This is a genomic window from Mucilaginibacter pallidiroseus (assembly GCF_007846085.1).
In the GTDB taxonomy this organism is placed as follows: Bacteria; Bacteroidota; Bacteroidia; order Sphingobacteriales; family Sphingobacteriaceae; genus Mucilaginibacter; species Mucilaginibacter pallidiroseus.
Genome location: NZ_VOEJ01000011.1, coordinates 1 through 89,111 on the forward strand (window position 1 = coordinate 1; position 89,111 = coordinate 89,111).

Here is an 89,111-nt window from a genome sequence, read left to right on the forward strand (position 1 = left end):
AGGGGTCACTTTCGTCTGGCAAGAGGGGTCACTTTGCTTTGGCGAACGTGGTCACTTTCAACTGGCAAAGGGGGCCTTTTTGGATAGGCCGATAGGGGTCAATTTGGTGCGTTTTATCCACGCCCTTCCTGCCTTTGCCTAAAGAATACTACGCAGATATGCTGATGGAACGCATCGATGCCCATCAGCCCGATATATGGCTGATCAACACCGGCTGGACGAGCGGGCCATACGGCACGGGGCATCGCATCGATCTCGCAGATACCAGGGCGTTCGTCCGCGCAGTATTAGCCGGGGAACTTGATAAAGTAATGTACCGGCCGCACCATGTATTTGGCCTTCGCATGCCTGTGAGCTGTCCGGGCGTTGATCCCTCCATTCTGGACCCTTCAGCAAACTGGTCCGATCCCTTGGCTTACGACCTTGCAGCGGAAAGTCTTGCGCATAAGTTTGCAGAGAACAGGCTGATCTGCCAGAACTCCGAAGCACGTCCGCTCGCGTAGACCGGAACCGTTGTTATGGTCGCTGCATTTGTATGCCTGACACAGTGATGCTGTCTTTTGATCTACTTCCTGAAACAATTTTTTTCGAATATGAGCTTTTGAACACATTGATTTGAGCTTCTGAACACAATTTATGACCGCGGGTTTGCTGAATTTTGTTTTATTAATAAGCATAAATATAAAATGGAAAAAGTAATCTTGATCACCGGAGCCTCATCAGGTATAGGTAAGGAAACCGCAAAATTATTTGCAGCTAAGGGCTGGCAAGTTGTGGCAACCATGCGCAGCCCCGAAAAGGAAAACGAACTTAACGCCCTGGACAATATATTCATCACAAGACTCGATGTACAGGACCAGGACAGTATCACTTCAGCAATAGCAACCGGTATCGACAAGTTCGGACATATTGATGTGCTGATCAATAATGCCGGTTACGGGCAGTTCGGCATATTCGAAGCAACAAAAGAAGAAAAGATTCGGGAACAGTTCGATGTCAACGTTTTCGGCGTCATGAATACCATCCGAACGATTTTACCGCATTTCCGGGAAAGGAAAGCCGGGACGATCCTTAACATCAGCTCAGGCGCAGGAAAATTCACGCTTCCGCTGATCTCGCTTTATGCCGCATCAAAATTCGCGCTTGAAGGTTTTTCAGAAGCATTGTCATACGAGTTGGGCAGTCTGAACATCAGAGTCAAGATTGTCGAACCGGGTGGGGCTTCCACAAATTTCAGTGCGGTCAGCAACCAGGCGAATTCGGAAAATAATAAGATTGCCGATTATGACCCGTTTATCTCTGCCGCATCAAAAATGTTTCAGGATATCCGGAATTTTGAACTGGTAAAAGGGACTGAAGTTGCAGCAGTTATTTACCAGGCGGTGACGGACGGGACCGATACCCTCAGATATTCGATCGGCAACGAAGATTTTCAGGCGCGGATGGATGCACGTGAAAAAATGAATGATCAGAATTATGTAGATTCTATCAGAAATGGCTTCTTAAAATACCTACCGGAATGATCTTCGGCTATCTTTGCAGTCAACTGCAGCAATCATAACCCAGTCTGATGAAAAAGGTTAAAAGTTCACTTCCTCCGATCGTGCATGCCTGTTATTTCAGTTCATCGAACAGGGGTGAGCAGTTCATCGCTGCCCATACCTTTAGTTTTCAGGAGTCAGGTTCGATGACCGTTTATGACGGGTCAAAGAAATATTACTTTGAAGAAGGTGATTTCAGGTTTTCAGTTGGTAAAAAGCTGGCCAAATATGAAAAGAAAGCCCCGCCCGGCGGGGCTTTCAAAACACTGGCAATATTTTTTGATGAAGAAATGCTCAGGAAGTTCAGTGCGGAGTACGGCTACACCTCGTCCGGCAGGGCCTCCGGGGATACCTGTATCAAGCTTCCCGCGCACAAGGCTTACCGTGATCTGATCGGTTCACTCGTCCCGTACCTGCAGGCCGATCATGAGCATGATTTAAAATTGCTGGAACTGAAAGTAAAAGAGGCTTTGCTGATCATCCTGAAGGTCAATCCCGAGCTTAAGGATATCCTGTTCGATTTCAGCGAGCCGGGTAAGTCAGACCTGGAAAGCTTTATGCAGAAGAACTATCATTTTAAAGTAGATATAGGAAGGTTCGCCTTCCTGACGGGCAGGAGCATTGCTACATTCAAACGGGATTTTAAAAAGATATTCGATACTTCACCGGGCCGCTGGCTTGTTCAGCGGCGCTTGAAGCAGGCATATTACCTTATTAAGGAAGAAGGGAAACGCCCTACCGAGATCTATAATGATCTTGGGTTTGAAGACCTGTCGCATTTTACGTATGCCTTCCGGCGGGCTTACGGTCTGCCGCCGTCAAAGGTATAAAGCGTGCAGGTTCCCCGGGGCATCATCTTTCAGTAATTTTATCTGGCTGCGATCCTCCGCTCCGGTTTTTAAATATCAAATTTACTAACTGGGAATCACCCTTTTAAACATAACGCCCGTAAGAGCTGTCTCATCCCCGCAGTTGCTCACGTAACACTTCCAGTAAGGTCAGGCCTGATAATTGATTTATCCGTTTAAAACATCATCAGTTCTGATCTTCTTAAAAAGAAAAAATTATGATACGTCAGATTTATATTTCATTCATCGCAGCAGTTATCGTTTTATCAGCTTGTCACACGCAAAAGACCGCCGGCGATGCAAAAAATGAACAGTCCTACACCATTGAAGCGCAAAAGCTCGAAGTCCGTCTTCAGCCCGGGAATAGCAGCAGCAAAGGGAGCGCCATGTTATTGTTTACCGTGACGAACCCGACAAACAAGCCTTTACATTTCTGTAAGTGGGAAACACCCTTTGAGCCTGCCATCGGTAAATATTTCGTGATCACGGATGAAAAAGGGGAGGAAGCAGCATTCAGGGGCGCTATGGCAAGACGGGTGATGCCGCCCCCCGCTTCGGCTTATACGATTGTTCCTGCGCACAGCAGTGTCAAAACGATGATCAGTCTCGCGGATAAGTACGAGCTTTCCGCACACCGGTATACGGTCAGGTATACAGGCGGCGGCGTAAGCGGTCTTAAGGAGGGTAACAAAGTGACCCTGCTGCTGTAGGCCGGCAATTTAAGAAGCATGACAGGATAGGGGAAGAATATGATCAGACATACAGCATTTTCCTGTCACCAAAAGTTCTGCACGGGGAATGCCGGCTGACTTGCAATTTTCGGGTCTGGCTTCTTTTCCAAACCCTTATCCCGAAATTATTTTGATCACAGCGTGCTGAACTCACGGCAAATCAATGAGGACTGTAAAAGTTTTATGCGCAGGTCGCACGCATGAGAAAAGACTCCTCCGTGCTCAGATCTTCTTTTAAGCAGCTAAGGAAGCATTCGTTTCTTTTTAAAGGCGGAGTGTCGTAAAACCAGTTGATCAGGTTGTTCCGGTCTATACCATTTCCGAGGCCGGTGAACCTTGCAGTCTCCAGGAAGTTCAGGAAGTTTCGCTTCATGCTGATCACAGAGGCCGGGCGGATCTCTTCACCTATACGGCGGAAGATCAGCAGCTCATCATCCTGCGCACTGATACCGAAGCCCTGCGCTTTCAGCCAGCGATAGATATTTGCTTCCTGCAGTGGCGAGCACCGGCCTTTATAACCAGCGCTGTTGTTTTTTTCAAACGAAACGAAATCCGAAAGTTCGTAATGGTCAGGCATAGGGAAGTATCCTCGCCTTAAAAATATAAGCACTTCTTATCAATCGCCAGAGATGTTGAAAATAACAGGTTTGTTGAAAAATCAACTTCCATGAATATATGCAAGCTCTTTTTCAAATGCCATTCTGAATTGCCCGCGAATCTGGATCTCACCGCAATATTTATAACCTCTTTTGTCGAATGTCCTTAGCATGGCAGCATTGTCGTAGTTTGTATCTGCCTTTACACTGTATATACCCTGTCTGAGTGCCATGGCTTCAGCAAAGCCCATGATCTTTCCGGCAATACCCCCGCCTCCGTGTTCTGATGAAACGGCGATCCGGTGTACAACCAGGAAATCGCCGTCTGTCAGCCATTTGCCCTGTATTTTTTCGTAAGCCGGTTCCTGATTTTTAACGATCGCGGCATATGCAGCGATCGATCCGTCCTGCACCAGCACGAAACCTGCATTTTGCATGATATCGTTTTCGATTACCTGAGGATTAGGATAGCCGTCCTGCCACTGATCGCTGCCTTCAGCCTTTCTTTTACGGATCGCATAATCGATTATTGTCCAGATCATTTCCATGTCGGCCGGTCTTGCCTGTCTGAATTCGCAGTTCATATCGTTTTTTGAATTTGTCGTAAGGGGGGGACGCTCAAGTGCGTTTTTTTTACTGTTCCGTAAATGACCACTGAGATCAAAACGTTGACCAATGCTATAATGAGGAATACACCGAGGAAATACATGCTGTTGAATTTCTGCATGATAAAGCCCGCGATGACCGGCGTGACTGCCTGCGCTATGAGCGGCCAGCGGCCGAGTTTCCCGATCAGCACCGCATAGCTGCTTTCTCCGAAAAGAGACAGTGGCAGCGTCCCCCGCACCACGGAACGCATTCCGTTACCCATCCCGAAAAGAATGACGCCCGGGATCGCAAGGCTATTGCTGACCATCAGTAAGATCAGACCCGCGAGCATCGCCAGAGCCGATATGACGGACATCTTCAGCGGCGTTGCCGGCGGCATGATCAGTTCGAGCAGGCGGACGCCCGCCTGACTCGGACCGAGAAATGAGATGATCATCAGGGATGAAGCCATCGTATTATCTTTCCGGGTAAGTATATCGATAAGATTGATGATAATACCGGTAGTAAGCACCGCACCCAGTGTAAAGCTGCTGATGAGCAGGAGGAACAGTTTTGGTTCAGGACCTGCCGCGTCCGCTTCTTTACTTTTGCTGTTCTCAGCAGCTGGTGGTGACACCTGCGGAAATACAAAAAAGTGGAGCGGCAGTATACCCAGACCGAGAATGGCCGCGTATACGAAACAGGTATCGCGCCATCCTAAATTCTCAAGCAGGTAAGAGGTGATCAGCCAGGAGATGGTCGGTGCCAGGCTGGAGATCAGGGTGACCTTAACGATCATGTTCCTTGTGCTCTTACCGAAATATTTTCCGATAGAAGCAAATAGGGCGTCATACAGGCCCATACCCATTGCGAGGCCGGTTATCGCCCATGCCAGTATATAAGTCGGGTAGTTGCGCGCTGATCCCATGATCAGTAAACCGGCCGCCATCACCAGTCCGGTATACCTGAATAGATGGTTGTGCTGCAGAGATTGTATCATCCGGCCTACGAAAGGGACCACCAGGCCTGAAATGACCAGTGAAAAGGATAGGGCTCCGTAGACCATCTGGTAGGTCCAGCCCGTTTCAGCCATGATTGGTTTTGAGAGTACAGACAGTATAAAGTAGGATCCCCCCCAGAGCAATATTTGCCCGGCACCCAGCCCCAGGTTTGTAAATAACGAAGCTGTAGCTTCCTTCGACGATAAACTGATCGTTTTCATTTTACAAATTTCCGGCAATCTGCTATATTAGCAAAATGGTATTTTTCGATGCTTGGTATCGGTAAAAACGATAAGTATGGAACTTAGGCAATTGCGCTATTTTGTTAGGACAAAAGACCTGGGCAGCTTCACGGAAGCGTCCAGAAGTCTGAATATTACGCAGAGTACCCTCTCCCAGCAGGTGAAGCAGCTGGAAGATGAGCTCGGGGTTTTGCTGTTCGACCGTTTCGGTAAGCGGATAACCGTAACAGAGGCCGGCGAGTTGTTTTATCAGTTCGCTGCAGAGAGCCTGAAAAAGGCAAATGACGGGGCCGTTCTGCTGAAAGATCTCAGCGATATGCACACCGGCACACTTAAAATAGGCGTGACCTACGGACTCAGAAACCTGTTTACTGCTGTCCTGATCAAATTCAGTGAAAGATTTCCGGGGATCAGCGTCCGTGCAGTATTCGGGACCTCCGATGAGCTGATGGAAAAAGTACGGTCGTACGAGCTGGATCTCGCGCTTATATTTTTCGGGGAAACTGAGCATGAGTCACTGGCCTACGATACACTTTTTAGTTCGCCCATGGCCCTGGTCTGTGCCGATGATTCGCATTTTAAGGGAAATAAAACCGTGTCATTAAAAGATATCGCCGCGCTGCCGCTGGCTATTGCCACTAAAGAGCACAGCGCTGACCACTATTTTTTGCGCCTGTTCCAAAAGCACCGGCTGAAATCTGATTTTAAAATGGAGATCAATGATATCTCTGCTGTCCTCGATCTTGTCAGAACGGGACGCTGGTATAGTATAATGGTGGAAGTAACGGTACGCAACGGTCCGCTGCACACGATCCCCATCAAAGAGAAAAACCTGGTGAGAAAGGCTGCATTTGTCAGGCTGTCCGGTGCTTATGAAAAAAAAGCCGCGAAGGAATTTGCCGCCCAGTTGCGAAGGCAGCTCCCGGAACTTACATAGCCGTTAGCGGTGGCCGTTTAGGTCATTGATTGCCGGACTTGCAGCGGTTAAATTGGACTAAAAAAAAGAATTCCGCAGAGAACTGCGGAATTCTTTTCATATAAAAACAAGATCCCCTGGCAACGCATCAAAAGGCGATCACTTTCGGTTCCAGATGCATCTCGATCCCGTAAGTCCAGCCCGTCCGGCCTATTCCTGATTGCTTAAACCCGCCGAAGGGCGTTTTCGGCTCGGAGTTGACCACGGAATTAATGATAACCCTGCCCGATTCGATCTTTTTTGCAAGTTGTTTCGCCCGTTCCGTATCGGCGCTGCTGATATAGGCGGAAAGGCCATATATCGAGTCGTTCGCAATGCTGACCGCTTCGTATTCACTGCAATAGGTCAGCACCGACAGCACCGGACCGAATATCTCTTCCCTTGCAATGCTCATGTCACTGCTTACATTCGTGAAAACAGTGGGACGGACATAGAACCCTTCCAGACCATCGGGATGTCCCGGGCCGCCGGCGAGTAATGTCGCACCCTCATCGATGCCTTTCTGTATATAAGACTGTACCCGCTGGTACTGCTGGGCATTGATCATCGGACCGATCTGCGCATCTTCTGCAAACAGATCCCCGATCTTCAGTTTGTTTACTGCATCTGTGAGCAATTCAGAGACCAGCGGAAGCTTATTTTCCGGTACGATCAGCCTCGTTCCTGCGTGGCATGCCTGTCCGCTGTTGCTGAATGCGATAAGCAGCGCCCTTGGGACTGCTGCCTCGAAATCACAGTCATCCAGGAGGATATTCGGCGATTTGCCGCCAAGTTCAAGCACCAGCCTTTTAACTGTGTCTGCCGCGGATCTGAATATCGTTTTTCCTGTCTGGGTAGAACCCGTAAAAGAGACCAGGGCGACGTCGGGATGCGAGGAAAGGGCGCTTCCAACCACCGCACCTGTTCCATTAACGATGTTGATCAGTCCGTCGGGAATACCGGCATCCCGGAAACATTCTGTAAGAAGCTGCGTTTCGATCGCATTGAATTCGCTGGGTTTGATCACGACCGTACAGCCTGCCGCCAGAGCAGGGGCGATCTTGCCACACATATGGATATAATCGGCATTCCACGGCGTAACGGCAGCAACCACACCTACAGGCTCTTTGATGATGACAGCTTTATCGAGCTTCTTTTCAAATTCGATCTCATCAAGCGCATGGCTGGCATCCAGGAAAAACTGTGCGGCAAGGCTTGTCCTGAATTTCGTTGCGGTCAGCGGCGAACCGTATTCGGCCACCGCCGCTTCATTCAGTTTATCCTGGTTTGCTGATATGGCATGGTATATTTTCTCAAGTATCAATTTCCTCTGTCCGACGGTATAAACTGAGTATAGCCTGAATGCCGCTTTTGCGGCACTGACCGCCTGATTGACATCTGTTGCATCGCCTAACCTGACCCGGCCGATGATCTTCGCTGTGGATGGATCGAAGAGGTCCTGTATACCGGTTCCGTTCGGTGTTACGAACTTTCCATTGATGAATATCTGATCGATTTCAGTTATAGCTTTCATTTTTATTTTATTAAGGTTACTGTTTCGGTTCCTGGAATTACAGTGAAAAGGAATAGGGCGCGCCGCGTTTGATATTTCTGAGCAACCGCAGAATGATGGCAGGGAAGAGTACAGGCAGTGAAAGAGATGTCACGCCAACGATCTTATCAGCAAGCGTAGGAAACATACCCATCATCATCAGATGATATACGAGGTGGGGGATACCGAAAATAAGTGACACATAGGCGGCCACCTGTATCCTGTTCTCCTCCGGTTTGATGATAGCGTACATGGGCAGGCTGCCCATCGCAATGAAATATGCGCCGACATCCCTGACCAGGTGATCATTGTAGGGGCCGAAGATACTGATCCAGTGGAATCCGAATCCCGGAAAGTTTTCGTAAAATGAGTAGGCGAAAAACAGTGCCCATATGCCGATAAGCACATTGGTAATGAACAGGTAGTATAGAAGGAATTTAATGGTTTTCATCGATAAAATTATAATAGTTGATTTAAGGTTTCTGATATCACGGTTGCTTTTGTTTCGGGCTTGTCCGAAGCGGCCTGCTGAGATCATACTCAGCCTGTCATTTCGTACAGGTATTGGAGATATCCCGGCAGCCGGTTGAGATACAGCCGGTTTGCTGTTTGTTTTAAAAGAACTGCTGCTGCACGGACAAGCAACCAGGATTCGTCATCAAGGTCACGAAAGACCGCGGCGTAACTGTTTCCAGCTTCCGCACCCGTATTTTTTTCATAACGGATCACGGTTTTGCCGATCTGTTCCGTAAGAAAGTACAGATCGGGCATCCTTTCCCGGAATTCTTTAAGGGACAGATAATAGGTTCTGTTAAAACGTTCTGCGAGTTCCATCAGGTCACGATGGCCCTCCAGCAGGTAAGGGTTGGCTAACCGGGAGGTAATCAGCGCACTGGCAATAAGCTTCGGAGGCATGCACAGCAGGCAGATAAATTCCGGCGTATCATGATCCCGTTTTCCATGTCCGGTACAGCAGAAAATACAGCACACCGAGCATATCCCGACCGCGCTGTCTCCGCTGTGACCCGGCGGATCGATCCGAAACATATTAAAGGAACAGCAATAATACTCAGACGACATAGATTATGAATTGGCAGATGTTTACTGACGGCATATGCTGTCAGGTACAGGACCGGTTCATCTCCGATAAACATGCGGTTGATACGCCGCACGTTTATGTTATATAAAGAGGGGCCGGGTGGCCCGCGTTACATGAAGAAGACCCGCCCGCACTTCACGGACGGGTCACACATAAACTAAACACCCAGAAACTTTTTTAGCTCCGCAGCAGCGTGAACAAAAAGAGATCTTACCTGCGGAAGATCTGCCAGCGGGTTCAGTAAGCCGAAATCATGGATCATTCCATTATACCTGATCGTTGTGCATGGTACGTTCGCTTCGTCCAGCAGACGGCCGTAGGCCTCACCCTGGTCTCTCAGGATATCAGCTTCGGCAACCTGTATCAGCGCGGGTGGCAAGCCTTTCAATTGTTCAGGTGTGGCATTCAGAGGCGAAAGATAGATCTCCTTACGCTGTGCCGGGTCCTGCGTATAGTTGTCAAACATCCATTGCATCAGCGGGGTTGTCAGGAATCTGTCCTTTCCGTAAAGCTGATAAGAATCCCAGTCGAAGGTGGCATCTGTTACAGGCCACATCAGTATCTGGACCTTAAACAGCGGACCGCCGTTTTCCTTTGCCTTGATAGCCGTGACGGCAGTCATGTTACCGCCGACACTGTTACCCACGATAGCAAGGTTTTTCCCGTCGACTCCTATAGAGGCGCCGTTTTCCGCTACCCATTTTGAGGCTGCGTAGATCTCATCGATGGCCTGCGGATATTTCGCCTCCGGTGAAGGGGTATAATCAACGAACACGCCGGCGGCTCCGGATAAAACCACAAGGTCACGGACCATTCTTTTGTGCGTCGGGTAATCACCCAGCACCCAGCCGCCGCCATGGATAAATATGAAAGCGGGGATCAGCGTGTCACCTGTTTTTTCAGGCTTTACGATGTTCAGCCTGATCTGATACCCACCTGCACTGATATCCAGTTCACTTTCTTTGATCCCGGAATAATCGACTTCTACCGATTTCTGGGCCTGAACAAGCACTTCACGGGCTTCCTCCGGTGAAAGGGTTTCCAATCCGGGGCCGCCGGGACCGTTCAGTGCAGCCAGAAAGTCTTTAGTTGATTTTGAAATAGCGGGATCTTCCGAGACCGCAACGGGAGTTTGCTTTGTTGTCATGTTCGTGTAGCTTTTAGATAGGTATTTGCCTGGTGATCAGCCAAAATTAATTTAACCGTGATCGCACCTGCCCGGAGCAGATAATGTAAAATTAGGCAGCCTATTTATCCGAATCATTGATAAATGTCAATATTCTCGGTTGACGGGAAAAAACTTTATGACAAAATAAGGCTGTCTCCGGAAAGACAGCCTATGCATCAGAAAGGGGAATATGGTCAGCTGATAACGATACTGTCTATTCCTTTTTCAACCGCGGTTTCTTTAATGCCCTCAATAGCAGTGCCTTCGATACGGAATACACTTACATCGGTAAGACCGAGGAAGCCCAGTATCGTTTTCAGATAGGGGCTGACAAAATCGAACCCGGTTGCTTCTCCGTGAGAATAAACACCCCCCGAGGACATCGCGATATATACTTTTTTGCCGTGGATTAAGCCTTCAGGTCCATTCTCCGTGTAATTAAAGGTCTCGCCGATCCGGGTAATGTGGTCGATCCATGCTTTTAGTGATGAATGTATGCCGAAATTATAAAGAGGGGCGCCGATAACAATGTAATCTGCATTTCGTATCGCACTGATCGCTTCGTCAGAGTGGGCTAGTGCTTCTGTCGCTTCCGGGCTTCTTTGTTCCGCAGGTGTGTAGAAAGATCTGACGTGATGTTCTTCAAGATGAGGGAAGTTTTTTGAAATAAGGTCATATTCAGTAACTGAACTTCCGGGATAAGCATTTTGAATTTTTTCAACGATGGCTTTTCCAAGTTTAATACTGAAGGAAGAATCGCCGCGGGGGCTCGAAATGATATGAAGGATATTTTTCATGTCTTTTAAAATGTATTTGCTTTAATTTGATGTTTTAAAATTTTAACCGGCTATAGCCATGAAGAGTGAAAGGTCCTGCTCAACAGGAGGGACTGCCCTGGTATCTGTTTTATACGGCTTTCCCAGGAGATAAACTTTAACCCGCTGTGATATGCCACGGAGATCAAGCTCTACGGCGCTGTACCTGTCATCCTTTTCAGGGAGCAGTTGAAAGGCATCCGCAGATATGAGAAGATTGTTATTCAGTGTCTTTGTTTCCGCCTGTATCCTTGCTGCCACATTTGCTGCCAGGCCCATAACGGTCACCTGCTCGCTGCCTGTCAGATCAGATAAGCCGACAACGACTTTTCCCTTATGTATCCCGATGCCGGCCTCCAGCCCGGACCTGCAGCTTCCCACTAGATGTTTTGAATTAAAAGTATCCAGTAAGGACAGTACGGCTACTGCAGCCGCATGGGCAGACTGCACCGCCGCATCAGGCGGTGTTTGAGTTCCGAACGCAGCATAAATACTGTCACCAGCAACTTCAACGATCTGACCGCCATGCAACCTCAAGATCTTAGCGCACTCATTAAGAAAATGGCGGACCACAAAGAGAACGTCATAGCCGTTATTTTTTTCCATCAGGGACGTGTAGTCACGCACATCTAAAAATAAAAGCGCAAGTTCCTGTTCCTTTCCAAGGCGATACCGCCCGGAAGTATCTCCTGCTGATGAAAGGTCAGGGCAGAAGATCTGGTCGTCATTTAGCTTGATACACGCCTTCAGTGTGTCAACATTCCCGGTTTCCATAATGAATTAATTTGATCGGTTCTTAAAAATGAATGTCCGTTCTCTTCCCGCTGGCGGATGAACCCTGTTATCCCGTCTGTCTTTGTTTCGCCGGGCGGCGCCAGGCAGTCCGGCCTGAAATAAAAAACATGAGATGTATTTCACATCCGACGGGATGCCGGGAACACACCGCGCGGTATTCAATGGGGCCGCAGCAATGGCTGCGCATGAGTCATATTTCCTGATGCCGTGCAGCATTCCGGTATGCAGATTTGAAAAAAATTCCGCTGTCCGGAAACGGATATCATGAAAGGCTTCCGGGAAAATCTGAGCTGCGGCGATCATAACCTGTTAACTTTGTTTTGTGCTCCATTATCGGACACAACAAAGTTCAGGGTTACCCGCATGCGGGACGTTCCTGTTTTTCGGTAAATAGAACCAATTTTACCGTTCCAGCTGATATTCTACCGGGGATTTACCATTCATCTGCCTGAAAAATCTGCTGAAATGCGAACTTGTCGCGAATCCCAGTTCCAGGGCAACCTCCTTGATGCTCTTTCCGGACAGGTTCAGCAGGTACTGGGCCTCAAGGTAGAGCCTGTTGTGTATGATCTGCAAAGCAGTTTGGCCCGTCTCGTTTTTTACAACTTCAAGCAGATATTTCGGGGAGATGCTGATCATGTCTGCATATTCCCGGACGGTACGCTTTTCAAGAAAATGCTCATCGACCTGTTTCCTGAAATTGAAGACAATGGCCTGCTGCCTGTTCGTCTGCCTGACGGCGGTCGAACGGCATGTTTCACAAGCCCTGTTCATCTCAAACAGGATCTGTATAAGCAGGAGTCTGATGACCTGCCTGCTGAAGTTTTTCTTTTGCTTTACTTCCCGGTCTATCTGCTCAAAAAGATGTTTGAATTGCAGGAAACTATCCTCATTGAGCTCAAATATGGGCGGCTGGTCGGGCCCTGTATCCAGAAGCTGTTCGATGAGTTCCTTCTTGATAAAAGATTCAGTGAGGAATTCTGGTTTAAAAAGCAGCATGTAAAGCTTAAGGTCATCCGTTTTGTCCTGGTAGGAACTGATATATCGTGGTGACACCAGATGTATGGTCCGCGGCCTGACATCCAGGCTGAACGGCCCCAGTGTTTTCTGCGACTCACCCTGAAGACATAATATGAGAATAAAGAAGTCGGTCTTAAGGGGAGGCCCGGTCTTTACTGCTCCGTCATTACTCAGAACAACGAATTCCTCGATCGAATTTGTGATGTCGAAGCTGTTCATTCCGAATCCTTCAGCCCTGTTCTCAAAAGTGATGTGGGCGTTTACGGTAGTTCTGATATCCGATATCCGCGGAGGTTTGGTCATTGGTACAAATTAAACGTTTTTTAAGCTCTTTTGTAGAACGATGTTTACTCGATCGAGCATCCTCCCGGCGTGCACGGGTACAGGGACAGCCGCTTTAACGCCAGCCACCCCCGACTGAACGGTAAAGGTCAACCCTCGCGTCGAGCCCTGCTTTTTCTATGCCGGCGAGGTCCAGTTCGCTTTGGAGAACGCTGCTTTGGGCGATAATGACTTCCAGATAAGTGGCTTTGCCATTTTTAAACAGGAGGTTTGCATTTGCGGTGGCGAGGCGGAGTGCTGTGACTTTCTCCCGTACAACGTCCTGTTGCCTGTCCAGTTTTTTGATACGGATCAGGGCATCTGATACTTCCTGTACAGCGGTTAGCACCTGCTGACGGAATCGGATGATCGATTTTTCTCTTTCTATTTTAGAAATCTCATACCGTGTTCTCAGGGCTTTGCGCTGGAATACCGGTTGCGTGATCCCGCCCGCGACAGCACCAAAAAGCGAGGCAGGGAGGCTGAACCAGTTACTTGCCCTGAAAGCATTCAAACCGCCTTCGGCAGTTATGGTCAGGCTGGGGTACATATGCGCTTTACTATAACCGACCTCCGCATTCGCCCTGTCGACATCGATCTCGGCCGCACGCACCTCCGGACGTATGCTAAGTAATTCCAGCGGCACCCCTGCAGAAAGGTTTCCCCGCATGATAATCTTGTCGAGGGTCCGATGCCGGCTGATCGCTTCAGGGAGCTTTCCGCAAAGTACGCTGAGTGAATTTTCAGTGATACTGATCTCCTGTTCAAATCGCGGTACTAGCGCTGCCGCGGTCAGGCGCTGTGCATAGGCCACTGCGGGTTTCTGCATCAGCTTTGCTATAAACTTGCCCGAAACAGTGCTGAAACGCTCCAGATTGCCGCCGGATTTATCCTGCAGTACAAAATCCAGGGCTTCAACGTTACTGAACCCAGGCACCGTCGGGAATTCGAACACAAAGAAACTGCCGCCGGGGACACTTCTCAGCTGACCGCGAATATTTTCCTGTATGGCATTGATATCTTTGACCGCACCGCGTTCTTTATCGTCGTTCAGCAAAACGAATACAACACCGGCGGAAGGACTGCTTGAATTGGTCAGCAGATTCAGCCCCGATACTGAGAACACGAACCGGGCAGAAGGCACCGCCCGCAGTTTTGCCTCCGCATCAGCGATCACTTTGCTGGTCTTTGAAAGAGAAGTGCCTGAGGGCGTCGACACAAATATCGCAATAAAGCCCTGGTCCTCGGTCGGGATGAAACCGGTTCTGGTTGTCCTTACAAGATACACGGTGAAGGCGGTGATCAGGATGAGTCCGGTTATCGCGACCCATTTATGGGCGGTCAGGTAGCGCAACCCTCCGGTATACCGTTCTGTAAGCGATTGAAAGCTCCTGTTGAATCCCCGGTTGAATTTTGCCGCAAATCCCTGTTTTACAGGGTGCCCGCCATGTTCATGCCCGCCTTTCAGGAAAAGGGCGGCCAGGGCAGGGCTGAGGGTCAGCGCATTGACGGCAGATATCAGGATCGCAATGGCCATCGTAAAAGCGAACTGTCTGTAGAATATGCCTGTTGAACCTGTGAGAAAGCCTACAGGCAGAAATACCGCTGCCATCACCAGGGTGATCGAAATGATCGCGCCTGATATTTCACGCATCGCCGAAACAGTAGCGGAACCTGCATCCAGATGCTCTTCTTCCATCTTCGAATGGACTGCTTCTACCACGACGATCGCATCGTCCACAACGATACCGATCGCGAGAACGAGCGCGAACAGCGTAAGCAGGTTGATGGAGAAGCCGAGCAAATTCAGAAAGAAGAATGTACCCAGGATTGCGACAGGGACGGCGATCGCCGGGATCAGTGTCGACCGGAAGTCCTGAAGGAAGATGAATACGACGATGAACACCAGCACAAAAGCTTCGATAAGTGTATGCTTTACCTGGGTGATCGATTCATCAAGTGAGGTCTTGGTCCGGTAGAAGTTATTATAGTGAATACCCTGCGGGAAATTCTTTGAAGCTTTCTGCATCAGGTTGTCAAGGGCGATCTGTATATCATTCGAATTCGAGCCGGCAAGCTGAATGATACCGAATCCCATTGCCAGATTACCGTTTGCGTGTGAAGTACTTGTATATGAATATGCCCCAAGTTCTAAACGGGCAACATTCTTCAACCTGAGAACTGACCCGTCCGGATTTGTTCTGAGAGGAATATTGCCGTATTCTTCGGGGGTTATGAACTTTCCTTGGTACTTGATCACAAATTCAAAGGACTCATCACTTCTTTCCCCGAATTTACCCGGTGCGGCTTCGAGATTTTTGTCCTGGATCGCCGCCTGAATATCACCCGGAGTGATGTGGTAAGCCGCCATTTGACCCGGGTTAAGCCATATGCGCATCGCATAATCGCTGACGCCGCCGAAGACAACCACCGAAGCAATACCGCGGATCCTTTTTATTTCGGGAATGATATTGATCTGTGCATAGTTGGTAAGGAATGCCTGGTCGTAGCGCTTCTGGTCGGTAGAATAGATCCCGATCGCGGAGATAAAGCCGTTGCGCTGCTTTATCGTGGTGATACCCTGCTGCAGGACCTCTGCGGGAAGCTGGCTTTGCGCCGTGCTCACCCGGTTCTGGACATTGATCTGAGCCTGGTCAGGATCGACACCCTGGTCAAAATAAACGGTTATCGACAGCGTTCCGTCGTTACTTGCGGTAGAACTCATGTAAGTCATGCCTTCTACACCGTTAATCGCCTCTTCAAGGGAAGGCGCCACAGACCTCAGAATAGTTTCCGCATTTGCTCCGGGATATACTGCAAATACAAGGACCGCAGGCGGTGCAATGTCAGGGAACTGCTGCAGCGGCAGTTTAAACAGGCCAAGTATTCCAAGGATCACAAGAATAACAGAGATCACTGTCGAGAGTACGGGCCGTTCTATAAATTTTTTAAACATAACTTTAAGATTATTGTGATCAGTTCCTGGCGATCGCCTCTTGGCCTGATTTTGTTTCTACGGGTTTGATAAGTGTGCCGTCCTGTAACCTGTCAAAGCCGCTGAGGACAATGAGCTGTCCTGTAGTCAGCCCCTCTCCGACAAGATATTTATCTCCGGTCTTGCCGATCACTGTGATGAATTTTCGTCTGGCCTTATGATCGCTGCCGACGACGTAAACGAATATTTTGTCCTGCAGGTCGACTGTTGCAGAAGCCGGTATGGCTATAGCTCCGGGATGAGCGAGTGCCATTTTTATTTTTCCGGTATTCCCGGTCCTCAGCAGACCTTGTTTATTATCAAAGGTGGCACGTAACGTGATTGCTGCCGTCCGCTGGTCGAATTGTCCGTCGATCATATCCACTCTGCCCGGAAGGTCGTAAACTGACTTGTTGGCGAGTATCAGCCTTACAGGTGACAGGCGCTGCAGTTTTTCCCGGACACCGTTACCCGGGTACTGTGCCTTGAAATTCACGAAATCTTCTTCCCCCAGAGAAAAATAGGCGTGAATCGACCTGATATCGGAAAGCTGTGTCAGCGCGGTAACATCGCCGGGGGATATGATGCTTCCTCTCTTTTTGGGTAATCTCCCTATAAATCCCGACGTCGGCGCTTTGATAATTGTGTAGCCGAGATCGATACGTGCAGATCCCAGCTGCGCCCTGGCCTGAGCAAGGTTTCCTTCAGCTGTCTGAACTACCACATTTGCAGTCCTGAGCTGATATTCGGACACTACTTTATTCTGAACAAGAGGCCTGAGCTTTTCGGCTTCTAATCTGGCATTGTTCAGATTACCCTGCATCGAAAGCACTGTTGCGGCAGCACTGGCGAACTTCTGCCTGAACGGACGGTCGTCAATCGCAAAAAGCGGTTGCCCTTTTTTACATAAGCCCCTTCATCGACGAAAGTCCTTTCCAGTATGCCTTCTATCTGGGGCCGGATCTCCACATTTACAGCGCCTTCCAGCGTGGCGGGATATTCCTGGTAGGTTATGGCTGATCCTGCAGTGATCCTGCTGACCGGTAAACTTTCCGGTGAAGGTGACTGCTGTGAAGCGGGCTGGGAACACCCTGCCAGGGCAATGGCCAGCAGTGAGAACATAACATTGTTTTTCATAGTGACATTATCTGTTTCGTAACGACTACAAAGTTGAAAACTGTAACTACCGCGGTTTCTTGACAAAGAGCAGAAAATATCATTGATAAAAATCAACACTGACGGAAAGTGATCATGGACCGGTAGTTCAGGAAATACAGGCATTGCCGGCTATAGAGTGGGTATCAGCGCCGTGGCATTGACTTTTGTCAATATTTTTTCATGCCTTTTATCATCGGAAGGCGACGATCAGCGGCCGAATTTTGAGCTCAAGGAATCATCCTGCTGTAACAGGCAGCCCCGGGTATCCGCACAAGGAAGCTTATGTATCCCTGAGCAGCCATATAAACCTATCTGCTGATTATGTTGATCGTCATTTAATTCTTAATAAGATGTTTAATAAATACTTTGTAATCATTATACTTTCAACAATATCAATTCTTGCAGTGCCGGAATTTCTTTCGGCGCAAACGGGTAATACCATCTTTCCCGATAGCGTAACGGTGAGCATTCGTCCCCGGTATGACAGTGCCGGCAGTTTCCATCGCTGGTTTTTTGGCCGGAATTACAGGGAAGAATGGGCCGCACCCGTAAAGCTCCCATTAATAAGGATCTCTGCGTTTGCCGGAGGACTCAAACCGGTTAAGGAAGGTGGTGGTCTGCAGTCCACATCATTGCGCCTGACAGACGCCGGGGGACAGGGGTGGGTTATCCGGAGTGTTGAGAAAAAACCTGATAAAATTTTGCCGGAACAGCTCCGGCAGACCTTTGTGCTTGACTGGTTTGATGATGCCATGAGCAGCCAGCATCCATATGGAGCGCTCGTGATCCCGCCGCTGGCGGAAGCAGCCGGCGTTCCGCATACCAATCCTGTTATCGGTGTCGTCGTAAATGATCCTGCCTTAGGTGAATACAATAAAAAATTCGAGCATATGGTTGTTTTGCTCGAAGAAAGGGAACCCGAAGGGAAATCAGAAAACACGGTAAAAATGCAGTCAAAGGTCCTTGCTGACCACGATTACCGGATAGACGGAAAGAGTTTTTTGAAGGCAAGGATGCTTGACCTCCTTGCGGGCGACTGGGACAGACATGAGGAGCAATGGCGCTGGGTGCTCAGCAACAGCGGGAAAATAAAGCTCTATACCGGAATTCCGCGGGACCGCGATCAGGTGTTTCACGTTCAGGAGGGTATAGGGCCTTCGATAGCTTCTGTATCCTGGATAAATCCTCTTCTGGACGATTTTGACGGCAGTATTCCGCGGCCGAAATATTCACTCGCCAAAACACGGTTCATTCAGCCTTATCCTGATTTTCAATTCTCTTACGAGGACTGGATGCGGGCTGCCCGTGAGTTTGTAAAAGCCGAAAATGATACAGTTCTTTTTAACGCGCTGAAACGTCTGCCGCCCGAGATTTACGGGATCCGGCATGCTGAACTTTATGATAAACTGAAAAAGCGGCGTGATCATATCCCGGGTGCGATGGACAGCTATTACAGGTTCGTTAACAGGATCGTTGATCTTCGTCTCTCCGATAAAGGGGAGCGGATCTCAGTTACCGATGCCGGAGATGGCAGGATGAGGGTAAGAGTTGAGGCGATGAACAGCAAGGGTACAGTGACCTCAGAACTCCTGAACATGATCTATGATCCGCAGATCACCAGAGAGATCCGGATCTATGCGCAAGGGGGCAGTGATCAGGTGAGTATCGATATAAAATATTCACCGATCAGGCTGCGGCTGATCGGGCAGGACGGGAATAAGGAATATGTTATTCACGAATCTTTTAACACGGTAGGGATCTACAGCAAACCTGACAGTATCAGGCTTACTGGGAAAAAGACAGCTTACCGGGCACATTTATCCGCGGATACCTCCAATACACAATTCGTTCAGAACAATCCCTACAATGTGTGGATGCCGCTGGCCATGGCTGCAGGAAACAAAGATGACGGCTTACTGATCGGGGCAGGTTTCCGCTATACAGGGCAGAATGGTTTCAGAAAACTCCCTTATGCCACGATGCAGCAGTTAGTGGTGACTCATTCTTTTGCGACCTCTGCTTTTCGCGTAAACTATCACGGCGAATGGGTCCAGGTCGTAGGGAAGACCGATTTTATGATGGACGCTGTGGTTAACGCTCCGAATAATACGCAGAATTTTTTCGGCAGAGGCAACCAAACACCACTGATGAAGTTTCCCGGCTACCGGACATTTTACAGGACCCGGTATGATACTTACCGTTTCGAGCCGGCTCTGCGCTGGTGGTTCGGTAAGTCAACATCATTGAGTGCCGGTCCCGGTTTTGAATTCTATCATATGAATTCTGCCGAAAATGCCGGACGCTTTATCGGCTTATCACCGGCCGCAACCAATAGCTACGACAGTACGACAACCGGAAGGGACAAAGCACATCTTGGCGTGTCCATGCTGTTCAAAACGGACCAGCGGGACCAGCGGCTTTTACCTTCCCGCGGATTTTATTTTGAATTGAATATCCGCGCTTACAAAGGGCTGAACAGCTACAGCCGGTCGTTCTTACAGATCAGGCCGGAGCTGACCTGGTATCAGCGCCTCGACCATGCGGGGGCGCTGATCATAAGCGACCGTGCCGGCGGCGGGATCACAGCGGGAAGCCCTGCATTCTATCAGTCCCTATTTCTGGGCGGACAGGGGAATCTGCTTGGCTATCTCCAGAACAGGTTTGCAGGCGATCATATGGCCTATAATAATTTCCAGGCACGTCTGAGACTGTTTAATGTCGCCAGTTATATTATGCCCGGCGAACTGGGCCTGATCGGGTTCAATGACACCGGCCGTGTCTGGGTAAAAGGGGAAGATTCAGAAAAATGGCATAACGGAGCAGGCGGCGGAATTTATTTTGCCCCTGCCGGTTTAACCTTGGTCCAGGTGCTTGCAGGCCATTCATCCGAAGGCTGGTACCCTTATATATCGCTTAACCTGCGGCTCTGACAAAGGCAGTCAATATGATTAAATGATCACTAATTTTTTTTACCATGAATGACAACACTATTATGGTCTGGTTCAGAAACGACCTCCGTATCTATGATAACGAGGTGATCTCTGGGGCGCTGCGTAAGGCTGAAAGGATCTTACCCGTATACATATTTGATCCATATTACTTTGGAAAGAACGAATATGGCTTTTTTCGGACAGGGAGTTTCCGCGGCAGATTTCTGCTGGAATCCGTCGCTGCTCTCCGCGCAAAATTCAGGGCGGCCGGCAGTGACCTTATCGTAAGAACGGGCGATCCTGCCGACCTCATACCACGGCTGGCGGAACAGTATCAGGTATCTTCTGTTTACCATCATGCAGAGATGACGCCTTATGAAAACGCTGTCTCAGGGAAAACGGAACAGCTGCTTTGGAAAATGCAGATCACCCTGCGATACTTCAGTCCGGACACCCTTTATCGCAAAGAAGATCTTCCTTTTCGTATCTCAGATATCCCCGATGATTTTGGTGTATTCAAAAAAAAGCTGATCAGGGACAGTCAAATCCGGCCCCTAATGACGGAAGTGCACGATCTGCGAACCCCCGTGATACTCAACCCGGGAGAAATTCCGATACTTTCAAAGCTTGGCGTACCGGCGTCCTGCATTGATCCCGCTGTCGGCGGACGTTATACCGGAGGAGAAGAAGCGGCGTTCGCACGGCTCCATGCGCTTCAAACAGCACTGACCAATGGCTACACCAACATTTGTCCGGACGATCTTACCCCATGGTTGACGTTCGGGTGTATATCACCGGCGAGGATATTCTGGAGCATTACCAGATCGGTTAGCGGTAAACATACCGGATTTACGGGTAAGGTCGTTTGCGGTCTTATCCGGAGGGACCATTACAAATTTCTTTTTAAACGAAAACAACTCGAGGCTAAAGCCGATCTTAATGAGGAAACGGCAAAGATGTCAGGCAGGCAAAAGAAGGTGTTCGAGCAGTGGAAAAATGGCGAAACAGGTGAATCGTCGGTGGATGCGGCCATGAAGGAACTGAATGCTACCGGACACCTGAACAATGTTTCAAGAGAAATCACGGCATTATATCTTATCCGCAACCTTAATAAACACTGGAAGAAAGGAGCGGCGCTGTACGAAGAGAGACTGATCGACTATTCCCTATCAATAGATTCCGGTCACTGGCACCGCCTTGCCGGCGTTGAAAAGAAGGAAAAGAAAGCCCGGCTCACATTCAGCGAATCGCCTGAAATCCTTTATGACCGGCCTCATCAATAGGCTCAGCGCTCCTCGAAAAGACCGATAATCTGGTCATCTTTCAGCTGCACATGACAAAACGCGAAGCCTGAGCGAGGGAATTTGATGTCAGCGACGAGGCGCGCGCCCTCGTTCAGCAGCCTGTCCAGCGATTGCTGCAGGTCCGGTACCCGGAAACTGATCACCGTATTCCCGTTTTTAAACATGTTTTCCGGAGGGAAAGAACCTGTGCCATAAAATTCAAGCAAAGTCCCATCTTCCAGCTGACACAGCTTCAGGCCGGGTTCTTCCAATATGTTTTTAGCGTTCAGGATAGTTGTTGCGAAACGTTCTATCGGAGATCCTTTTGCGGTTTCTCCCCTGAATGAAAGCCGGTATAAGCTGTTTGTTTTTTTCATTTCCCTGGTTGCCATACTTTTTTAAGCCGCATCTGATCGGTCATTAGCGTGCGTTTGTGTTAGAATTCGAATTTTACATAGAACCTGATGCCTGACCTGATCACGTCGGGATGATCCAGGTAACTGAAGCGATGAACGTAATCGACCCTGAGCAGTTTGAAAATATTGGCGATGCCGAAACTTCCTTCCATATAAGGGCCGTTATCGAGGGTATAGGTCACCTGGCGGTCCGCGGTCACAGGAAGCTGCAGCAGGTCGGGATGAACGGCCGGGTTATTTTCCGCCCTGAGGCCGCCCCAGACGCTTTTGAAGTTGATCACCTCGCGCCATTTCAGTGCCCTGATCAGCGGAATCTTATTGAAAAAGAACCCATTGAAATGATGGTCTACAAAAAGACTAACATTATGGTCGCTCACGAATTCCAGAAAATTCATGAGATTATACGAATAAAACTGGAAGGCATAACTCTGGTTTGCGCGAAGAATGTCAAGCAGCGGGAACGGTGCCCGCCCGAAGATCTGTGTGCCTTCGATCCTGATATCGGTATAGCCAAGGCGGGACAGATAAAACCGCTTGTCTGCACTGCCGGTAATATTCGAGTAACTATAGGAACCACCCCAAAGATTTTTGATACCCTGTGTGTAGTCCAAGGTTAGGATAGGGTATCTGTCCGGTATAGGTGTTCGGTAAAGTTTTCCCTGATAAAATTTTTCATGCGGTGCGTAACGAATTTGAGCGGATATCTCCGTTGTGTGAAGCGTTCCGATCCGGTTTTCATTACCGTCCGTCACGTTTTTAAAATAAAGTTCTCCCGCAGGGGACTGATCCCATTTCTTAAAGCCCAGCCGGTAGGAGAGATGATTTTCAAATTCATGGACATAGTCTATCTTGAAAAGGTCATTGTAGAGCCAAAGATTATTATCGCCCCTTTTAAATGACAACAGGAAATTGTCTTCCTGCACGAACTGCAGTTCCTGTCCGGGGATCTTGGTGTCGTGCTGGTAGCTTGCCCGGATGTAATTCTGCGGGAACCGGTAGATCGATCTGTTGTTCAGCGAATAAGTGCCGCTAAGGAAATATTTGAATCGCTCGTCTTTAAACCCGTAAGCGCCGTAGGTCTCGAAATAATATCGTTTGCTGAGACCGGTGGTCGTGCGTCCCCCGAGACGGAGTCGAAATCCTTCGACCGGATTGAAGCTGTAGAAGGTATTTACGGGGCCCGTTTCAAACCATCCGAAATTCTTGTAGCCGGCAAGCAGTAGAGTGACGAGGTCCATTGTACGGCGGAATGACCTGAGGTTTTGAAGACTGTCGATGTTTTTGTACACATCTTTCTGGGCACTGGTCAGCGTATCGAAACGGTTTGTATCCCAGTACGCTTCACCTTTTTCTTGGGCATCCGCATTTACGATCAGATCGCCGCCCTGATAAAACTCCCTGGGTTTGGGCTGATCTACTTTAAAGTCCCTGACGGAGACATCCCGTTCTCCGAGTATTCCGCCTCCCTTGTTTTTGCTGATACCGAATTCCATTTTCAGATTACTGCCGCTGAGGTAATATTTGTTCCCCGGACCTTTGCTGAAAGACAGGTTGGCTTCCATTCTCCTGACAAAATTGAGATTGATATGCCTGTTTACGGTAAGCCGGGCTCCCTCGACAGCATAACGGCCGTCGAGCGTGATAAAGATATGCCCCTCAAAAAGCATATCTGTAGTATTTCTCGGTGTGAAACTCAATTCAACAAGGTTGGGCTGCTGATCTTTAAGCGTATCCGTAATGAAAAATTTATAATATCCGGGAGCACCGTCGGCGATAGGGCTGGGCAGCTGGTTACCTAAAAGGGATATGTTGTTATCGTAAATATTGATGTTTTGATAAAGGCGGTTGAAATAGGTCGTTAATCCCTGGTTATCCACGAAATTTTCATCAAATTTAACCTGTTTTTCTGCAAGGATGACCTGCTTTTTCCTTTCGGGGTCTTTCTGATAAAAAACATCGGACAGTTTTTCTTCCATGTACAACGGCAAAAGGTTTTTACCGCCGATCTCGGTGGAATCCTGGTTTTTGAACATGAACTTATAGTTTTTAAAAACACGCTTGTTCACAAACTTTTCAGAAAGGTTGCTCAGTGAAAAGAACATCTTTTCGTACTGGCTGTATTGCGTATAGGAATAACTCTCTATCCGGTTCTCTTTTTTATGGGCGATTACTTTCCGTATTAGCTCCACAGCGGGATTATTGCGGTTCGTGTAACGTTTACGCCTGCCGCTCCGGACGACAACAGCCTGAAGCGTCTGACTTACGGGATTCATAGTAAAATCGATGCGCTGGTCCTTGCCCGGAATAATATCCCTTGACTGTGCTTCGTAACCAAGATAAGAGGCGCGTACTGCGCTGGCGGAACCGTCGAGGGACAGACTGTAACTCCCGTCTTTACCCGTACTGACACCCCGCGATGTACCCGGAACCGCAATTGTCACCAGCATCAGCGGTTCCCTGGTCCTTGCATCGCGCACGATACCATGAACGGAAGTGATGGTTTGCCCTGATGCTGCACAGGGGGCAGCGAGACAGAATAACAGGAATAGTTTAAGACGGTACATGATATTGCTCATTATTTACCGGGCATTTAATTTGCCGCTGATAATTCAAAGTTCCTTTTATGACAGCGCCGGAATTTTGATTAAAGACAAAAAAGAATGTTGACTTTTATCAATATTCTTATAAATGACAAGGCAGCATCTGCAGACGCTGCCTTGTAAAAAAGTGGTTCAGGATCATCCCTTAAAGGCCGAAACCATATGCGACCCTAAGACCGAGAAAGTTGTTCCATCCTCCGCCAGTATTGAATTTTGAATTGCCTTCCCACCGGATGCCGGCGTCGATATAATTTGAACCTGCAGGAAACTGATAGCCCACCTGCGGAGCATAAGTGAAAGCGGTTGATTTATCATAACCTCCTTTTCCCTTATTGAAAAGGAAAGATGCACCAGCCTGCCCCTGTACGTAGAAATTCCCGGCGGCAAAATATTTAAGACCTGCTTTCAACGGAAGCATCTGGAGGTCCCGGGGATTTGCTGCATCATCTTTTGCAAAGAAGTTGTTGAAGCCTGCATTCCCGACAAAATACAATGATTTTCCTGAGATTGGTACATCAGCCTGAATGGATCCGCCAATGCTCCAGTCGTAACGATGATGCATTGCCCCAACAGGAATACCTGCATCCGGACCGATACTAATGTAAGCAGATGGCGTTGTTTTTTCGCTTTGTGCAAATGCGCTCTTTAAATGTAGCGGTGCGATAATAATAAGTGTCAGAAGAGATTTAATTAAGTTTTTCATAATTGTTGTTATTAATAAAATAAAATGTTCGAACGAAACAAAAATGATGGTAAATGCCGGCTGAACTGATGACATTCATCAAAAAAGAGATTTGATAATAGTCAATGCATTTGTTTGACCGGCCACCCTTTGGTAACATTCCGTTTTCTTTATTACGGGACGGGACCGGGAGCTGAAGAATCCTGGTAAATGGGGGAACAAACATTAATTTATTGACGATTGATCTTACAGGTCAACAGATATTTATTGCAAAAGTCAATGATTACCGTTTGATGATTTTCTAGTTTTACAGCAAGCTTAAGCCGGTTTGCGTCCTACGCACCGACAGCAGGTTAGCCGATCAACAAATATTTACATCATATCTTTACCATGAAAACAATTAAGCCGGTAGGTCCGGAACAGAACAAAGATGGTAGGCTTAATGCCAGAAAGGGCAGGGCTTATCCCAACAGAGAAAAAATGTTGCCACAAAAGCCCGCCGCTATATCTCAAACAGGCAGCGGAGGTTTCCGCCCGGAGCCCGGAATGATGTTCGCGATGCTTTGGAATAATTTGTTCTGACCTGTGCCGGAAACCGCCGCCACAGCCTTGTAAGCGGATTGCTGCAGTGCTTTACGTCACTGAGGACCGGTTACCTTCTCCAGGGGATATCATTATGACCAGAGCATTATCCTTTGATATCTTCAACGCTTCCTTACCCTGCTGAGGGTTTCCGGTTTTATCCCGAGATAGGAAGCAAGCATGTTTTGAGAAAAACGTTGTATGTATTCAGGATAGCAACTGATCAGGTCTTGATACTTTTCCTCTGCTGTCATGCTTATTGCGGCATGAATTCTCTTTTGCGTAGCGATGGCCAGCTGCTTATTTTGCAGACGTGTCATTTCGGCGACAGCGGGGATGGCTTGTCCCAGCGCGTCAAGCTGACCGGGTGTGAACTGAACAATATGGGTTTTCTCGATCGCCTCAATATTGTAGATTGAGGAAGTTTGCAAACCCATGCTTTCACGGTCTGCGATCCAGCTGTTCTCCGTACCCAGGATAACGATCGCTTCCTGTCCCCGCTCATTAACAGAGTACATTTTTAAAGCACCATTTGTCACAAAACTCATGTACCTGCAAACATCCCCTTCCTGCAGCAGGTACTGCCTTTTACGGAGAGTCTTGAATTTGGCAGCGTTGAGAACAATGCTTATTTCCTCGTCTGACAATCGTAAACCGGTCAGTTGCTGGATATATGTGCACAGGATATTAAAGGATTTTTCCTTTATGCCCTGATCGCAAATAAATTTGATACCCGGAACAGGCCGCAGGCCTATACCTGCAACACTTAAGGCAGGAATTATTTTTGACGCTTCCATAATCATAGATATTTATGAACCCCATATGCCAAAATAAATGCCATTGTATTAATGTGCTAATTATCAGTATTTTATAATTTATATCATCTAAATTTCTAACGGTATATCGCCGAACGACTTCATCTCATCTGTTATGACCGCTGCGGCATTTCTTTGAATTTTTTAAAGCCCGGGCACATTCTGAATTTTTCTATCCGGAAATTCAGAAGGCAATCCATTACGTGAAGGACTGAAAATGGATTGCCCCGTTAAATTCGCTATAAGGCGACGTAACAAAAAAGCCGGGCGTTAACCCGGCTTCTGAAGGCGCTGTCGCCGGTACAGAAAGATCCTGCAGAAAGAACAGGAAACTAAGAATAAATTGAAAAAAACTGAACCTTCCTGATAATGACAAGCATCTGCCTTCGCTTTTATTGACTGGCTTTCTGAAAATGTTCTTCAAACCATTCGGAGAATGACTGAGCAGATGTCCAGTCTGCAGATTCAGGAGAAAGACGATCGTCGGTAACTAATACACCATCATAGCCGACTTTCTCATCCGCAACCACATTTCGGCTGTCATGTATTTTACTGAGGTAGCTACCAACGATATCCGGCAGGCTATAACGTTTCGGTCCGGCGATATTGATGACGCGGTTAAATGGCGATGCAAGAACAAGCTCAGCCAGTTTATGGGCTACATCTCTTGATGCGATAGGCTGGACGATCGCCGGAGTGATGTGAACAATCCCCTCCTGGTTGTACATGTCTGCGAGCGGCCCCATAAACTCATAGAATTGTGTGGCTCTGACAATTGTGTAAGGAATGCCGCTTTGGACAACAATGGATTCCTGTATCTCTTTTGCCCGGAAATAGTTGCTTTCCGTAAGTCTGGGTGTACCGACGATCGATAAAACCACATAATGTCTGATGCCGGCCTCTTTTGCTGCAGCGACCAGATTTTTTCCTGATTGCTCAAAGAAGGCCAGTGACTCATTGTATACGGGTGAATTTGAGACGTCGATCACGGCATCTGCGCCTGAGAGTGCATCCGCAAGTCCAACACCTGTGATCGTGTTGATCCCTTTTGCCGGTGATGCCGCTAATGTTTCATGACCGAGTGACTGAAGTTTTTCAACAAGCTGGGTACCGATAAGACCAGTACCACCGATTACTACTATTTTCATATTAAAATGATTTGATGCTCCCGTACAATCGAAAGCATTAAGGTTTAACTACACTTTTCAAGTTATATGCCAATGGCTAAATTATTGTATAACAGAGTTCTATATCATTCTTTGATTTTGACTGGGCACTAAATATCGCGGATAGCCCCCTGGTCACGAAATATAGTGTGCAGCCATAAAGCCGTATCTCAGACTTTATGGCTTCATCGTTATTTCTTTTCCGGGACCAGGAACGGTTTCCCGTTATCTCCTATAAAGACCGCAAGCAATTTTGCAGGTTTCTTTTTGCTCACGTTTCGCGTGCCGTTATGCAGGCCGTTCGGCTCTTCGTAAAAGGCCTCACCTTTTTTGTAACGATACTTTTTCCCCTCGAAAGTCGATTCCAGTTCCCCTTCAAGAACGTATCCGAAAGTGGGTATAGGGTGGCGGTGTGCAGATGAGCTTTCACCTGGTGCAAAATTTACGACTACCATTTTGAATTCCTGATTATTCAGTGATGCGGTGTTCAGCAGTTTTGAAAAAATGACCTTTGGCGGTGTGGCTGTTACTTCCGGCATATCCATTTTATGCTGGGCTTTAGCACTGACCACGAAAAGGCCGCACACAGCCATTAAAGTTAATTGTACTTTTTTCATTTTATATATGTATCAAGTTTTTCTGCAGGCGACATTACCGGCAGGTTGAATGACCTTAATTAAAAGAGGATTTGAAGCCGTCAGCTCGTATGCCCACGCCTGATACCCAGTCTTTTCATTTTTGAATTTAGTGTGGTAGGCGGAACACCCAGGATGTCCGCGGCGTTACCTTTGCCGGCAATCCGTCCTGCGCAGTAGCTGAGCACATTCAGAATATGTTCCCTTTCGTTTTCATCAATTGTTCTTAATGAAAACTGAACCTCTGAATCCGGGACATTTACCGAATCGTCTTTCACGGCAGGAAGCGGAATGTGTCTGATCACACTGTCGCCGGTCAGCAGAATACTTCTTTCTATCATGTGTTCCAGTTCACGTATATTGCCCGGCCATGCGTAACGTTTAAGATCTTCAAGCGCTTTGGGACCGATCCCTGTAATTTGTTTTCCACATCGCTTGCTGTATTTTTCGATAAAATGGTTCACAAGGATCTCAATATCTTCTCTCCGTTTGCGAAGCGGCGGCAGATCAATAGGAAAAATGTTCAGCCGGTAATAAAGATCTCTTCGAAACCTTCCTGCAGCCATTTCTTCTTCAAGATCCCTGTTTGTAGCAGCAACGATACGTACATCTACCCCAATAGTTGTTCTTCCGCCTACGCGTTCGATCTCTTTTTCCTGCAGGGCCCGGAGTAATTTTACCTGTAGATCAAGTGGCATTTCACCTACTTCGTCGAGAAAAAGTGTACTGCCGTTGGCGAGTTCAAACTTTCCCAGTCTACGTTCTGTTGCGCCGGTAAAACTCCCTTTTTCGTGACCGAATAGTTCACTTTCAATCAGATTGGCCGGAATAGCTGCGCAGTTGACTTTGATCATCACTTTGTCCTTCCTTGGTGAATTGTTGTGTATGGCACGCGCGAAGAGCTCTTTTCCGGTACCTGTTTCCCCCAGGATAAGAACCGTGCTGCTGGACTTGGCTACCTGTGATACCAGTTGATAAACGCCTTTAAGAGAGCTGCTTTCGCCGATGATCTCTGAGGTGTTATGAAGCGTGCTGATTTCTTCTGAGAGGTATGTTTTTTCAACTTCCAATTGCTGGCGGTATTTCTCAGTTTCTTTTAACTGCGCTTCTAAGGCCTTATGTGCCTGGATATTAGTAATTACGATACCGATCTGTGAGCAGAAGCTGTCGAATATCTGGCGGTCCCTTTTGATGATACGCATGTCGCTGCAATTCATGATCATCATACCTGCAATGTTTTCACCAAGCTTGATGGTGGTGCCCACCAGAATGTCCTCCGGCGTCAGGGCAAGGAGTTGGCCAAGGATATTGTTGTCCAGACTGTTGTTCGGAAATCTCGCCGGCGCCGGATTTTTCAGGATCTCCGCGTAAAAATCAGAAGCCAGTGGTACCGGTTTTTTGATCAGTTCAGCGAAACCAGGATCTTTGCTTAGGAGCTGTTCATGATCGTAAAAGAAAGGCTGTCCTGTTGACTGATCTTTAGAAATCAACAATACTGCGAAAGCTTTGACGCTGAGAATTTCAGCCATTTGCTTTTTGATGATGCGGGATAATGCACGGATATCTTTTGTCATACGCAGTTCTATTCCGAATGACAGCATCGTCGATTTGAACGAAAGTAATTTGTTGACCTGCTGCAGCGCCATTACATTTGATACCGCGACGGAGGCCAGATGTCCTATACCGGTCATCAATGCCATCAGGTTAGCGGTCAGCGGTTTGGACTCTTCAAAAAAGAAGGTCAGGATGCCTATCGTTTTTTCTTCGGTTCTGAATGCAAGCCCCCAGACCATTTTAATACCGCTTTCCCTGTTTACGCGCAGATAGAGAGGCAGTTCCTCAGCAGCATAAGACTCGAGATCAATGCTCACAGGGTAGGGCGAAGAACTGATCATTTTTACAAATTGGTCTTTTAACTCATAACTCTTTGACCTTAGATGATCGTAATCAGGATGGTTCCTGGATTTGGATGAAGGGTCCAGCAGGAAAAGATTAAACGTATGACGATTTTCATCATGTGTTGCAATGGCAATGTGACTGAATCCCAGGTAATTTTTTAACCGTTTGGTAAGTGCTTCATGTAGCTGTTCGTGGTCTTTTACTTTCGCGATAGAAGTGCTGAGTGCCAGTAGTAATTCCCGCTCTTCCTGTTGTTTCTCAACTTTCTTGTTGATAATAATCCTGCTTACGGTCAGGCTGATCTGGTCGAACAACAACTGAATCGATGCAGAATGATAAGAGATAGCTGTTTTGTCGCTGTTCAACATAAATATGCACAGTCCTGTTATTTCACTTCCATTACGTAACTCGAACAGTCGATATAAATTCTTGTTATGTGCACAAAAATTTATTAAGAAAGGCTCTGCACTCTGAGCGGCGATCATTTCTTCTATATCTAATGGCCGGTTCGTACGTTCGAAAAAAGAAACCCCATCGCACTCCGGTGTTGCTAAAAGGGATACTGATGATTTAAATGTCGATGAGGCAGGAACATCGTCCTCCATTGATAAATTGTGAAGCACTCCGATCTCCGGCTCCAGTGAAAAGATTGCAAATTCCCTTATACCCAAAGCCGGCGACACCAGGCTTTTCATCAGTTGATATAATTCTTTTGCAGATTGTATTCCCGCGAGTGTCCGGGTGAAACTGGAAAGTGATTCCAGCTGGTCCATTGTGTCGGATAACCAGGAGGGCGAGTCATTCAATGAGGGATTGGAAATATTTAAAGATTCGGTCATTGTTACAGGGATAGATGTGAATGGATTTGATTGCCTTAGCGCTTTTAACCAAAGATGTGCCATACGCCTAAAAGGTGTAAGAGGGCACCTTGTGTAAGAAAATCGACGTTATTTCGTTCGTTCAGGAAAAATCAGCCGATGATATTTCGTCGGTTGTCTGGAATTAAACCATGCCATTTTTTTGGCTTTGCACTAAGCAGTGTCTCCATATGGAACGCTTTGGAAAAGGGTTTGAAAAACTGCAATAAATTGCCGACTTTAGTTCTGATTACATCATTTACGAATATTTACCCTGCGATAGGGAGAGCATTTGATTAAGTCCTGAACCTCGGATTCTGACAAAAAAATCTGGCTTATGCTAAACAAATTGTCATCTAAATGATAGGATTTCAGTCATAAGGCTGCATCTCTTTCGTGATTTTGGTGCCATTTATGAAAAAAATATTGATCGTCGAAGACGAGTTCCTGGTATCTCAGCATATCAAATCGGTACTTCGGGATTCGGGCTTTAAAGTTTCCGGCGTTGCTGATAATGTAGAAGAGGCGCTGTCATTAACAAAGGAGCATTCGCCCGATCTTGTTCTTGTTGACATCCAGCTGAAAGGGGATCTTTCAGGAATCGATCTCGCGCGTAGTCTTGCTGCCGAAAATATCCCGATTGTTTTTCTGACAGCGAATTTCGAGGGGAGTACGCTGGAGCAGGCCAAAGAGACGCTTCCCCTGGGTTTTATCGTTAAGCCGTTCCGTGAATTCGATCTGTTGACCACGCTGGATGTGGCTTTCTACCGGCATCAGCACATGCTGGATTCCCGTTATAAAGAAGAGCAGGACCTGGATAGGAAACTGCGCGGCATCACGGATGCGATCAAAGATGAAAAGACGCTTTTCATCCGGATAGCAGAGGTTTTGCAGCCGCATGTGCCATTTGATTACCTTAATATCGTCAACCTGGTCAGTGACCGCTCACCGGAGATAAATTCAGGGCTTCTGAGGGTCGGCTTTGAGGAATACCAATACATTGGTGACGAGGGATTCAGGAATATCGCAGGTCAGAAAAAAGGCATCCCGGGAGCTGCTAATTTAATAGAGTATGGCATTACCAGGCAAAAGATTTATAGTGATAGCGACTTTGAAAACTTATTTGACGTGAGTCCGCGAAGCAAATTGCTTAGCGGTATTTACGATCTGCGATCGGCGATCCTTTTTCCGGTAGAAGCCGAGAACAATGACATGATCCGGATCGAGTTTTATAACCGGCGTTCAAATATTTACAGTCAGCATCATCTGGTCCTTCTGAGCCGTATACAAACATTGCTGCACAATCTGTTTACCCGTAAGGTTTCTGTACAACCTTTGAAAACGGGATTGAGAAAAGGTGGAGGCGAAAGTGGTACCTCCGGAGATTTTGACGGTATGGTGGGCACTAGTTCTGCTATGTTATCTGTGCTGGACAAGATCGAGATCGTGGCACCGCTCGATACATCCGTTCTTATACTGGGCGAAAGCGGTACGGGTAAAGAAAGGGTAGCGAGAAGTATTCATGCGCGCTCGATACGAAAAGATAAGCCGTTTGTTATTGTCAATTGCGCGTCCTTACCTGTTAATCTCGTTGAAAGCGAATTATTCGGTCATGAGAAGGGGGCTTTTACGGGAGCGGTGGAAAAAAGGGAAGGAAAGTTCGAGATCGCAAACGGCGGGACTATATTTCTGGATGAGATCGGCGAGCTCACCATGGACGTGCAGGTTAAGCTGCTGAGGGTACTGCAGGAACAGGAGATCGACAGGATCGGCGGCCGGGGCCCTATAAAGATAGATGTCAGGATTATTGCCGCAACCAACCGGGACCTGGAGGTTGAAATGGAGAACGGTCGCTTCAGACTGGATCTTTATTACCGTCTTTTTGTTTTTCCGGTAAGCGTGCCGGCATTAAGAGAAAGGGTAGAAGATATTGCGGCACTGACGGATTTTTTTGTCACACGCTATGCCCTGCGCTATAAAAAAGGGGTTAGCGGCGTTTCCGACGAGCTTATGGAGAAAATGATAAATTATTCATGGCCCGGGAATGTCCGTGAGCTGGAACATTTTATCGAGCGCTCCTTACTAATGACAAAAGGGACGATCATAACGGATGCGGAAATGCCAAAACAAAGCAGACTGATTCTTCCGGCTGCAGAAACTCCGGCAAGAATCAAAACAATTGATGAAAACGAAAGAGAATATATTCTTTCTGTCCTGAGCACCTGCAGCGGTAGAATAAGAGGGGCTAACGGTGCGGCTGCGGTTATGGGACTTCCTCCGACAACCCTGCACTCCAAAATGAAAAGACTGGGAATCAGATAGGTTTGCATCAGGTAATTGTTTGAAATCGCGGCTACGGGTTAATTAAGCGTTGACTGAAAATGAATATTCGAAATTTCATATTGTTCCTTTTTCTTGGCAGCTGCTGTACCGATCTCATGGCGCAGGGACGCGATACATTGCTTCAGATACTGCGCAAATCGGCTCCGGACAGCAACCGTATCATTACGATGCTTAAACTTTCGAATTATTACCTGGATAAGCCAGGCGATGAAAGAACCGATATGGACAGCACGGCTTATTATGCTAATAAAGCAGCGGAACTAAGCCGGCAACTGCGGCTTCCGCGGTATTATTATAAATGCATAGTTACAAAAGCCTGTCTAAGCGCCACGCTTCACGATTATCTCAAAGCAAATGAGCTGTTCAGCAGTGCTGCAAATTATTACGAACAAAACAATTACATAAAGGAGGCCGCTTTGATATGGCTGATGTTTGGTGATTTTATCATGTATACGGATGTCCCCAATGCAGCCATCAGAAAAAAGGCATATGCGAATTCATATAAATTATTCAGCGCCGCCGGTATGAAACAGGAGTCGGCCGATCTGCTTGGAAAAGTAGCCGACGCTAATATGGTGCTCGGAAATCTGAACGAGGCGGAGAAAGAACTTTTGTCGGTTATCAGACAATATAAAGCGTTAAAATATCGTAAAGTCTACCTCGCATACTATTTACTGGCTGAAGTCCTTTACCGTAAAAACGAAATAAAAAAGGGCCTGCTGGCACGTATCGAGACTACTAACCTCTTCGAACAGGACCCTAATCGCAATGACAATGACGGAGCAATGTATTATTTCTGTCTTGCCGGCGCTTACTACAATGACCAGCAGGAGCAGAACGCACTGGAAGCTTACCTGAAAAGTATGAAGTTTTCGGAAAAAGTCAATTTCAAGGATTACTATTATCTCTGCATACGAGGTATAGCGTTATGTAACAGTAAATTGAGTAGATGCAGGGAAGGTTTGGAGTTCATTAAGAAATTTGAGAACCGGTTTCCAGATCGGAATGTTTATCAGACTATGTTGCTTTTATCCTCAAAAATCCAGCTTTATACGCAGTCCGGAGAACTGGAGAGGGCCGGAAAACTCATAAAAGAATTTAGGACGGCTTCAAAAGAGGTACATGATGCGCTCCCGCAAAAGAAGGAATTCTACAGAATAGATAATTACATTTCAATCTCGGACCCGCTGCTGCGTTTTTACATGAAGAAGCAACAATGGGACAAATTTGAGGCAGCTTTTAAGGAGCTAAATGCTATGCCAAAAAAGGGTCGGTCAGTTCTGATAAAAAGGCGAATGCTGTATTATGCATATACCATAGACTCTGTAAAACGAAATTTCTTTTCTGCCCTTAAAAATTACATTAGCATTACTAAGTTAAATGATTCGATAAACAATTTAAAATTGACCAAACAGATTCATGAACTCGAGTCACAATACCGCTTACTGGCAAAAGATAAAACCATACAGGAACTGCACAGCGAAACGGCTATACAAAAAGCGACTTTAGAGCGTCGCAATGCCCAGTTTTATGGCCTGATTGCAGGTTCGTTTTTCATCCTCATACTTGCGTGCGTGACCTGGTATGCCTATCGCCACAAGATCAGGATCAATCGGCATCTGAGCGCAAAGCAGTCGCAGATCAATGAGCAGAATCGATGTCTTTCCATTTTGCTTGATGATAAGGAGAAACTAATAGTGGAAAAAGACGATCTGCTGGTTCAGAAAGAATGGTTATTAAAGGAGGTTCACCACCGCGTAAAAAACAATCTTCAGATCGTCATAAGCCTTCTGTATGGGCAATCTTCTCATCTTCAAAGCGATGAGGCAGTAAGGGCAATCCGGAATATACAAAATCAGATACAGTCGATCGCGATCATTCACCAGAAGCTTTACACCAGGTCCGGACTCTCGACGGTCAGGCTTAAAGACTATGTACATGATCTGATCGGTTACCTCTCAGGTGTTTACACTCCGGAATTAAGAAAGATCAAAATCACCCAGAATATTGATCCTATCAAGCTGGATCCTGCTCAGGCCGTTCCGGTGGGCCTGATCATGAATGAGGCGGTCACAAATGCTATTAAATATGCATTTGACGGATCAGGCGGGGAAATAAAAATTACAGCTTCGGCATTGAACAGCAAAAGAGTAAGGCTGGTCATCGCCGATAATGGAAAAGGTTTTAAACATCTGGAAAATCGTGCTTCCAACCTGGGTATGGAAATGATGGCCGCTCTTTCCAGACAAATCAATGGATGCTTTGAACGTAAAAATGACAACGGTGCTGTGATAGTCATTTCGTTTGACATTATCGACGCATCGGTGGTTAAGCCGGCGCTTTCAGATCTTCGGACACTCTTCACCTGAAATCTTTAGTTGTTCTTAACGAAATTAAGTGCAGGACAGAAAATCTCAGGCACCTAACGTCTAATCGCCATAAAATCAACTGGTCACGACATATCGTGTCCTTGACTTTATTTAAAAATTATTATTCATTGATAATCAATTTAATAGACTTATGGTATAAGTCTTGTCTTTCACCAACAGTCGAATGCTAATTATCGACGCCCGTGTGCGCTATGAAGAAACGACTGGTAATTATCGGCGGTGGCTTTTCAGGATTCTGGAGTGCACTAAGTGCAGTGAGGCAAAGCCGAAAAATCAATAAAAGAGATGAGGTCGAGATAGCGATTATCCATCCGGATGAACCCTTTATCGCTGGACCCCGTCTTTATAAAACTTCCCCACACGGGCTGAGTGTAGAACTGTTGAGATATACTGTTCCGCTCGGTATTACCCTGATAACAGGGAGGGTAGAGAAAATATCACCTGAAACCAATGAAATATCGGTGGTCACCATCGACAGTACATCATCGGTAAGCTATGATTACCTTGTTCTTTCGACCGGCAGTGTTCTTAAAAGATCAGATGTATCGGGTATTGAACATACGTTCAACGTTGAATCGTTTGATGCTGCCCGGAAACTGGAGCAACACCTGGAAAAGCTGGCCAGGGAGCAATTCCGCGGTAAGGGGGCGACAACGCTCGTTGTTGTCGGATCCGGGCAGACCGGGCTCGAAATCTTGTTGACGATCGTGGAAAAGGCAAACAGTATTGCCAAACGCATCGTCGGTTTGCCCCCGCCTTTCAAAGCGATAAATATTGAAAAGCTTCCTGATATCGCCAGCAGCTACTCAGCTGAAGGGCAGGATTACATTCGAAAAGCCATAGAATTTCAGAATATAGAAGTATTCACCGGGACGGAAGTCACCTCTGTGGATCCTGGATCGATCAGGCTAAGCAGCGGTGATGTTATTGCTACGAAAACTGTGATCTGGGCTGCCGGTATGGAAGCCAGTTCCCTCACATCTCAGTTCAGCGGAGAACGTGATAAACTTAACCGGCTGAAAGTAGATGCATATCTGAAATTACCGGAATATAGGAATGTTATTCTCAGCGGAGATGTTGCAACCATAGATACCGGGAACGGTGAAACCTTTCTCATGGCGACTCAATACAGCAATTTTGAGGGCCGCTGGGCAGGCCATAATGCAATCAATGATCTCTTTGATCTTCCACTGAAAGAGTACAGTCAGACTGAACTGATCACCTGCTTTGATCTCGGTGAAAACAATCGTTTGTTGACCGTGGACCGTGATCACAAAGTGGAATTAACAGGAAGAGAGGCTCATGATATTAAAGTGTATCTTAATACGAGACTGATGTACCCGCCCGCAGACGCTGAAGATGCAGTCAAGGCATCTTATCCTGAAAGCCCGAAGCTGGATAAAATAAAAGAAACTTACAAGTGTTCATCGCAAATTAATAATAAACAGCATTTTCAATCAAACAAATTTCTAATGAAAAAAAAAGACTACGCACAACTGTTACTCCGCTTATCGATCGGACTCGGATTTTTATCCGCTGTAATGGACAGGATAGGCTGGCTGGGCGCCCCCGGCGGTCAGAACATCAACTGGGGAAACTGGCAGAACTTTATTGCATATACGCAGATGCTTATGCCATGGTCACCTGCAGATCTGACTAAAATTCTCGGGCTGATCGCAACAATCGGTGAGGCGGTATTTGGGCTGCTCCTTATACTCGGATATAAAACAAAATGGAATGCAATGGGAGCCTGCCTGCTCACCCTGATATTTATCATCTGTATGGTTTTCACAGCAGGTACTAAAGCTGTATTCAATTACTCGGTTCCTTCAGTTTGCGCCGGCGCTTTTCTGCTGTCGGCGTTTAATGAATTTCGTTGGAGCATAGATAATATTTACAGGGAAAGCGACAGTATCCTCAGATAAAAGCTTACTTTTTATTTAATGATTTCAGAAAGTCTGCTTAAAAATATATTTCCCGGCAGACTGATGAGTTTCGGAAAATTTTATGAAAATGAATAAAACGTTTTTATCGAAGAAAAAAGTAGTGATCGTCGGCGGTGGTTTTGCAGGCCTTAATCTGGCAAAAAACCTGATCACAGATAAGCGGTACAGCATAACGCTTGTTGACAGAAATAATTACAACTATTTTCCGCCGCTTCTTTATCAGGTGGCGACCTCTTTTCTTGACCCTTCCAGCATCAGTGCCCCATTCCGCAAACTATTTCGTAACCGTAGTCTTACATTTCGTCTGGCTGAAGTCTTACGTGTCGACCCGGAGGCAAAAAAGCTTTTCCTTAATAATGGTGATTTAACCTATGACATTCTTGTTTTTGCAGCTGGTGGGAGAGTCAATTTCTTCGGTAATGAAAATATCCGCAGGCACTCGATCCCGATGAAGACGATCGATGATGCGCTGCGTATGCGGAATGCAATGGTGCGGACAATGGAAGAAGCCAGCATTGCGACGAACCCTGACGAACGAAAAAAACTACTGACAATCGTGATTGCCGGAGGCGGGCCCACAGGTGTTGAGGTCGCGGGAATGCTCGCTGAGATGAAGAAATATATCCTGCCCAAAGATTATCCGGAACTTAAGAATGAGCAGGTAACTTTATATATCATTGACGGAGGACCCGCTCTGCTTTTACCAATGAGTGAAAAGACCCACCATGAGGCTTACCGGATACTGTCAGAAAGAGGTGTTACTATTAAACTGATATCCAGGGTGAAAGACTATGACGGAGAAAGAATCCTCCTGGATGACGGGACGGTTATAGAAGCAAGAACTATGATCTGGGCCGCAGGTATAACCGCGAATACTTTCGATGGAATACCGGAAACAAGCCTTGGAATCGGAAGACGTATGCTTACCGATGCACTGGGCCGGGTGAAGGGTCTTCCTGATGTTTATGCGATAGGAGATACCGCACTTCATACCGATGATCCAAGATATCCCCATTGCCACCCGCAGGTGGCACAGCCCGCTATTCAAATGGGAAAAGCGTTGGCAATGAATCTCAGGGCGCTTGCCCGTGAGCAGCCGGTTAAGCCTTTTGTATATTTTGACAAAGGAGATATGGCTATCATCGGGCGTACCCGGGCGGTTGTGGATCTTTTCAGGCATAAACTGCATATCCGTGGACTTGCAGGCCTTTTCATATGGTTGTTTATTCATCTGATGTCGCTCGTCAGTTTCAGAAATAAGTTTATAACCCTGTATGACTGGACAACAGCCTATCTGTCTAAAGACAGGGCGCTGAGAATGATCTTCCGTACTGAGAAAACGGAGTGAGAGGGACGACCTCATCCAAACCAGATCCGGTCACTTTAAGCATTCCTGAAAAATAGTTAACTCAACAGATTACTGTGAAGAGGTAGAAAGCAGATCTTTAGGAATACTGCGTTGGGGTCCTTCAAGAAAATGAAACACAGCCAGAATGTATGCGTTTTTAAAAGCGCATGAATTATCCTTTAATGATCATTCGCGTTTTTACCTGTTGAAAAGCAGGTATAATGTTGAATACGTAAGACAGGGAAACGTTTAGATAATCAATCCTGTCAGGTTAGATAATGTTTGGCGTTCAGGAGGTTCAGTGGTGCTGGTAACATTTAATATGACCCAAAACAAGATAGGATATTGCTTTTTTAGATTTCAGGATGTAATATAGCTTTTTTGAAAAGTCTGCAATTGAAAAAGCAGACTTTTTATTTCCCTACTGCTCGCTTAGTTTAAACTGGTTTCCACTAAAAAAGTTCTTATTTTAAGGCCAGTCAAACCAATGCCGGATTACTTCACGACCGTTGAATTTTGTAAATTGAAATTACAGTTTGCCCGTTAAAATTCCTGTGGGCGATTACGATCCCGGTGTGTATCAGTTAACTATCCGTTTTCAGATCCCCCGTCGGTAGCCGGTAGACTGAAGTAAAATTCTGAACCTTGCCCGCATATGCTCCGAACACCTACCTTTCCTCTATGCTGACCAATAATCTCACTGACGACAAAAAGACCATAGCCGTTTCCTTCAGTATTCTCAACACCTGCCGTCCTGATACGGTAAAACCGCTGAAATATTTTTTCCGTTAAGCCTGCTTCAATGCCTGTGCCGAAATCCTTAACCGTCACAGTGACGGCCTCAGGCGTGGTTTTGCAATTGATCAGCACTTTTTTGCTCCCGCATGAATATTTCACAGCGTTGCTCAGATAGTTATTCACCACCTGCTTGATCTTGTGTCTTTCTGCTTTGACCCACGCAGTTTTTACACCCAGTACATCGAAATTGTAACCGGGATACAGCAGTACAGCTTCGCCGATTGTTTCTGTGATCAGCAGAACCATATCAAATCTGTATGGCACCATCCCCGCGTCAGATAACGGGCAGTCGAAGCCTTTTGCAAAATCGTCAGTAATTTTCGTAATGGTGTCTATCTGTTCAGTAGCCCTGTTTATAAAGTATCGCAACTGATCCGTATGTTGATCGGGCAGCCGCTGGGCCATCTGAAGGTAGAGTTTTGCGAGACATAAGGGTGTTTTGATCTCATGCCCAAGCAATTTCATCGTCTCTGTCCGGTCTTGCTCCGCCGGGCCGGTTCCCGGTACTGATTCGCCGGGAGGGACAAGAGACGGGGTCGCGGCCTGGTTAACATTCAAATCCCGGACCGTATGATCAGCTTTAGATTCCTGCATTTCAGTATTTGTTAAATGTTTCGATGTACCGGGGAAAAAGATATAACTCTCCACCGTCACTCAGAAATGTCTTTTTAGTGTTCCTCCGGATCCTTACCGGCACAATGCGTTTTGCAAGTCAGGTGCCATAAATTTAAATAACTGTTTATCAATGTTCTATGGATAAATATCGAGCATATTAGAGACTTTATATCGTTTTTATCCGATAAGGTGGCGTCCAGATGCCACTTTTCGTTCAGCTCCGGGATAATTTATAAGCTGTGTGATGTTCCTGCAAGCCATATTTCTGGAAATTCGGGGACACGCTATTTCGCGTGTTGAACGTCGCTAAAACGCGTAATTCCGAAATATCGGAGTTAGGTAAATCGTGAGTGTTTTTTAAATATTTGATATTCAGGTTTTTGAATCGTTGGCACGTAAGTCGATAACCCCGGTATTGTCATCCAAGTACTCCGGCTATTGTGGAAACTGCAGGAAATGATACCAGGTTTGAAAAAGTGGCAGAAAGTATGACCAGTTCAGTTGAAAGGTAATATATCAGAAAAACGATGAAAATAAATAAACTCTTCATTACAGCTTTGACCGGGATGATCAGCACTTCCGCAGCATTTGCCGTAACGGACGGTAATTCCGGCAATTCCGGACACGAAATCAGCAAGGTCGTTTCGGGACTGGCAATGGGCTCGGGGATCTTTATAATGCTTCTCCTGCTGCTCTGGCTTTACCGCCTGTCTGTTAAACTCAGAGTAGAAGCAAAAGACAGGAAGAGTGATCAGAAACGCTGGAGGCAGCAACAGCTATCGGCACTGAACAGAAAGGATCTGAGTCACGTGTTGACGCACAAGGCTGCTTTACGGAAAAGGACAGGGAATAATGCCGGCATTGTAATGGCGATCATCTTCATGAGTTTGCTGACCGCACCTGTTAAGGCTGAAACTGAACCAGTCCCTGAACTTCTTGTGAAAAGCCCCGGAATGATCATCACTGTCACACTGATCCTTCTGCCGCTCATGATTGCGGTATGGTATACCGGCATTAAAATTTCCCGTCTGATCAGGCGCATACAATTCCGGCGCATCGAAAACGAAACAGCGGATCTGCTCACAACAGCGGATGCGGATCCTGAATTCTACCAACAGCTCCTGGAACGAAAGGCTTCACTTGATTTTAAATTATCTGATGAAGAACTTGGCAGCACCGTATTTCCCGCCGATCAGAAGGGTTTATTACATAATATTGCGGAGGTCGATTCCCCCCGCTTCCTAGCTGCGAAAAGGAAGGCATCGGTTCCCCATGACCTGGATAAAGCCCTTGTGAAGGTGGTCCTCTGGTACCTGGTTTCAGCAACTGCCTGGCTGGTGCTCGGAACATCAGTCGGAGAATATCTCGGAATTAAATTTGTTGCCCCTGATGCAGATCACGTCAGCTGGCTCAGTTTCGGACGCTTGCGTCCCGTGCATACGAATATGGTTTTCTGGGGCTGGTCTTCGCTGGCCATGCTCGGCCTTGGTTATTACGTCGTACCCCGGGTGAGCAATACTGTCGTATTCAGTATCCGTCTGGCGTACTGGTCACTTATCCTTGTTAACAGTGCTGTCCTCGGTGGTTCGCTGACGCTCATGGCTGGTATCAATAACGGCGGCGGCGAATACCGTGAATATATCTGGCCGGTAATGGCTCTTTTCGGAGGGGGGATCTTTGTGACACTTTATAATTATTACCGTACCATCGGCAAACGTACAACCACCGAAATCTATATTTCGAACTGGTACATCGTGGCGGCCATGATGTTTGTAATTGTAATCGTCCTGGTGGGATATATTCCCCAGTGGCAGAACGGACTCGGCGAAACCATAGTGCAGGGTTATTATATGCACCAGGCAGTGGGAATGTGGTTCATGCTTTTCAATCTGGGACTGATCTACTATTTTCTTCCCCAGCAGCTGAATACGCCGATTTATTCCTACAGCCTGGGAATCCTTGCCTTTTGGGCACAAATACTTTTCTACACGCTGATCGGCACACATCACTTTTTATTCAGTTCGATACCCTGGTGGCTGCAGACTGTTGCTATCGTCGGAAGTGTCGGTATGCTGATCCCGGTTTTTGCCGGAACGACCAATTTCCTAATGACTATGAAAGGTAACTTCCACAAGATCAGCCGGAGCTATACGCTGCCTTTTTATCTTGTTGGCATAATCTTCTACTTTACCGGATCCATGCAGGGTACGGCGGAAGCTTTCAGGGAAACCAATCTTGTATGGCATTTTACCGATTTTACCACAGCCCACTCGCATATCACGATGTACGGCATTATTGCATTTATGTTATGGGCTTTTATTTACACGCTGGTTCCGCGTCTAACAGGAAAAGAGCCCGGACAGCATTGGGTCGGGGCTCATTTCTGGCTTGCACTGGTTGGTCTGCTTTTTTATACCGTGCCGTTAATGATCGGCGGTACACTGAAAGGTATGGCCTGGCAATCCGGCAAACCTTTTATAGACAGCGTCGTACTGATGGCCCCATACTGGCTTTGGAGGGCCATTGGAGGCTCTTTAATGTGGCTTTCGCACCTCGTTTTTTGCTGGAATATGTATACAATGACACTCCGCCGTTCAGAGGACGAGATCAGAAAAGAAGTCATGGACGCTCTTGGTGATCACCACATTATTTCAAATCCTGTCTAACAGAAAAAAACATGGACCTCTACTCAAATCATAAAAAACTCTATATGGCCGCACTTGGGTTTTTCCTGGTGCTCACGCTGTTCGTCGCCATTATGCCTGCACTCAGCAACCAGCAGATGACTGCCGTCCTGCCGGGATCGAGACCGCTGAACAATTTAGAAAAGGAAGGTAAAAATATATTTATTGCTGAAGGTTGTGTCGCCTGTCATACGCAACAGGTACGAAACCTTGATATGGACAAAAACTGGGGCAGCCGTCCAAGTATAGCTGCGGACTATGCAGGTATCACAAGAACCGATATATGGCGAAATACGGCAACGCTGATGGGCTCGGAAAGAACAGGACCCGACCTCACAAATGTCGGTAACCGTCAGTCTAGTGAAGACTGGCATTTGTTGCACCTGTACAATCCGCGCCTTGTCGTCAGTGCTTCAGTGATGCCATCGTATGAATGGCTCTTTGAGTTAAAAGAATATGCCTATCCGGAGGATAAGGTGCTGAGTATTCCCGGTGCGGGAAAAGAAGACAGAAAGGTGGTGGCTTCACGTCAGGCTATGGCGCTGGTGGCGTATCTGCAGTCACTTAAACAGCAGAAGCTGCCTGACGGCAGAGCAGTTCCTGTCTTTCTCTATAATGAAGATGCTGTAAAAACTTCTGCAGCGACATCTTCCGCAAAAAGGGAAACTGGTTTGGATGGCGAAGCCCTCTATGCAAGCAACTGCTCGAGCTGTCATCAACCGAACGGACTGGGAATACCGGGAGCGTTTCCGTCGCTTAAAGGAAGTAACATCGTTCTGGATCCCGATCCACTTGTACAGGTCACTGTTATCATGAAAGGCTATGACGGAAGGGCCGGAGAAGGTTATGGTGCAATGCCTGCTGTTGGCACAAACAATAATCTTAAGCCGGAAGAGATCGCCGCGATAATCAATCATGAACGCAGCAGCTGGGGGAATCAATCCAAACAGGTGACCGTCGAAGAAGTAAAGATGATCATCTCTTCTCTAAAATAAAGAAATCTCCGGAATAACGTCCGTTTTTGAAAAAGACAAGTATCATGAATTATGAGAAAATACATTTTTATACTATACACCATTTTAATTCAGGGAACTGCTTTCGCTTGTGAAGCCTGCAAAAAGCAACGTTCCCCGTTTAATGGCATCGCTCACGGCCGGGGACCCGAAAGCGACTGGGATTATCTGATTGTTGCATGTATGATAGCAGTTACGCTGTATGTTCTTTTTGCCACATTGAAATGCCTATTCAGACCCCTGGAGAAAAACAGGGCCCATATCAAGTACACGTTTATAGAACCGGACCCCTATGGAAATTAAAAGCAGTGTTGTTCTTTATATTGACGATGACCCGCAGCCGGTCGGAGAATTCCCATGCCCCGTATCTTTCGAACTTGATACCCGGCGGCTGACAGACGGAGAACATGTTCTGAAGATTATCGGCAAAGACTACCTCGGGAAAGAGGGCATCAGACTGATACCCTTCAATGTTCGGAACGGGCCCGCTATTGCCGTCGAGGGCATACGGAAAGATGAAACGGTGGAAGGGGTTTTACCACTCATGATCAACGCTTATAGCAAGGGTAATCAAAAAGTGTTTTTGCTACACGGCAGTGAGACGCCGCAAAGTATACCCTGGTGGATCGTTGCCGGCATTATCCTGTTTGCCGCATGGACGGTTTATTTTGTGATCACTTCATTTTCCGTCAATCTATAGCTAACAATAAAATCGAAAATGGCCGATATAGAAAATATGGATTCTATCAGATTACTGGTAGATGAGTTTTACAGCAAAGTGAGAGGGGACGTATTGCTCAGTCCGGTATTTGTTGAGTTTATCGAAGACTGGCAGCCGCATCTTCTTAAAATGTATGCATTCTGGAATACGGTGCTTTTTGGCGTACCTGATTATAAAGGAAATCCTTTTGTACATCACGCCAAACTGACGGTCACAACCAGGCATTTTTACCGGTGGCTTGAATTGTTCAGTGAAACGATAGACCTGCATTTTCAGGGTCATAAAGCCGAAGAGGCAAAAAAAAGGGCGGAGATCATGGCAAATATGTTTCAAAGCAGAATGGCGCAGATCACGGATAAAAAAAACAATGGTTCTTTAACTTTTGCGGGAGGTAATCAAAAATGATATCCTCAGATATATGTATCATCGGAGCCGGTCCCGTCGGGCTGTTTGCAGTATTCGAAACCGGATTGCTGAAAATGCGCTGTCATGTTGTTGACGTCTTGCCGCAGGTCGGTGGACAACTTACCGAAATATATCCTGGAAAGCCGATATATGATATTCCAGGCTACCCAAAGATCACGGGAGAGGAACTCGTCGGACAGCTGATGACGCAGATTGCTCCTTTTAAGCCTTCCTTTACACTTGGTGAGCGCGTCGAACAGGTGAGCAGGCAAAGAGACGAAACGTTCCTGCTGACAACGTCTGCAGGAACAGTGATCAGCGCCAGGGTAGTTGTAATAGCCGGCGGTCTGGGCTGTTTTGAACCCAGAAAGCCGGTAATTCCGGACCTGAATTTATATGAGGGAAATGGTGTGGCCTATTCGGTCAGAGACCCTGAAGTATTTCGGGGCCACAAGGTTGTCATAGCCGGTGGCGGAGATTCTGCACTAGACTGGACGCTCGTACTGGCAGGGATCGCTGATAAAGTTACGCTGGTTCACCGGGGAAATACCTTTAGGGGTGCTCCCGATACCGCGTCTAGAGTACAGGAGTTGGCGAATGCAGGGAAACTTGACCTGATCATCAGAGCACATACGACCCACCTGACAGGTAAGGGAAAACTTAACGGTGTCGGTGTCTCCCTTCACGGCGGTGACAGTTTAATTATCCCTGCTGATGATTTCATCCCTCTGTTCGGCCTGACGCCGAGATTAGGACCTATAGCAGAATGGGGGCTTAACATGGATAAAGATGCCATCAACGTGAATACTATTGATTACAGCACAAGCGAAGAGCGCATTTATGCGATAGGGGATATTAATCATTATCCGGGCAAATTAAAACTGATACTTTGCGGCTTCCACGAAGCTGCACTAATGGCACGAAGCGCTTTCCGGTTTGTTTATCCGGATCAGCGGATCAATTTTAAATATACAACTGTCTATGGGATCAATGCGTTCTGAAAGGAAAATTGAATTTAAAGCTTATGACACGGACGGAGACTGGAGAACGGTTGAAATAACTCCTGATGCAAGCCTTTCGCTCCTGGACGTACTTCAATCGAACGGGTTTGATATTCCCGGTGTCTGCGGAGGGCTGGCGCTCTGCGGCACCTGTCTTGTTAAAGTCATCTGCGGATATGAGAAATTGCCGCCACCGGATGATGAGGAGGCCGCAATGTTGGAGATGTTACCTGATACAAACCCGAAGGACAGACTTTCCTGTCAGCTACCGCTTTCATCAATAATGAACGGTATGGTATTCAGGCTGCAGAATTATGAATAGAAAGCAGGTATGACCTAAAAGAAGATCATAGTAATCTTGCACGGAAACGTCGCTGATACGGGTCAGGAGGTTATTTAATTATGAATATGAACATGGTAGAACAAATAAGTACGTTATCGATCTCAAAGCTGCAGAAAGCCTTTGACCAGGCAGCGCCGAGAAAACAGTACCTTTTCGTTGACACCGGCTGCGAGCCGCTGTACACCGATGAACCTTTCAGGACGGAAACTTATTCTGTTGTCTGGCTGCGGCAGGGGATAATGCATCTTCAGGCAGATCTCACGTCCATGGTAATAACAGGGCCGGCTATAATAACCATAGGCCCTAATGTTACACGTTCTTTCCGCCGCTCTGAAGAGCGGCCCGATATGCAACTCTTCTTCTTCACCGCTGATTTCCTTCTGGAAACCCTTGCGAATATATTTTATCTCGACAGGTATAGATTTTTTGAGGACAATGACGGACATGTAGTTCAGCTTCATGAGCATGAGGCTTTCAGAATGGCATCCATATTCAATCTCGTATGTGGCGTTTTCGGCAGAATGCATCCTAACGAGCCACAGCTCATGCGGAGTTACGGATATCTGCTGATTCACGAGATCGATGCTATGCACCGTGCACGAAGCGCCGGGCAGCAGCCTGACGAAGGCAATATGCTTTTCACCCGTTTCAGAAATTTGCTGACAAAAGAGTTCTGGCAGCACCGAACGGTTGGATTTTATGCCAGCAATTTAAATGTAACACCTAAATATCTTTCAGAACTGGTCAAAAAAGAAAGCGGGAAGACTGCCGGGGAGTGGATAGACAAAGCGGTCATGCTCGAAGCGAAGGTGCTTCTCCAGAACAAAAGCTTAAGTATAGCACAGGTAAGCGAGCGTCTTTGTTTCTCAGATCAGTCCGTTTTCGGGAAATTTTTTAAAACTCATCAGGGCATGTCTCCCGCAGAATACAGGAAGTCACTCTCCGGATAAATGAAATATCCGAAATATCGACGAAAAGAACCGAAATACCGCCCTTTTTTAAGAAAGTTTTTAAGCCAATTTTGAACCTAAAAGACGTATCATTTAAGACAATGTTATAATTACGACCATGAAATTTATCAGGGAACAGGAAAGGAAGTTCGTCGATATGGGCAATGTTAAGAATCACCAGATGATCTTCCCGGTCGTTTATCCGGCGGAAGGAGGACATTGGGGACCTGTCGTCCGGTTTGACAATAAAACTCTTGTCCCCGGGGGGCAGGATATCCAAAATTTTGCCGGAAGTCCTTTGCAGGTCGTTCGGGTGATGATCAGCGGAACAGCAACTTATTTTGATACCGCAGGAAACCGCGTAGTCATGCACAGCGGGGACGCCCTGATGGTGAATGCCGGTAAAGGAGCACTGCAGGCCACACTGCATAATACTGATGAAAAACAGGAAGATGATTTACTGGAAATATGGCTGAATATGCCGGTGCCGGAAAGTATGTTTCACTTTCAGCTGGCATCAATTCAGCGTGAAGAAGGCTGGTTGTATCCGCTGGGATTCTCAGAAGGGCTGACCATCCAATTGTGGCGCGGGATTTTCGGGTCAGGATCTTCCTATACCTTGCAGCCTTCTTCCGACATACGTTACGTTGTTATTTTCCTGCTTGAAGGAGGGCTCACGATCAACGGGCGCGCACTCGCCTATCGTGACACTGTGGTTCTGAAAGCGGACGCTCCGCTTGAAATGAACTTTGACATAACGAGTGAGATATTCCTGATGAGGTACAGTTAACTGAAGTTCGGGTTAAAGCCTCACACGGTTCACTCATCAGCGTGCTTTAACTCGCCCAGGATGAAAACATAAATTAAAATCTGACATGATAAGATCAGTTTGGATATGGCCTATCTCATACAGGCTACTATGGATATTGGCCGGGAGTTTATTTTTAAGATTCGACAGGGCTAACGCTCAGCAACCGTCTACACTGACGGTTGGCAGGAAACTTAGCCTGACTGAAGCCATAACGCTTGGTAAAACAGATAATAGCCTCGTAAAAGCAGCTCAGCAGGAAGAAGAGGCAAGTCGCGCGGACCTTGATGATGCAAAAATGAATGCACTGCCTGTGGTGGTCGCATCATCAGGTTACCAACGGTTTACCCGACTCACTTTATTTGAAAGCGGTCTCAGCGGCGCCCACAGCGTTCCCAAGCGTCCCAGCCAGTACGGAGCAGATGCAGGATTAACCGCAAGCTTCAATCTTTATTCAGGAGGAAAGCAACGGGCTTTGACAGCTGAGCAGGGGCACAAAAAAGATCTCGCCGGAATAAACGCGCAGGAACAAAGTGCCGCAACCGCTTTCCAGATCGCTGCCCAATATCTGGATATGGTCCGTTTGAACGACCAGCGGCGTTTTATAATTGAGCAGGTGGTCAGGGCAGAGACACGTCTTAAAAACATTTCGTCCTTGTTCCGGAATCAGAAGGTTACAAGGAGTGATCTGCTTCGGGCTGAACTTAATCTGTCAGCAGTCAAGCTAAATCTTGAGCAGACTGATAACGATATCACTATCAGTAACCAGAAACTGAATGTGCTGATCAATATACCGGATACAGTAAAAATCGAGCCGGCGGATTCTTCAAATGTTGCAGGACCTACGCTGAATGAACTCAACGATCTGCTTTACCAAACTGACGTCAATGCTTTTTCTGTGCGTAAAGCGGAGGAGAACCTACTCATCCTTGAAGACCGGCTTAAGGGGATTCGCAGCAATGGTCTGCCATCGTTATCCCTGTTGTCTGCGTACAGTATAAATTATCCGAACACTATCTTTTATCCGCCGGTCGACCAGGCTTATGCTATAGGATTCGTGGGTGTCCGGGTACAGTATAATATTTCATCGGTTTACCAGAATAAAAACAAGGTTGCCGCAGCCAGGATACGGGTCCGGCAACTTCGGTTGGTGCAACAGAACGTTACCGACAATGTCAGACAGGAAGCAGAGGGCATGCTGATCAAATATCGGGAGGCCCTGAACCGTATTTCTGTCACAGAAAGATCGATCGATCAGGCGATGGTCAATTACCGGATAGTCAATGCAAAGTATCTTAATCAGCTGGCGCTGCTCACAGATCTGCTTGATGCCGACAGCCTTTATCAGGAAACCCGCTACAACCTGGTACAAGCGCGTATCAATGCCAGACTAATCTATTACCGGATGCTTTACACTGCTGGTAAACTATAATTTTTTACGATCTAATTACACCGAAATGACCACATCAACAGCAAAACGCCCTTTAACCATTATACTGACTGGTTTCGCAATTACTATCATAGCGGGAGCAGCTTGTTTCTTTTTTTTATATTTTCTTAAAGGCAGCCGCTATCAGGAAACAAATGATGCGCAGGTTGAATCCTTTATCAATCCTGTCTCAGCCAGGGTCGGTGGCTACATCCGGACTGTGCGGTTCGAGGAACACCAATCGGTGAGAGAAGGTGATACGCTTGTAACACTGGATGACCGCGAATACCTTCAACGGGTATTAGAAGCTGAAGCGACGGTCGACGACGCAAATGCACAGGTAGATGTGCTGAACGCCGGTATTGCGAGTCTCGAAGCTGCCTCTAAAGTAAACAGAGATCAGGTTAACGGGGCAAAGGCCAGGCTCATTTTGCAAAAGGCGGATATCACACGCTACAAAAATCTGGCCCGCGATGAAGCTGTAACAGGTTCGGATCTCGATGCGGTACAATCCCGTTACGATGTCTCCAAAAGTGATTACAGCGCCGCTCTGAATAGCCTGCAGGCCAGTTATGCTAAAATCGCGGAAATGAAGACGCGAAGGGAGCTGCTGGCAGCAGATCTCAAAAGGAAAAATGCGTTGTTGGAACTAGCAAGGATCAATCTTGCTTATACAGTTATTAGAGCACCATACAGTGGCCGTATGGGCAGAAAATCGATCCAGGATGGACAACAGATCCAGCCGGGACAACCACTCGTTTCTATTGTGAATGAGCGTGATAAATGGATAACAGCGAACTTTAAGGAGACCCAGGTCAATGGTATGTACGTCGGCCAGCCTGTGGAGATTCGGGTAGACGCAATCAGTGGCGTTGTTTACAAGGGTAAGATAGAGGCCATAGCAGCCTCAACCGGTGCTAAGTTTTCACTCCTCCCGCCGGATAATGCGACCGGGAACTTTGTGAAAGTGATACAGCGGATCCCCGTAAAGATCAGATTTACAGATAAGGATATCACGCCGGTGAAAGCAGGAATGAATGTTCTCGTCGCCGTTAAAAATAAAGGAATATGAATCCACCGGTCTATCTTAGAAACTGGCTGCACCATTCTCCCTGGATGGTAAGGGCCTTGCTGGTGTTCGTCACACTATCCGCTGTTTTTCAGTTCGGCGCTTTCGCACTGAGTCAGAACTTCGTCATCTCTTACCTCGCCGCACAGCAGGAGGATGTCACGTTTGCACTTCAGATGACCTACGTCGGTATACTGGTGATGCTTCCGGTACAGTTCAGATTTCAGCGCTATTTTGAGCCGCGGAACTATATGATCGTGATCTTGTCATGCGGGATAATTCTGGCCGTTGCCTGTCTGTTCATTCAGGACATCGTTCTTTTCTTTATTATACGTTTTTTACAGGGACTCGTTGTTTGCGGGATAGCATCCTGTATGTTTGTACAGGTTTCTCCATATCTCAGGACCGAGCACCGGCAGGTCATTCCTTCAGTGCTCTTATACGGATCTGTACTTGCTAATACGGTGATCATCGGTATGATCGCTTCAAATGTTTCTCTTACCGCCGACTTTCAGCATTTGTATTATTACATCATATTGTTCCTGATAATTTCCCTCGTTATTATCATGACAGGATTTAAAAGCCGGACAGACAGGCGTCCATACCCGCTCTGGCAGATCGACTGGGTCGGCGCGGTCTTCTTTGCGACAGCAGCTGTCGCTTTCGCCTACACTGTAATTTACGGTTCTAAGTTCTACTGGTTTACTGATCGTCGGATACGTTTGTCGTCTCTGATCACCGTTGTATCGGTGCTGCTTTATGTTTTGAGGGAATATATGATCAAGCGTCCATTGATACAGGTACGGACGCTTCTGAATCCTAAAATATGGCTGGGACTTTTACTGCTAGCGGTCTATTACGGAATGAAAGAAAGTATTAACCTGATATTTGGCTACACCAGCAGTGTGCTGCAGTGGAGTCCGTCGCAGACGATGGAACTCGGGCTGTTCAATCTTGCAGGGATAATTATTTTTATGGTGCTTTCAACCGGTCTTTTATTCCGGAGACCGGACATTTTTCCCTTTTTCCTTGTCGTTGGGTTTGGGCTATTAATGGTTTACCACCTTTGGGTTTATTTTGTAATGACGCCTGACCTTGCTTTCGGAGATCTTATCGTGCCCGTAATCCTCCAGGGGGCTGCCTCAGGTATGATGCTCGTGCCCATCGTCGTATTTATTATCAGGACCGCAACGCCTGCTGCAGGATATACCGGACTGGTGATCGGTGCTTATGCAAGATTTACCGCTTTGTTAAATGCAAGCGCTGGTTTTTACAATCTGCAACTGTATTATAATCAGATTTACAAGGAATCTTTTCTCAGCCGTATAACTGGCACTGATCAGCAGACCGCAGAGCGGATTGACGCTTTTAAACAGTTGTATCTTTCCAAAGGCTATGCGCTGGAACAGGCGACCTCGTTAGCTAATGCCGCCTTAGGCAGGTTAATCGGGACACAGGCACAATTACTTACTATACGGGCGGTATTTATGCAGCTTGCTATCATCGCAGGTTTAATTATGATGGTTGCCGGTATAGTCTGGATCCTTGTTTTTGTTATGAAAAAGGCTAACGTCAGTTCCGGTAAAAATTAACTTAACTATTGTCGGTGAATTCAGGCCGTAGCGGTAATGGATTATTAAATCTCCGCCGCTTGTTACTTAATTATTCAATTTCGCCGATACGATATTTCGCCGTTTAACTTTGGCATAATGACGAAGGAACGCCGTTGTTATACATAGCATTATTTAATGAGCTGATTATTAATATCTTAAGTTTATGGCACGATGTTTTAAAGGTATGGTCTTTAGATTCTAATATTATGATAAACTGTAAATCAAACCGTTATGAACATTTCGTCTAAAAACAACAGGAAGCTGAACAGCTCGATAACACGCCGGGTGATCGAACTGCATTCAAAAGGTTACGATCAGGATTTTATGATGCTGACAAATCGTCTGCTCTGTATTCAGAATAATGAAGATATTGCTGCCAGTGCGGTCCAGATCCGTGTCGTCGATCAGGGGTACGATCATGTTGACCGCTGCTTTAAATATATCCACACAATAGATACATTCAACGGACAGAAGGGTGTACTGATCGCTGACGGGATCTTTACGAATGCCCTCATACACTGATTTTTTCACCCGGCGATGAGCAGAATTGGCGACTTTGGTCCCCCAATGCAAAATAAACTGGTCCATGTTACACGACTGTCCCGGAGATAACTTTGTCTGAAATTTTAATTGAAGACTTATGTTATGTAAAAAAGTACAGTCGGCTGAGGATATTGATAAATGCAAAGATCTTATTCTGGCGTTCAGGCCCCACCTCGACGCGGGAGGTGTATCAGATCAGGTAACAAGAATGATCAGAGACGGAGGATTCGAAATTGTCTATGCAGTTGATGAAAACACCAATAATGCGATGGCATTTGCCGGGTACAGAAAATACGAGATGCTAAGGACCGGAAAGATCATTTATATTGACGACATGTATACCGCACCGGAAAGCCGGAAGAAAGGCTGCGCGGCGGCGCTTCTTGGTTTTATAGAATCTGAAGCAAGAGAGCAGGAGGTACAGAGTATACACCTTGACAGCGGATACGCCCTGCATCCCGCTCACAGGCTTTATCTGAATCAGGGTTATATACTAGCCTGCAACCATTTTGCAAAACCACTTGCATAATGTTTGCGGCCTTGCCGGTCACCGGCAAGGTACATTTCTCCGGGAACTGCTCTCAAAGATGACAATTAAAGAGTTTTATATCTTTAATAAAGCTTTAGATTTGTATTAAAGATATGGGCGTTTTTTCCAGGACTTGCGAGTATGCGATGCGTGCGGTTTTTTTTATCGCTCACCGGACTCCTGACGGATCAAGGGTGGGAATAAAAGATATCTCGGAGGGTATTGATTCACCCGCTCATTTTCTGGCTAAGATACTGCAGGACCTGAGCAGGAGGGGGATAATCAATTCGGCAAAGGGGCCGAACGGTGGTTTCTACATGACCGAGGAAAATCTCTCCCGGCCACTCAGTGATGTGGTGGAGGCTATTGACGGCGTGCAGATCTTTAAAGGCTGCGCGCTTGGCCTGAAACAATGTTCTGTGAAGAACCCATGTCCGCTTCATCATGAATTCAAAGCCATAAGAAATGATCTTACTAAACTCCTTAACGGAACTTCGATAAAATCATTTAATGAAGATTTGCTGAATGGTATGACATCCTTGAAAAAGTAACTATATATTTTGTTGCGTGAACCGGCAGAGTGCCGGCAGGGCGATCTTTCTGGACCCCTGTCTCTGGACCCGCTGGACCACACGAACTGCTTTTTCCGACGTAATTTTGATAAAAAAAATCAATATGAAATCACAAGCAAATGCGTTACCCCAATTGATAGCCAGATTCGCTCTCGGCATCGGCTTTCTGTTACCTGTTGCAGACAGGTTAGGTCTTATGGGGGCGCCGGGTTCAGGTGTTAACTGGGGAGACTGGAAACATTTCACAGCCTATGCGCATGTTATTATGTCTTTTTTACCTGAAAGCATAAGCAATTTTGGGGCTTTGATCGCAACGATCGCCGAGATCATATTCGGTGTTTGCCTGTTACTTGGCTTTAAGTTAAAAGCTAATGCCTTTGGCAGCGCTGTACTGACCCTGCTTTTCGCGTTTAGCATGATCATTTCCGAAGGTCTTCTTGCCCCCTTTAAATACCCGGTATTTGTATTTGCGGGCGCTGCATTGTTACTGACCTCCACCGAAGATCCTAAATGGAGTATAGACAGCGTACTTAATGAGAAATAATTCTTCGCTTCAAAAGATAATAAAGCGGTATCCGCTCCGTGTTCATTGTGAAACCGGTTAATTTTTATGTCAGTGGATCTGGCCGATTTGTTAAGGTAGCGATTTACTGCTGGATGCTCCGCTTTTAATATCAGAATAGCATCAATATACTTTTTTGTCAATTTTATAACAAAACCCAATATGGCTGCAGGTAAAAGAAAATTTGTATCAAATTCCCAGGATTCAGTCCGAATGTTCAAGAGTGATTTTTTTGAAGCTCTGTCTAAAGTTCATTTTACTGTCCCGCTGTATCTTTTTATACCGGTTATTATTTATTGCTTTTACAGATCAGCCCTTATAGATATGGCTTTATGGGAATATCCGGTCGATTTTCTTGCAGGGATGCTGATTTGGACAATTGTTGAATATGTGATGCACAGATACGTTTTTCATTTTGAGCTCCCGGGCACGATCGGCAGAAGGCTGCACTTTATCATACATGGTGTACACCACGATTACCCGAGCGACAGGCTGAGGCTCGTAATGCCTCCTTCGCTGAGCATACCTCTTGCTATCGGTTTTTTTTATCTTTTCAAAGCCTGCATTCCCGACAGGTATTTCTGGTTTTTCTTCGGCACATTTTTGATTGGCTATCTTATCTATGACATTGGTCATTACGCTATGCACCACTTTAACTTTAAAAGCGGCATATTCAAAAAGATCAAACACCATCATATGCGTCATCATTACCAGGAACCGGAAAAAGGTTACGGTGTAAGTTCTCCGCTCTGGGATCATGTCGTAGGATCAGTGTTTACAAATAGAACGGAAAAATAATTTAATTTGAACGCCGGTGTCCCCAAGCGGACTCCTATAATGAAAATAATGCTTCCTTTCAACAACCTTATCGTCACTGACCGTAATTCGCAGGTCGGCATTGCTGCACAGATCAGCGATCAGATCATCAAACTGATCAGGGATGGCGTCGTTGTACCGGGCGCATTACTGCCGGCCACCCGCATACTTGCCGGGCTGATCGGCGTCAACCGTAAAACGGTAAACAAAGCTTATGAAGAACTACTGAACCAGGAATGGATCGAATCGGTTCCGCGCCAGGGATTCCGGGTAAAAATTAATCTTCCGCTGATCAAGCCTCGTTCCTTCCAACCGGTAAACAAGTTTGAGCAGACCGACCGTCAGCAGCCGGCCTATATTGAAAAGGATGAGATACCTAAACTTAGTAAGCGCCGGATACCGGACTATGAACTTTTAGTCACTGACGGACTGCCTGATTACCGGCTTACGCCGCATAATGATATGCAGCGGGAGTATCGCAAGCACCTTGATAATAAAGCGCTTAACAGAGCAACGTATTTCCTCGACCAGGGAGGGCATCCTTCTTTAAAGAATGCGACAGCATCTTTCCTTAACGGTTCAAGGGGATTGAATGTGGCCGAAGAGAATGTGCTGATCACCAGAGGAGGGCAGATGGCAATTTATCTGGCAATAACACTTTTGGTCGCCAGGGGGGACGAAGTGGTGGTCACGGAGCCAAACTACGTTTTCACCGATGAGACCTTTTTGAATGCCGGTGCAGTCATTAACCGGGTAGGAGTAGACGAAGACGGGTTGATCATAGAGGAATTGGAAAAGATCCTTGAGGATAAGCCTGTAAAAATGCTCTACCTTGCTCCGCATCACCATCACCCCACAACTGTTACCATGAATTCGGAGAGGAGGCTGAAGCTTCTTCAGCTGATGTCCAGATATGATTTCTGGGTAATCGAGGATGACTACGATTATGACTATCATCATAGTAACCGCCCGATATTGCCGTTATCTACCAGCTGTCACAGCGGTAAGATCATATACGTCGGTTCCTATAGTAAACTACTAGGCCCGAGTGTGCGCTTAGGATTTATGATCTCAGCACCCAAGGTCATCCAGCGGGCGCTTCACCTGAAGCGCCTTTTCGATCTTAAGGGAGACGTTTTTAACGAATATGTACTTGCTCAAATGATCATGTCCGGGGCGCTGGACCATCATATACAGAACGTCAACAGGTTATACGCTGCACGCTGTGCACTGATGGCACAACTCTTTGACGAAATGCTTGGTAATAAGGTTTCATTCACCATACCTCAGGGAGGACTGGCCTTGTGGGTGAAGTTTCACGAGAAGTATGACCTGAAGCAGCTGATCCGAAAAGCTGCGGAGCAGGGTTTGCATCTGATCGGGAATGCCTGCTTTAACCCGGCATCACCGCATAATAATTCCATCAGGCTGGGTTTTGCTTCACTTGTCGAGGAAGAAATCATTAGGGTCACCAAAATCCTTCAGCAACTTTTATCTTAATAAAGCTGTTTTTTTATATCCCTGAAATACAGGATATTAAATTTATTACGCAAATTAAAACTTCATACTTTGTCGCCGGCTGTTGCCCAGGTAGCGTTCCGGGTGTGTAACGCCAAGAGGCGGTCGTGGTGGTCCCCGTTATGTATCATCGCTGGCCCATTAGGTGGTCCACGGGGCAGGGTAAATTTGTAACGACAATGGCAATGAAGCCTTGCCTAAATATTACCAAATGAAAAAGATAACGTTGCTGACTTTTATTACAGCATTATTATTTACAGGTATCGCCTGCGCTCAGCATAACGCTCATGAAGATGTAACAGCAACACCGCCCAAGGTGATCTTCTCAAAATTGCTGAATACCCCATCATTGAAGAATCAGGAATTTAAGATGGTTGTTGTGACCTTCGCTCCGGGCGAAACTTCCTCAGGACACCGTCATCCGATCCCGACTTTCGGTTATGTACTGGAAGGTGAACTCGAATCGACCTTTGAAGGAAAAGTTTACCGTTACAAAGCCGGTGATACATTTTATGAAGAGCCGGATGGCCTGCATAACGGCACCCGTAATGTCAGCGCCGATAAACCCGCCAGATTGCTGGCCATATTTATAGGTGATGCAGGCACACCGTTCCTTGTTCCTGAAAAGCATGGTAAATAATTAATTATCAGAATATTATACATCTAAAAGCTCAATTATAAATTTATGAAAATCTTAATTATCGGAGCAACCGGCCTGATCGGATCGAAAGTCGCTCAAAAACTGCAATCTCTCGGCCACAGCGTTGTCGCCGGTTCTTCATCAATAGGAATTAATGCACTGACAGGCGACGGTCTGGAAGAGGCTTTAAAAGAAACGGACGTGCTGATTGACCTGATCAATTCTCCTTCATTTGAAGAAGGTCCTGCTGTCGACTTTTTTACCAGAACCGGTAACAACCTGGTTGCTGCAGCGAAAGCGGCAGACGTTAAACACTATGTCATTTTATCGATCGTAGGAACCGATGTCATGCAAAATATAGGTTATATGAAGGCTAAAAAAATACAGGAAGACCTTGTCAAAGAGTCAGGTATCCCGTACACGATCATCAGAAGCACACAGTTCCATGAATTCGTACCAGTGATCGCCGATATCGCAACACAGGAAAACCGTGTCCATGTTTCGACACTGGATTTCCAGCCGATAGCAGCTGAAGATGTTGCCGGTTTCGTAACCGCTTTATCGTTAGAACCGCCGTTAAACGATGTGGTCGATATAGCCGGTCCGGAACGCGAGGATATGAGCACATTTACGGAAAATTATCTTTCAGCCAGGAAGGATCAGCGTATGGTCGTACCAAACGACAACCGCGAATATATCGGTATTGCCGTTCCTCAGTCAGCCCTTGTCCCGGCCGGCGTTGCAAAACTAGGGAACACGACATTCGCACAGTGGATAGGTAATCAGACATTGTGAAATTGATTTTCTCATGAAAAGAAGGGGGCGGGATGATTTCCTGCCCTTTTTGATGCTACATGCAATGTTACTGATTCACACATCAGTCCTTATGAATATTCATTCCGGTGATCGTGTTAATGTTTGGTCTGTCTCGTAAGCTCGCCTCAACGAAAGTTCAGGGCCTCATTTAGTTAAAGTGATTATTAAAAATAAGTATATTTATTAATCAAATATCTATGTTTTATATATGAAGCGTTTTTTTGGAAAATATGAAAGCTTCGCAGAGATACTGCGAAGCTTTGGTACATAATGATCTGAGACCACCGGTTAATTCAACTGTATCGTCTGGGGTCCGAATTCTTCAAAGAATATGAATGACCTGTCGACCCCTGCTGCGATAAGATCGTTATAATTTTTCGTTATGAACGATGCTGGTCCGCAGATATAATACTCGCTGTTCGGCGCAAAATTCGCTGTATCAACGCGCTGAAGATCGACCCAGCCGTTGCGAACAAATTCAGGGTCTGCATCCGTGTCCACTGCATCATAGAAAATATGTCCTTCGAAATTTGCCTCTGTTTTCCATTTTGCTAAAGCGTCATGAAAGGCATGAACCCGCCTGTTCCGGCAGCCATGTATCCAAGCCTTCGGACGATCGCTACCGGATGCGATCAGTTCTTCCATCATGCTGACCAGCGGGGTCTGACCTACGCCGCCACTGATGAACACAACCGGATTTTCTGAAGCAGCAAGAACAAAGTTTCCGGCAGGAGCAGAAACGTCGATAATGTCGCCGGTATTTATGAAATCATGCAGTCTGTTACTGACCATACCATTTAGGTTTAGCTCGGCCCCAAATTCCCTCTTGACAGAAATCCTGTAGTAATCCCCGTTCGGTGCACAGGAAATACTGTACTGCCGAGGCTGGAACAGATTCAGCTGCGGTATAAATATCCTGACACTGATAAATTGCCCGGGTCTGAAATCAGCGATTTTACCGCCGTCAACAGGATACAAATAAAATGAAGTGATCTCATCGGACTCTGCTGTTTTTCGTTTGACTGCAAACGGACGCCAGCCGGTCCAGCCACCCTCGGTATCTGCAAGTTTCTGGTAGATCTGTCCTTCGTGATTGGCCATGAGTTCGGCAAGCTGTCCGTATGCCACGGTCCAGGCTGCTATGAGTTCTTCCGATGCAAGATCACCCAAGACCTCCTGAATAGAGGCGATCAGGTGTTTTCCGACAATGCGGTAGTGTTCAGGTCGGATACTCAGACTGGTATGCTTCTGACCGATGGCATCCAGTACGGGAAGCAATACCGAGGGATTTTCTATGTGTTCAGCGTAGGCAAGCACGGCCATAGCAAGTGCCGTCTGCTGTTTTGCATTTTGCTGGTTACCCATATTGAAAACGTTTCTTAATTCCGGATGGTGGGTAAACATCCTGCTGTAAAAGTATTTAGTCAGTGTAACGCCATGTTCTTTTAGAATTGGTACGGTGCCCCTCACAAGGTCTTTTTGCGCATCTGTTATCATAATTTAAAAAGTTGTTTGTAAATCAATTTGATAAAGCAAAAATATATAATAAAAGATAAAAAGGTATTTTATTATTCTATTTGTTTTAACTGTGGCAATTTCGTGACATTATTATATTTACCGTGAAGATCACAGCAGACTAGTTCCAGTGGAAACGCCTTTTAGTGTTAAAAAATGCCGCCCGAACTGAGGTGTTTTCAGTGTGATTTTGCGTAGCGAGGGAAGTGACAGCTTTGGTCGGATCTTATATAGATTTTACACTTAGGGAAAAACTTATTGACTTCTTATTTCGGAATATTCATGATCTGAGCTATATTTAGAACTTGATAAAAGTCGCAGTATAAGGCGGCAAAATCTCGTTTTATTATTTAATGACACGCGGAATTTTCGGTTTTCTTCTATACGTTTTTATTTCCGTGACTGTTTTGGCGAGGTTTTTTGCTGAAAAGGTAAGCAGAGACAACCGAATACCGGACAGCGTGACAGTAAATAGGCTGATCGCCCGTGCTGAAGCTTACATTCCCCACTTTTCGGAAGACAGGAAGTTCATTGACAGCGCATTGATACAGATAGCAATCGCTGAAAAAATAGCCTCCGAACCGTCACTGGAAAATCTTTATTATCGTGTACTGTCAGAGAAAGCCCGGGTCTTGATTAAAAGCGCGGACTTTACTGCTGCGCAGTCTCTCTTTGCTAAGATCACATCCTATGAGCGGCGCAAGGGCATCGGGGAGGAAGCCGCTTCATGGCAAAAGATCGGTGACGATTTTGAACTTGAGGTAAAAAGCGGTTTTCCGCTGCGTCGCAGTTGCTACCAGAACGCCTATAACCTTTACAAACTTACAGGGAACAGGCAAAACATTGCCGACGCCATGGGTAAGATAGCTGATGCTGACCTTGCTGCAGGTAAATATTCCAGAGCTGAACAGGAACAGCTTTGGGTGATCGAAGAATATAAAGCGCTAAAATATGTTAAGATATACTATGGATATTATATGCTTTCTGAAACCTATTACAGGGACAGGAGAGAACAAAAACATCTGAATGCGCTCATCGATTGTGTTAATGCCTTTGAAAATGACCCTGCCGGAAATGCTTCTGATGGGCTATTCTACTATTACAATCTGGCCGTAGCTTACCACAAATATCGAAATTTTGAGTTCGCTATAGCTATGTATAAAAAAGGGATGGCATCATCCCGGGAAATTAAAAATCATGACCGTTATTACTGGGGTTTATTAGGATCCATTGGCTGTTACATTAAACTCGGACAGCATGCAACTGCGCTGAAATTGCTTAAGGAGGTGTCGAAATACCCTAAAACATTGAAAATGGAATGTTTTTTAGTTTCCAGAGAGCTAAGTCTGTATATTTCTATGAAGCGTTGGCAGGCGGCCGGTAATATTGTTCAGAAATTTAGTAATCTGTTTGAGCGCTACAGGACTGCAGCAGCTAAAGACGGCGGCGCTTACGCCACTGAAGAGTTTATAAACAATTATTATCCCTTACCATTATACTATATCAACACTAAAAAATGGGCGGAACTTAAGCGGTCACAGCAGATAATGCGATCTTTTCCCGAGAAAGAGCTTGACAATAATGCACGTATATCACTGCATAATGTTAATCTGAAGGTTGATTCTGCGAGTGGTAACTATCTTAGCGCGTTAAAAGAATATGAGATCATTACAGCACTTCGGGATTCGGCAATGTCGATTGAAAACCGTAACAAGATAACAGAACTTGAGGCAAAATACAACTCTGTCACAAAAGACAATACCATACAGATTTTGAACAGTGAGGCATCAGTTCAAAGCACTAAACTGGAAAAAGCAAATCTCCAGAAGAGGTTCATCATCGTAATCACGGTTATCGCTGCATTATTTGCTGCCGTGTTATTTTTTGCTTATCAGAGTAAACGCCGGGGCAATTTTGCATTGCAGGCCAAGCAAAAAGAAATTAATGATCAGAATGGTATTTTATCGGAATTGCTGACACAGAAGGAAATACTGTTAACGGATAAGAATGATCTGGTCGCATCGCTTGAAAACCTTTTGACGGAAAAGGAATGGCTGCTGAAGGAGGTACACCACCGTGTGAAAAATAATCTCCAGATCGTGATGAGTCTGCTTTACAACCAGTCGGCTTATCTTAAAAATGATGATGCAAAAAAGGCACTGTTCGATATTCAGAACCGTATCCAGGCGATCGCAATTATACATCATAAACTTTACAGCAAAAATTCAGTTGCATCAGTTGCTTTAACGGGGTATATCAGCGAATTAACCAGTTATTTATCCAATATATACATTAAAGATATCCGCACAGTGAGGTTCGTTCTTGATATTGAAGATATCAGTCTGAATATAAGTCAGGCTGTGCCGATTGGTCTCATTCTTAATGAAGCGATCACTAATTCGATCAAGTATGCATTTTGCGATAAAGGCGGATTGATCGCTGTTACGGCTAAAAAGACGGAGAATGACGAACTGGAACTAACTGTTAAAGACGATGGAAAAGGTTTGCCGTTAGCCTTTGAACATGACAGCGACAGATCGCTGGGTATAGGGATGATGAAGGCGCTGACAAAACAGCTTAAGGGTACATTTGTTATCGACAGTGAACAGGGTGTGGCGATAAAAGTCATCTTTAAACTCGAAGATTAGTTTTGCGTTTAACAGGTATCGTCCGGTAATACAATTGTCTGGACAGTTTGTAAACTGACCTGCAGATAATCAGCAGATTTATTTATATATAAAGCTGACCGGTTCCTGAACGCATATATTGCTGGCGCGTTCCCCGATATATTTAATGGTATAGGTACCCGGTGCACTGAACTTATACACTTTAGAAAGGTCTATGTCAGCTGATATTCCCGTTTGCGGCGCAAGGTAGCTATAATTCTCATCAGAGTATGGAATGGTTTTGCCGGGCTTAGCACCCAGGTAAGGTACTTCTTCACCGCGTTCATTTCTGATCTCAAGAAATCTTTCTGGCAGCGATCCAAAAGGTGTCTGCAATTTACAGAAGCGGCGGGCATCGCTGCCTGTATTTGAAACGGTAAGACGGAGCAGGATCGACGGCTGCTGTGCAACGTTCCCGGGAAAAGACAAATATCCTGCTAAACGTCCCTTAGCCAGACAGCTGTCATTCAGAGGGCCGCAGAACGCAACTGGACGCTGCACATTGCCGTCAGTAACAGATGCTGTATCTTTTGAATGACATGAGGCTGCAAAAAAAAGCGCAATCGCGGAAAATTTAAGTATAGCTTTCATGAAAAATAACGATGTTTTTACCTGTGTGAGAAATAACCAGACCGCCACCTGCTGCGCCGAAAGCGCTGCAGGCTGGATAAGACATACGGCGGCCTGGCCCATCTAAACACTATAAACCAATTGTTTCTTTATCAGGGATCAGCCGAATTGGCCGACAACGTAAGATCCTGCCGGGAATGCAAAGGCTATGTTGATACGATTCCACGTATTGATCGTGGTGACGGCCAGCGTAAGGTCGATAAGTTCTGCTTCAGAGAGTTGGCTCAGTGCTTCCCTGTAATGAGCGTCACTCACGTGAGCATAGGTGACCGCTTCTGCCCAGCCCAGTGCGGTCCTTTCCTTTTCATTATAAAAAGGGCTGTCCTTCCAAGCGTTAAGACCGTACAGGCGTTGTTCTGTTTCGCCGCCGTGGCGTGCATCTTTCGTATGCATATCAAGGCAGTAAGCACAACCATTGATTTGTGAAACGCGTGTGTAAACCAATTCCAGTAAGGATTTCTCCAAAGAAGAGTTTTTTAGATAAGCGTGGATGCCGAACAAGGTTTTCAATGCCGGCTGGCCCTGTGTGTAAACATTTAGTCGTTTTTCCATTTTTAGTAATTTAAAGTGACGGTTATTTGTAGTAGTATTATTACATTTTTATCCAATGATTTTTTGAGCTGCCGATTACCAGAAACCTCAACAGCGTAAAGCGTTTCAGGTAACTCATTCTGGATCATCGTTCGGGTTGTCTTTTGAAGCCCGCGTAATCATCTTTAGACCGCTCCGGATCGAAATGCAGGTTTGGCGTCAGCCAGAACAGCAGGATCACCCTCGAGTATTTGTAAATCATCGGTGATAATAAAAATATGGGTAACAAAGTGGCAACGATATAGACCCAAGGATTCAAGCTGCCGCTGAGGACATAGGTGGCAACTGCAACGGTTACCATGATCGCCACATCCATCGCGTAACTGACAAACATGGCAACATAGAAATAGCCGGGCTCGATCTCGAAATGAAAGCCGCAATAAGGGCAATCTTTATTCATTTTCTGACCGTAACCGGCGAATGTGCTTTCCGCGAACATTTTGCCGCGCCGGCATTTCGGGCACCTGGCATGTAAAGCTGCCTTGATTTCAGAACTGATGTATTGGTCGCTTTGTCTGCTATTTTCCATATTTTCTGATGATTGACTTTCGTGATTTTGCTTCTGGACGAAGGTCCGGATGAATGGTAGATCAAATCTTGATAAATGTCAAAAAATGTTAATTGGCTTCAGATAACGGGTAAATGTGCCGTTACCTGAGCATCCTTATCGAATTTGTATCTCCACCCAAGCGGTCACTTTATAATATCGTCCACGAAAGTCCTGCGATCCATCTTTGCCTGATGCTCCGTGGTGATGACCCTTAAAAGGATCAGCAGGCATGTTGCCTGTGCGGCATGCGTTAATAAAAAAATAAATAGATTCATCATAATTCAAGTTTAAGCGCCTGCCCTTCAGGACAAGATCATGATTCCAGGCTCCGGAATTGCGTTATGCAGGCCGGATAGCTGTTAAAGCATCCCCCCGCGGCTCCATCTGATTTATCGATATCAGGATAGCTCTTCAGGCTCCGTATATCTTGTCGTCCAGGCAGATCCTGCGGTCGCTTCAGCAAAGTTCAGCTGCCAGTTGAGAAGGGCTGTTGATTTATATCTAAAAAGATCATTGATATTTATCAATGGTTTGCCACGGGCTGACTTTTAAATGCGACCGTTAATTGTTACTGAGAGAAACGTAGCACGGTCCGGGAGAGCTAAAGTCATCCGTTTTCCAGGATACTCCCGGTGCAGAGTAATCAGGCAGTGTTGACATAAATCAATGATTTTTTATGCTTTTAGTCAAGAGCCTTCAGTCAGGAGCAGTCTCACCTTTGTAGGGCAAACATTGGTAAACATATATCTTGGCAATGAGAAAATTAGTTATTACAGCAGCAATCACACCGCGGGACGGTGATTTGCTGAGACGTTATTTCGGGGACGTTGAAAAAATAGGGTTATTAAGCCCTCAGGAAGAACAGTCACTTTGTACGCGTATTTTGAAAGGGGACAGGGAGGCAGAAGCGAGGCTGGTCACTGCTAATCTAAGATTTGTGATATCCGTAGCCAAACAATACCAAACTAGCAGTATCTCGCTGAGTGATCTGATTAGTGAGGGCAATCTAGGCCTGATACGTGCAGCACGTCGTTTTGATCATACCAGAGGATTCCGGTTTATTTCCTATGCTGTATGGTGGATCAGGCAGGCGGTCTCCGGTGCAGTTCAGGAATATACCAGATTTATTCATCTTCCGCTTAATCAGGTTGCGCTTCTCAATAAATGTATGCAAACCTCATCCTTGCTGGAACAGCGCTATCAGCGCAGCGTGACCAATGAAGAACTGGCATCGGAGGTTGGTGTTGATGTCGATATGCTCTCTGAACTTTTCATACAGGACAAGATCACGCTGTCACTCGACCACCCGATAAGCGCCGACAGTCCTGCAACACTCCACGAAACAGTAAGTACGGAAAAAGCAGGGCCCGACGCAGGTCTCTTGGCCGAATCAGTTCGACAGGATATCAAAGAAGCGATGACAGGTCTTACACAAAGGGAGCGGGACTTGCTAATCCTGTTCTTTGGTCTGGAAACCGGGCATGCCCTGCGGCTGGAAGAGATCGCCCGAATCTTGAATCTATGTGTCGAGCACACAAGGAGACTAAAGGACGGCGCGCTTGAAAAATTGCGGATCTCTGATAAGGCAAACGAGCTGAGGTCCTGCCTTAATTAAATGGTGTAAGTTTTTAAATTGATGCCCGCTGACACGGTAGTGAGAACAGTCTGCCTGCCAACATCCCGCTTGAGGGGCTGCCGGAGGTCTTCCGAAAATTTTGAGCTTGTGTTTCGCCTTTTAGGCGGTTCCGGTGTATTTTCGAGACCACTTATACCTAATCCCTGTTTAAAAGCCGTGTCAGCCGGTTGCTAATACCCCCGGGTTCCGGCTGACACGGCTTTTTAAATTACTATACGGCATTTCGCCGTGAAGAGACTGCTACTTCAGATACAATTTCTTTTTCAAGACGATATCTTCTGCAGACCTGCCGATCATCAGATCGAACTCTCCCGGTTCCGTAACTTCTTTCATGTCGCGGTTCCAGAAGGCCAGATCTTCGGCTTTTATCGTGAATTTGACAATTTGGGTTTTACCCGGCGCAATTTCGATCTTGCTGAATCCTTTGAGCTGTTTTTCAGGTGTACTTACTGAATTGACTTTATTTCCTAAATACAGTTGAACCACTTCTTTGCCCTTCACTTTTCCATTATTTGTCACGGATAATTGAACTTCGATTTCTTTATGTCCAGACAGCGTATCAGAACTGACTTTTAAAGCAGAATAACTGAAAGTCGTATAACTCAGTCCGAATCCGAAAGGAAAAAGCGGGTCAGTGGAAGAATATACATAGTCACGCCCTGGCTTCTCAAAACTGCCGGGCTGCCTGTTATTGCCTTTTGAAGAATTTACGTAATTGTAATAAACCGGTATATGTCCTGTTGACTGAGGGATGGTCATATTGAGTCTCCCTGACGGGTTAACTTTTCCAAACAGGATATTGGCCACCGCATTTCCGCCTTTTTCGCCCGGATACCAGGCTTCAAGTATTGCAGGAATATGCTGCTTTTCCCAGCTGATACTCCATGGTCGGCCGTGAACAAGAACGAGTATGACAGGCTTGCCGGTCTGGTATAACCGCTGCAGCAGTTTGCGCTGAACACCCTGGGGATCAATATCGGTCACATCATAACCTTCACCGCAGCTGAAAGGATCGGTAGGCTCATCCTTTCCTGCTTTTCCGTTCCAGCCAATACCTTCAAAAACCACACTCGTCGTGCCTAAAACAACGACGACGGCGTCACTCCTGCGGGCGGCTTCGGCCGCTTCAGCGAACCTGCTGGTATCCGGGCCTGATAATTCACAGCCCAATGCATAGTTGACCTTTACTTTGTCCCCCACATATTCTCTGATCCCTTTAAGTACGGTTGTTCCGGAACGGTTATCGCGCGTGGAACTGTAATCCCCGTACTGAACTTTATCCGAATTGGGGCCGATTACCGCTATAGAATGTAATGAGTTAATATTTAGAGGCAATATATTTCCCTGATTTTTAAGCAGAACGATCGATTCTTCAGCAATTAGTTGTGACAGCGCTACCGCCTCCGCCGTATGCAGTTTCTTTTTCAGCGAGAGCGTATCGGGCAGTTTTTTTTCAAAGAGTCCGGCTTTAAATTTTATTCTTAATATACGTGCCACAGCACTGTCGATGACGCTTTCCGCTAGCCTGCCGTTTCTAACAAGTTCAGGGAGCGTTTTATAAATATCAGGCCGTGAAGCCTCCAGGTCGACACCCGCCTGTATACCAAGCATTGCGGCATCGGCTTTTGTTTTGGCGACCTTGTGAAAATCATAAAGCTGAGTCAGTCCGCCGTAGTCGGAAAACACGTAACCTCCGAAATTCCACTCTTCACGCAAAACCTGTTTTAAAAGAAATTTGCTGCTGTGTGCGGGTATGCCGTCTATCTCGTTATAAGAAGGCATGATCGAATAAATATTGGCTTTATTTACAGCATCCCTGAACGGGAAGAGGAACATGCTCCTCAATTCTCGCTCTCCGACCTCAGCCGGTGCCACATTTACGCCCGCTATCGGAATACTGTAGGCCGCGAAATGTTTACCTGTGGCCATCAGCTTACCTTCCGGTATGCCTAGCCTGCTTTCAGCGGCCTCTCCCTGTATCCCTGTAACAAACGCGCAGCCCAGCTGACTAACGAGATACGTATCCTCTCCGAGGCACTCTTCAACTCTTCCATACCTCGCATCACGGATCAGGTCGAAAAGGGGGGAAAGTGCCTGGTCTACGCCTGAAGCGGACGCTTCTGAAGCGATTATCCCGGCCATTTTTTTGATTAGAGAAGGGTTCCAGGTGCTGCCCTGACCGATCGCCTGCGGGAATATTGTTGCGCCTGCAGCCAGCTGACCATGCAGGCATTCACCAATCTGAATCGGAGGGATGCCAAGTCTTGTTTTCTCCCGTGCATATCTTTTTGCCGCCGCAGACTGGACCGCGATCTCTCCGGCGGTGATAAACGGGCTTTCCACCACGCCCACGGAAAGCGGGTTTTTGAGTGAGCCTGACAAAGATGTCATGCTCATCTGGGCGATCTTTTCTTCAAGCGTCATGCGTTTGAGCAGGTCACCGACCCGTTCTTCAACACTTTTTTTCGGATCTTTGTATACTTGTGCCCTAAGGGAGAATGAAAGGAAAAGAGATAAAGACAAGATTAATGTTGTCCTCCACGAGCTTTTATTCATTGACAGATTGGTTGATGGTGCTAATTTTGTATGATGCTGCAAAAGATGCTCCAATAACTTTCACTTTTTTTCGCCATATTTTGTCTAAGGCAAAGCGCTGTAAGTCAATTGTTTGTTGTAACATCTTTTTTGTTATGACGCTGAATAGATTGTTTGTGAACGAAATGTCGTTCGCTGATCTCGTCGTTCGACCATATATCGTTCGTTCGATAGTTGAGGATGTCGCCTGAATCGCATGAGATTAAGGGCGACACCACCAGCAGGAAATGTTTTAGCTTACGGAGATCCCGCCGTCAACAGGGATTATGGCTCCTGTAAGCCAGGATGCTGCGCCGGTCAGCGCTGCAGCGATACCAACAATATCTGACACATCGCCCCGGCGTTTCAGTGGTATCTCATCCTGCTCTGCATCCTGTATGTTTTTTATATCTTCAGCGGAAAAACCTGCATTGCTGAGTACCGGCGTATCTGTAGGCCCCGGCGCGAGTGCATTTACCCTGATGCCAAATGGCGCCAGCTCCAGCGCCCAGATCTTCGTAAGCATGTTCAGTCCGCTTTTTGCAGACGATTAAGCCATTAGCTGAGGATAGGGTTTTATCTCGTGGCTGCTCGTTATATTTAGAATCTGACCTTTGTTTTTTTTAAGTGCGTCAAGGCAACCTGCTGTTAACATCGAAGGAGCGGTGAGGTGTACCCTGTACATGTTTTCCAGTGTCTCCCTGTCCAGATTTCCAAATGGTGTAATTGCGACATGCCCGGCATTTTTGAACAGTATGTCCAGCTCATTTCCCCATTCATCTCTGATGAAATCCACCACTTTGGCCTCATCATCTATAACAGAACTGTCATAGACCACTGTCCTGATACATTTCAGATCATTCGCCAGCTGTGCCAGCTTTTTCTCATCACGGCTGGTAACCAGTGCTTCAAATCCCTTTTCATAAAAATTTTCCGCCAGGCCTTTTTCTTTGCCCGACGAACCGCCCGTAATCAGTATTTTCATTTTCAATTCTGTTTTTTATTTCAAAAAAAAGAGAATAAACAGAGCAGTCAACAAGCTGACCCGGATGAAAGGTCATTACCTTCAGGTAAGTAATGCTGATTTTAAACAATTTAGAAGGCCCGTTAAAAATAAATCTAACAATGCGATGACACGTTTGCCTGGCTTAAATCCTCACTGTATCATCCTGGTGCATCCTTTGGAGAATATAGGCGAGTCCGAGATTTTCCAGTGAAAGAAACAGCGGCTCGAGTTTCTGGCCGCGCGCTGTCAGACTGTATTCTAACCGGGGAGGCACCTCGGCATAATTGACGCGGATCAGCAAACCGTCATGTTCCATTTCTCTCAACTGAACAGTGAGCGTTTTTTCTGAAATGTCGTCCAGCCCTTTTTTAAATGGGAAAAACGAACAGGCCCTCCGCGCCTTAGGGCTTTATATATCCTGAGTTTCCATTTGCCGCTAATGATGGATAAGGCAGCTTCCACGCCGCAGTCGTTATTGGGATTTCTTTTACAATCTAATGTTTCGTTTCTGTTATAACTCATTTGTCAATAATTAAGCAGCGGGTGATAAATCAGTAATACATAGATTATACCATTTCGTTATCCGGGAGAGAGGCTTATGGCCATATTGATAAAAAAACTGTTATTCCGACGAATGGGACGATGGTAACGCAATTCATGCATCATGAAATAATTCCTGTCGCCTGCGAAAGCATCGGATGCGCAGCTTTTTGTTCCGACGATATTTCGTGTTCGTGCCGTATGTCGGCTTTATTTCGTCCGAAAGCACAACTGCAGATAGCTGTAGATCCTCTGAAATGCGGTTTTGGCCTGTTGGCATTTGCCTTGTAACTGCTGGAAAACTTCAGAAACTTTTAACCAACACCATCAACTATGAGCGACTTTTTACGCACACTAAATTCTTCCCTTTTCAAAAAGCTGATGATGGCTTTAACCGGTACATTTATGTGTACTTACCTTATTGTTCATGTCAGTGGGAATATGACCCTGTTCGCCGGAGACGAAGGCTACAGTTTCAATACCTACGCACATTTTATGACCCACTTTCCACCCGTCGAGGTGATTGCTTACCTTCTTTACCTGACCATCATCGTGCATGCGATCTATGCGTTGGCGCTGACTATCCAGAACAGAAGGGCAAGACCGGTCAGATATGCGGTTGTATCCCGTTCGCCGGCGTCCTGGTCTTCAAGAAACATGGGTTTTCTTGGCAGTATACTTTTCGTCTTTATCGTGATCCACATGGCTGATTTCTGGTACCGCTATAAATACACTGAAATAGCATTTCGGGAGTACCGCACAGACCTTCTTACCGGTAAACGTCAAGTGTCCGAATATCACCCCGCAACTCATAAGTTCGAATATGCCGTAACGATGGAAGGTAACACGGAGATCGTCAGGACGAAAGATCTTTATATCATCGTGGCGGAAAGTTTCAAGAGCCTGTGGTACGTAATATTTTACCTGGTTTCCGTGACCGTTGTTTCCTTTCATCTTTTACACGGATTTCAGAGCGCCTTTCAGACAATGGGCTGGCGGCACAAGAAGTATACGCCGATCGTCAAATTTACCGGAACATGGCTGTTTGCTGTCATTATCCCGCTTGGATTTGCATCCATGCCCCTGGTCTTTTATCTGAAGCATCTGCTGCAATAGGAAAGTTTCAGGCTTTATTTTTCCATTGTCTTTGGCCTGCTTGCCCGGGCTGGTTCTTCGTATTTCAGCCATCGACGAAGGTTTTAACCAAACTGAATATAAAAACACAATTAACTGCTGTATGAAATTTTACTCGCAACATGAAATGCGGACGGTATCTTCCTTTCGCAGGTCTTTACAGGTGGCGATCTTCGCCACAGCTTCGGCCGCTCTATTATGCAACCAGCATGTATTTGCTTCGGTTACAGCCATTAAGAAAAAGGCGGCCGCAGATCACAACATCCGATTTTCTTCAACACGCCTTGCGATAACGCTTACTGGAAAGGTTACCGATAGTAAGGGCCTGCCTTTACCAGGGGGTTAGCATTAAATTAAAAGGTACTTCGACGGGCACTGTCACCGATGTGAACGGTTTTTTTAAACTTACGGTGGAAAATACCGGAGGCGTGCTGGAATTCACCTATATCGGTTTTGAGCACAAAGAAATCGCCATCGGAAGTGAGAGGACGATCAACGTGCAATTGAGCGAACTTTCAACAAATCTTAACGAGGTGATGGTTGTCGGTTACGGTGTGCAGAAAAAGACATCGCTCACTTCATCGGTAGCGGATGTAAAGGGCACGGAGCTGACGAAAGCGCCGGTGCCTAACATTTCCAATTCACTCGCCGGACGGGCACCGGGTATTGTGGCAAGGCCAAACGGCGGAGTGCCGGGCCAGGACAACGCCAATATTTATGTCCGCGGTAAGTAGCAGGAATAAATGAGGTCTTTTAAAAACTGGAAGGTATGTTGTCAGAATACACCGCAAATGTTCCCGGGGATAAAGAGTAAGCAGAAGAACTCAGCCGGTCCTTCAGGGATCTCCGCGGACTTTATCAAAAAGGAAAAAGAGTATGGTTTGATCAGTATCGGTTGCTTTTTCGTAGCAGGATCATGAGGCCCTCGTTAAACGGTATAAGGGGATATATCGCCATAGACCTGGACCGTATCTATAAACGCCTTTCCCTTTCAGAAAAACTGATGGTCAGTAACCTCAGCAATGATCGTTATCGCTTTCTGGTCTACAATGACCGTGAACCGGAAAGACTCCTAAGATCGATAGCAGATTGCGTAGCTGCATTTTGTAAATCCCTTTATCGTGATAAAGGAAGGACCGATCAGATATATAACGCCAGTAAGGATACGCTTCTATTTTCGCTGCCTTTGATCACTGAAGAGAAGTTGTTTCGACTGTCAGTGAACGACAATATATTACAATATGACATTCTAAGTCAGGGTATTGATCTGATTAATTTTGATCTGCATTATCAGGCACTCAGTTGCATCGTACAGGCAGCAGAATATAAAGTTGTTTGACAGTTATTCCTTAACAGTTTTCCTGATCCTGAAGAATTATAGCAAACCAGGATCAGGATATTCTGTTTAAAACAAAAGCGTCCCTGTCGCTTCCTCGGCAAATTTCCAAAGCTTATTTATAAGCGCTGGATCTTTTGCCGGTTTGCTTATGACAGCCGGTGCCGGATAGCCTTTCAGCTCACGTTCCCCGTCAGGGCCGTAGTATCCGCCCCCTGTTACATTTTTTGCAGTTGCAGCATATAGAGATGGCAACGCACCCTGCCATGCGGGCATCAGTTCCCCGAGTTGTTCCAGCGCCGCATTGTAATCTGCTTTAGTCATGTGGCGGGACAGGTCAGATGCAGTGACTCCCGGATGGGCACCCACAGACAGTACATCAAGCCCGGCTTTTTCAAGTCTCTGCTGCAGGCCTACCATGAACTGAAGGTCGGCAAGTTTGCTGATCGCATACTCCCTGCCGGCATCATAATCTTTTTCCGTGCGTACATTATTCAGATCCACCGATCCGGCAAACTTGTGGGCGCCGCTGCTGACGGTAACCACTCTCGATCCGGAAGCTTTCCTCAGCAGTGGAAACAAACGTGCTGTCAGCGCAAAGTGTGCGAGGAAGTTAATTCCGAATTGCAGTTCAAAACCATCTTCGGTTTTCCCCGCCGGCGGGGTCATTACCCCGGCATTATTGACCAGGATGTCGAGTTTGCTGATTTTTGAGCTGATCATTTCCGCAGCGGTCTTCACCTCTGATAGCGATGAAAGTGAAAAGACAACGCTGTCAAGTTTCCCTTCTCCGTTGGAAGATAAGATACGATCCACTGCGTTTTCAACGCGTTCGATGTTGCGGCCTGCGAGGATAACATGTGCCCCTGCTCTGTAAAGTGCCATGGCTGTCTCAAAGCCGATACCGGAGTTTGCGCCGGTTACAAGTGCGGTTTTGCCTGACTGTTCAGGCATATCATTAGCTGTCCACATAATTATTTGTTTTGATACAAAATTCGGGTATCGTTCGCGGTAAAAAATAACTGCAGGAAACCAAAACCTACACGATCCAATCATTTGGAGTTTCTGAAAGTTTTCGGATTCAATCCTGTCTGTTTTTTTATGAACGAGGAAAAATGATTAGGGTGACTGAACCCCAGCGCCCAGGCGATCTCGCTCACCATCAGCTTAGTGTTCTTTAAAAGCACGGTCGCCTCGCTGAGTATACGGGCGTTGATCAGTTGTGTGGTCGTTTGCCCGGTTATCTCTTTTAAAACCTTGTTCAGATAATTGACATGGACCGCCAGCCGGCCGGCGTAATCGGCGGGGGAGAGCAGGCAGGGCTTGCGGTAACTGACATCCATATTCATTTCTCTTTCCAGCAGGCGCATGAAAGAGACCGCTAGCCGTTCGGATGCGTTGGAACCTGCCTGTGGGCTGACCGTGGCGGGCACCATTTTCTGTGCTTCGAATATCAGTTCTGTAAGCAAACTCCGGATCAGTTCGGAACGGTACAGATAATCACTTCGGAGTTCATCATCCATTCGGATAATAAGGGCTTCGAACTTTCCGAAATTTTCCTGCTGAAGTTCAACAACTGTGTTTTCTGCGAATCTGAATGCGGGCAGGTCCCGTAGAGAGGTACCCGGAAGAAAATCTTCTGTGAAAATGCAAACGTACCCTTCCTGTTTTTCTTCGTTCCTTTCCCAGTCATAAGGCATGAGTGGATTTGTAAACACCAGTGCCGCTTCGCCGATAACGATACGGTGTCCGGGGTAATGTATCGTACTGCTGCCTTTAACCAGGCTGATCTTATAATAAGAGCGCCTGCGGTAATTCAAGGGAGCTTCCAAAGTGAACAGCATGTCCTCGATACGAACGATATTAAAATGTGCAGGTTCATACTGATCTTTACCGGGACCGTTTTTAATATTGTCGTAGAAGGAATGAAGCTTGAGTACTTTGACCATTTTTGCCCCTTTATGCTTAATGCGCCATACATCCGGGTGCGGCAAAAATACTAAAACAGATCATTTTACTTTTTGAATGAGACTCTTAAAAGGGCTGCCGAAAACCGGCAGCCCCTGGGATTAAGTGTTTATTTATACAGCGCGGCTTTTATTGTGGCAGCAGCCTGCTGGATCGCAACCTTTATGGCCGGCACATCCGCGATGGGATTCAGGAGTCCGTAATCATGGATCAGACCGCCGTATCTTGTCAGCGTTACCGGCACACCGGCTTCGTTGAGTTTGCGGGCATAAGCTTCGCCTTCATCACGAAGCACATCATTCTCGGCTGTCTGTACCAGGGCTGGCGGCAGCCCTTTCAGCTGCTCTGTAGTTGCTTGCAAAGGTGATGCATAAATCTCCTTTCTTTTTTCCGTGTCAGGCAAATAACTGTCCCAGAACCACTGCATCATTTTCTTTGATAAGAAGCGGCCGTTCGCGAAAAGATGGTAGGATTCTGTATCGAAATTTGCATCGGTTACCGGCCAGAGCATGACTTGTAATTGTATGTTGGGGCCTTTTTTGTCTTTAGCCATCAGCGCGATAACGCCTGTCATGTTACCTCCGACACTGTTACCGACAACGGCAAGGTTTTTACCGTTTACGCCGATTTCCGCCCCATGCTGTGCAACCCATTCTGTTGCGGCGTAGATCTCGTTGATAGCGGTGGGGTATTTAGCCTCCGGCGACCTTGAATAATCCGGAAAAATAGCGACTGCTCCGCTTCCTGTGACAAGGTCACGTACCAGACGTCTGTGGGTAGGATAATCTCCCAGCACCCATCCGCCACCGTGAATAAAGATAAATACAGGGGCATTTGCTTTAACGCCTTTCGGTTTCATTATATGAAGTTTAACGCCCGTGCCGTTCTGGCTGATCGTTTTTTCCGTTTCGTCTACGTTTGAATAATCGAACCTGACGGAATTCTGGGCACCGGTGAGTACATTACGGGCCTCCGGCGGACTTAACTGCTCGATCGGCTTGCCGCCGCCGGAATTCAAAGCTTTAAGAAAAGGCCGGATCTCCTTTAGTACCAGTGGGTCTTCTTCGCCTGGATATGGCCTTTCCTGTGCGAAAGCATGAATGTTCAGTAATAACAGCGCGGCAGCGGCTGCAAGCTTCTTGTTGAACTTTAAAATTTTCATAGTGGTCATCAATTAATTATTTACGGATACTCTTCTCGTGATTCAGGCTATTAACTGGATTTGGAGGGTTTGCTATATATGCAGCGGGCGCTGCTTAGGTCCCGCAGGGAGTAGGGAGGGTGGTCACCCTGTTTCACCGGGGCAGCGGTTTTCCCTGATCCGTACCTGCCTGACTTGGCGGTTGAAAAAGGGTTATTACGTGCCGGTGTAATCGCGGGTGTGATCATCTGTTTTTTTTGTAATTGGATGAGTCCCAGATCTCTAAACCTGTGCCATTTTCATAACAAAATGATAATGAATAGATTGTAGTCGATTTAGGGTTTTGTTCCGCACTGCATTTCGCTGTTTGGCGATGAAGTGGCGAAGGGTCGGAAGGGTGTCCAAAAAAGTTTATTTACAACGGTTTATCAGTGATAGTATATTTGACGATGTTATATCGCGCAATCCCGAACGATTAACGAAATAAAGTGGGGCGTAGCTCTTCATTAGTTTTATAAAGTATTGTTGTACAGTTGTTTGTAAGTATGGTCTGTTCTTTGTCATGCCTTCGGCACTCAATAGCTACAACGATGAATGAAAAACTGACTACAGCATCCGGTATACCCTATGCCAGCCACGAAGACACGCAAAGCATCGGGCCGAGAGGTCCGCTATTGCTGCAGGATTTTATCCTGCATGAAAAACTTGCCCATTTTAACAGGGAACGCATCCCGGAAAGGGTGGTTCATGCCAAAGGTTCCGGCGCATACGGAATTTTTACGGTGACCAGTGATATCAGCCGGTTTTCCAAGGCGAAACTGTTTAATGCGGTTGGAAAAGAGACCCGTATATTTATGAGGTTTTCGACAGTGGGAGGTGAGCGCGGGAGTGCAGACACGGAACGTGACCCGCGGGGATTCGCTATAAAGTTCTATACCGAAGACGGGAACTGGGATATCGTCGGCAACAATACACCGATATTCTTTTTGAAGGACCCGAAGAAATTCCCGGATTTTATACATACCCAGAAACGTGATCCACACACGAACTGTAAAAACCCAACGATGACCTGGGATTTTTTCAGTCTTAATCCGGAATCCCTCCACCAGGTCCTGTTTCTGATGAGCGAAAGGGGGACACCTTACGGATACCGTCATATGCACGGCTTCGGCAGCCATACCTATTCCATGATCAATGCCTCAAATGAAGTGGTTTTTGTAAAATTCCATTTCAAAACATTGCAGGGTATCAAAAATCTCAGTGCCAGGGAAGCCGGTGAGCTTAAGGGGCGTGATCCTGATTTTGCACAGCGTGATCTGTTAACTGCTATTGCCGAAAAGGATTTTCCGCAATGGCAGCTGTATATACAGGTGATGACGTCGGAACAGGCAGGTGAGCAAAGATATAATCCCTTTGATCTTACCAAGACCTGGAGCCAGTCAGATTTTTCGCTTATTGAGGTCGGGACGATCCAACTGAATGAGAACCCGGCCAATTATTTTGCAGATGTGGAACAGGCAGCTTTTGCGCCTTCCAATATCGTGGACGGCATCGGGTTTTCTCCTGACAAAATGCTGCAGGGCCGGATACTCGCTTACCCTGATGCGCAGCGTTACCGCCTCGGTATCAATTTCAATTACATTCCGGTTAACCGCTGTCCGTTCATGGTTGCCAATTACCACAGGGACGGGCAAATGCGCACGGACGGAAACGGCGGGGGGCAGCCGAACTATTACCCGAACAGTTTTGATACCATTCATCAGGATATCAACTACAAAAGACCTGCTGAGCATACGCATTCACAGGTTTTGGACTGGTTTGACCGTAATGCGCCCGGTGAAGACGACCATTTCAGCCAGCCCGGGGTCTTTTACAGGAAAGTACTTGACCCCGAAGGAAAAGAGGCGCTGGTCAGCAATATTTCCGATGCCATGTCCGGTATCACAGGGCCCGGACGCGCGGAGATCATCAACCGTCAGCTTTGCCATTTTTTCCGGGCAGATATCGATCTCAGCAGCAGGATAAGCGAGAAATTAAATATCGATCTCTCGGGGGCTTTACATCACTGAAATTTTGCCGGTACTGACCGGGCCTATAAACGATCTTATTAAATATAAATACCGCTATGAAAATCTCTGAAAAACTAATGAGACCAGGCATGTTCGTCCTGGTACTTCTGCTAACTGTTTTTGCTGCTGCAAACCCGCTGGTGGCACAAACACAGCCTGTTAAGAATATTGTTATCGTTCATGGTGCTTTCGCCGACGGCTCCGGCTGGCGTGGTGTCTTCGATATCCTGAGTGCGAAGGGCTACAATGTGACGATTGTTCAGAACCCGCTGACGGGGCTGAAAAATGATGTGGATGCGACGAAAAGGATCCTGGATAAGCAGGACGGGCCGGTGATCCTTGTCGGTCACTCCTGGGGCGGCGTCGTCATCACCGAGGCAGGTATGCATGAAAAAGTTGCGGCGCTGGTCTATGTCGCAGCCTATCAGCCCGATAAGGGAGAAAATACGCTCAAATGGGCGACCTCACTTCCCGCTGCTCCGGAGAACGGCATCTTAGCGCCTGATGAGCACGGTTTCGTCTACTATGATAAAAGCAAATTCCGGGCAGGTTTTGCGGCTGATCTGAGCAAAGCCGAGACTGATTTCCTGTTTGCTTCGCAGCAGCCCATTCTGGGAGAAAGCTTCGCGACCGAACTGAACGATGCGGCATGGCATACGAAACCGAGCTATGGTATTGTCGCAACGGAAGACAAAAGCATTAACCCCGATGTTGAACGAAATATGTACAAGCGTGCGAATACGAAGACCATAGAAGCGAAAGGAAGTCACCTGATATTCGCTTCTCATCCTGATGTCGTGGCCAGGCTGATCATTACCGCAGCAGGCGGAAAATAAGGATCCCGGCCGGACGTGCAGCGTCCGGCCGGTTATTTAAACGGGCACAGCTCTTCGGGGCGTATGCCTGATTTAACGGTCCCGTCACCATAATTAAATCCCCGTTATGTGCGTAAATATGATCATACAATCTCAGAAAATATCGCTGTTAGCTGTTTTGTTATACTGTCTCTCGACGGGACTGGCATTGCCTGCCAAAGGGCAAGAACTGTCAGGCAGTTCCAAAGAGACAGTTGAAGCGTTAGGAAGGATACGGCATATAAATGCCGGCGTACTCAATGTGGGTTATGCCGAATCCGGACCTGCTGAGGGGCCGGCAGTTATTCTTCTCCACGGCTGGCCGTACGATATCCATAGTTTTTCTTCTGTCGCACCGATACTGGCCCGAAAAGGTTTCAGGGTCATTGTCCCGTACCTCCGCGGCTTCGGCTCCACTGTTTTTCTTTCAGCCAGAACTTTCAGGAACGGGCAGCAGTCGGCACTTGCGGTCGACGTGATCGAACTGATGGACGCTTTGCAAATTCGAAAGGCTGTTATCGGAGGCTTTGACTGGGGAGCGCGTACGGCTGATATCGTGGCTGCACTGTGGCCGGAACGTTGTATAGCACTCGTCTCCGTTAGCGGCTATCTCATTGGCAGCCCTGAAGCAGGAAAAAAGCCGCTGCTGCCCGAGGCAGAACAGGCATGGTGGTACCAGTTTTATTTCGCTACAAAAAGAGGTGAGACCGGTTACAGGACTAACCGCATAGCCATGGCAAAGCTGATCTGGCAAAACGCCTCACCCCATTGGAAATTCAGCGACAGTACTTTTAATCTTTCAGCAAGGTCATTTGAAAACAAAGATCATGTCGATATCGTGATCCATAATTACCGTTGGCGGATAGGGGCAGCCAAAGGTGAATCACGTTATGCCGGTCTGGAAAAAAGACTGAAAAATTTCCCGGTGATCAGTGTTCCCGCTATCAGCATCGAAGGAGATGACAATGGCGCGCCTCATCCGGATCCAAAAAGCTACGCCCGGATGTTTACCGGGAGGTATATGCACCGGACCGTCCTTGGCGGCATTGGTCACAATCTTCCATCTGAAGCGCCGGAAGCTTTCGCACAGGCTGTGTCTGACGCGTATATGATGGCGCAATAGATCTTGCATGCGATATTTCGTCTGTGACGATATTGAAGAACGATATATCGTTCTTTTGCTAAACAGTGAAGTTTAAAATGCTGATTATTAATTATTAAAAAACATGGCATGGTTTTTCATGGTGCGCTGGCATTGTTACAAATTATAATTAGTCTAAATAAAAATGATTAAACTTCCACGTAACCAGGGCTTCTGGCTTTTTATCTTTATGTTCTGCGTTGCGAGCGCTCATGCCCAGGGCAACAAGGGAACCGTCAGGGGCAAGGTACTCACCTCCGAAGGAAAAGATGCCGACAATGTTTCTGTTACCGTTAAAGGGCAAGGTTCAGGTACAGCGACAGATGATCACGGTAACTTTGAATTGAAACTACAGCCCGGAGCTTATATCCTGCTGATATCCCAGACCGGTGCCGCCCCGGTACAGCTTCCGGCTGATGTCACAGCGGGGAAAACCACGCAGCTGGATCCTGTCAGACTGGATATCAGCAACCGTGCGCTGCAGGAAGTGACCATCAGCTCGGGAAGAACAAATAAGTTTACGCGTAAGGGAAGTGACTACGTCGCTAAAATGCCACTAAGTAATCTGGAGAACCCGCAGGTGTATACGAGCATCAGTAAGGAGCTCCTGAGGGATCAGCAGATCAATAACCTGGACGATGCCCTGCGTAATGCTCCGGGCGTGACAAAGCTGTTCGATGCTACCGGAAGGGCCGGATCAGGTGCGACCAATTTTGTGCTTCGCGGTTTTTCTACCCAGGCCAGACTGCGTAACGGACTAGCCGGAAATATCACGACCATTGCAGACGCCGTAAATGTGGAAGCGATCGAGGTGATCAAGGGGCCGTCAGCTACCTTATTCGGCAATGCAATGACCTCATACGGAGGACTGATCAATCGGGTGACAAAAAAGCCTTTCAAAGCAGCAGCCGGTGAGGTTTCCTATTACGGCGGGAGCTATGGCCTCAACCGTATCAGCGCCGACTATAATACCCCGCTGGATAGTGCGGGAAATGTGCTTTTTCGGGTAAATACGGCCTACAATTATCAGAACAGTTTCAGCGATAACGGTTACCGGAAAAGCTTTTTTCTGGCTCCGACCTTATCATACAGGGTTAACGACCGCCTTAATTTCAGTATTGACGCCGAATTCAATACGCTGCAGAGCGGGGGCAGCCAGTATTTTTACCTGTATCCGACCGTCAATGTCAGCGCATTCGGTGCAAACCGTGCAGATCAGATCCCAGTCAATTATAAAAGCACATTCTCGAACAACGATGTTATGAAAACAGGCCAGAATACCAATGTTTTCGGGCAAATGAACTATATATTTAATTCCCGCTGGAAATCACAGACGAATTTCAGCGTGACCAGCAGTACTTCAAAAGGTCCTGCACCTTATTTCTATATCATACCTGGCAGCAGTGTCAGAACGCTGACCGGCGTTAATTCCTATACAGATCCGCTTTACCTGGAGCGTATGGTATGGTCGCCTAACGGGACAGACCTGAATGCTGAACTGCAGGAGAACGTAACGGGGGATTTCAAAATAGGTAAGTTCCGCAACCGGCTGACCCTCGGGCTCGATTATTTTCACGCCCGCACGAACATCAACTTTAACCGCTTTGCTTATGTGACATCCAAAACACCGGCTACCCGGATCAACGATCTTTTCGACTTCGTCAGCCTGACGAACCCGGGCAATGCCTACTACAACTTCAACGAAAGTAAAGTAGATTCTGCATATGCCAACCGTCCTGCAGGTACCGTACTGACCACAAAAAATGATTCTTACACGTACAGCGCCTATGCATCCGACGTTTTCAATATCACTGACAATTTTTTAGCACTGATCAGTCTGCGTGTTGACCGGTTCGACAATAAAGGCATTCTGAATAACTCCACCAACGTGACCTCGGATGGGTACAGGCAAACGGCCATTGCCCCGAAATTCGGCCTGGTTTACCAGGTTATTCCCGAGCATGTGTCGGTATTCGGCAACTACCAGTCGGGATTTACCAATAAAACAGGTACCGATTTCGAGAGCAAGCCATTCAAGCCGGAGCATTCCAAACAGGCAGAGGGCGGTGTGAAATATGACCTGCTCGGTGGCAGAATAAGCGGTACCATCAGCTATTACCATATTAAAGTGACAGATATCGTACGCCCTTATGAGGCCAATCCTGTCCTTTCCATACAAAACGGTACGCAGGTCAGTGAGGGTGTTGAGATAGAGGCTGTTGCCAACCCTTTTCCCGGTCTCAACGTGATAGGCGGCTATGGCTATAATTACAGCGTATACACAAAAACCACGACGGCACAAACGGGCCTTCGCCCGACAAACGCAGGTCCGGAGCGTACCGCCAACCTGTGGATGAGTTACCGTTTCAGCAACGGCTTGGTAAAAGGCCTTGGCTTTGGTGCCGGCGGTAATTATGCCGGAAAGGTCTTTGCGATCAACAGTAACACTTACGGACAGTTCATTTTGCCTTCTTACACTATCTATAATGCAGCTGTTTTTTATGACCAGGTGAAATACCGGGTAGGACTGAAAATAAATAACGTCGGCAATAAACGTTACTGGGTGGGCAGCGGCACAATGAACCCGCAAATGCTGAGGGAGATCGTTGCCAATATCAGTTTCAGATTTTAATTGACCGGGAATGTCTTTGTTTAAAAAAGTAGTTTTATTCATTCATCGCTGGCTCGGATTACTGTCCGGGCTGGTCGTGTTTATTGTCAGTATCTCAGGCTGTGTCTACTCCTTTCAGGATCAGATACAGGATGCCTTGTTTTCCTACCGGAAGGTTAACCGAGGGAGCGGGGATATGCTGCTGCCTTCACGGCTTATCACGATCGCTAAAGAAAGATATCCGGGCGGCAAGGTTAGCTTAGTGAATTATTACACCCCTGACCGTACTGCACAGGTGCGTATTGACACGGGTAAGGTACAGCATTCATTGTTTATTGATCCTTACACGGGCCGCCTGATCCATGACGACCCGGATTTTAAGCACAATTTTTTCAATACGGTTAAGAGTATTCATTTTTACTGTTTTTTTCCGCCGGCGATAGGAAAAACGGTTGTCGGTTCGTCGACCATCATATTTATGGTCATAATGATCACCGGATTGGTTTTGTGGTGGCCCCTTCGAAAGTTTGATCGGAAGCGAAGCTTGACTATCAAATGGAAGACCAGGTGGCGCAGGGTCAATTATGACTTGCATAGTGTGATCGGATTTTATGTTTTCAGCATCAGTTTTCTTCTTGCATTCAGCGGACTTTCCATGTCGTATGACTGGTTGAGCAAAAGTATCTATTGGACAGCTAACGGAGGAAAGGAATACAAAAAGGAACTAAAGAAATATACATCTGATACGACAACCAAAGTACAGAATATCGCGGTTATAAAAATCATCGATGCCGGCTTCCTGTATGCCCGCAAAAGATCGCCGAAAACAGAAATGATGCTGATCTCTCCGGGAGCATTACCAAAAAGTCCGATTTCTTACACCTGCTACCCACGGGTATTTCATTTCAGCTACAGCGATACTTATTCCATCGATCAGTACACAGGTAAAGTCCTGAAGGAATTACCTAACACAAGGAAAAGTACGGGCTTAGTCCTGTTAGGAATGAACTATGATATTCATGTCGGGCAAATCGCAGGACTAAGCGGTCAAATCATCATGTTTCTGGCTGGATTGATCAGTGCTTCTCTGCCGGTGACCGGGTTATTTATTTATTTAGGCAAAAAAAAATCGATACTACTCAGAAAAGGTAGAGGGGCGCATTCTGTCAGACAACGACGACTTGATAAAAGTTTAAATTAAATTATTAAAAAACAAAGATCTTAGTAAATACAAGTTGAGGTTTTTACAGAAACTTCAGCAAGTTGATGAATGTCAAATGCATTGCACCTAATACCATAGAAATTGTAGATGTACGCCATTGATGACTCAACGATATCTCAGGTGTTGAGCAACACCTGAGATATCTTTTGATGATTCATGATTTGAAAGAACAAATTAGTTTTTTCTTAAATTAACACATGTTTTACAAGTCCTCCTTATTTAGTCTCAAATATCATGGCAGTCCAAACACTACCTTTCAGCAGTCTGCTCAACATCGATAAAAAATCCGGCACAGCCATCTACCGTCAATTGGCCGATGCACTTATCGATCTGATAAGAGATTCCAAATTAAAACCAGGGTATCAACTTCCCTCGTCCAGAGCTATGGCACTCATCCTGTCCTTAAACAGGACAACAATTGTTGCAGCTTATGAAGAATTAAAAATCCAGGGTTGGCTGGAAGTGATTGAAAGAAAAGGCATATTCGTGTCCAACAAGCTGCCAGTGGTCAAACCAACGCCTTTTCAGAAAGAAGAACCTGAAAAGTCTTTTCCGGAAGCAGAACACTACTTTTACCATCGCTTCTCTGAAATCCCTAGAGGATCACGTGAACTAAAGGCGTACCAGCTGCTGATAAATGACGGATATCCTGATCAAAGGATCGCACCCTTCGATATGATATTTAATCGATATAAAACTCTGATACGCAGAACATATTTGCACGGTACGCTTTTAACTGAACAAGCTGCGGGAAATTCTTTTCTTAGGAAAGAGCTTGCCGATTTTATGTCAAAAACAAGGGCACTGGATATTGCTCCTGAAAATATCCTGATCACCCAAGGTGCACAATTAGCGATTTTTATTGCCGCCAGAATGATTTTGCGACCAGGAAGTACAGTCGTAGTAGCCGACCTTAACTATATTTTGGCAAACAGATTGTTCGAAGAACTAGGTGCTAAGCTGATCAAGGTCAGAATCGACGATGATGGGATCGATGTCGATGCAATTGAAGAAATCTGCCGTACACAGCAGCCGGACCTATTGTATCTGATTCCTCATCATCACCACCCTACCACGGTGACGCTCAGTGGAGAAAGAAGAATAAAACTGCTTGATGTCATCAGGAGGTATAAGCTCCCGGTTATAGAGGATGACTATGATTATGATTTCCACTATGAAAACAGCCCTATATTACCTTTAGCAAGTGCTGCTCATGGTGGTTATGTATTATATATTGGTTCAATATCAAAAACCTTATCACCAACTGTTCGTCTGGGATACCTCGTCGGCAGTAATGATTTTATATGGCAGGCTGCCAAACTTAAGCAAATGGTAGACATCAGGGGAGACGTTTTATTCGAAGAGTCAATTGCTCACCTCTTCAATTCGGGTGAGATGCAAAAACACTTGCGGCGTTCTGTTGAATTATATAAATACAGAAGGGACCTGTTCTGTGACGCTTTGCAGATCGCAGCGTCTGACATCGTAACCTTCGAGAGACCAAAAGGGGGAATGGCAGTTTGGGCAGTTTTTCCGAAAGAATATTCTGTCACGTTACTGGCAGAGAGAATGGCGGGAAAAGGGGCATTTTTAAGCGATGGCAGCATCTACCCCTACAATTCGCGTATAAATGGTGTTCGGTTAGGTTTTGCGTCATTGAATCCGTCTGAAATAGCTCAATTTATGCAGACGTTAAAAGATTCCTTATAGTTTTGGCACATGAAGGTATAAAAAAGGCCGGCTTATAATGCCGGCCTTTTGATTGATAGAATAAGATTATTTGTTCTTTTCTATCCAAGTATCAAAATTCATCTCTCCTTTATAAAAGTCGCCTGTGGGAACCAGGCAAGACTTTGGAATTTCGAAAAACATATATTTGTCATCATCATTCGGAATGACTGTTTTTTCGATACCCGTTTTTTCCAGATACTTAGTTACAAAGTCTGTCATAGGGGCCTTTTCAGGACCTGCAATCTCCACGATCTTCTGCTTTGGCTCACCCAGCGCGAATTGCACAACATAATTTGTTACATCCTCGGCAGCTATCGGTTGATAATCGACCGTCGAAACGAATACTTTATCACCTTCACCTTGTACGGAGATTATTGTATCGATATGTTCGTGAAACTGCGTAGCACGAATTATTGTGTAAGGAATGCCTGAATTGATAATATTATCTTCCTGGTCTTTCTTGGCGCGGAGATATCCTATGTATTGTGCACGGTCGGTGCCTACTATTGATAGAATCAGGTGATGCTTGACGCCCGCCAGCTTCTCAGCGCTTGCAATATTTTTGCCGGCTGTTCTGAAAAAATTCAGAGCAGTCTCATCGTCAGGGGAGGCGGAATTTGACAGGTCGATCACAACCTCTGTTCCTTCCAAAGCCTGTGCTAATCCCGCTCCCGTTAAAATATCGACGCCTGCCGAACGTGCGCCGACCACAACTTCATGACCTGCTTTATTTAATTTGTAACAAACTGTTTTACCAATGAGTCCTGTGCCTCCGATTACTAAGATTTTCATAATTAATAATTTAAGTCAGCTACAATTTTAATAGCCTGAGCAAAGTAACATCATTCAGGACATCAGCTGGTCATCCAGGACTCATATGAAAGCCAGTCCAGACCAGGATAAACCTTATCGTCCTAACGGCTAACGATGATCGAATATAACCCTTCCGCCTGATTTCGCCCACTCATCGATTCCCCCTAACAGCGGCCCTATACGTTTCAAACCAACCTTTCTTAGCTTTTCAGCGTACCGGGCAGCGGTGAGCTCGTTCGGACATGAGCAGTAAATGATCACTTCGTTATGACGCTGAAACCGTTCAGCTATTTCGTTAAGGTTTTTATCACCGATGAGTATCGAACCGGGAATAAACCCATTCCTGGTTCGCTGGTCTGCCGGACGCGCATCAAGTATAACAGGACCTGACTGTTCCTGTATCAGCTCATATAAGTCACTGACCGTAACACGGTCGATGTTAAATTGCTTAATGAGACGCTTTCGTTTTATCCATTTCGCCAGAAGATATAAGCCGAAGGCAGCTGCGAGGATCAGACCACCTATTTTCCCATAGTCAGAAAGCGCTGCAATGATGCTGCTGATCTCATTCCGGAAAAATACCCCTAACGAAACAGCACTGCCGAGATAAACGACAGCAGCAATAAATGAAAATATCCCGAACACACTCAGCCGCATTCTGTAAACCCCAGCTACTAAAGGAGCGATGGTAGACAGGCCGGGAATAAATTTCGCTAAGGTCAGGGCCGGCGATCCGAAGCGTTCAAACAAATCACTGCTGCCGCTTACGCAGGAATCGGGAGATATGGAGATTTTGCAAAGCCTGCCGAGGATCCGGGTGCCGTACCGCTTACCTGCTGAATATAAAATAAAGTCACCGATTAGTGAGCCGGCTGATCCTGTAAATATGAGCGCAACAATATCCGTCAGGGTCAGCGGCGTAAAAGCCGCTGTTACCATCAGAATAGCGAACGCCGGAAGCGGAAGCCCTAAGCTTTGCAGCAGGGTTATGACGAATATCATCCATAATCCGTAAACATGTACCAGTTCGATCAATGTATCCATCTTTCACAAAATGCAGGGTGAAATAAGTTTTTTTGGGGTCTTGTTCAATGAAGGATCTTAATTTTACAAAAGTCTGCTGATTAAGAATTCTGTGTACAAATTTAGCCCTGTCGCGAAAGCAACTTTTTGACATTTGTCAATTTAGATCAGAATAAGCAGGACCAAAGTTCCGTGCCATCCCGACTGAAGCAAAAGTTTACCTGTCCATGCCCGCTGCTGCGCGGGCTGAAAAAATACATCAGACTAAGTGCTCAGTTGGGCGATCCTGACGGAGAGGGCCCGCAGTAATTCTAAAGATATCTCAGCTTTGTTATCGAAACTCAATGCCCTGTAGTCTCCTGCTTCATCCGGCTCAAAGATCACAACAGTTTCATCGATCAGCACTGATATGCGATGCGTGTAACCCCACCGTTCAAACCTCGCCTTATATTCTTTTTCATGGCCCTGCCAGGTAACCTGAATAACAAAAGCTTCGTTCATTTGATTTTTAAGTTGGCGGTATCGGTCACGATGATCTCAGGCTTTCCTTTATAATCTATCACTTCACCACTTACCGTGATCGTTTTATCGTCAAGCTGTTTCCCCAGTTCTTTAGCTCTGCCTTTCAGCGCGACAGTTAACAGCTGATTCGGATATGCCGCACCCAGGTTCACCAGTACCATGCTGCCGATATCTTTTGAGCTGAATACTTTGCCGCTTACTGTAACTGTTTTCCCGGTAGCATTTTTGATATCCTCGAGTTTGATCACGGAAACATCAGCAGCATTTTGAGCCGAAGCTTTAGGGCTGCTTACCACTGCAGGAGCAGAGGCGGAATTGAACAATTTGTTTAATTCGCCTGCCAGGCGGATACCTGCCTGGTCGATACGGCTGCGGGTGACCTGTATGTATTTCTGATAATATGCGTCGCTGATAGTCTGACCCGGTTTAGCCGATCCATAAAGCTCACTGCTGATCTGGTAGCTTTCCCAAAGCCATTCCATAGGACTATCCGCCTGCCATTGTTTGATCTGTGCTAAAGTAGCTACATCATAGTTCTTCGCGATATCCTGTTCGCTGAGACCTTCGTGGTCGATCAGCTTGCTGTCCCAAAGGCTGTGCAGGTTTGTGCCCTTATTATCAAAACGAACTTGTATCGTATTACCACCTTTATCCTCTTTACGGCTTACATGCATCGGCTGGTGCGCGTCACCAACCAAATGAATCAGATATTTCAGGGCTTCGTTCTTAGCCTCAGCAGATAAGTTCTTGTCTTTTAAACTCGCTTCTGTTTTCAGGATCGCTGTATAAACGTTGTTATCGCTCTGTGAAACCGCAGAAACAAAAGCCTCGTGGCTCAAACCCAGGGGCAGGTTCAGGTAATGCCAGCCAGCCGTTTTCGGGTTACGGTTCTCGTCAGCCCAGGTTGCCACATCCGACATCGCCTGTCCGTTCAGATAAGCTGATACCACATAAGCTGTATTGCTCGTCAAATGTACACTATTTCGGTGGAGTTCCTGGTGCCATTGTTCCTGATAACCTGCGTTCCGCCGTAACCAGAGGAAGCAAATACGAAGCGATATTGAATGATGAGTTTGCGTCCTTTGCAGAGCATTATG

78 protein-coding genes and 1 pseudogene are annotated in these 89,111 nt (G+C 46.5%); 42 read left to right on the top strand and 37 right to left on the bottom strand.

Features of this window, described 5'->3' with window-relative positions; genetic code table 11:
* Positions 1-128: 128 nt before the first annotated feature.
* The 4 genes from FPZ43_RS18210 (at position 129) to FPZ43_RS18225 (ending at position 3,099) form a co-directional block, all read left to right on the top strand.
* The gene (locus tag FPZ43_RS18210) at positions 129-503 is read left to right on the top strand and encodes a phosphoenolpyruvate carboxykinase (ATP) (RefSeq protein ID WP_261381147.1); all 375 of its coding nucleotides are present in this window, start codon (positions 129-131) and stop codon (positions 501-503) included.
* 183 nt (positions 504-686) lie between these two features.
* Entirely contained in the window at positions 687-1,523 is an 837-nt protein-coding gene (locus FPZ43_RS18215; protein WP_146383364.1) for an SDR family oxidoreductase, read from the top strand.
* Positions 1,524-1,570: 47 nt separating this feature from the next.
* Entirely contained in the window at positions 1,571-2,371 is an 801-nt protein-coding gene (locus tag FPZ43_RS18220) for a helix-turn-helix domain-containing protein (protein ID WP_146383365.1), read from the top strand.
* Between the two features lie 236 nt (positions 2,372-2,607).
* The gene (locus tag FPZ43_RS18225; RefSeq protein ID WP_146383366.1) at positions 2,608-3,099 is read left to right on the top strand and encodes a protease; all 492 of its coding nucleotides are present in this window, start codon (positions 2,608-2,610) and stop codon (positions 3,097-3,099) included.
* Positions 3,100-3,301: 202 nt separating this feature from the next.
* Here the strand turns inward: FPZ43_RS18225 and FPZ43_RS18230 are convergent, their stop codons facing one another.
* The 3 genes from FPZ43_RS18230 to FPZ43_RS18240 form a co-directional block, all read right to left on the bottom strand.
* The gene (locus FPZ43_RS18230) at positions 3,302-3,697 is read right to left on the bottom strand and encodes a hypothetical protein (RefSeq protein WP_146383367.1); all 396 of its coding nucleotides are present in this window, start codon (positions 3,695-3,697) and stop codon (positions 3,302-3,304) included.
* Positions 3,698-3,778: 81 nt separating this feature from the next.
* A complete protein-coding gene (locus FPZ43_RS18235; RefSeq protein ID WP_261381138.1) occupies positions 3,779-4,258 on the bottom strand; it encodes a GNAT family N-acetyltransferase in 480 nt (159 codons plus the stop codon).
* 38 nt (positions 4,259-4,296) lie between these two features.
* Positions 4,297-5,526: an MFS transporter gene (locus tag FPZ43_RS18240; protein ID WP_146383369.1), complete on the bottom strand. Its 1,230-nt coding sequence runs from the start codon at positions 5,524-5,526 to the stop codon at positions 4,297-4,299.
* A gap of 76 nt (positions 5,527-5,602) precedes the next feature.
* Here FPZ43_RS18240 and FPZ43_RS18245 point away from each other — a divergent pair, with 76 nt between their 5' ends.
* Complete coding sequence (locus FPZ43_RS18245; protein ID WP_146383370.1) at positions 5,603-6,484, top strand: LysR family transcriptional regulator; 882 nt, start codon at positions 5,603-5,605, stop codon at positions 6,482-6,484.
* Positions 6,485-6,611: 127 nt separating this feature from the next.
* Here FPZ43_RS18245 and FPZ43_RS18250 read toward each other — a convergent pair whose 3' ends face one another.
* The 11 genes from FPZ43_RS18250 to FPZ43_RS19635 form a co-directional block, all read right to left on the bottom strand.
* Positions 6,612-8,036: an aldehyde dehydrogenase family protein gene (locus FPZ43_RS18250; protein WP_146383371.1), complete on the bottom strand. Its 1,425-nt coding sequence runs from the start codon at positions 8,034-8,036 to the stop codon at positions 6,612-6,614.
* Positions 8,037-8,073: 37 nt separating this feature from the next.
* Positions 8,074-8,505: a hypothetical protein gene (locus FPZ43_RS18255; protein ID WP_146383372.1), complete on the bottom strand. Its 432-nt coding sequence runs from the start codon at positions 8,503-8,505 to the stop codon at positions 8,074-8,076.
* Positions 8,506-8,594: 89 nt separating this feature from the next.
* Complete coding sequence (locus tag FPZ43_RS18260; RefSeq protein ID WP_146383373.1) at positions 8,595-9,101, bottom strand: hypothetical protein; 507 nt, start codon at positions 9,099-9,101, stop codon at positions 8,595-8,597.
* Positions 9,102-9,310: 209 nt separating this feature from the next.
* On the bottom strand, positions 9,311-10,300 hold the full coding sequence (locus FPZ43_RS18265; RefSeq protein ID WP_146383374.1) for an alpha/beta hydrolase: 990 nt from the start codon (positions 10,298-10,300) through the stop codon (positions 9,311-9,313).
* A 215-nt stretch (positions 10,301-10,515) separates the two neighbouring features.
* A complete protein-coding gene (locus tag FPZ43_RS18270) occupies positions 10,516-11,118 on the bottom strand; it encodes an FMN-dependent NADH-azoreductase (protein ID WP_146383375.1) in 603 nt (200 codons plus the stop codon).
* A 42-nt stretch (positions 11,119-11,160) separates the two neighbouring features.
* Positions 11,161-11,910, bottom strand: a complete 750-nt coding sequence (locus FPZ43_RS18275; protein ID WP_146383376.1) for an adenylate/guanylate cyclase domain-containing protein — start codon at positions 11,908-11,910, stop codon at positions 11,161-11,163.
* A 6-nt stretch (positions 11,911-11,916) separates the two neighbouring features.
* On the bottom strand, positions 11,917-12,234 hold the full coding sequence (locus FPZ43_RS18280) for a hypothetical protein (RefSeq protein ID WP_146383377.1): 318 nt from the start codon (positions 12,232-12,234) through the stop codon (positions 11,917-11,919).
* Between the two features lie 99 nt (positions 12,235-12,333).
* On the bottom strand, positions 12,334-13,254 hold the full coding sequence (locus tag FPZ43_RS18285) for an AraC family transcriptional regulator (RefSeq protein ID WP_146383378.1): 921 nt from the start codon (positions 13,252-13,254) through the stop codon (positions 12,334-12,336).
* A 94-nt stretch (positions 13,255-13,348) separates the two neighbouring features.
* The gene (locus FPZ43_RS18290; RefSeq protein WP_146383379.1) at positions 13,349-16,228 is read right to left on the bottom strand and encodes an efflux RND transporter permease subunit; all 2,880 of its coding nucleotides are present in this window, start codon (positions 16,226-16,228) and stop codon (positions 13,349-13,351) included.
* Between the two features lie 19 nt (positions 16,229-16,247).
* Positions 16,248-17,126: an efflux RND transporter periplasmic adaptor subunit gene (locus tag FPZ43_RS18295; RefSeq protein WP_261381148.1), complete on the bottom strand. Its 879-nt coding sequence runs from the start codon at positions 17,124-17,126 to the stop codon at positions 16,248-16,250.
* The gene (locus FPZ43_RS19635; protein ID WP_261381139.1) at positions 17,054-17,527 is read right to left on the bottom strand and encodes an efflux RND transporter periplasmic adaptor subunit; all 474 of its coding nucleotides are present in this window, start codon (positions 17,525-17,527) and stop codon (positions 17,054-17,056) included. The genes FPZ43_RS18295 and FPZ43_RS19635 overlap by 73 nt, the downstream gene beginning before the upstream one ends.
* A gap of 41 nt (positions 17,528-17,568) precedes the next feature.
* On the opposite strand from FPZ43_RS19635, the gene FPZ43_RS18300 reads away from it, so the two are divergent.
* Positions 17,569-20,334 carry a BamA/TamA family outer membrane protein gene (locus tag FPZ43_RS18300; RefSeq protein ID WP_186461894.1) on the top strand — a complete coding sequence of 922 codons (2,766 nt, stop codon included), beginning with the start codon at positions 17,569-17,571 and terminating at the stop codon, positions 20,332-20,334.
* Positions 20,335-20,378: 44 nt separating this feature from the next.
* Positions 20,379-21,617, top strand: coding sequence for a deoxyribodipyrimidine photo-lyase (locus FPZ43_RS18305; protein ID WP_146383381.1), 1,239 nt, complete (start codon positions 20,379-20,381; stop codon positions 21,615-21,617).
* 2 nt (positions 21,618-21,619) lie between these two features.
* On the opposite strand, the gene FPZ43_RS18310 is transcribed toward FPZ43_RS18305, so the two are convergent.
* The 3 genes from FPZ43_RS18310 to FPZ43_RS18320 all read right to left on the bottom strand — a co-directional run bounded on the left by FPZ43_RS18310 (position 21,620) and on the right by FPZ43_RS18320 (position 25,411).
* The gene (locus FPZ43_RS18310; RefSeq protein WP_186461895.1) at positions 21,620-21,994 is read right to left on the bottom strand and encodes a VOC family protein; all 375 of its coding nucleotides are present in this window, start codon (positions 21,992-21,994) and stop codon (positions 21,620-21,622) included.
* 59 nt (positions 21,995-22,053) lie between these two features.
* Positions 22,054-24,597, bottom strand: a complete 2,544-nt coding sequence (locus tag FPZ43_RS18315; protein WP_261381140.1) for a DUF5686 and carboxypeptidase-like regulatory domain-containing protein — start codon at positions 24,595-24,597, stop codon at positions 22,054-22,056.
* Positions 24,598-24,778: 181 nt separating this feature from the next.
* On the bottom strand, positions 24,779-25,411 hold the full coding sequence (locus FPZ43_RS18320; RefSeq protein WP_261381141.1) for a hypothetical protein: 633 nt from the start codon (positions 25,409-25,411) through the stop codon (positions 24,779-24,781).
* A 294-nt stretch (positions 25,412-25,705) separates the two neighbouring features.
* Here FPZ43_RS18320 and FPZ43_RS18325 point away from each other — a divergent pair, with 294 nt between their 5' ends.
* On the top strand, positions 25,706-25,897 hold the full coding sequence (locus tag FPZ43_RS18325) for a hypothetical protein (RefSeq protein WP_146383384.1): 192 nt from the start codon (positions 25,706-25,708) through the stop codon (positions 25,895-25,897).
* Between the two features lie 122 nt (positions 25,898-26,019).
* Here the strand turns inward: FPZ43_RS18325 and FPZ43_RS18330 are convergent, their stop codons facing one another.
* The 4 genes from FPZ43_RS18330 to FPZ43_RS19455 form a co-directional block, all read right to left on the bottom strand.
* Complete coding sequence (locus FPZ43_RS18330; protein ID WP_146383385.1) at positions 26,020-26,694, bottom strand: Crp/Fnr family transcriptional regulator; 675 nt, start codon at positions 26,692-26,694, stop codon at positions 26,020-26,022.
* A 410-nt stretch (positions 26,695-27,104) separates the two neighbouring features.
* Positions 27,105-27,860: an SDR family oxidoreductase gene (locus FPZ43_RS18335; RefSeq protein ID WP_146383386.1), complete on the bottom strand. Its 756-nt coding sequence runs from the start codon at positions 27,858-27,860 to the stop codon at positions 27,105-27,107.
* A 209-nt stretch (positions 27,861-28,069) separates the two neighbouring features.
* Positions 28,070-28,495 carry a cupin domain-containing protein gene (locus FPZ43_RS18340; protein ID WP_146383387.1) on the bottom strand — a complete coding sequence of 142 codons (426 nt, stop codon included), beginning with the start codon at positions 28,493-28,495 and terminating at the stop codon, positions 28,070-28,072.
* 80 nt (positions 28,496-28,575) lie between these two features.
* On the bottom strand, positions 28,576-31,251 hold the full coding sequence (locus FPZ43_RS19455; RefSeq protein ID WP_222431006.1) for a sigma 54-interacting transcriptional regulator: 2,676 nt from the start codon (positions 31,249-31,251) through the stop codon (positions 28,576-28,578).
* Between the two features lie 432 nt (positions 31,252-31,683).
* On the opposite strand from FPZ43_RS19455, the gene FPZ43_RS18350 reads away from it, so the two are divergent.
* The 4 genes from FPZ43_RS18350 to FPZ43_RS18365 all read left to right on the top strand — a co-directional run bounded on the left by FPZ43_RS18350 (position 31,684) and on the right by FPZ43_RS18365 (position 39,296).
* Positions 31,684-33,591, top strand: coding sequence for a sigma 54-interacting response regulator (locus tag FPZ43_RS18350; protein ID WP_146383388.1), 1,908 nt, complete (start codon positions 31,684-31,686; stop codon positions 33,589-33,591).
* A 116-nt stretch (positions 33,592-33,707) separates the two neighbouring features.
* Positions 33,708-35,981, top strand: coding sequence for a sensor histidine kinase (locus FPZ43_RS18355; RefSeq protein ID WP_186461896.1), 2,274 nt, complete (start codon positions 33,708-33,710; stop codon positions 35,979-35,981).
* A 212-nt stretch (positions 35,982-36,193) separates the two neighbouring features.
* Positions 36,194-37,927: an FAD-dependent oxidoreductase gene (locus FPZ43_RS18360; RefSeq protein ID WP_146383390.1), complete on the top strand. Its 1,734-nt coding sequence runs from the start codon at positions 36,194-36,196 to the stop codon at positions 37,925-37,927.
* Positions 37,928-38,009: 82 nt separating this feature from the next.
* Positions 38,010-39,296, top strand: coding sequence for an NAD(P)/FAD-dependent oxidoreductase (locus tag FPZ43_RS18365; RefSeq protein ID WP_222431007.1), 1,287 nt, complete (start codon positions 38,010-38,012; stop codon positions 39,294-39,296).
* Positions 39,297-39,884: 588 nt separating this feature from the next.
* Here the strand turns inward: FPZ43_RS18365 and FPZ43_RS18370 are convergent.
* Positions 39,885-40,688 (bottom strand): sensor histidine kinase, encoded by an 804-nt coding sequence (locus FPZ43_RS18370; RefSeq protein WP_146383391.1) that lies wholly within the window; start codon positions 40,686-40,688, stop codon positions 39,885-39,887.
* Between the two features lie 548 nt (positions 40,689-41,236).
* Between FPZ43_RS18370 and FPZ43_RS18375 the strand changes: the two genes are divergently transcribed.
* The 11 genes from FPZ43_RS18375 (at position 41,237) to FPZ43_RS18425 (ending at position 52,724) form a co-directional block, all read left to right on the top strand.
* On the top strand, positions 41,237-43,375 hold the full coding sequence (locus FPZ43_RS18375) for a cbb3-type cytochrome c oxidase subunit I (protein ID WP_261381142.1): 2,139 nt from the start codon (positions 41,237-41,239) through the stop codon (positions 43,373-43,375).
* An 11-nt stretch (positions 43,376-43,386) separates the two neighbouring features.
* On the top strand, positions 43,387-44,388 hold the full coding sequence (locus FPZ43_RS18380; RefSeq protein WP_146383392.1) for a cytochrome c: 1,002 nt from the start codon (positions 43,387-43,389) through the stop codon (positions 44,386-44,388).
* A 310-nt stretch (positions 44,389-44,698) separates the two neighbouring features.
* Positions 44,699-45,106: a cytochrome C gene (locus FPZ43_RS18385; RefSeq protein ID WP_146383393.1), complete on the top strand. Its 408-nt coding sequence runs from the start codon at positions 44,699-44,701 to the stop codon at positions 45,104-45,106.
* A gap of 18 nt (positions 45,107-45,124) precedes the next feature.
* Positions 45,125-45,532 carry a group III truncated hemoglobin gene (locus tag FPZ43_RS18390; protein ID WP_146383394.1) on the top strand — a complete coding sequence of 136 codons (408 nt, stop codon included), beginning with the start codon at positions 45,125-45,127 and terminating at the stop codon, positions 45,530-45,532.
* Positions 45,529-46,533 (top strand): NAD(P)/FAD-dependent oxidoreductase, encoded by a 1,005-nt coding sequence (locus FPZ43_RS18395; RefSeq protein WP_146383395.1) that lies wholly within the window; start codon positions 45,529-45,531, stop codon positions 46,531-46,533. Before FPZ43_RS18390 ends, FPZ43_RS18395 begins: the two co-directional genes overlap by 4 nt.
* Positions 46,523-46,855 carry a 2Fe-2S iron-sulfur cluster-binding protein gene (locus FPZ43_RS18400; RefSeq protein ID WP_186461897.1) on the top strand — a complete coding sequence of 111 codons (333 nt, stop codon included), beginning with the start codon at positions 46,523-46,525 and terminating at the stop codon, positions 46,853-46,855. The genes FPZ43_RS18395 and FPZ43_RS18400 overlap by 11 nt, the downstream gene beginning before the upstream one ends.
* An 86-nt stretch (positions 46,856-46,941) precedes the next feature.
* Positions 46,942-47,826 carry a helix-turn-helix domain-containing protein gene (locus tag FPZ43_RS18405; protein WP_186461898.1) on the top strand — a complete coding sequence of 295 codons (885 nt, stop codon included), beginning with the start codon at positions 46,942-46,944 and terminating at the stop codon, positions 47,824-47,826.
* 118 nt (positions 47,827-47,944) lie between these two features.
* Entirely contained in the window at positions 47,945-48,616 is a 672-nt protein-coding gene (locus FPZ43_RS18410) for a pirin family protein (RefSeq protein WP_146383398.1), read from the top strand.
* A gap of 85 nt (positions 48,617-48,701) precedes the next feature.
* On the top strand, positions 48,702-50,066 hold the full coding sequence (locus FPZ43_RS18415) for a TolC family protein (protein WP_146383399.1): 1,365 nt from the start codon (positions 48,702-48,704) through the stop codon (positions 50,064-50,066).
* Positions 50,067-50,091: 25 nt separating this feature from the next.
* Positions 50,092-51,135, top strand: a complete 1,044-nt coding sequence (locus FPZ43_RS18420) for an HlyD family secretion protein (protein WP_146383400.1) — start codon at positions 50,092-50,094, stop codon at positions 51,133-51,135.
* Entirely contained in the window at positions 51,132-52,724 is a 1,593-nt protein-coding gene (locus FPZ43_RS18425) for an MFS transporter (protein ID WP_146383401.1), read from the top strand. Before FPZ43_RS18420 ends, FPZ43_RS18425 begins: the two co-directional genes overlap by 4 nt.
* A gap of 321 nt (positions 52,725-53,045) precedes the next feature.
* On the opposite strand, the gene FPZ43_RS18430 is transcribed toward FPZ43_RS18425, so the two are convergent.
* Positions 53,046-53,333: a hypothetical protein gene (locus tag FPZ43_RS18430; protein WP_146383402.1), complete on the bottom strand. Its 288-nt coding sequence runs from the start codon at positions 53,331-53,333 to the stop codon at positions 53,046-53,048.
* Positions 53,334-53,385: 52 nt separating this feature from the next.
* On the opposite strand from FPZ43_RS18430, the gene FPZ43_RS18435 reads away from it, so the two are divergent.
* The 7 genes from FPZ43_RS18435 (at position 53,386) to FPZ43_RS18465 (ending at position 58,720) form a co-directional block, all read left to right on the top strand.
* Positions 53,386-53,817 carry a GNAT family N-acetyltransferase gene (locus FPZ43_RS18435; protein ID WP_146383403.1) on the top strand — a complete coding sequence of 144 codons (432 nt, stop codon included), beginning with the start codon at positions 53,386-53,388 and terminating at the stop codon, positions 53,815-53,817.
* A gap of 113 nt (positions 53,818-53,930) precedes the next feature.
* Entirely contained in the window at positions 53,931-54,368 is a 438-nt protein-coding gene (locus FPZ43_RS18440) for an RrF2 family transcriptional regulator (protein WP_146383404.1), read from the top strand.
* A 124-nt stretch (positions 54,369-54,492) separates the two neighbouring features.
* On the top strand, positions 54,493-54,933 hold the full coding sequence (locus tag FPZ43_RS18445; protein WP_146383405.1) for a DoxX family protein: 441 nt from the start codon (positions 54,493-54,495) through the stop codon (positions 54,931-54,933).
* Between the two features lie 180 nt (positions 54,934-55,113).
* Entirely contained in the window at positions 55,114-55,749 is a 636-nt protein-coding gene (locus FPZ43_RS18450; RefSeq protein ID WP_261381143.1) for a sterol desaturase family protein, read from the top strand.
* Positions 55,750-55,788: 39 nt separating this feature from the next.
* A complete protein-coding gene (locus FPZ43_RS18455) occupies positions 55,789-57,267 on the top strand; it encodes an aminotransferase-like domain-containing protein (protein ID WP_146383406.1) in 1,479 nt (492 codons plus the stop codon).
* Between the two features lie 229 nt (positions 57,268-57,496).
* Entirely contained in the window at positions 57,497-57,925 is a 429-nt protein-coding gene (locus FPZ43_RS18460; protein ID WP_146383407.1) for a cupin domain-containing protein, read from the top strand.
* 45 nt (positions 57,926-57,970) lie between these two features.
* Positions 57,971-58,720, top strand: coding sequence for an SDR family oxidoreductase (locus FPZ43_RS18465; protein ID WP_146383408.1), 750 nt, complete (start codon positions 57,971-57,973; stop codon positions 58,718-58,720).
* A 309-nt stretch (positions 58,721-59,029) separates the two neighbouring features.
* Here the strand turns inward: FPZ43_RS18465 and hmpA are convergent, their stop codons facing one another.
* Positions 59,030-60,238, bottom strand: a complete 1,209-nt coding sequence (gene hmpA / locus FPZ43_RS18470; protein ID WP_261381144.1) for an NO-inducible flavohemoprotein — start codon at positions 60,236-60,238, stop codon at positions 59,030-59,032.
* A 371-nt stretch (positions 60,239-60,609) separates the two neighbouring features.
* Between hmpA and FPZ43_RS18475 the strand changes: the two genes are divergently transcribed.
* Positions 60,610-62,904, top strand: coding sequence for a histidine kinase dimerization/phosphoacceptor domain -containing protein (locus tag FPZ43_RS18475; protein WP_146383409.1), 2,295 nt, complete (start codon positions 60,610-60,612; stop codon positions 62,902-62,904).
* A gap of 78 nt (positions 62,905-62,982) precedes the next feature.
* On the opposite strand, the gene FPZ43_RS18480 is transcribed toward FPZ43_RS18475, so the two are convergent.
* The 3 genes from FPZ43_RS18480 to FPZ43_RS18490 form a co-directional block, all read right to left on the bottom strand.
* Positions 62,983-63,615: a hypothetical protein gene (locus tag FPZ43_RS18480; protein ID WP_146383410.1), complete on the bottom strand. Its 633-nt coding sequence runs from the start codon at positions 63,613-63,615 to the stop codon at positions 62,983-62,985.
* Between the two features lie 36 nt (positions 63,616-63,651).
* Positions 63,652-64,104, bottom strand: a complete 453-nt coding sequence (locus FPZ43_RS18485) for a carboxymuconolactone decarboxylase family protein (RefSeq protein WP_146383411.1) — start codon at positions 64,102-64,104, stop codon at positions 63,652-63,654.
* A gap of 124 nt (positions 64,105-64,228) precedes the next feature.
* On the bottom strand, positions 64,229-64,672 hold the full coding sequence (locus FPZ43_RS18490) for a DUF983 domain-containing protein (protein ID WP_146383412.1): 444 nt from the start codon (positions 64,670-64,672) through the stop codon (positions 64,229-64,231).
* 775 nt (positions 64,673-65,447) lie between these two features.
* Here FPZ43_RS18490 and FPZ43_RS18495 point away from each other — a divergent pair.
* On the top strand, positions 65,448-66,308 hold the full coding sequence (locus tag FPZ43_RS18495; RefSeq protein WP_146383413.1) for a sigma-70 family RNA polymerase sigma factor: 861 nt from the start codon (positions 65,448-65,450) through the stop codon (positions 66,306-66,308).
* A 261-nt stretch (positions 66,309-66,569) separates the two neighbouring features.
* On the opposite strand, the gene FPZ43_RS18500 is transcribed toward FPZ43_RS18495, so the two are convergent.
* The 3 genes and pseudogenes from FPZ43_RS18500 to FPZ43_RS19760 form a co-directional block, all read right to left on the bottom strand.
* The gene (locus FPZ43_RS18500) at positions 66,570-68,885 is read right to left on the bottom strand and encodes a glycoside hydrolase family 3 N-terminal domain-containing protein (protein WP_146383414.1); all 2,316 of its coding nucleotides are present in this window, start codon (positions 68,883-68,885) and stop codon (positions 66,570-66,572) included.
* A gap of 271 nt (positions 68,886-69,156) precedes the next feature.
* A pseudogene (locus FPZ43_RS19640) lies at positions 69,157-69,888 on the bottom strand (SDR family NAD(P)-dependent oxidoreductase).
* A gap of 163 nt (positions 69,889-70,051) precedes the next feature.
* Positions 70,052-70,225 (bottom strand): winged helix-turn-helix transcriptional regulator, encoded by a 174-nt coding sequence (locus FPZ43_RS19760; RefSeq protein ID WP_261381145.1) that lies wholly within the window; start codon positions 70,223-70,225, stop codon positions 70,052-70,054.
* A gap of 557 nt (positions 70,226-70,782) precedes the next feature.
* Between FPZ43_RS19760 and FPZ43_RS18520 the strand changes: the two genes are divergently transcribed.
* From FPZ43_RS18520 to FPZ43_RS18535, 4 genes are all read left to right on the top strand, one after another.
* Complete coding sequence (locus FPZ43_RS18520) at positions 70,783-71,565, top strand: succinate dehydrogenase cytochrome b subunit (RefSeq protein ID WP_146383417.1); 783 nt, start codon at positions 70,783-70,785, stop codon at positions 71,563-71,565.
* A gap of 121 nt (positions 71,566-71,686) precedes the next feature.
* Positions 71,687-71,929 carry a hypothetical protein gene (locus FPZ43_RS18525; RefSeq protein WP_146383418.1) on the top strand — a complete coding sequence of 81 codons (243 nt, stop codon included), beginning with the start codon at positions 71,687-71,689 and terminating at the stop codon, positions 71,927-71,929.
* A 40-nt stretch (positions 71,930-71,969) separates the two neighbouring features.
* A complete protein-coding gene (locus tag FPZ43_RS18530; protein WP_261381146.1) occupies positions 71,970-72,317 on the top strand; it encodes a hypothetical protein in 348 nt (115 codons plus the stop codon).
* A 182-nt stretch (positions 72,318-72,499) separates the two neighbouring features.
* Complete coding sequence (locus FPZ43_RS18535) at positions 72,500-72,922, top strand: hypothetical protein (protein WP_146383420.1); 423 nt, start codon at positions 72,500-72,502, stop codon at positions 72,920-72,922.
* 66 nt (positions 72,923-72,988) lie between these two features.
* On the opposite strand, the gene FPZ43_RS18540 is transcribed toward FPZ43_RS18535, so the two are convergent.
* The 3 genes from FPZ43_RS18540 to FPZ43_RS18550 all read right to left on the bottom strand — a co-directional run bounded on the left by FPZ43_RS18540 (position 72,989) and on the right by FPZ43_RS18550 (position 76,049).
* Entirely contained in the window at positions 72,989-73,975 is a 987-nt protein-coding gene (locus FPZ43_RS18540) for an oxidoreductase (protein WP_222431008.1), read from the bottom strand.
* The gene (locus FPZ43_RS18545; protein WP_146383421.1) at positions 73,972-74,868 is read right to left on the bottom strand and encodes a helix-turn-helix domain-containing protein; all 897 of its coding nucleotides are present in this window, start codon (positions 74,866-74,868) and stop codon (positions 73,972-73,974) included. Before FPZ43_RS18545 ends, FPZ43_RS18540 begins: the two co-directional genes overlap by 4 nt.
* Before the next feature lie 128 nt (positions 74,869-74,996).
* Positions 74,997-76,049 carry an alpha/beta hydrolase gene (locus tag FPZ43_RS18550; RefSeq protein ID WP_146383422.1) on the bottom strand — a complete coding sequence of 351 codons (1,053 nt, stop codon included), beginning with the start codon at positions 76,047-76,049 and terminating at the stop codon, positions 74,997-74,999.
* A gap of 569 nt (positions 76,050-76,618) precedes the next feature.
* Here FPZ43_RS18550 and FPZ43_RS18555 point away from each other — a divergent pair.
* From FPZ43_RS18555 to FPZ43_RS18580, 6 genes are all read left to right on the top strand, one after another.
* Positions 76,619-78,097 (top strand): catalase, encoded by a 1,479-nt coding sequence (locus FPZ43_RS18555; RefSeq protein WP_146383423.1) that lies wholly within the window; start codon positions 76,619-76,621, stop codon positions 78,095-78,097.
* Between the two features lie 56 nt (positions 78,098-78,153).
* On the top strand, positions 78,154-78,933 hold the full coding sequence (locus FPZ43_RS18560) for an alpha/beta hydrolase (protein WP_222431009.1): 780 nt from the start codon (positions 78,154-78,156) through the stop codon (positions 78,931-78,933).
* Positions 78,934-79,051: 118 nt separating this feature from the next.
* The gene (locus FPZ43_RS18565) at positions 79,052-80,074 is read left to right on the top strand and encodes an alpha/beta fold hydrolase (protein WP_222431010.1); all 1,023 of its coding nucleotides are present in this window, start codon (positions 79,052-79,054) and stop codon (positions 80,072-80,074) included.
* A gap of 208 nt (positions 80,075-80,282) precedes the next feature.
* Positions 80,283-82,724, top strand: a complete 2,442-nt coding sequence (locus FPZ43_RS18570) for a TonB-dependent receptor (RefSeq protein WP_186461899.1) — start codon at positions 80,283-80,285, stop codon at positions 82,722-82,724.
* Positions 82,725-82,734: 10 nt separating this feature from the next.
* Entirely contained in the window at positions 82,735-83,904 is a 1,170-nt protein-coding gene (locus FPZ43_RS18575) for a PepSY-associated TM helix domain-containing protein (protein WP_146383426.1), read from the top strand.
* Positions 83,905-84,159: 255 nt separating this feature from the next.
* A complete protein-coding gene (locus FPZ43_RS18580; RefSeq protein ID WP_146383427.1) occupies positions 84,160-85,635 on the top strand; it encodes an aminotransferase-like domain-containing protein in 1,476 nt (491 codons plus the stop codon).
* A gap of 66 nt (positions 85,636-85,701) precedes the next feature.
* On the opposite strand, the gene FPZ43_RS18585 is transcribed toward FPZ43_RS18580, so the two are convergent.
* The 4 genes from FPZ43_RS18585 to FPZ43_RS18600 all read right to left on the bottom strand — a co-directional run bounded on the left by FPZ43_RS18585 (position 85,702) and on the right by FPZ43_RS18600 (position 88,985).
* The gene (locus FPZ43_RS18585; RefSeq protein WP_146383428.1) at positions 85,702-86,448 is read right to left on the bottom strand and encodes an SDR family oxidoreductase; all 747 of its coding nucleotides are present in this window, start codon (positions 86,446-86,448) and stop codon (positions 85,702-85,704) included.
* Positions 86,449-86,577: 129 nt separating this feature from the next.
* Positions 86,578-87,513, bottom strand: a complete 936-nt coding sequence (locus FPZ43_RS18590) for a rhodanese-like domain-containing protein (RefSeq protein WP_146383429.1) — start codon at positions 87,511-87,513, stop codon at positions 86,578-86,580.
* A 243-nt stretch (positions 87,514-87,756) separates the two neighbouring features.
* On the bottom strand, positions 87,757-87,993 hold the full coding sequence (locus FPZ43_RS18595; protein ID WP_146383430.1) for a hypothetical protein: 237 nt from the start codon (positions 87,991-87,993) through the stop codon (positions 87,757-87,759).
* A complete protein-coding gene (locus FPZ43_RS18600) occupies positions 87,990-88,985 on the bottom strand; it encodes a S1/P1 nuclease (RefSeq protein WP_186461900.1) in 996 nt (331 codons plus the stop codon). The genes FPZ43_RS18595 and FPZ43_RS18600 overlap by 4 nt, the downstream gene beginning before the upstream one ends.
* Positions 88,986-89,111 lie beyond the last annotated feature (126 nt).

What these genes read in the sequence shown, in the direction of transcription:
- FPZ43_RS18280 (WP_146383377.1), bottom strand. Translation starts at nt 12,234, where the DNA reads ATGATCGCCGCAGCTCAGATTTTCCCGGAAGCCTTTCATGATATCCGT.
- FPZ43_RS18560 (WP_222431009.1), top strand. Translation starts at nt 78,154, where the DNA reads ATGAAAATCTCTGAAAAACTAATGAGACCAGGCATGTTCGTCCTGGTA.
- FPZ43_RS18435 (WP_146383403.1), top strand. Translation starts at nt 53,386, where the DNA reads ATGTTATGTAAAAAAGTACAGTCGGCTGAGGATATTGATAAATGCAAA.
- FPZ43_RS18245 (WP_146383370.1), top strand. Translation starts at nt 5,603, where the DNA reads ATGGAACTTAGGCAATTGCGCTATTTTGTTAGGACAAAAGACCTGGGC.
- FPZ43_RS18370 (WP_146383391.1), bottom strand. Translation starts at nt 40,688, where the DNA reads ATGCAGGAATCTAAAGCTGATCATACGGTCCGGGATTTGAATGTTAAC.
- FPZ43_RS18340 (WP_146383387.1), bottom strand. Translation starts at nt 28,495, where the DNA reads ATGAAAAAAGTACAATTAACTTTAATGGCTGTGTGCGGCCTTTTCGTG.
- FPZ43_RS18500 (WP_146383414.1), bottom strand. Translation starts at nt 68,885, where the DNA reads ATGAATAAAAGCTCGTGGAGGACAACATTAATCTTGTCTTTATCTCTT.
- FPZ43_RS18265 (WP_146383374.1), bottom strand. Translation starts at nt 10,300, where the DNA reads ATGACAACAAAGCAAACTCCCGTTGCGGTCTCGGAAGATCCCGCTATT.
- FPZ43_RS18585 (WP_146383428.1), bottom strand. Translation starts at nt 86,448, where the DNA reads ATGAAAATCTTAGTAATCGGAGGCACAGGACTCATTGGTAAAACAGTT.
- FPZ43_RS18350 (WP_146383388.1), top strand. Translation starts at nt 31,684, where the DNA reads ATGAAAAAAATATTGATCGTCGAAGACGAGTTCCTGGTATCTCAGCAT.
- FPZ43_RS18400 (WP_186461897.1), top strand. Translation starts at nt 46,523, where the DNA reads ATGCGTTCTGAAAGGAAAATTGAATTTAAAGCTTATGACACGGACGGA.
- FPZ43_RS18445 (WP_146383405.1), top strand. Translation starts at nt 54,493, where the DNA reads ATGAAATCACAAGCAAATGCGTTACCCCAATTGATAGCCAGATTCGCT.
- FPZ43_RS18430 (WP_146383402.1), bottom strand. Translation starts at nt 53,333, where the DNA reads ATGGACCAGTTTATTTTGCATTGGGGGACCAAAGTCGCCAATTCTGCT.
- FPZ43_RS18355 (WP_186461896.1), top strand. Translation starts at nt 33,708, where the DNA reads ATGGCGCAGGGACGCGATACATTGCTTCAGATACTGCGCAAATCGGCT.
- FPZ43_RS18520 (WP_146383417.1), top strand. Translation starts at nt 70,783, where the DNA reads ATGAGCGACTTTTTACGCACACTAAATTCTTCCCTTTTCAAAAAGCTG.
- FPZ43_RS18550 (WP_146383422.1), bottom strand. Translation starts at nt 76,049, where the DNA reads ATGAAAATTTTAAAGTTCAACAAGAAGCTTGCAGCCGCTGCCGCGCTG.
- FPZ43_RS18450 (WP_261381143.1), top strand. Translation starts at nt 55,114, where the DNA reads ATGGCTGCAGGTAAAAGAAAATTTGTATCAAATTCCCAGGATTCAGTC.
- FPZ43_RS18565 (WP_222431010.1), top strand. Translation starts at nt 79,052, where the DNA reads ATGATCATACAATCTCAGAAAATATCGCTGTTAGCTGTTTTGTTATAC.
- FPZ43_RS18545 (WP_146383421.1), bottom strand. Translation starts at nt 74,868, where the DNA reads ATGGTCAAAGTACTCAAGCTTCATTCCTTCTACGACAATATTAAAAAC.
- FPZ43_RS18420 (WP_146383400.1), top strand. Translation starts at nt 50,092, where the DNA reads ATGACCACATCAACAGCAAAACGCCCTTTAACCATTATACTGACTGGT.
- FPZ43_RS18555 (WP_146383423.1), top strand. Translation starts at nt 76,619, where the DNA reads ATGAATGAAAAACTGACTACAGCATCCGGTATACCCTATGCCAGCCAC.
- FPZ43_RS18285 (WP_146383378.1), bottom strand. Translation starts at nt 13,254, where the DNA reads ATGACCAAACCTCCGCGGATATCGGATATCAGAACTACCGTAAACGCC.
- FPZ43_RS18495 (WP_146383413.1), top strand. Translation starts at nt 65,448, where the DNA reads ATGAGAAAATTAGTTATTACAGCAGCAATCACACCGCGGGACGGTGAT.
- FPZ43_RS18250 (WP_146383371.1), bottom strand. Translation starts at nt 8,036, where the DNA reads ATGAAAGCTATAACTGAAATCGATCAGATATTCATCAATGGAAAGTTC.
- FPZ43_RS18235 (WP_261381138.1), bottom strand. Translation starts at nt 4,258, where the DNA reads ATGATCTGGACAATAATCGATTATGCGATCCGTAAAAGAAAGGCTGAA.
- FPZ43_RS18535 (WP_146383420.1), top strand. Translation starts at nt 72,500, where the DNA reads ATGAGGCCCTCGTTAAACGGTATAAGGGGATATATCGCCATAGACCTG.
- FPZ43_RS18260 (WP_146383373.1), bottom strand. Translation starts at nt 9,101, where the DNA reads ATGTTTCGGATCGATCCGCCGGGTCACAGCGGAGACAGCGCGGTCGGG.
- FPZ43_RS18385 (WP_146383393.1), top strand. Translation starts at nt 44,699, where the DNA reads ATGGAAATTAAAAGCAGTGTTGTTCTTTATATTGACGATGACCCGCAG.
- FPZ43_RS18425 (WP_146383401.1), top strand. Translation starts at nt 51,132, where the DNA reads ATGAATCCACCGGTCTATCTTAGAAACTGGCTGCACCATTCTCCCTGG.
- FPZ43_RS18305 (WP_146383381.1), top strand. Translation starts at nt 20,379, where the DNA reads ATGAATGACAACACTATTATGGTCTGGTTCAGAAACGACCTCCGTATC.
- FPZ43_RS18320 (WP_261381141.1), bottom strand. Translation starts at nt 25,411, where the DNA reads ATGTCATCAGTTCAGCCGGCATTTACCATCATTTTTGTTTCGTTCGAA.
- FPZ43_RS18405 (WP_186461898.1), top strand. Translation starts at nt 46,942, where the DNA reads ATGAACATGGTAGAACAAATAAGTACGTTATCGATCTCAAAGCTGCAG.
- FPZ43_RS18215 (WP_146383364.1), top strand. Translation starts at nt 687, where the DNA reads ATGGAAAAAGTAATCTTGATCACCGGAGCCTCATCAGGTATAGGTAAG.
- FPZ43_RS18485 (WP_146383411.1), bottom strand. Translation starts at nt 64,104, where the DNA reads ATGGAAAAACGACTAAATGTTTACACACAGGGCCAGCCGGCATTGAAA.
- FPZ43_RS18310 (WP_186461895.1), bottom strand. Translation starts at nt 21,994, where the DNA reads ATGAAAAAAACAAACAGCTTATACCGGCTTTCATTCAGGGGAGAAACC.
- FPZ43_RS18225 (WP_146383366.1), top strand. Translation starts at nt 2,608, where the DNA reads ATGATACGTCAGATTTATATTTCATTCATCGCAGCAGTTATCGTTTTA.
- FPZ43_RS18460 (WP_146383407.1), top strand. Translation starts at nt 57,497, where the DNA reads ATGAAAAAGATAACGTTGCTGACTTTTATTACAGCATTATTATTTACA.
- FPZ43_RS18570 (WP_186461899.1), top strand. Translation starts at nt 80,283, where the DNA reads ATGTTCTGCGTTGCGAGCGCTCATGCCCAGGGCAACAAGGGAACCGTC.
- FPZ43_RS19760 (WP_261381145.1), bottom strand. Translation starts at nt 70,225, where the DNA reads ATGGAACATGACGGTTTGCTGATCCGCGTCAATTATGCCGAGGTGCCT.
- FPZ43_RS18315 (WP_261381140.1), bottom strand. Translation starts at nt 24,597, where the DNA reads ATGTACCGTCTTAAACTATTCCTGTTATTCTGTCTCGCTGCCCCCTGT.
- FPZ43_RS18275 (WP_146383376.1), bottom strand. Translation starts at nt 11,910, where the DNA reads ATGGAAACCGGGAATGTTGACACACTGAAGGCGTGTATCAAGCTAAAT.
- FPZ43_RS18230 (WP_146383367.1), bottom strand. Translation starts at nt 3,697, where the DNA reads ATGCCTGACCATTACGAACTTTCGGATTTCGTTTCGTTTGAAAAAAAC.
- FPZ43_RS18415 (WP_146383399.1), top strand. Translation starts at nt 48,702, where the DNA reads ATGATAAGATCAGTTTGGATATGGCCTATCTCATACAGGCTACTATGG.
- FPZ43_RS18410 (WP_146383398.1), top strand. Translation starts at nt 47,945, where the DNA reads ATGAAATTTATCAGGGAACAGGAAAGGAAGTTCGTCGATATGGGCAAT.
- FPZ43_RS18540 (WP_222431008.1), bottom strand. Translation starts at nt 73,975, where the DNA reads ATGATTGGATCGTGTAGGTTTTGGTTTCCTGCAGTTATTTTTTACCGC.
- FPZ43_RS18290 (WP_146383379.1), bottom strand. Translation starts at nt 16,228, where the DNA reads ATGTTTAAAAAATTTATAGAACGGCCCGTACTCTCGACAGTGATCTCT.
- FPZ43_RS18455 (WP_146383406.1), top strand. Translation starts at nt 55,789, where the DNA reads ATGAAAATAATGCTTCCTTTCAACAACCTTATCGTCACTGACCGTAAT.
- FPZ43_RS18375 (WP_261381142.1), top strand. Translation starts at nt 41,237, where the DNA reads ATGAAAATAAATAAACTCTTCATTACAGCTTTGACCGGGATGATCAGC.
- FPZ43_RS18330 (WP_146383385.1), bottom strand. Translation starts at nt 26,694, where the DNA reads ATGGAAGCGTCAAAAATAATTCCTGCCTTAAGTGTTGCAGGTATAGGC.
- FPZ43_RS18255 (WP_146383372.1), bottom strand. Translation starts at nt 8,505, where the DNA reads ATGAAAACCATTAAATTCCTTCTATACTACCTGTTCATTACCAATGTG.
- FPZ43_RS18270 (WP_146383375.1), bottom strand. Translation starts at nt 11,118, where the DNA reads ATGAAAAATATCCTTCATATCATTTCGAGCCCCCGCGGCGATTCTTCC.
- FPZ43_RS18475 (WP_146383409.1), top strand. Translation starts at nt 60,610, where the DNA reads ATGACACGCGGAATTTTCGGTTTTCTTCTATACGTTTTTATTTCCGTG.
- FPZ43_RS18380 (WP_146383392.1), top strand. Translation starts at nt 43,387, where the DNA reads ATGGACCTCTACTCAAATCATAAAAAACTCTATATGGCCGCACTTGGG.
- FPZ43_RS18390 (WP_146383394.1), top strand. Translation starts at nt 45,125, where the DNA reads ATGGCCGATATAGAAAATATGGATTCTATCAGATTACTGGTAGATGAG.
- FPZ43_RS18525 (WP_146383418.1), top strand. Translation starts at nt 71,687, where the DNA reads ATGAAATTTTACTCGCAACATGAAATGCGGACGGTATCTTCCTTTCGC.
- FPZ43_RS18240 (WP_146383369.1), bottom strand. Translation starts at nt 5,526, where the DNA reads ATGAAAACGATCAGTTTATCGTCGAAGGAAGCTACAGCTTCGTTATTT.
- FPZ43_RS18595 (WP_146383430.1), bottom strand. Translation starts at nt 87,993, where the DNA reads ATGAACGAAGCTTTTGTTATTCAGGTTACCTGGCAGGGCCATGAAAAA.
- FPZ43_RS18440 (WP_146383404.1), top strand. Translation starts at nt 53,931, where the DNA reads ATGGGCGTTTTTTCCAGGACTTGCGAGTATGCGATGCGTGCGGTTTTT.
- FPZ43_RS18480 (WP_146383410.1), bottom strand. Translation starts at nt 63,615, where the DNA reads ATGGGCCAGGCCGCCGTATGTCTTATCCAGCCTGCAGCGCTTTCGGCG.
- FPZ43_RS18465 (WP_146383408.1), top strand. Translation starts at nt 57,971, where the DNA reads ATGAAAATCTTAATTATCGGAGCAACCGGCCTGATCGGATCGAAAGTC.
- FPZ43_RS18365 (WP_222431007.1), top strand. Translation starts at nt 38,010, where the DNA reads ATGAAAATGAATAAAACGTTTTTATCGAAGAAAAAAGTAGTGATCGTC.
- FPZ43_RS18335 (WP_146383386.1), bottom strand. Translation starts at nt 27,860, where the DNA reads ATGAAAATAGTAGTAATCGGTGGTACTGGTCTTATCGGTACCCAGCTT.
- FPZ43_RS18360 (WP_146383390.1), top strand. Translation starts at nt 36,194, where the DNA reads ATGAAGAAACGACTGGTAATTATCGGCGGTGGCTTTTCAGGATTCTGG.
- FPZ43_RS18490 (WP_146383412.1), bottom strand. Translation starts at nt 64,672, where the DNA reads ATGGAAAATAGCAGACAAAGCGACCAATACATCAGTTCTGAAATCAAG.
- FPZ43_RS18580 (WP_146383427.1), top strand. Translation starts at nt 84,160, where the DNA reads ATGGCAGTCCAAACACTACCTTTCAGCAGTCTGCTCAACATCGATAAA.
- FPZ43_RS19635 (WP_261381139.1), bottom strand. Translation starts at nt 17,527, where the DNA reads ATGCCTGTATTTCCTGAACTACCGGTCCATGATCACTTTCCGTCAGTG.
- FPZ43_RS18395 (WP_146383395.1), top strand. Translation starts at nt 45,529, where the DNA reads ATGATATCCTCAGATATATGTATCATCGGAGCCGGTCCCGTCGGGCTG.
- FPZ43_RS18220 (WP_146383365.1), top strand. Translation starts at nt 1,571, where the DNA reads ATGAAAAAGGTTAAAAGTTCACTTCCTCCGATCGTGCATGCCTGTTAT.
- hmpA (WP_261381144.1), bottom strand. Translation starts at nt 60,238, where the DNA reads ATGATAACAGATGCGCAAAAAGACCTTGTGAGGGGCACCGTACCAATT.
- FPZ43_RS18590 (WP_146383429.1), bottom strand. Translation starts at nt 87,513, where the DNA reads ATGGATACATTGATCGAACTGGTACATGTTTACGGATTATGGATGATA.
- FPZ43_RS19455 (WP_222431006.1), bottom strand. Translation starts at nt 31,251, where the DNA reads ATGACCGAATCTTTAAATATTTCCAATCCCTCATTGAATGACTCGCCC.
- FPZ43_RS18325 (WP_146383384.1), top strand. Translation starts at nt 25,706, where the DNA reads ATGAAAACAATTAAGCCGGTAGGTCCGGAACAGAACAAAGATGGTAGG.
- FPZ43_RS18575 (WP_146383426.1), top strand. Translation starts at nt 82,735, where the DNA reads ATGTCTTTGTTTAAAAAAGTAGTTTTATTCATTCATCGCTGGCTCGGA.